Origin of the sequence: Streptomyces sp. RKAG293 (genome assembly GCF_023701745.1) — a bacterium.
Classification (GTDB): domain Bacteria; phylum Actinomycetota; class Actinomycetes; order Streptomycetales; family Streptomycetaceae; genus Actinacidiphila.
This window is the reverse complement of sequence record NZ_JAJOZB010000001.1, coordinates 4,317,449-4,432,280: the sequence shown is the minus strand read 5'-3', so window position 1 is coordinate 4,432,280 and position 114,832 is coordinate 4,317,449. Positions and strand designations below refer to the sequence as shown.

Below are 114,832 nucleotides of genomic sequence, written 5' to 3'. Positions count from 1 at the left end.
ACCCCGTCCGCCTTGACGGTCACCGCACCGAACACGAACTCGACACCCGGACCGGCGAGATCGGCAGGGTCCTGCACCATCTCGACTCGGCCGGCTTACCCGCCGGGAACCTCCTCGTTCGCTGCAACAACCGCCGCACCACCCGTTGCCCCGCCTGCGCCGAGACCTACCGGCGCGACACCTTCCACCTGGTTACGGCCGGGCTCCGGGGCGGCAAGGGCACTCCCGCCACGGTCGCCGGTCACCCCTGGGTCTTCGCCACCTTCACTGCCCCTGGCTTCGGCCCGGTCCACAACCGGCCCAAGAGCTCCGGCGGCGGCACACGCCCCTGCCGCTGCGGCGCCTGCCACGACCAGGACGACCCCGCCCTTGGCAGCCCCATCGATCCCGCCACCTACGACTACGAAGCCGCCGTCCTCTGGAACGCACATGCCGGGGCACTCTGGCGGCGGTTCTCCATCTACCTCCGCCGCGAGATCGCCAAGCGCGCCGGACTCACCCAACGCACCTTCCGCGACCACGCCCGCGTGTCCTTCGCCAAGGTCGCCGAGTACCAAAAGCGCGGCGCGGTCCACTTTCACGCCGTGATCCGGCTCGACGGACCGGAGGGCGGCGACACCGCGCCCCCGGCCTGGGCACCGCCGAGCTGCTGACCGACGCGATCCGTGCCGCGTCGACTGCCGCACACGTCTCCGGCCCTGTGGTCGACGGTCGCGCGCACGGCTTCGCCTTCGGCCGCCAGCTCGACGTACGCGTCATCCGGTCTGCGGACCTCGACGGCGGCACCGCTCTGACCGACCGAGCGGTAGCGGCGTACATCGCCAAGTACGCGACCAAGGGCGCGGAGATCACGACCGGCACGCTCGACCGCCCCCTGAAGTTCCTCGCCGAACTCGCACAGGCCCGCCTCGGCGACCACGCCCGCCGCATGATCCGCACCGCGTGGACCCTCGGTGGGCGCAAGGACCTGGAAGACCTCCGCCTGCGGGCCTGGGCGCACATGCTCGGCTTCCGCGGCCACTTCTCGACCAAGACCCGCCGCTACTCCACGACTCTCGGCTCCCTCCGCAATGCCCGCGCCGAATGGCGTCGCGCCCAAGCCCTCGCCACGTCGGACACCGATCGGACCGAGGAGACGACGTACGTCCTCGCTCATTGGACGTTCGCCGGCACGGGGCTGTGCCCCACCGAGCAATGGCTGACGGCATCACTGACCCCTGCACCCGGCACGGAAGGTGAACCCACCCATGGATGAACTGGCAGCGGCGCAGGCGCCGTTCGATGGCCTATTCGCTGGCGATCCGCCGTTGGTCCTGCTGACCGTCGAGGAGGCTGCCCGCCGCCTGCGTATCGGTCGTACGACGTGCTTCAAGCTTGTGCAGGTGGGGGAGATCGAGTCGGTGACCGTTGGCCGTCTCCGCCGCGTTCCGATCGAGGCTCTGCCCGCCTTTGTGTCCGCGCTGCGTCGTCGCGCGGCTGAAGCAGCGTGCGCGAGGGGGCGGGCATGACGGAGCAGAAACGCACGCGCCAGCCCAACGGCGCCTCGTCGATCTACCTCGGCCAGGATGGGAAGTGGCACGGACGCGTCACTGTCGGCGTCAAGGACAACGGCACGCCGGACCGCCGGCATGTGGAGCGGAAGACTCAGGGCGAGGTCATCAAGGCCGTCCGAGAGCTGGAGAAGCAGCGCGACGCCGGCACCGTACGGAAGCCCGGCAAGCCCTGGACGCTCAAGACGTGGCTCTCCCACTGGATCGAGAACATCGCGAAGCCGTCCGTCAGCGAGAACAGCTACGACGGCTATGAGGTGGCCGTCCGGGTCCATCTCATCCCCGGCCTCGGCGCGCATCGGCTCGACCGGCTGGAGCCGGAGCACCTGGAGCGCTTCTACAAGAAGATGCAGGACAAGGGGAGCAAGCCCGCGACGGCTCATCAATCCCACCGCACGCTGCGGACCGCGCTCGGCGAGGCGGTGAAGCGCGGGCACATCTCGATCAATCCGGCGGAGATCGCCAAGGCTCCGCGGCTCGAAGAGGAAGAGATCGAGCTGTACACCGCCGAGGAGGTCCAGCGCCTGCTGTTGGAGGCTGCGAAAGCTCCCAACAGTGCCCGATGGGTCCTGGCCCTCGCGCTCGGGCTCCGACAGGGGGAAGCTCTCGGACTGCGCTGGACTGACGTGGACCTTGAAGCGGGATACATCCGCACGCGCAAGAACCGGTTACGCCCGAAGTACGCGCACGGGTGCGAGAAGGGGGAGTGCGGCAACAAACCTGGCTACTGCAAGCAGCGCACCCAGGTCCGGCGCGAGACCAAGCCCACGAAGTCCCGCGCGGGCCGGCGGACGATCGGGCTCCCGGATGAGCTGGTGAAGCTGCTCCGCAAGCACAAGGAAGCGCAGGCGCGAGAGCGCGAGCTGGCGGGGGAGGGGTGGGCCGACAAGGACTACGTGTTCACCAAGGCGGATGGTGAGCCGCTGATCCCGAACACCGATTACCACCACTGGAAGCGGCTGCTGAAGGACGCCGGGGTGCGGGACGGGCGACTGCATGACGCACGTCACACCGCGGCGACGGTGCTCCTGCTGCTCGGCGTCCCGGATCGGATCGTTGACTCGATCATGGGATGGGAGCCGGGCGGGGCAGCCAGGATGCGCGCCCGGTACATGCATGTCACGGATCCGATGTTGAGGAACGTCGCGAACCAGGTGGGCAGAGCTCTTTGGGGTTCAGCCGAGGATGCGGCGGACGATGATCCGTCCGAGCCGCCGGGGAGCTCTGCCGGCCCCAAGTGAGACGGAAACTGAGACGGAAAACGTAGAGGGCCCGCATCGGCGAACGATGCGGGCCCTCTGACGTGCGGAGGATACGAGATTCGAACTCGTGAGGGGTTGCCCCCAACACGCTTTCCAAGCGTGCGCCCTAGGCCACTAGGCGAATCCTCCGCGACGAACACTACAAGACGCGGAGGGGTGCTCGCGAACTCGTAAGTGGGTGATCCGATCGGGTACGCTGTGCGCAGCCCCTCACGTGGCGCTATCTCGCTGAACTCCCCCAGGGCCGGAAGGCAGCAAGGGTAGGTGGGCTCTGGCGGGTGCGTGGGGGGTCTTTGCGTTGCCGGGGGCGTTCGGGGATGTCCGGGGGACGTCGGATGTCAGTGGGCCCCGATATCGTCGTAGGCGTGTCCCTCGCTCTGTACCGCCGCTATCGTCCCGAGTCCTTCGCCGAGGTCATCGGGCAGGAGCACGTAACCGACCCGTTGCAGCAGGCGCTGCGCAACAACCGGGTCAATCACGCGTACCTGTTCAGTGGGCCCCGAGGCTGCGGGAAGACGACGAGCGCGCGCATCCTGGCGCGGTGTCTGAACTGTGTTCAGGGGCCGACGCCGACGCCGTGCGGGGAGTGCCAGTCGTGCCAGGACCTGGCGCGGAACGGGCCGGGGTCGATCGATGTGATCGAGATCGACGCGGCGTCGCACGGTGGTGTGGACGATGCGCGTGATCTTCGGGAGAAGGCGTTCTTCGGGCCGGCGGGCAGCCGGTACAAGATCTACATCATCGACGAGGCGCACATGGTCACCCCGCAGGGCTTCAACGCCCTGCTGAAGGTGGTCGAGGAGCCCCCGGAGCACCTCAAGTTCATCTTCGCGACCACCGAGCCCGAGAAGGTCATCGGCACGATCCGGTCGCGTACCCACCACTACCCGTTCCGGCTGGTGCCGCCGGGCACGCTGCGGGACTACCTCGCGGAGGTCTGCGCCCGGGAGGACATCCCGGTCGAGGACGGCGTGTATCCGATGGTGGTGCGCTCCGGCGCGGGCTCCGTGCGGGACTCGATGTCGGTGATGGACCAGCTGCTGGCGGGCGCGGGCGCCGAGGGTGTGACGTACGCCATGGCGACGGCGCTGCTCGGCTACACCGACGCGGCGCTGCTCGACGAGGTGGTGGACGCGTTCGCCTCGGGCGACGGGGCGGCGGTCTTCGAGATGGTCGACCGCGTCATCGAGGGCGGCCACGATCCGCGGCGCTTCGTGGCGGACCTGCTGGAGCGGCTGCGTGACCTCGTGATCATCGCGGCGGTTCCTGACGCGGTGGACAAGGGGCTGATCGACGCCCCGAGCGATGTCATCGAGCGGATGCGGGCCCAGACGTCCGTCTTCGGCGCCGCCGAGCTGAGCCGTGCGGCGGACCTGGTCAACACCGGTCTGACCGAGATGCGCGGCGCCACGTCGCCGCGGCTCCAGCTGGAGCTGATCTGCGCCCGGGTGCTGCTGCCCGCGGCGTACGACGACGAGCGCTCCGTACAGGCCCGGCTGGACAAGCTGGAACGGCGGGGCTTCGCCCCCGGTGCTCCCCAGGTCCCGGACTTCTCCTACCAGCCCGCGCACGCCGACCACAGCCCCGGCGCAGGAGGACCCGGCAGCTCCGGCGGCCCCGCCGGCTCCGGGGGTGCGGCCTCGGTCCGTGCGGCCGTGGGCGGCGGACGGCCGGCTCCGGCCGCGCAGCCGGCCCCCGCTCCGGCCCCCGCTCCGACCCGGGCACCCGCCCCTGAGCAGCACGAACCCGCCGCAGGCCCCGCCCCCGCCGCGGTTCCGGCTCCCTCGGACGGTGGCGCCCGGCAGCGTCCCGGCGCCTGGCCGACCACGACCAGCCCGGGTACTACGGGTACTCCCGCTACTCCAGTAGCCGCTTCAGCCGCCCCCGCCGCCGCACCACCCGAACCGGCCGCGCCCGCCCGCCCCGGCGCCTGGCCGACGGCTGCCCAGGCCGCACCCGCCGCTCCGGCGGCCCCCGCCCCGGCCGCCCAGACACCGCCGCCCGCCGGCCCCGCCCCGGCGGCGGCCGGGTTCGCCGGGGACTCGACGCGGGTCCGGCAGATGTGGCCGGACATTCTGGAGGCGGTGAAGAACCGCCGCAGGCTGACGTGGATGCTGCTGCTGAACAACGCGCAGGTGGCGGGCTTCGACGGGCAGACGCTGCAGCTCGGATTCGACAATCCCGGAGCGCGCAACAGCTTCGCCAACAGCGGCAGCGAAGAGGTGCTCAAGCAGGCGATCAGCGACGCCCTCGGGGTGGAGTGGCGGATCGAGGCCATCGTGGACCCGTCGGGCGGCGGGGGAACGGCCGGCGGCGGTCCTGGCGGCTCCGGCGGCCCGGGTGGCGGTTTCGGCGGCGGAGGCAGTGGGGGAAGCGGTGGAAGCGGTGGAAGCGGCGCTGGCGGCTCCCGGCCGTCCGGCCCGTCCGCCCCACCAGCACCGTCCGCCTCGTTCGCCCCACCGGCATCCTCCGCACCGTCCGCACAGTCCGCCGCGTCCCCGCCCTCCGCCGCGCAGGGCGGGCCCGCCCAGGCGGCCCGTGCCGCGCCTCAGGCGGGCGCCGGGCGGCCCGGGGGTGCGCCGCCGCCACTGATGTCGGACGAGACGCCGCCGCCCCTGGAGGACGACATTCCGGAGGACGACGACGTGGATCTGGTCGAGTCCCCGCTGTCCGGATATGAGCTTTTCGTGCGCGAAATGGGTGCGACGGTGATCGAGGAGATCCCGAACGACTGATGTCGCCCGATGTTCCGCGGCACGTCGTCCGATCCTCCGTACGGCGTAGGGCGCAGGGCCGTCCGAGCACGTAGGCTCGCCCTACCGCGCAACGTTGTCGTGAGGCAGGAGTGAACCCGTGATCCCCGGTGGTCAGCCCAATATGCAGCAGCTGCTCCAGCAGGCCCAGAAGATGCAGCAGGATCTTGCTGCGGCCCAGCAGGAGCTGGCCGAGACCGAGGTCGAGGGTTCCGCGGGCGGCGGTCTCGTGACCGCCACGGTGACCGGTGCCGGTGAGCTCCGGGGGCTGGTCATCGACCCCAAGGCGGTCGATCCTGATGACACGGAGACGCTGGCCGATCTGGTCGTCGCCGCCGTGCACAACGCGAACGCGACCGCGCAGGAGCTTCAGCAGCAGAAGCTCGGTCCGCTCGCCCAGGGGCTGGGCGGCATGCCCGGCCTGCCGTTCTAGCGTAAGGAAGGCGCCCCGTGTACGAAGGCGTGGTTCAGGACCTCATCGACGAACTGGGCAGGCTGCCCGGCGTGGGTCCCAAGAGCGCGCAGCGGATCGCCTTCCACATCCTGCAGGCGGACCCGGCCGATGTGCGGCGCCTCGCGCACGTGCTGGCCGAGGTCAAGGCCAAAGTGCGGTTCTGCAACATCTGCGGGAACGTCGCGCAGGACGACCTGTGCAGGGTCTGCCGTGACCCGCGCCGCGATCTCGCGGTGATCTGCGTGGTCGAGGAGCCCAAGGATGTCGTCGCGGTCGAGCGCACCCGTGAGTTCCGCGGCAGGTACCACGTACTGGGCGGCGCGATCAGCCCCATCGAGGGCGTCGGTCCGGACGATCTACGGATCCGGGAGCTGCTGACGCGGCTCGCGGACGGCACCGTCACCGAGCTCATTCTGGCGACGGATCCCAATCTTGAAGGTGAAGCGACCGCTACGTACCTGGCCCGCATGGTGAAACCCATGGGGCTGAAGGTGACGCGACTGGCCAGTGGTCTGCCCGTGGGGGGAGACCTGGAGTATGCCGACGAGGTCACGCTGGGTCGTGCCTTCGAAGGGAGGCGACTGCTCGATGTCTGACACCGCGGTAACCACACAGGACTCGAAGGGCGCACCGGGCTCTCCGGGACGCGACCTCAGCGATCCGGACATTCAGGAACCCGACGACTTCGCCGTCCAGATCTGCGATCAGATCGAGAGTTTCATCCTCTCGGTCCGCGAGGTCGCCAAGGGCGACGACCCGGACAGCGCGGTCCCGTACCTGCTGCTGGAGGTCTCCCAGCTGCTGCTGGCCGGCGGCCGGCTCGGCGCGCACGAGGACATCGTCCCGGACGAGCGCTACGAGCCGGACATCGGCCCCGAGCCGGACGCGGACGAGCTGCGCCAGCACCTCGCGGCGCTGCTGGAGCCGATCGACGTCTACTCCGAGGTCTTCGACCCGTACGTACCGCGCAGTACGCCCGTCGCCTGCCGGATTTCGGACGATATGGCCGACGTGGTGACCGATCTCACGCACGGCCTCGCGCACTTCCGCGCCGGCCGGGTGAGCGAGGCGCTGTGGTGGTGGCAGTTCTCGTACCTGTCGAACTGGGGGCCGACGGCCAGCGCCTCGCTGCGCGCGCTGCAGTCCCTGGTCGCCCACGTCCGCCTGGACAGCCCGCTGGACGAGCTGGACGGCCTGGACACGGACGATTCGGCGGACGACGAGGAGCGGCTGGCCGAGGAGGCCGGCAAGGTCATGGCGGCCGAGCTCGGCACCCCGCCGGGCGCCCGCGCCCAGCCCGCCACCGGCTGATCCCGGGCCCGCCAACCGTCGAACCCTGGCCCACCACCGGCTGATCCCGGGCCCGCCAACCGTCGAACCCTGGCCCACCACCGGCTGATCCCGGGCCCGCCAACCGTCGAACCCTGGCCCACCACCGGCCGAGGCCGGATATCCGGACGATCTGCCTCCGATCGCTCATCCAGCGCCTGATCTGGGGTTATTCCGTTCCGTCCTGGGCAGGTGGCCCACCGAGTGGGCCACCTGTCTCAATATCCGGTACCGCGGAGGCCGCCCCGGCCCGCTCGTTAGACTGAGCCGACCGCAGTACCAGACCTTCCCGAGGAGCGCACGTGGGCCTTGTCGTGCAGAAGTACGGAGGCTCCTCCGTCGCCGATGCTGAAGGCATCAAGCGCGTCGCCCGGCGAATCGTCGACACCAAGAAGAACGGCCATCAGGTCGTTGTCGTGGTGTCGGCGATGGGCGATACGACGGACGAGCTGATCGATCTCGCCGAGCAGGTGTCGCCGATTCCCGCCGGCCGGGAGTTCGACATGCTGCTGACCGCCGGGGAGCGGATCTCCATGGCGCTGCTGGCGATGGCGATCAAGAACCTCGGTCATGAGGCGCAGTCGTTCACCGGCAGCCAGGCCGGGGTCATCACCGACTCCGTCCACAACAAGGCGCGGATCATCGACGTGACGCCGGGCCGTATCCGGACCGCGCTCGACGAGGGCAACATCGCGATCGTGGCCGGTTTCCAGGGCGTGTCCCAGGACAAGAAGGACATCACCACGCTGGGCCGCGGCGGTTCCGACACGACCGCGGTGGCGCTGGCCGCCGCGCTCGCCGCCGAGGTGTGCGAGATCTACACGGACGTCGACGGGGTGTTCACCGCCGACCCGCGGGTCGTCAAGCGCGCCCAGAAGATGGACTGGATCTCCTTCGAGGACATGCTGGAACTGGCCAGCTCCGGTTCGAAGGTGCTGCTGCACCGCTGCGTCGAGTACGCCCGTCGTTACAACATCCCGATCCACGTCCGCTCGTCCTTCTCCGGCCTGCCGGGGACCTGGGTGAGCAACGAAGCACCGCTAGGAGGCAAGCCGATGGAGCAGGCGATCATCTCCGGGGTTTCGCACGACACGTCCGAGGCCAAGATCACGGTCGTCGGGGTGCCGGACAAGCCGGGCGAGGCGGCGACGATCTTCCGTGCCATCGCGGACGCCGAGGTCAACATCGACATGGTCGTCCAGAACGTGTCGGCGGCGGCCACGGGCCTCACGGACATCTCCTTCACCCTCCCCAAGACCGAGGGCCGCAAGGCGATGGACGCGCTCACCAGGTCGCAGGACCGCATCGGGTACGACTCGCTGCGCTACGACGACCAGATCGGCAAGATCTCGCTGGTCGGCGCGGGGATGAAGACCAACCCGGGCGTCACGGCGACGTTCTTCGAGGCGCTGTCGAACGCCGGGGTCAACATCGAGCTGATCTCGACGTCGGAGATCCGCATCTCGGTGGTCACCCGGGCCGACGACGTGAAGCCGGCCGTCCAGGCCGTGCACTCCGCGTTCGGGCTCGACAGCGAAAGTGATGAAGCGGTCGTCTACGGGGGTACGGGCCGATGAACCGCAAGCCGACCCTGGCCGTCGTCGGTGCGACGGGCGCGGTCGGCACGGTGATGCTGGAACTGCTCTCCACCCGGCAGGACGTGTGGGGCGAGATCCGGCTGGTCGCGTCCGCGCGGTCGGCCGGCCGCCGCCTCGTGGTGCGCGGCGTGGAGACCGAGGTCGTCGTGCTGAGCGAGGCGGCCTTCGAGGGCGTCGACGTCGCGATGTTCGACGTCCCGGACGAGGTGTCCGCGCAGTGGGCCCCGATCGCCGCCGCCAAGGGCGCGGTCGTCGTCGACAACTCCGGAGCCTTCCGGATGGACCCCGACGTCCCGCTGGTGGTGCCGGAGGTCAACGCGCACGCGGTGCGGATGCGCCCGCGCGGCATCATCGCCAATCCCAACTGCACGACGCTGTCGATGATCGTGGCGATCGGCGCGCTGCACGCCGAGTTCGGGCTGAGCGAGCTGATCGTCTCCTCGTACCAGGCGGCTTCCGGCGCCGGCCAGTCCGGCGTGGACACCCTGCGCGACCAGCTGTCCAAGGTCGCCGGCACCCACCTCGGAACCCAGCCGGGCGATGTACGGCGCACGGTCGGCGACTTCGGTCCCTTCCCGGCGCCGCTCGCGCTCAACGTGGTGCCGTGGGCGGGCTCGCTGCGGGAGGACGGCTGGTCCTCGGAGGAGCTCAAGGTCCGGGACGAGTCCCGGAAGATCCTCGCCCTGCCGGAGCTGCGCGTCACCGCGACCTGCGTACGGGTGCCGGTCATCACGACGCACTCGCTGTCGGTGCACGCGCGGTTCGAGAACGAGGTGACCGTGGAGAAGGCGCACGAGATCCTGCGGAGCGCTCCCGGGGTCGTCGTGACCGACAATCCCGCCGAGGGCGAGTTCCCGACCCCCGCCGATGTGGTGGGCACCGATCCGACCTGGGTCGGCCGGGTGCGCCGCTCCATGGACGACCCGAACGCGCTCGAACTGTTCGTGTGCGGGGACAACCTGCGCAAGGGCGCCGCCCTGAACACCGCACAAATTGCCGAAGTCGTGGCGGCCGAGTTCGTCGCTTCGCACACATGATGTGATCCACTCCTTGGTCTGGACCACTTGAAGTGCGTCGCTCACCAATGGACAATTCGCTCCCTGACCGCTGCAACCGGCAGTAGACGGGGAGCGTCTTTGTGTCAGCGCACTGCCCTAATGTGCTGCATGCCGGGGGGTATTGGGCAGGCGCAGTTCGTGCCTGGGCAAATGGGCGCATTGGGGAAGAGTTGGTACGCATGGGGATATTCGACGCCACAGCAAAGGCGACGCCTTGCGCGTACAACCCTGACGGGGGGACGCGTGTCCAACAGTCGTGGCAGAAGCACTGGGTATCGAGACGGCACTTGGGCGGGGCGGCGCTCCGACACGCGTGCCGCGCCCGCGTACGCCCGGCCGCACGTCCGGCCGGGCACGCACTCCCGGCGGGATGCCCGTGATAGCGCCCTGGCCGATCGTGCGCGTGCCGTCCGAGCTGGGTGCTGACGCCACGATGGCCGTCGGCACCACGGTCGACCACCTGACCGAGACCTACAGTGCCCACTACCGGTCGCTGCTCGGCCTCGCCGCGCTGCTGCTGGACGACACGGCCTCCTGTGAGGACGTCGTCCAGGAGGCCTTCATCCGCGTCCACTCCGCGCGCAGCCGTGTGCGCGACCCCGAGAAGACCCTCGCCTACCTGCGGCAGACGGTGGTCAATCTCTCCCGGTCGGCGCTCCGGCGGCGCATCCTGGGCCTCAAGCTCCTCTCCAAGCCCATGCCCGACATGGCGAGTGCGGAAGAGGGCGCCTACGAGATCCTGGAGCGCGACCAGCTCAAGACCGCCATGCGGTCCCTCCAGCGCCGTCAGCGCGAAGTCCTCGTGCTGCGCTACTTTGCCGACATGACCGAGGCACAGGTCGCCGAAACGCTCGGAATTTCCCTGGGCTCGGTGAAGGCATACGGTTCCCGTGGCCTCGCGGCGCTTCGCATCGCGATGGAGGCGACCGTATGACCACCCCCTACGACTCACGTGGCATGGATCCAGAGAACCGCGAACTTCCCGAAGAACTGAACGACGAGCGCAACGTCGCGCCCACCGGCACCGGCCCTCAGGGGGCGGGATCAAGCCCCTCGGGGGCGAGAACCGGCCCTCTTGACGGCGGGATGACGTTGCCCAGGGGCGGTCCGCCCGGGGCCGGGACGACTCCGGCTGGGGCAGGGACGACTCCGCCCGGGACGGGGGCGACTCCGCCCGGGGCCGGGACGACTCCGGCTGGGGCAGGGATGACTCCGCCTGGAGCCGGGGCGAGCTTCGACGAGCTGGCGCTGCGCCGGCTGATGCAGGACGCGGTCCAGGGCCTCAAGCCCGCACCCGACGCGCTCGACCACCTGCGGCACGCCGTACCGGCCCGCCGGACGCGCCGCCGCCAGGCCATGGCCGGCGCCGCCGCCGCGTTCCTGCTGGCGTGTACCGCCGTGCCGGCCCTGCTGCACGCCGCGAACACCGCGGACCAGCAGGACACCACCGCGGCCGGCGCCTCCAGCCCCAACGAGCCGCGGCAGGACACCGGCGGCGCGGGGGAGAGCAGCCAGGACGACTCGGGCGGTCCGGCCGACACCGGGACCAGCGAGGGCAGCGTGCCGGCTCCGTCGGCGACACCGTCGCCGACCCCCACGCCCACCAACGAGCACGGCGCCACGGTCGCCCCGACGCCCACCGGCTCGGCCGGCCGCACCGCCCCGGCCTGTGACCGCTCCCAGCTCGGCAGCGGCGCGAGCAGGACGGGCGCCCCGGACGCCAAGGGCAACGTGTACGGCTGGTTCCGGGTCGCGAACGTCTCCGCGAAGGGCTGCATGGTCAAGGGCGGCGGCGCCCTCACCGTGATCGCGCAGGGCAGCGCCGACGCGTCGAAGATCCAGGTGCTGAACCACACGACGGGCGATCCGGCCACCGGACTGCCCGATGTGGCGGCCGCCCCGCTGGTCCTCCAGCCGGGCGACACGTACGAGGTCCGGTTCGCCTGGGTGCCGGACGCCGCGGGCCCCAACGGCTGCCCGGCGCCGCCCACTCCGACGCCCACCCCGACCACCGGTGGCAGCACCGGCAGCGGCAACAACGGCACCAGCGCCTCGGACAACTCCCCGGCGGCGTCCGATGTACCGCCGACGACCAGCCCGGCGAGCGTCGAGGTCAGCCACACCCCGGAGGCGGGCGCGCCGGCCGTGGCCGACACGACGATTCCGGACGCGTGCGCCGGGACGATCTACAAGACGACGGCTCTCACGCCGCAGTAGGTCCCCAGTAGGTCAGCAGTAGGTTCGCAGTAGGTCCGCAGTAGGTGAGGCGGGGGGCGGGGCCCGCGTCCGGGCGCGGGATGGTTGTGGAGTACCGGGCCACGGGCCCGGTGGCGTAGGCCGGCTCCTCTCCCCGTACCGTTGGGGCGTGTACCGGTTTCTGCTGACCCCGCGCTGGCTGGGAGTCCACCTCTTCGTCGTGCTCGCCGTGCCGTTCTGCGTCTTCATGGGCAGCTGGCAGCTGAGCCGCTTCGAGGACCGGATGAACAGCCACCACGTCGCCGAGCAGGCCCCGAAGGCCGCCGCGTCCGCCGCCCCGGTCCCGCTCGCCACCGTCCTCCCGGACACCAAGGCGCAGGTCACCCAGGACACCACCGGCCGCACGGTCACCGCGACCGGCCGCTACGACACCGGCCACCAGCTCCTGGTCCCCGGCCGTGACCTCGGCGACCGCACCGGCTACTACGTGCTCACCCCGCTGCGTACGGCCGGCGGGGCGGCCCTGCCCGTCGTCCGCGGCTGGCTGCCCGGCGACGCCTCGTCCGCGCCGCCCGCCGGCATCCCGGCGGCGCCCACCGGCGACGTCACCGTCTCCGGCGCCCTGCAGCCCCCCGAGAACACCGGCACCCAGGGCGTCCAGTCCGCCGGCGGACTGCCACAGGGTCAGCTCGGGATGATCAGTGCCGCGTCGCTCGTCAACGTGCTGCCGTACGAGGTCTACAGCGGCTGGATCACGGTCACCGACGCCACCGCCCCCCTCAAGCCGGTGCCCCCGGCGGCCCCCAGCAACACCGGGCTCGACCTCAAGGCCTTCCAGAACCTGGGTTACACGGGCGAGTGGTTCGTCTTCGCCGGCTTCGTGGTCTTCATGTGGTTCCGGCTGGTCCGCCGCGAGGCGGAACTCCGCGAGGACACCGCGCTGGGCCTCATCCCGGACCAGGACCAGGACCCGGACCAGGACCAGGACCAGGACCCGGCCACGGAGAACGCTGAGAACGCTGGGAACGCGGCGGCGCCGGGCAAGCTGGAAGAAGCCCTGCCCGGCGACTGAAGACCTCTTCAGATCACCGTGCGTGCTTCATCGCGAAGGCCAGCTCCAGGCGGACCTGCTTGATCCGCTCCTCGACGACGAGCGAGCCGTGCCCCGCGTCGTACCGGTACACCTCGTGCACCTTCCCCAGCGACACCAGCCGCTCGACGTAGTTGTCGATCTGCCGGATCGGGCACCGCGGGTCGTTCATGCCCGCCGAGACGTACACCGGCGCGGTCACCCGCTCGACGTACGTGATCGGCGACGAGGCCTCGTACCGCTCAGGAACCTCGGCGGGCGAGCCGCCGAAGAGCGTGCGGTCCAGCGACTTCAGTGCCTCCATCTCGTCGGTGTACGAGGCGACGTAGTCGGCCACCGGGACCGCCGCGAGCCCCGCCGTCCAGGCGGTGGGCTGCGTACCGAGCCCCAGCAGCGTCAGATAGCCGCCCCACGAGCCGCCGGAGAGCACCAGCTTCGCCGGGTCGGCCAGCCCCGAGCCGACGGCCCACTCGCGGACCGCCGCGACGTCCTCCAGCTCGATCAGCCCGACGCGGTGCTTGAGCGCGTCCGTCCACTCGCGCCCGTAGCCGGTGGAGCCGCGGTAGTTGAGCCGTACGACGGCGAAGCCGTGGTCGACCCAGGCCGCAGGACCGGCCGCGAAGGCGTCGGAGTCGTGCCAGGCGGGGCCGCCGTGCACCTCGAAGACCGTCGGGAAGGGCCCGTCGCCCTCGGGCTTCTGCACGAGGGCGTGCACCGGCCCGCCGGGGCCGTCCACCCACACGTCCTCGACCGGAACGGAGTCCGGAGCCTTGAGACCCGGCGCCTCCAGCACGATCCCGCCCGTTGTGGACCGCACGACCGGCGGCAGCTGCGCCGACGACCACAGGTACTCCACGGACCCGTCGGGGCGCGCGGTGGCGTTGCTCACCGTCCCCTGCGGGGTCTCCAGCCGGAGCAGCACGCCGGCGGCCAGGTCGTAGCGGAACATCTCGCTGCGCGCCTGGTAGGAGTGCACGACGAGCAGCGCGGAACCGTCCGGATACCACTCGGCGGAGACATCGCCCGGCAGGTCGATCGCCAGCGCGGTCTCCTCGCCGGTCGTCACGTCCCACACCATCGGCAGCCAGCGCCCGGCGCGCTGGTGCCCGACGAGCAGCCGGGTGTCCCCGGCCACCGGCGCGAAGCCCAGGCAGTCGAGACCGAGTTCCTCGGTGCCGCCGCGGGAGTCGTCCAGCTCGGCGACGGTCGAGCCGTCGAGCCGCACCACGCGCAGCGCGCCGTGCATCGCGTCGCCGTGCTCGGTGTGCTCGATGACGAGCAGCGTGCCGTCCTCCGACAGGTCGCCGACCCCGGCCGACTCCGCGTGCCGGTAGATCTCGACCGGTGCGGCGCCCGGGCGCACGACGTGGACGGACGTGCCCTCGTCGTCCGTCGACCGGCCGATCACGATCGTGCCGTCCGCGCCGAGTGCCAGCCCGGCCGGGTACGAGGCGTCGAGTCCCGGCGTGGCCGGCTCGTCCTCGCCGCCGCCGAACGGCTGGCGCATCCAGACCCCGAACTCGTCCCCGTCGGTGTCCGAGAACCACCACACCCACTCGCCGTCGCGGGACAGCGTGCCCTCCGTCGTCCCGTTCGGCCGGTCCGTCGCCTGGCGGCGTTCGCCGGTGGTCCGGTCCCAGGCGTACAGCTCGTACGTGCCGGTGGCGTTCGACACGAAGAGGCAGCGCTGCGGCGCGTCCTCCGCCCACTCGGGCAGCCCCACCCGAGGCGCCCGGAACCGCTTTTCCCATTCCGGCATGGCAGCCGTGACATCACTCATGGCTCCATCAAACCCGATGGCCGGCCGCCTTCACCCCGACTATCGTCACTCCCCATGTACACGAGGACCCCGGCGGACTGGCGGGAGACGAATCGCGCCAGGTGGGATGTTGGGGCCTCCCCAGCCGGAGGTAGGGGAAGCGTGCCGATCCACACGGCGGGCGAGTACTACGACCTGGAGAGCTTCCGGGCAGGCCAGGACGTGATCCGCCCCTTCGAGGCGGCGGAGGTGGGATCCGTCACCGGGAAGTCGCTGCTGCACCTGCAGTGCCACCTCGGCCTCGACACCCTCTCCTGGGCGCTCCGCGGCGCCTCCCGGGTCGTCGGTCTGGACTTCTCCGAGCCCGCCGTCGACGCCGCACGCGAGCTGGCCGCCGACCTGGGCCTCCCGCCCGACCGGGCGTCCTTCGTCGCCGCCGACGTGTACGACGCGGCCGAGGCCGTCCCCGACTCCGCCTACGACATCGTCTACACCGGCACCGGCGCCCTCTGCCGGCTCCCCGACATCGTCCGCTGGGCCGAGACCGCCGCGTCCCTCGTCGCACCGGGCGGCTTCCTGTACCTCGCCGAGTTCCACCCGCTGACGGACGCCCTCGACGACGAATCGGGCTCCCGCATCGCCCACGACTACTTCACCCGCGACGCCTGGGTCGACGAAGTCCCCGGCACCTACGCGGACTTCGACGCCCTGACGGTGAACAACCGGAGTGTGTGGGGGCACCTCCCGGCCGAAGGTTGGGGGAGGGCACACACCCTCGGCGACGTCGTCACCGCCATCGCCGCCACCGGGCTCCGGCTGGAGTTCCTGCATGAGCACGACGCGACGCTCTTCCAGCGCTTCGGGACGCTGGAACGCAACGGTCAGGGATCCTCCGGAAGGGGCGACGGGTTCTACCGGCATCCGGCGGGCACTCCGCGGGTGCCACTGATGTACTCGCTGCGGGCCTCGCGCGCGCCGGACCTGCCCTAGCGCTAGCTCGGCGGGATCCGGAGAACGGCCGTCCCGCCGTCCAGATCGATCCGGGACCGGGGCGGTGCCCCGTCCCCCTCCTCGTCCCGCAGCGCCAGCGACGTCCTGCGCTGCTTGAGCTCCTCCTGCTTGCCCGCCGACAGCGTCGCGTGCAACAGCTCGAACCCCGTCGACGCCACCTGGCCCTGCCGCCCGGCCCCCCGCCACGGCAGCATCCCGGCCCGCCCGGCCCGCAGCATCGCCTGATCGACGAACGCGGCGACCGTCAGCAGGACCACCAGCCCCGGCAGCGTCATGAAGAAGATGAAGGCCATGCCCCCGAGCATCCCTCACGGGACCCCGGGGGGCGAGACCCCGTCAGGCGCGATCCGCGGTGAGGGCGTAGGACGGCAGGGGTTCGTTGCCCTTGCTCTTCGCGAGGGAGCCGAGCACGTCGAGCTGGCTGATGAGGAACTCCCGCGCCAGCGGCGACAGTTCCGCGAACCGCTCGTCGGAGCCGGCCATCCGCCGCGCGGCGTCCACCTCCCAGTCGGCGTCCTGCAGACCCGTCGTGTCCACGTCCAGCTCGGAGGCCACCCGCCACCCGGCCTCCGCGAGAATCCGCAGCAGCGCCTCGTGCGAGAACGGCGTCCGGACGTTCCCCTCGCCCCGCGCCCCGACCGCCTCGACATGGCCCTGCACGAGCACGGCGAGCAGATGCGGCAGCTGCTCCACACCGCGCGGACGCAGATCCCACTCCGAGAAACACAGCCGCCGCGCCCACGGCCGGACGCGCGTCAGCGTCCTGAGCAGCTGGTCGAGGGAGGCGAAGTACCAGGAGCAGTGCGACAGCACGACGTAGTCGAAAGCGTCGTCCGGGAACGTGGTCGCCTCGTCCAGGACATCCACGCCGAACCGGATGTCGATCCGCGACCCGAGCGGCCCGGCCGCCAGGAACGCCGCCGACTCTCCCAGCGTGACCGGGCTGCCGTACGAAGGCTCCGCGATGTCCACCGCGACCACCCGCCCGCCGGGCCCGACCGCGTCCGCGAGCACCGCGGTCATGTCCCCCTGCCCGCACCCGACTTCCAGCACCGAGGCCCCGGCCGGAATCCCCCACCCGTCCACCAGCCCCAACCGGAACCGCGTCTGATCCCGCTGCACCCCAAGATGCCCCACCGCGGCCGCCATGGCTCCCGCGATCGTCTCGACCCTGCCCACAAGAATCTCCCTGCGATAACCCCGCTGCCCCCGCCGCAGCGACTGTAGGCGAGAGATCCCCGAAGAGCCCGCCCTTTTCCGCCCCCCGGAAACGAGTCAGGGCCCTGATCATCAATGATGATCAGGGCCCTGAACTGCAGTGTCACCAGTCGGGGTGGCGGGATTTGAACCCACGGCCTCTTCGTCCCGAACGAAGCGCGCTACCAAGCTGCGCCACACCCCGGTGCAACGAGATTTACTTTAGCGGACGGGGAGCCGGAGACGAAATCCGGTTTTCCTGGGTGGGGAGGCGGGGGCGGGTGCGGTCGAGGGTGATGAGGAGGAGGGCGAGGGCGGAGAAGGCGAGGGCGAGGAGGGCGGCGTTGCGGAGGACGGTGGGGTAGCCGTGCAGGTCGACGTCGAGGAAGGGGTAGGGGTAGCGGTTCGGGGGGTCGATCAGGGCGCCGCGAAGGAGGGCGAAGGCGGCGTAGGCGAGGGGGAGGGCGAGCCACTGGTAGGCGTAGCGCCACTGGAAGCGGGCCGGGGTGGTGAGGAGGAGCCAGTCGAGGGTGACTGTGACGGGCGTCACGGTGTGCAGCAGCTGATTGGAGAGGACCAGGTCGCCGGTTCGCTTGGCGAGGTTCTCCGCCTCGGAGAAGCCGCTGGACTCGTTGGCCAGCACGAGGTGGTAGACGAGGCCGGTGATCACGATGCAGAGCAGGACCGCGCCGGTGATGCGCGGGGACAGCGGCGGGCGGCCGGTCCAGGCGCGGTGCGCGGACCAGGCGAAGGTGATCGCGATGGCGGCGTTCGTCAGGATGGTGAAGAAGGTGAAGACGCGCAGCGGGTCGGCGTGCACGCACTCGATGGTGATGCCGGTGACGGCGGCCGCGGCGATGAGGGCGCGGCAGAGGGCGATGTAGGGACGACGGAGCGCCGGCTCGGACATCGCCTCACCGTACGGGGCGGCCCGCCTTCCGGGCGGTCAGCGTGAGGAGTGTCGCCTCCGGAGGGCAGGCGAAGCGGATCGGGGTGTACCGGTTGGCGCCGCAGCCCGCGGAGACGTGGAGGTAGGAGCGCTCGCCGCCCGAGGTGTGGGCGGACAGGCCCTTCACGCGCTTGGTGTCCAGGTCGCAGTTGGTGACGAGGGCGCCGTAGAAGGGGATGCAGAGCTGGCCGCCGTGGGTGTGGCCGGCGAGGATCAGCGGGTAGCGGTCGGCCGCGAAGGCGTCCAGGACCCGCAGGTACGGGGCGTGCACGATGGCGAGGCTGAGGTCCGCGGCCGGGTCGGGGCCGCCGGCGACGGCCGCGTAGCGGTCGCGCTTGATGTGCGGGTCGTCGAGGCCGGTGAGGGCGATCTCGATGCCGTCGTCGAGCTTGAGGTGGCCGCGGGTGTTGCTCAGGCCGACCCAGCCGGCGGCGTCGAACGCGTCGCGCAGATCGCCCCACGGGTTGCGGACCACATTGGTGACCGGGTCCGTCTTGCCGTTGAGCCCGTGCTGGCTGCGGGACTTCTCGATGAGGTACCGGGCCGGGTTGCGGAACCTGGGCCCGTAGTAGTCGTTCGAGCCGAAGACGTAAGCGCCGGGGAACTGCATCAGCGGGCCGAGCGCGTCCAGGACCTCGGGGACGCCCTCCGGGTCGGAGAGGTTGTCCCCGGTGTTGACGACGAGGTCCGGGCGCAGCCCCGCCAGGGACTGCAGCCAGCGCCGCTTCCTGTTCTGGCCGGTGACCATGTGGATGTCGGAGACCTGCAGGATCCGGATCGGCCGCATCCCGGCGGGCAGCACCGGGACCTCGACGCGTCGCAGCCGGAAGGCCTGCGGTTCGATCGCGGTGGCATAGGCCACGCACGCCGCGCCGACTGCCGTTACGCCGAGGGGAACTCCGTATCGCGCTCGCATGTGTCCATCGTCGCAGATGAGATGAGCGCCGCCAGAGCATGCGGCGCTCCACCGCCGCCCCGGAAGCCGGGAAAGGCGTTGATGTCGACGATGAGCGGGGTCCCGGACCGGTCGGCGATCACGTCCACGCCGTAGACGTCGAGGGCGAAGACCCTGCCCGCCTGCAGCGCCAGATCGTGGGCGCCGGGGGGCGGCGGAGGTGGTGGGGGTGACGGGGGCTGGTCCCCCGGCTCAGCTTCCGGGCCGTCCGGGCTGCGGCCGTCCGGGCTGTTCGGGGCTCCCAGGGGGACGGGCGCAGGCCGGCGAAGACCTGGCCGGCGATCACCCAGAGCTTGTGGTCCCAGCCGTCGCCCGGCGTGAAGTCCTGGACGACGACCAGCTCGTCCGGCCACCTGCGGGCGAGTTCCCGCAGCCCGGCGGCGTCGTCGACCCTGGCGACGACATCGCCGCGCCGGTTGGCCCGGCTCTTGACGATGAACGGATAGCCCGACGGCGGCGGAGCGGTGATCCGCGACAGCGGTGCGACGGTCCGGGTCACGGGGAACGGGAGGCCCGCGGCCAGCGCGGTCTCCGCCATCCGGACCCGGTCCTGGCACAGCTCCGTCGACGCGGCCGAATTGACGACGCGCGCGCCGCGCCGCTCCAGGGCCCGGGCGAGCCGGATCGCGCGCGGCGTGTGCGATTTGAGGAGATAGACGTCGGCGAGCGCGTCCGGGGCGGATTCCGGGACGGATTCCGGGACGGCGGCCGGGTCCGTGAACTCGACGTGGGCGTGGTGACGGTCCGCCAGCAGGGCGGCGGTGGCCGCCAGCAGCGGGTGGTCCGGCTTGTCCGTCAGGAAACAGACCCGCTGCCCGGCGGTGCCGGCGGAGTCAGCAGTGTCAGCGAAGTCAGCCGTGCCAGCGCTGCCGGCGGAGTCAGCCGTGTCAGCCGTGTCAGCGGTGTTCATGTGCCGGCCTGTGCGGGGACGAAAGCCGCGGCCTGGGGGGTGAGGCCGCTGTGCCCGCCCGCTCCGCCCGCCCTGGCCAGGTCGAGAACGGCCCGCGCCACCCGGGCGACGGCGTCGGGCACCTTGCGGAAGCTCGGGAAGTCGTTGACGTCGACGACGACCGGGCCGTCCGGCCCGAGCAGCACGTCGATCCCGTACAGGTCCAGGCCGAAGACGGCGCCGATCTCGGCCGCCAGCCCCGCCACCTCCCGGGGGAGCGGCACGAGCCGTTCGTCCACGGCGAGTTCCGGGCGCAGCGGCGAGGCCCGTACGGTCGCGAACGCCTCGCCGCCGACGCAGTACACCTTCAGGTCCGTCCCGGAGTTGGGCACGTACGGCTGGGCTATGAGCAACCCACCGTCCTCAGGACCAGGACCAGGGCCAGGACCAGGACCGGAACCGGAACCGGAACCGGAACCAGGACCGGAGGCCGCCTCACCGCCGTCGCCGGCTCCCGTCAGCTGGCCCGGCGTGCGGACCAGCCGCACCCCGCGCCCCGAGCTGCCCGCCGCGGGCTTCACGACGAGCGGGAACTGCTCCTCGGGGACCTCCGCGAAGAGTTCGGGCCTGGCCGCCGCGTACGTCACCGGCATCGGCAGGCCGTGCTGCTGCGCGACGAGCGCGGTGAGCGCCTTGTCGCGGACCGTCCGGATCGCGCGGGCGTCGTTGACCGTGGTCAGGCCGAGTGCCGCCGCGCCTTCGAGGAGGGTCAGGCCGGGGCCGCCGGAGACGGTCTTGAGTACCCAGGCGTCGTGTGCGCCGGACTGCACCGCGGCGGAGAGCCCGGACAGTTCGGAGAGCCCGGACAGTTCGGAGAACTCGGACAGCCGGATGAGCGAACCGCCGGGGCGGATGACGTCCACCTGGTGTCCCCAGGCGGCCAGTTGCCTGACCACGTCGAGAGGCATGCCGTCGTGACGGTATTGCTCCTCGACGAGGAAACAGAGCCTCATCTGGTCCCCTTGCCCCCCGGACGTCCGCCGATCCGTCCGGCAGAGCTGTGACCGAACAGGATGCCATGGGGCGCCTGGTGTTCCGGCGCGCGGGACCGGTCCGGGACACCTCCGGGACCTGGACGGAACGCTTCGGCCGCCGTTCCGGTCGGTACGGGACGGTTCGGGCCCGGCGGGCGCCGGGGGATCGTCCTGCGTCGCGCGGGCGTTAATGGGCGGCAGCACCGCCCCGCGGGTGCGAGACTCGACGGCATGACCACCACGCTCAAGCAGCGACTGCACGACGACCTCATCGCGGCCATGAAGGGCCGCGACGAGCTTCGCTCCGCCACGCTCCGCCTCACGCTGACCGCCATCACCAAGAAGGAGGTCGCGGGCACGACCGCCCGTGAACTCTCCGACGACGAGGTGCTCAAGGTGATCGCCGGTGAGGCGAAGAAGCGCCGCGAGGCGGCCGAAGCCTTCGCCCTGGGCAACCGGCCCGCCTCGGCCGAGCGCGAGCTGGCCGAGGGGGAGGTGCTCGACGCGTACCTGCCGAAGCAGCTGTCGGACGAGGAGCTGGTCGGGATCGTCACCGCCGCCGTGGCCGAGGCGAAGGCGGCCGGCGCCGAGGGCCCGCGCGCCATGGGCGCGATCATGAAGATCGTGAACCCGAAGGTCGCCGGTCTCGCCGAGGGCGGCCGCGTCGCGGCCGAGGTGAAGAAGCAGCTCGCGGGCTGATCCAACCCGTACCGCACGTGATCGGATCGCTCGTGATCGCTCGTGTGAGGGGCGCCACCCGAAGAAATCCGGGTGGCGCCCCTCACGCGTTCAGGACTTCCGCGATCAGCGGTTGCCGCCCGTCACACCGCCCGAGTGCCCGTTCCCGCCACCGTTGACCCCGCCGATGATGCCCGGCGGGAGGGTGAACGGGGGAAAGGTCGGGTTCGTCGGCGGCTTGCCGGTGCCGGCGGTCGTGGCCCCGGTGGTGTGGCCGGGCTTGCCCGGGTTGCCGGGGTTGGGCGGAGGGGTGCCGACGGGCTTGTCCGGGATGTTCAGCGGTACCTCGTTGAACGACTCTTCCGGCTTGCCCTCCAGGGCGCCGCTGACGGCGTCCTTCCAGATCGGTGCCGGGCCGGTGGCGCCGAACACCTTGTCGTAGTACTGGCCGCCGAAGGTGATCCCCGTCATCTTGATCGGCTTGACGCCCGGGTCACCGATCCACACCGCGGCGGACATGTTCGGGGTGTAGCCCACGAACCAGGCGGCCTTGCGGTCGTCGGTCGTACCGGTCTTGCCCGCGCTGTCGCGGTCGGTCAGGCCGGCCGCCTGGCCGGTACCGTCGTCGACCACGCCCTTGAGCATCGTGTTGACGGTGTCCGCCGTCGTCTGCGACATGGCCGTGGAGCACAGCGGCTGCGGGACCTGGATCGCCTTGTTGTCCGCGTCCTTGGCGGACTCGATCGCGATCGGCGCGCAGAAGGTGCCGCGGGCGGCGAAGGCGGCGTACGCGGCGGCCATGTCCAGCGGGGACATCTCGTTGACGCCGAGGGTGAAGGACGCGCCGAGCCCGAAGGCCGTGCCGCCGGCCCGCTTGGTGATGCCCAGCTTGTTGACCATCTGGGTCACCGGGCAGAGGCCGACATCGGCCTCCAGCGTCACGAAGTAGGTGTTGACCGACTTCTTGAGCGCCTCGGGCATGGCGTACGGGCCGACCTCCGACTCGCTCTCGTTCGGTACGGTGCCGCTGCCGGGGTACTGAGCACCGGAGCAGCCGCTCACCGACGGGTACGGCATCTCGTTCGGCGAGGGGTAGGTCTGGCTCGGCTGATAGCCCGCTTCCAGCGCGGCCGCGGCGGTGAACGCCTTGAACGTCGAGCCGGACTGGTACCCGGCCCCGCCGCCCATGCCCCGGTCGACCGAGAGGTTGATCTGCGTCTCGTTCTTGCCGAAGCCGTAGGGCCGGGACTGCGCCATCGCCCGGATCTTGCCCGTCCCCGGTTCCACCAGCGTGACCGCCGACGCGACCGGGTCGTCCTTGTAGACGTGCTTGGCGATGCCGTTCTGCGTCGACGCCTGCGCCTGCGGGTCCAGCGTCGTCTTGATCGTCAGGCCGCCCTGGCGCCAGCGCTTCGCGCGGGCTTCCTTCGTCTTTCCGAAGGCCGCGTTCTGCAGGAAGGTGTTGCGGACGTAGTCGCAGAAGAAGCCGGCGCCGTTCACGGCGGTGATGCAGCCGTTCTTCGGCTTGCTGATCTTGAGACCGAGCGGCAGCTTCTTCGTGGCGTCGGCCTGGGCCTGGGTGATGTCCTTCAGGTCGGCCATCCGCTGCAGTACGAGATTGCGGCGCTTGATCGATTCCTGCTCGTCGTTGACCGGGTCGAAGCGGCTGGGCGACTGGACGATGCCGGCCAGCATCGCGGCCTCGCCGACGGTCAGGTCCTTGGCGTGCTTGCTGAAGTACCGCTTGGCCGCGGCCTCGACGCCGTAGGCCTGCTCGCCGAAGAACGTGATGTTGAGGTAGTTCTCCAGGATCTGCTGCTTGCCGAGTTCCTTCTCGACCTGGATCGCGTACTTCATTTCCTTGATCTTGCGGCCGACGGTCTGCTGGACCGCCTGCGCGACCTTGTCCGGATCGTCGCCGGCCTGCTCGATGAAGACGTTCTTCACGTACTGCTGGGTGAGGGTGGAGGCGCCCTCGGAGACGCCGCCGTCCTGCGCGTTCTTGTTGAGCGCGCGCAGGATGCCCTTGAGGTCGATCGCCCCGTGCTCGAAGTAGCGGGCGTCCTCGATCGCGACGATGGCCTTCAGTATGTTCGGGCTCATCTGCTGGATCGGGATGACGGTGCGGTCGCGCGAGTAGACGGTCGCGATCAGTCCGCCGTTGGCGTCGAGGATCTTCGAGGCCTGGCTGAGCGGCGGGCGCTTCAGCTCACCGGGGAGGTCCTGGAACCCTGAGGCGGTGCCCTTCGCCGACAGGCCGAGGGCACCGGCGGCCGGCAGGGCGATTCCTGCCAGTACCACTCCGGACAGGACACTGACACCGAGGAACTTGGCGGCCTGCTGGGCCGTCGAGAGACCCCCGCCCGATCGCTTGTGAGGCATGGAGGCAGCCTACGTTGCGATTCCCCGGACGTGCGCCCAACTGTTCGCCTACTCTGTAACGGACAGGCGCGGTCGCTGAGCGTGCGCCTGCCCTCCATCGTCACTCTTGTGGGTGATGAGAACTGCCCGAATTCCTGTCATATGCCGGGTGACTTGGGCGATATGCCAGGCGCAGTGACCGCTCTGCCCCATAAGTCCGAAATGGGTGCCGCTCACTCCGTTGGGTGATCTGCCGCGCACCCATAGTCCATTCGGGCCATCGAAGATTGGGCCTGAAAGGGCTGTTGCGTCACGCCTACCTTCCGTAACGTCCTCAACTGGCAACGGTGAATATGCCGGTTGCCGCCGTGGGGGAGCCTCGATTCGGGAGAGGACGGCGCCAGCATGAGTAGCTGGGTAACCGACTGGAGCACGCAGGCAGCGTGCAAGACGACTGATCCGGACGAGCTTTTCGTCCAGGGAGCGGCCCAGAACAGGGCCAAGGCGGTGTGCACCGGATGCCCGGTGCGGACCGAGTGCCTGGCGGACGCGCTCGACAACCGGGTCGAGTTCGGTGTGTGGGGCGGGATGACGGAACGCGAGCGCAGGGCACTGCTGCGGCGGCGCCCGACGGTGACCTCGTGGCGCAGGCTGCTCGAGACCGCCCGTACCGAGTACGAGCGGAGCACCGGCATCCTGCCGCTGGACGAAGAGGACGACTACGCCGCCGCGGGGTGATCCCCGGCAAGCCGTTCGCCGATCGAGCGCAAGCCGTCCAGATCGTGCACGTCGCCCGGTAGGGCCGCTACGTCGACCATCGGCACCTCAGGGTGCACGGAGACGAAACGGTCCCGGGTGCGGCGTTCGCGCGCGACCACGCGCATGCGCTCGGCGTGCAGCCGCAGCAGCCCGGCGGCAAGCCTCTGCTCGGGCGGAATCGTCATGTCGTCGGCCGCTTCGGCCGGATTCTTCGGGTCCGTCCCGTCGTCGGTCCCGTCGGCAACGATGTCAGCCTTCCCGGCCTCACGATCCACAATGCCGCCGTCCACAAGATTTTCCCGCGGCTCCTCGAGCGCCTGGGCGGCGGCCAGCGCCCGCTCCGCCGTGAGCTGCGGGGCTCCGCTGCCGTGCACCCGGTTCAGCACCAGGCCGGCCAGCGGCATGCGCTCGGCGGCCAGCCGCTCGACGAAGTACGCGGCCTCGCGCAGCGCGTCCCGCTCAGGCGCGGCCACCACGAGGAACGCCGTCCCGGGGGCCTGCAACAGCTTGTACGTGGCGTCCGCGCGCTTGCGGAAGCCGCCGAACATGGTGTCCATGGCGGCGATGAAGGTCTGCACGTCACCCAGCAGATGCGCGCCCATCACCTTGCTCAGGACGCCCGTCATCATCGACATGCCGACATTGAGGAACTTCATCCCGGCCCGGCCGCCGACCTTCGCGGGCGCCATCAGCAGCTTGATGAACTTCCCGTCCAGGAACGATCCGAGGCGCTGCGGGGCGTCCAGGAAGTCCAGTGCGGACCGGCTCGGCGGGGTGTCGACGATGATCAGGTCCCAGGCGTCCAGCGCGCGCAGCTGCCCCAGCTTCTCCATCGCCATGTACTCCTGGGTGCCCGCGAAGCCGGCCGACAGGGACTGGTAGAAGGGGTTGTCGAGGATCGCGCGGGCCCGCTCGGGGTCCGAGTGCTGGAGCACGACCTCGTCGAAGGTCCGCTTCATGTCGAGCATCATCGCGTGCAGCGTGCCGCCCGCGGACTCGTCGATGTCGGTGACCGGGCGCGGTGTGTTGTCCAGCTCGGAGAGGCCCATCGACTGGGCGAGCCGGCGGGCCGGGTCGATGGTCAGCACGACGGCCTTGCGGCCGCGTTCCGCGGCGCGCACGCCCAGCGCGGCGGCGGTCGTGGTCTTGCCGACTCCGCCGGAGCCGCAGCAGACGATGATGCGGGTCTTGGGATCGTCGAGGAGCGGGTCGATCGCCAGCACCGGACTCTCCAGATCCCCCGGATTCTCCAGGCTCATGTCAGCTCTCCCCGCCGGCGCATCCGCATGTCGGTTCTCCCCGCGGGCCGTACCCATGTCAGTTCTCCCCGCCGGCGCATACCCATGTCAGCTCTCCCCGCCCGTCATTCCCTGCTTGCGCAGGCTGTCGGCCAGCCGGTAGAGGCCGCCGAGGTCGACGCCCTCGCCGCGCAGTTCCAGTTCGTACGTCGGCAGGCCGAGGGTGGCGATCTCGGCGCGCTCACGGCGTTCCAGCAGGACGCGCTGGGCGTGTTCGTGGGCCTGCGCGAGCAGCGGGTCGACGAGCCGCTCCGCCTGCCCGCCCTTGCGGGCACCGCCCAGGCCCGCCTGGGACAGCGCCTTGGCGACGGCGGTGCGCCGGCCGTTGGCGGCCGATTCGAGGTCCGCGTCGTCCAGCAGCACCGGGCGCAGCATGTTGACCACGACGGCCCCCACCGGGAGCCCGGCCGCCCGCAGTTCCGCGACGCCGTCCACGGTCTCCTGGACCGGCATCTCCTCCAGCAGCGTCACCAGGTGCACCGCGGTCTCGGTGGACTTCAGCACCCGCATGACGGCCTGCGCCTGGTTGTATATCGGCCCGATCTTGGCCAGTCCGGCGACCTCGTCGTTGACGTTGAGGAAGCGGGTGATGCGGCCGGTCGGCGGGGCGTCCATGACGACCGCGTCGTACGCCCGCCAGCCCGCGTTGTCCTTGCGGCGCACGGCCTCGCACGCCTTGCCGGTCAGCAGGACGTCCCGCAGGCCGGGGGCGACGGTCGTCGCGAAGTCGATCGCGCCGAGCTTCTTGAGGGCGCGGCCCGCGCGGCCGAGTTTGTAGAACATGTCCAGGTAGTCCAGCAGCGCGAGCTCGGGGTCGATGGCGAGCGCGCGCACCTCGCCGCCGCCGGGCGCGACGGCGATCTTCCGCTCCTCGTAGGGCAGCGCTCCGGTCTCGAAGACCTGGGCGATGCCCTGCCGCCCCTCGACCTCGACCAGCAGCGTGCGGCGGCCTTCGGCGGCGAGAGCGAGCGCCAGGGCGGCGGCGACCGTGGTCTTACCGGTGCCGCCCTTGCCCGTGACGATATGGAGCCTGGTGGGGGTGGACTGTTGAGGGCTCACACTTCGAGCGTAACCACTCGGCCTTCGGCCCAAGCAGTCCACTGCCCAGGTGTGGCCTCTATCTCCCGGCCGGACCTCGCCGGGCGGCGCTGGCGGGTGCTGGCCGGGGCGGGTGGGAGCAGGCGTTACAGTCGGCTCCATGGCTAAGTGGGAATACGCGACCGTGCCGCTTCTTGTGCACGCGACGAAGCAGATTCTGGACACGTGGGGCGAGGACGGCTGGGAGCTGGTCCAGGTCGTACCCAATGGGAACAACGCGGAACAGTTGGTGGCCTACTTCAAGCGGGAGAAGCAGGCGTGAGCGCGGTCGAGGACAGGATCGCCTCGCTCGGGATGACGCTGCCCGCCGTGGTGCCGCCGCTGGCCTCGTACCAGCCGGCCGTGCAGTCGGGCGTGTACGTGTACACCTCCGGCCAGCTGCCGATGGTGGACGGCAAGCTGACGGTGACCGGCAAGGTCGGCGCCGAGGTGACGCCGGAGGAGGCCAAGGGCCTGGCCCGTACGTGCGCGCTGAACGCGCTCGCGGCGGTCAAGTCGGTCGTCGGTGACCTGGACCGCATCAAGCGGGTCGTGAAGGTCGTCGGTTTCGTCGCCTCGGCGACGGACTTCACCGGGCAGCCGGCCGTGATCAACGGTGCGAGCGAGCTCCTCGGCGAGGTGCTCGGCGAGAAGGGCGTGCACGCGCGCAGCGCCGTCGGCGTGGCCGTGCTGCCGCTGGACGCCCCGGTCGAGGTCGAGATCCAGGTCGAGCTGGTCTGAGCTCTCCGCAGGCCGGGCCGGGTGCCCGGCCGCGGAGACGGACCCGCACGGCGAGGACTCACCCTCGAACATCAGGGCGGCAGGCCGTACGATCCCGCCCATGACCACGAGCAGCGGCGGCACGAGTGACGGACAGTGGTTCCCGGCCTCCTGGCCGGACCGGATCCGGGCGCTGGCGAACGGGGATCTGACCCCCGTGACCCCGCGCAGGGCCGCGACGGTACTGCTCCTGCGGGACAGCCCGGACGGTGCGAGAGGCGGCCCGGCCGTCCACCTGCTGCGCAGACGCGCCTCCATGGCTTTCGCCGGGGGCGCGTACGCGTATCCGGGCGGTGGGGTCGACCCGCGGGACGAGAAGCCGGTCCGGTGGGCCGGCCCGTCGCTCGCGCAGTGGTCGGCCGCCCTCGGCGTGGACCCGGTGTCGGCGCAGGCGGTGGTGTGCGCGGCGGTGCGGGAGACGTTCGAGGAGTCGGGCGTCCTGCTGGCCGGGCCCGACGGCGACAGCGTCGTGGCGGACACCACCGGTGAGAGCTGGGAGGCCGACCGGGAGGCGCTGGTCAGCCGGGAGCTGTCGTTCGCGGACTTCCTGGCCCGGCGCGAGCTGGTGCTGCGCTCCGATCTGCTCGGCCCGTGGGCGCGCTGGATCACCCCGGAGTTCGAGGAGCGCCGGTACGACACCTGGTTCTTCGTCGCGATGATGCCGGCCGGGCAGCGCACCCTGGACGTCTCGGGCGAGGCCGACCACACGGTGTGGCTGCGCCCGGCCGAGGCCGTGGAGGGCTACCGGCGCGGCGAGATGGTGATGATGCCGCCGACCATCGCGACGCTGCGCGCGCTGCTCCCGTACGACTCGGTGAAGGCGGCCCTGGCGGGCGCGGCCGGCCGGGACCTGACGCCGGTGCTGGCGCGGGCGGTGCTCGAGGAGGGCCGGATCGTGCTGAGCTGGCCGGGGCACGAGGAGTTCACCAAGCACATTCCGCAAGGACCCCAGCAAGGATCCGGGCAAGAACCCGGGCAAGAACCCGGGCAAGGATCCGACCAGGGACCCGAGCAAGGACCCATCTCGTCGCAAGGAGCTGCTGAATGACGTCGGCGATCCTGCCCGGCAGGCCGCAGCCGACGGTCGGCGGCCCCGCGACGGCACGTGCCGTCTGCGTCCTGGCCCCGAATCCGTCGCCGATGACCCTGGACGGCACGAACACCTGGCTGCTGTCCGAGCCGGGTTCAGAACTCGCGGTCGTCATCGACCCGGGCCCGCTCGACGACGCGCATCTGCGCAACGTCGTCGCGACCGCGGAGGCGGCCGGCAAGCGCGTCGCGCTGACGCTCCTCACCCACGGCCACCCGGACCACGCGGAGGGCGCCGCCCGCTTCGCGGAACTGACGGGGACGAAGGTCCGGGCGCTCGACCCGGCGCTGCGGCTGGGCGAGGAGGGGTTGGCGGCGGGCGACGTCATCACCACCGGCGGGCTGGAACTGCGCGTCGTTTCCACGCCCGGCCACACCGCGGATTCGCTCTCCTTCCATCTGCCGGCCGACGGCGCCGTCCTGACCGGTGACACGGTGCTGGGGCGCGGCACGACGATCGTGGTGCACCCGGACGGCCGGCTCGGCGACTACCTCGACTCCCTGCGCCGGCTGCAGGCCATGACGATGGACGGCGTCGACACGGTGCTGCCAGGACACGGCCCGGTGCTGACGGACGCGCGCGGCGCCGTCGAGTACTACCTCGCGCACCGCGCGAGCCGGCTGGCGCAGGTGGAGACCGCCGTGGAGGCGGGCTGCCTGACGCCCGCCCAGGTGGTCGCGCACGTCTACTACGACGTCGACCGGTCGCTGTGGCCGGCGGCGGAGCTGTCGGTGCGGGCGCAGCTGGACTATCTGCGCGAGCACGGGCTGATCGAGGACCGGTGGACCTACTGATGACGGATCGACGGATGACGGATCGACCGATGAGCGGCCACGCGGCGTCCGGCCCGGCGGCGAAGGAGTTCGACCCGTGGTCCGCCGCGTTCGTCGCGGACCCCTATCCGGCGTACGAGGCGCTGCGCGCCGCGGGCCGCGCGCACTGGTACGAGCCCACCCGGCAGTGGCTGATCCCGCACTACGACGATGTGAGCGCGCTGCTGCGCGACCGCCGGCTGGGGCGCACGTATCTGCACCGCTTCACCCACGAGGAGTTCGGCCGCGAGGCGCCGCCGGCCGGGCACGAGCCGTTCCACGTACTCAACGACAACGGCCTGCTGGACCTGGAGGCCCCCGACCACACGCGGATCCGCCGGCTGGTCGCGAAGGCGTTCACCCCGCGCACCGTCGAGCGGCTCGCGCCGACCGTGCAACGGCTGGCCGACGAGCTGGTCGACGGTCTGCGGGCGGACGGCGGCGGTGACCTGCTGGCCCGGGTCGCCGAGCCGCTGCCCGTCGCGGTCATCGCGGAGATGCTCGGCATCCCGCCCGGCGACCGGCAGCCGCTGCGGCCCTGGTCGGCGGACATCTGCGGGATGTACGAGCTGAACCCGGACGAGGAGACCGCGCGCCGGGCCGTGCGGGCGAGCGAGGAGTTCTCGGAGTATCTGCGGGGGCTGATCGCCGAGCGCCGGCGCGCACCGGGCGAGGACCTGATCAGCGCCCTGATCGCCGCGTACGAGGACGGGGACACGCTCAGCGAGCAGGAGATGGTCTCCACCTGCGTGCTGCTGCTCAACGCCGGGCACGAGGCGACGGTGAACACCACCGCGAACGGCTGGTTCACCCTCTTCCGTCATCCTGATCAGCTCGAACTGCTCCGCGCCGAACCCGGGCTGCTCCGCGACGCCATCGAGGAACTGCTGCGGTACGACACCCCGCTGCAGATGTTCGAACGCTGGGTGCTGGACGACATCCAGGTCGGCGACACGGTGATCCCGCGGGGTTCCGAGGTCGCGCTGCTCTTCGGGTCCGCCAACCGCGACCCGTCGCGCTTCCCCGACCCCAGCCGGCTGGACCTGCGCCGCCCGGCGGCCGACAACCGGCATGTCACCTTCGGCGCCGGTATCCACTACTGCCTGGGCGCGCCGCTGGCCCGAATCGAACTCGCCGCGTCCTTCGGCACGCTGCTGAGCCGTGCGCCGGGCCTGCGGCCGGCCGCCGAACCGCGCTGGAAGCCCGGCTACGTCATCCGGGGCCTGGAGGAACTGCTCGTCAGCTGGTGACGCGCCCGGCTGCCGACGTGATCTCCGTCTCGTTTCAGGCGCGGGGCACGGTGAGCCGCCAGGCGCCCGGCTGGACCGTCCAGGTGCGGGTCCTGACCGGTCCGGCCAGGGCGGAATCCGCGCGGTAGCGGAAGTCCCGGCCCGAGACGGTGACGGTCACGGCCTCCACACAGAGCGGTTCCGCGCTGTCGGGATGGCTCACCCGGACCTCGATGAGTCCGGGGTGCACCGTCCGGAACGACACCTCGTGGACGGGTTGGTCCAGGTCCACCAGCACCACCCCGTCCGCCTCGATCCGCAGCCGCTGGCGCGGCGCGTGCCCGTGGGTGTGTCCCGGCCCGTGCCCGTTCGACGGCGCCGGCATCGTCAGCGTCCTGACCAGGGAGCGCGCAGTCCTCTCCACCGGCGACCACCAGTGGGACGACGATCCCGCGCCGTCGGAGGGGATCCGCAGGGTGCCCAGCACGATGCCGCCGCTGTCGTCGACCAGCAGGTCCAGCTCGCGGTCCATGCCGTCCAGCACCGCCCGCGCCGCGGGCAGCACCTGGCCCGGCACGCCCAGCGCCCGGGCGAGCGAGGAGCGCGGCCCGATCGGCACCAGGGCCAGCGGGGCCTCGCCGAGTGCCCGCTCATGGTGCAGTGCCCGCACCGCCCGCAGCAGGGTCCGGTCGTCGCCCAGCACCACCGGACGGCGCCGGCCGCGATGGGAGAGCACCCGGGCCACCTCTTCGGCCGAATCCGGGAGAGCGATTTTTACGGAGGACGCGCCCGCACACAGGACATCCTTCGCGATGCGGACGGATTCGCCGTCGACGGCACGTGCGGCGGGGTCGATGACCACGAGCAATTGACGCCCGTCAGGTGGCTGAGCCGACACCTTGGTCCTTCCTCAGGTAAAATCTCGGTGCAAGAGCCCCTTGCGCCGTTGCGTCAGGGGCTTGGTCTATTCCGGGGCACCGGTTCGACGGCTCTCTGCACGTTGGACATGCCCCGCCCGGAAGGGGTGTACGCCTGTGCCCGCACTTGTGCTGCTCGGTGCTCAGTGGGGTGACGAAGGCAAGGGGAAGGCCACTGACCTGCTCGGTGGCTCCGTGGACTATGTCGTGCGTTACCAGGGCGGCAACAATGCCGGCCACACGGTCGTCGTCGGCGACCAGAAGTACGCACTGCATCTCCTCCCCTCCGGAATCCTGTCGCCGGGGTGTACCCCGGTCATTGGTAACGGTGTCGTCGTGGACCCGGCGGTCCTGCTCTCCGAGCTGAGCGGACTGAACGACCGCGGCGTCGATACGTCCAAGCTGCTGATCAGCGGTAACGCCCATCTGATCACTCCGTATCACCAGACCATCGACAAGGTGACGGAGCGGTTCCTCGGCAGCCGCAAGATCGGTACGACCGGGCGCGGTATCGGCCCGGCCTACGCCGACAAGATCAACCGCGTCGGGATCCGTGTTCAGGACCTCTTCGACGAGTCGATCCTGCACCAGAAGGTGGAGGCCGCACTCCACGAGAAGAACCAGCTCCTGGTCAAGCTCTTCAACCGGCGTGCGATCAGCGTCGACCAGGTCGTCGAGGAGTACCTCGGCTACGCGGAGCAGATCAAGGACTTCGTCGCCGACACCGGTCTGATTCTGAACAAGGCGCTGGACGAGGGCAAGGTCGTGTTGATGGAGGGCGGCCAGGGCACTCTGCTCGACGTCGACCACGGCACCTATCCCTTCGTCACCTCGTCGAACCCGACCGCCGGCGGTGCCTGCACGGGCTCCGGCATCGGCCCGACGAAGATCAGCCGCGTGATCGGCATCCTCAAGGCCTATACGACGCGAGTCGGCGCCGGTCCGTTCCCGACCGAGCTGTTCGACGAGGACGGCGAGAAGCTGCGGGTCATCGGCCACGAGCGCGGGGTCACCACCGGCCGCGACCGTCGCTGCGGCTGGTTCGACGCGGTCATCGCGCGGTACGCGACCCGTGTCAACGGCCTGACGGACTTCTTCCTCACCAAGCTCGACATCCTCACCGGCTGGGAGCAGATCCCGGTCTGTGTGGCCTACGAGATCGACGGCAAGCGCGTCGAGGAGCTGCCCTACAACCAGAGCGACTTCCACCACGCGAAGCCGATCTACGAGATGCTCCCCGGCTGGTCCGAGGACATCACGAAGGCGCAGACCTTCGACGACCTGCCGAAGAACGCGCGGGCGTACGTCAAGGCGCTCGAGGAGATGTCGGGCGCGCCGATCTCCGCGATCGGCGTGGGTCCCGGCCGTACCGAGACGATCGAGATCAACTCGTTCCTCTGACGGACGGCGGCCGGTCAGGCAGACGGCGACGACGCGGCGCGCCCCGGTGGCAGGACCACCGGGGCGCGCCGCGTTCTGTCGTTCTGTGCTCCCGTGCGGTCAGTCGATCTTCGTGTAGGTGAGCGGCGCCTTGCCCGGCTCGCGGGAGTCGCGCAGCAGATGGGAGTCGTCGATCGCGGTGAGCGTCGAGGACAGCCCCGGGTTGCAGGAGGTGGCGGGTACCGCACTGGTCAGGAGCGAGGGGCTCAGCGCCAGCGGCGGACCGGCCGACGTCATGTGCATCGTCCACTCGCACTGATAGGTGCTTCCGGTGCCGGCCAGGGTGACGGTGCCGTCCCGTCGGATCGTCAGCGTGCGGGTGTTGGTGCCGTTGCTGTCGAACCCCGCCTGCCAGGTGCCGACGAGCCGTTCGGGTACCTCGCCGGGCGCGGTGGAGGCGGTCTCCTCGGTGGAGGGCGAGTTCCGCGGCGTACCGGAGCCGGACGGGGTGCCCGTCCTGGGATCGCCGCCGAGGCCCTGGTTGTCCGTGCTGTTGCTCTTCCCCGTGCCGAAGTCGAGCGCGACGACGGCCGCCCCGGCGCCCGCGAGCACCGCGACCGCCACCGCGACGGCGATCAGCACACCCTGCCGTCGCCGGCGCGGCGGCGGGGCCGGGTATCCCGGCGGGGTCCCGTAGCCGGCCTGCGGGTAGCCGTAGCCGCCGGACGCGTACGGGTTCGGCGCCGGAGGGGCCGGGTCGACCGCGGTCGGCCGGGCGGGCAGCGGCTGCGACGCGGCAGAGGCCGGGGCCGGGGCCGGGGTCGGGAGGGGAGCGGAGCCGGGGTCCGGCTCGGGGCCGGGCCGCGCGGCCGGAGCCGCCGGGGCGGAACCCCCGTCGTGCGGGTTCTCGGCCTCCAGCAGCCGCACGGCGTGCCGGCCGAGTTGCGCGACGATGGCGCTGGGCAGCCAGGTCCTGCCGTCCTCCGCCGGGTGGGCGGCGATCCGCTCCAGCACCGCGTCCAGGTCCGGCCGCTGATCGGCCTCCTTGACCAGGCACTCCGCGACCAGCTCGCGCAGCGCGCCGGGCAGCTCGTCCAGGTCCGGCGGCTCCTGCGCGATCCGGAACATCTGGGCGTGCACCCCGCTGCTCGCGGCGCCGAACGGCTGCTTCCCGGTCGCCGCGTACGCCAGCACCGAGCCCAGACAGAAGACGTCGCAGGCCGGGGTGACCCGGTCGCCGCGCACCTGCTCGGGCGACATGAAGCCCGGCGAGCCGACCAGCGCGCCGGTGCTCGTCACTCCGCCGGTGACGGTCTCCAGGGCGCGGGCGATGCCGAAGTCGATGACCCGTGGGCCATCGATGGTGATCATGACATTCGAGGGCTTCAGATCGCGGTGCACGAGCCCGGCGGCGTGGATGTCCTTGAGCGCGTGGGCCAGCCCGGCCGCCAGCACCCAGACCGAACGCTCCGGCAGCGGGCCGTACTCCTTGGCGATGACGTGCTGCAGCGTCGGCCCGGCGATGTAGCCGGTGGCGACCCAGGGGATCTCGGTCTCGGTGTCGGCGTCGAGGACCGGCGCCGTCCACGCGCCGCCGACCCGGCGGGCGGCCTGGACCTCCTGCCGGAAGCGGGTCCTGAACTCGTCCTGGGCGGCCAGCTCGGCCCGCACCAGCTTCACCGCGACGGTCCGGCCGCGTTCCGAACGGGCCAGGAAGACCCGTCCCATGCCGCCGGTGCCGAGCCGGCCCAGCAGCCGGTACGCGCCGATCCACTGCGGATCGCCGGCCCTGAGTTCTTCCATGCCCCCCGTGCCTCCTCCCGGCCTTCCGGCCGACCCGTAGCCGAAGAATAGTCTGACCGTTCGAGGGGGCCCCGTGGGGCGGGCGGCCGGGGCCCGGCAGGCGCCCGCACCGGGTGCCCGGGACCCTCTTCCAGGACCTCTTCCGGGACCCCTTCGGGAGCGCCGTGGGACCGGATCCCGTGACAGCCTGTCGGGGAACGTGGCGTGTGCCATACAAGGTGACCGTGTCCCTGACCGGCGGGGATCCTTAGCCTGGAGCGCATGACCCCTCCTTTCGCCGTCGCCGATCCCGAGACCGGAGCCGCCGTCAAGGCCGCCGACCGGGCGCACGTCTTCCACTCGTGGTCCGCGCAGGCGGTCATCGATCCGCTGGCCGTGGCCGGGGCCGAGGGCTCGTACTTCTGGGACTACGACGGCAACCGCTATCTGGACTTCTCCTCCCAGCTGGTGAACACCAACATCGGCCATCAGCACCCGAAGGTCGTCGCCGCGATCCAGGAGCAGGCCGGCAGGCTCTGCACCATCGCGCCGGGCTTCGCCGTCGACGTCCGGTCCGAGGCGGCCCGGCTGATCGCCGAGGTCACCCCCGGCGACCTGAACCAGGTCTTCTTCACCAACGGCGGCGCCGAGGCGGTCGAGAACGCCGTCCGCATGGCCCGGCTGCACACCGGCCGGCACAAGGTGTTCAGCGCCTACCGCTCGTACCACGGCGCCACCTCCACCGCGATCAACCTCACCGGGGACCCGCGCCGCTGGCCGTCGGACACCGCCTCGGCGGGCGTCGTGCACTTCTGGGGCCCGTACCTGTACCGCTCGCAGTTCCACGCGACGAGCGAGGAGCAGGAGTGCGAGCGCGCGCTGGAGCACCTGGAGCAGCTCGTCGCGTTCGAGGGCCCGCAGTCGGTCGCCGCGATCATCCTGGAGTCGGTGGTCGGCACCGCGGGCATCCTGGTGCCGCCGGCCGGCTACCTCGCCGGCGTCCGGGAGATCTGCGACCGGTACGGGATCGTCTTCATCCTCGACGAGGTCATGTCCGGCTTCGGCCGCACCGGCGCGTGGTTCGCCGCCGACCACTGGGGCGTCGTCCCGGACCTGCTGACCTTCGCCAAGGGCGTCAACTCCGGCTATGTGCCGCTCGGCGGCGTCGCCATCTCCCCGGAGATCGCCGCGACCTTCGCCACCCGCGCCTACCCGGGCGGCCTGACGTACTCCGGGCACCCGCTGGCCTGTGCCTCGGCCGTCGCGACCATCAACGCGATGCGCGAGGAGCGGATCGTGGAGAACGCCGCCGACATCGGCGAGCGGGTCATCGGCCCGGCGCTGCGCGACATCGCCGCCCGGCACCCCTCGGTCGGCGAGGTGCGCGGCCTGGGTGTCTTCTGGGCCCTGGACCTCGTCAAGGACAAGGCGACGCACGAGCCGCTGGTGCCGTACAACGCGGCCGGCGCGGACAACGCGCCGATGGCCGAGTTCGCGGCGGCGTGCAAGAAGGGCGGTCTGTGGCCCTTCGTCAACATGAACCGCACACATGTCGTTCCGCCGTGCACGGTGACCGAGGCCGAGGCCAAGGAGGGTCTGGCGGCGCTGGACGAGGCGCTGTCGGTGACCGACCGGTACGCCGTCAACGGATAGCGCTTGCCCCCGGTGACGGCCCGGCGACCGCCCGCCGCCCGCCCGCCGGACCTCCACGTCGGCCCCCGCCGGCCGTCAACACCGGGTCGCCCATCGCGAAATGCACATAACCCCCACACGCTTCCCTCCCCGGACGTGCGGTTGATTTCCGAACCTTCGCCTATCGTGTGCGGAGTAATCGGAGTGAAACGTACGTTCGGGCGAGGAGGCGGCAGTGCTTGCGGACACCACACCGGTGAAGCGCAACAGCCTGCGGCAGCAGATCGCCGACGCACTCCGCGACGAGGTGCTCACCGGCCGGCTCCCGGCCGGGCGGGACTTCACCGTCAAGGAGATAGCGGAGCTGTACGGCGTCTCCGCCACGCCCGTCCGTGAGGCGCTGGTCGACCTGGCCGCGCAGGGCCTGCTCGACGTCGAGCAGCACCGCGGCTTCCAGGTGCGGCGGTTCGGCCCCGACGACTTCGTCTCCATGGTCGAGGCCCGCAACCTGGTGACCGAGGGGATCTTCCGGCGCATCGAGGGCGACCAGCTGCGCGAAGTGCCGGCCGATGTCCTCGCGTCGGTGCGCCGCCGGGGCGAGGCCGCGGCGCGGGCCGCGCGTTCCGGGATGCTCGACGTCCTCATCGGCTGTGACATCCGCTTCTGGCGCGAAGTCGCAGCATTGTCGGGCAATCCGCACATTTGCGAATTCCTCGACCGGATCCGCACCCAGACCTGGATGTACTCGATCCCGTATCTGCGCGCCCACCCGATGCTCGCGGGCGTCTGCTGGTCGGACCACGTCGAACTCGTCGACGCCGTCCGGGACCGCGATCTGCCCGCGGCACGCCGTATCGTCGCCGACTACAACGAGCACGCCCTCGCCCTGATGGCGAAGCTGGCCCCGCGATAGCGACAGCGGGCGACCGCGCGAACGACCCTTCGGGAGAGCCGGAAGGGTTCCACCTCCTGACGCCGACCGCGCCTCGCACTACGCTGGCCCGACGATCGCATAGACGACTTGGAGCGCCTGTGGCCTGCGACTTGTGGCTGGTTCCCCTCGTGGACGTGCTCTGCCACAGCCCGGAAAACCCTTTCTCCGAGGAACTGGCCCGCTACGACAAGGCCTTGAACGACGCGGGCCTGCCGCCGGTGCCCGTCCACACCTACATGCCGGGGCTGTCCGGTGACGTCGGCCCGGTCGCCGGCTTCGACTACGACGCCCTGCATTTCCTGCGCCGGGCCTTCCTGTTGAACCTGCAGGGCCTGGAGGTCACCCCGGTCGACGCGCTCGGCGGCGACTACGAGCAGTTGCTGGAGATGTTCGAGGCGACCGCACAGCAGTCGCACCTCGTCTGGCACTACGACCACGCGGGCGCGTACGTGCCGCTGGACTTCCCGCACCCGGTCGTCAACGACGAACTCCTCGAAGGCGGCGGCCCGCTGGGTTCGAGTCATGGCCTGCTGCGCGATCTCGCGTCCGTCGCGGCGGCGATCGGCATCGACGCGGCGAACCCGCCGCAGGCCCCGGCCCCGCCGGACCGGCCCACCGGACTGGAGGAGCCGGCCGCCCCGCCGTCGTACGATCCCAGCCCGTTCGCCCGCGAACGGCACGTCTGGCTCGGCCTGCACGCGGCGGCGACCCGCTCGCTGGCGCAGGGCTCGATGGTGGTCTTCAGCTGAGGTGGGCTCCGGCCGAGGCGTCCCTCAGCTGACGGAAGGGCCGCTGGCCGCTCAGCGGGCCGGGCCCTCCGGGGGCCGCTGGCGCGGCATGTTCGGACGGCCGCCGGGTGCCATCGGGAAGCGGCCGGCGGGCACGCCCTCGGTGCGCGCGGCCCACGGCACCGTGGCCTGCGCGCGCAGCGGGGCGGTGCGCGTCCCGAACTCCGTCATCCAGTCCGCCGTCTCCATCCTGACCAGGTCGGAGACGTCCTCGCAGAACCGGCGCAGCACCGCCAGACAGCGTTCGGCCGCCTCGGCCGCCGTGCCCTCGGTGGGGCCCAGCACCTCCCGGACGCTCTCCGACGCCCAGTCGAAGCGCAGCGCCTCCAGCCGCCGCTGCACCGCCTGCGCGGTGGCGACGTCCCGCATCCAGCCGGACGTCAGCCCGAAGCAGCGGTCGATCCCGAAACAGGCCGCGGCGAGGAGCAGCGCCACGTAACCCCAGCGCGCGGCGCCTGCCGCGGTCCCGGTCAGCTCGATCAGCGGCAGCCCCGCGCCCACGGTCCCGAAGAACGCGGTGGCCAGCCGCAGCCCGCGCGCCCCGTGCCGCTTCCAGACGCGGTCGGCGAGGTACCAGTCGGTGGTGTTCAGCGCCCCGGACTCGGCCCAGCGGTAGAGCTCCTCCAGGCGTTCGGCGGGCTCGCCCCAGTCGCCGAGCGGAAAAGGCAGTGCCCGCAGGTCCTCCTGGCTATGCAGAGCCCGTTGAACGGGCTCCTCCCGGGGAGCCTCCTCGGGATACATGTCCGGCTGGCTCACTGCGCGCTCCCTCGCATTCCGGCGCTCGTCTTCCGACACGACGAAGCTCCCTTCTTACCGCCGAACGGCTGACCATGGGGGAAGGATTTTTGGATTTCATCCCTTAAAGGCCGCGTGGTCAGGTATGGGCCGAACATCCGTCCCACTCGAAAGAGTGAGCCGCCACGCGCGGCACGGGGCTCCGCACGGGGCCACTACCCTTGGGCACGTGAAGGTCCTTGTCATCGGCGGCGGCGCCCGCGAACACGCCCTGTGCCGCTCACTGTCCCTCGACCCCGATGTCACCTCGCTGCACTGCGCCCCCGGCAACGCCGGGATCGCGGAGGTCGCCGAGCTGCACCCGGTCGACGCCCTCGACGGCGCCGCCGTCGCCGACCTCGCCGTATCGATCGGCGCGGACTTCGTGATCGTCGGTCCGGAGGCCCCGCTGGTGGCGGGCGTCGCCGACGCGGTCCGGGCCCGCGGTATCGACTGCTTCGGCCCGTCCGCGGAAGCCGCTCAGCTGGAAGGCTCCAAGGCGTTCGCCAAGGAGGTCATGGCCGGCGCGGGGGTGCCCACCGCCCGCTCGTACGTCTGCACCACCGCCGAGCAGATCGACGTGGCGCTGGACGCCTTCGGCGCCCCGTACGTCGTCAAGGACGACGGTCTGGCCGCGGGCAAGGGCGTCGTCGTCACCGATGACCTCGCCACCGCCCGCGCGCACGCGCTGGCCTGCGACCGCGTCGTCATCGAGGAGTTCCTCGACGGCCCCGAGGTCTCGCTGTTCGCCGTCACCGACGGTGTGACGGTCGTCCCGCTGCAGCCCGCCCAGGACTTCAAGCGCGCGCTGGACGCCGACGAGGGCCCCAACACCGGCGGCATGGGCGCGTACTCCCCGCTCCCGTGGGCCGACCCCAAGCTGGTCGACGAGGTCGAGCGGACCGTCCTGCAGCCCACCGTGGACGAGCTGCGCCGCCGCGGCACCCCGTTCGCCGGGCTGCTCTACGCGGGGCTGGCGATGACCTCGCGCGGGGTGCGCGTGATCGAGTTCAACGCGCGCTTCGGCGACCCCGAGACCCAGGTCGTCCTCGCGCGCCTCAAGACCCCGCTGGCCGGTCTGCTGCGGGCCGCCGCGACGGGCCGCCTCTCCGAGGTGGAGCCGCTGCGCTGGAGCGAGGGCGCGGCCGTGACCGTCGTCATCGCCTCGTACAACTATCCGGACACCCCGCGCACCGGTGACCCGATCACCGGTCTGGCGGACGTCGTGGAGCAGGACGAGCACGCGTATGTGCTGCACGCCGGCACCAGGATCGACGACGAGGGCCGGGTGGTGAGCGCGGGCGGCCGGGTGCTGTCCGTCACCGCCACCGGCTCCGACCTGGCCAAAGCCCGGGAACGGGCGTACCGCGCGGTCGCCCGGGTGGGGCTCGACGGCTCGCACCACCGGACCGACATCGCGGCCAAGGCGGCGGGAACCGGCCAGTCCTGAATCAGCCCTTGGGGTGGCTTTGCCCAAAGCCACCCCAAGGAGTGATGGCTTCTCCATCCGGCTGACGTGGCAGCGGTCCCCAACTACTGTGCCCCGGAAGCGCACTGCCGGACGGCGTGGTGCTGTGCGGCAACTAGCCGTACAGACATTGCGATGTCCGTGGGCGGTGCGACAGTGGGGGTAAGCCGCCGACGGCGGTCCTGACAGTGAGACGGGGGTGAGCCGCCCGATGGCCGGAGAAACAGGTGAGGGAGTCGCACGCTCCCGTGCGCTCGCGGTGCTGCGGATCCGCAGTACCGCGCTCGCGGTGGCGCTGCTGCCCGCCGCTGCCGCCGTCGTCCTGCTCGTGGGCGGCGCCACCGGACGGATCGGCGACAGCTGGGACGCGCTGCGCTGGTCGGTGGTCGGCGGAGCGCTGGTGGTGCTGGTGCTCGCGGGCGCCGTCGCCGCCGTCGTCGTCCGGGCCCGCCCCGCGGTCAGCCCGACGGTCCCGGTCGCCGAATCGTCGGCCCCCGACCTGTACCGGATGGTCCATGACCTCGCGGTCCGCCTCCAGGTCCCCACACCTTCCTCGATAGAGCTCACTCCGGACTGCGACAGCTGGCTGGAGGACCGCCGCCCGGACGGAGCGGGCGCGGGCCGCTGGGGCCGCCGCCGGGAGCCGGCCGCGCCGGTGCTGGTGATCGGCTCGCCCTTCATGTGGTGGATGCGGGTCGCCGAGCTGCGCGCCCTGCTCGCCCCCGTCGTGGCCGGCACCGGACCGTCCGCCGACCCGGACATAGCCGCGGCCCGCCGCTTCATCCGGGGTCTGGACGCCGCCGCCGGCGTCGCCTCGGCGCGTTCCCGCGGTCTCCTGCGGCCCGCGTACGCCTTCCTCGGCTGGGTCGCGCGGCTGCTGCTGCGCGGCTGCCGGGCGCATGCCGCCGAGATGGAGCGCGGGGTGGCCGCGTCCGCCTCGGAGCGCGCCCAGGCGGTGGACTACGGGCTGCGGATCGTCGCCCAGGAGCAGGTCGGCCTCGCCTACGCGGGCTGGGACCGGCTGCTGACGCGGGTCGCGCTGCCCGCCTGGCGGATGGGCCGCTGGCCGTCCCGGCTCGACGCCGGAGTGGTGGCCGCGCTCACCGATCTGTCCCGCCGCGACCGGCTGGCCGAGGGCTTCGAGTCCCGGCTGGGCGAGCGCCCCGCCTGTGACCTGCTCGAAGAGCCCGGCACGGTCGACGAGGCGGCCTCCCTGCTGGCCGCCCGGCTCTTCCACGGCGGCCCCGAGGGCCACGGCCCCGACTGGTCGCCGGTCGACTGGGACTCGTACCCCGAGGAGGTCGTGGACCGCATATGGCGTTCCGAGGCCGCCCTGCTGATCAGGGTGCTGGACGAGCCGGGCAGCGCCGTACCGCGCCCCGAGCGCGACCGCCCCGCGGTCATCACCGTGCAGACCGCCGAGCACACCGCGGAGAGCCGCGCCGGCGCCGGGCTGCTGATGGGCGGCCAGGCCGCCCGCCAGGCGGCCGTGGCCGGCTCGGTGGACCTTCCCGACGAGCCCGGCCGGGCCACCATCGCCCGGGTGATCGACCGGCTCTCCCGGGGCGGCAGCGAGGAGCTGGCGGCCCGGATCACCGGCCATGTCGCCCGTGAGGAAGCGGCCCGCGACGCCAACCGCGGCCCCGCCACGGGTACCTCCCTCGCCCCGGTCTACCAACTGCTCCCGCCCCGCACCGGCCGCGAGCTGCTCACCGAACACGTCACCGCGATGGTCTGCTGCGCCGCCGTCGACACCGCGGGCGCGGCGGCCGGTCTCGACTGGCTGGACGGACCGGCCCTGCTCGTCAACGGCTCCCGCCGGGCCGACCTCGCGTGGCCGGTGCTGCGCCTCGTGGAGAACGGTGACGCGGCGCCGCTGCGCTCCTGGCTCACCGCGGTCGGCGTCCGGCTGGAGAAGCCCGTCCGCCTCGTCTGACACAGGGGCCACGCCGCACTCGCCGGATGACAGTTTCTGCCCCACTCGGAGCGAAACTGTTCCGATTATTCGCCACGAACAGTAACCAGGAGAGTGCGTTATGTGATGTGCTGGGTGCGGACGCGTGGGACATCGGACTCGGCCCGGGGGCGTGACGAAGAAGGGGGGCACCCGTGGGGACGGAGCAGATCCGGCGCTGGCAGTCGGGAGCGCTCGCGCATGGGGTGACCGACCCGTTCGGACAGGGCCCGTTGCCGTGGCTGCGCGGTGCCGAGCAGTATCTGGACGACGAGGGGAACGTGGTCCCCTGGTACGTCGACCTTTCGGTGAGCCGCGGCGAGGCACCGGCCCGCCCGCACGTACCGGGCCCGCGCACCGCCGATGACGTGCGCTGCCAGGTCAAGGGCTTCGCGTCGGCCGGCGCGGTCGCCCCGGGCGCCGCCATCGACTTCCGGGTGACCGTGGACCCGCCCCAGCAGTTCACCGTCGACATCTACCGCATCGGCCACTACGGCGGTGACGGCGCGTGCCACATGACGGCCAGCCCGCGGCTCTCCGGCATCGTCCAGTCGGCCCCGCTCGCCGCCGGCCGCACCGTCTCCTGTCATCACTGGTGGCAGTCCTGGCGGCTGCAGGTGCCGGGGTACTGGAAGACCGGCGCGTATGTGGCGGTGCTCACCACCGCCGACGGGTACCGCAGCCATATCCCGTTCACCGTCCGTGACGAGCGCCCGCCGACCCCGCGCCGGTACCCGACCAAGGAGCCGCCGCACGCCCCGGCGCTCGACGCGGATCTGCTGCTGCTGATGCCCGACGTCACCTGGCAGGCGTACAACCTGTACCCGGAGGACGGCAGGACCGGCGCCAGCCTCTATCACGCGTGGGACCCCGAAGGCCGGCTGCTCGGTGAGGAGGAGGCGCCCGCCACGGTCTCCTTCGACCGCCCCTACGCGGGCGCGGGCCTGCCGCTGCACGTCGGCCACGCCTACGACTTCATCCGCTGGGCCGAGCGGTACGGCTACGACCTGGCCTACGCGGACGCCCGCGATCTGCACGCCGGCCGCGTCGACCCGTCCCGGTACCGCGGCCTGGTCTTCCCCGGGCACGACGAGTACTGGTCGGTCCCGATGCGCCGCGCCGCCGAGGCCGCCAGGGACGGCGGCACCTCGCTGGTGTTCCTCTCCGCCAACTCCATGTACTGGCAGGTCGAACTGGGCCCCTCCCCGGCCGGCGAGCCCGACCGGCTGCTGACCTGCCGCAAGCGCCGCGGCGACGCCCGCGGCCGCAGCGCCCTGTGGCGGGACCTGGGCGAGCCGGAACAGCTGCTGCTGGGCGTGCAGTACGCCGGCCGCGTCCCCGAACCCGCCCCGCTCGTCGTCCGCAACGCCGACCACTGGCTGTGGGAGGCGACCGGCGCGGCCGAGGGGGACGAGATCGAGGGCCTGGTCGCGGGTGAGGCGGACCGCTACTTCCCGCGCACCGCGCTGCCCGAGTCCACCGACCGGATCCTGCTCGCGCACTCGCCGTACGAGGACGCCGACGGCCGCCGCCGCCATCAGGAGACCTCGCTGTACCGGGCGCCGAGCGGCGCCTATGTCTTCGCCTCCGGCACCTTCGCCTGGTCCCCGGCGCTGGACCGTCCGCACTATGTGGACCCCCGGATCCAGCGCGCCACGGCCAATCTCCTGGACCGGATCTGCAAGCACGATTAGGTTCCGATGGGTTCCGGCCGGCCCGGTCGGCAGGACCCCGTCGGGTCGCACCCTCCCTCGTGCGGGAGAATCGGGAGCTGAGCCGCCGAGTGGGGAGGACCCATGTCCGGATTCGTTGAGAAACCCGTACCCGTCCAGGTGCCGGGACTGGTGCACCTGCACACCGGTAAGGTCCGCGACCTGTACCAGAACGCGGCCGGTGAACTGGTGATGGTGGCCAGCGACCGTACGTCCGTGTACGACTGGGTGGTGCCCACCGAGGTTCCCGACAAGGGCCGGATCCTCACCCAGCTGTCGCTGTGGTGGTTCGACCAGCTCGCCGACCTGGTGCCCAACCACGTCATCTCCACCGACGTCCCGGCCGGCGCCCCCGCCGACTGGGCCGGCCGCACCATGGTCTGCAAGTCGCTGCGGATGATCCCGGTCGAGTGCGTGGCCCGCGGCTACCTCGCAGGATCCGGCCTCGTCGAGTACGACGAACACCGCACGGTCTGCGGCCTCGCGCTGCCCGAGGGCCTCGTCGACGGCTCGGAGCTGCCCGCGCCGATCTTCACGCCCGCCACCAAGGCCGAGGTCGGTGAGCACGACGAGAACGTCTCCTACGAGGAGGCGGCCCGTCAGGTCGGCGCCGAGACCGCGGCGCTGCTGCGCCAGACGACCCTCGCGGTCTACGGCCGGGCCCGCGATGTCGCCCGGGACCGCGGCATCATCCTGGCGGACACCAAGTTCGAGTTCGGCTTCGACGGTGACGAGCTCGTCATCGGCGACGAGGTGCTCACCCCGGACTCCTCGCGCTTCTGGCCGGCCGACCAGTGGAAGCCCGGCCGGACCCAGCCGTCCTTCGACAAGCAGTTCATCCGCGACTGGCTGACGTCCCCCGCCTCCGGCTGGGACAAGAACAGCGAACTGCCCCCGCCGCCGCTGCCCGCCGACATCATCGAGCAGTCCCGCGCCAAGTACATCGAGGCCTACGAGCGCCTCACCGGCACGACCTGGTCCTAGCTCGCCACGAAGGGCACCCGGCCGCGCACCCCGCGGCCGGGCACCCGGGCAACCCCGTACGACGAAGGCCGCGTACGACGAAATCCACGTACGACGAAGGCCCCGGTGGAGAAATCCACCGGGGCCTTCGTTCTGCTGAGCGGACGACCAGGTTCGAACTGGCGACCTCAACCTTGGCAAGGTTGCGCTCTACCAACTGAGCTACGTCCGCGTCACGCGTGCTGTGTGCATTGCGCGAGAGCCACTATACCCAACCACGCTCCCGTGCGATGCGCGCGGCCTCATGACGGTTCTCCGCGGACAGTTTCGTGGCGGCCGAGGAGAGGTAGTTGCGCACCGTTCCCTGGGACAGCGCGGCCCTCCGGGCGATCTCCGCGATGGGCGCGCCGGCAGCCGCCAGATCGAGGACTTCCGCCTCGCGGACGGTCAGCGGGGAGTCCCCGGCGCTGATCGCGTCGGCCGCCAACTCCGGGTCCACGTAACGGCCTCCGGCGTGCACGGTGCGGATGATCTCGGCCAGCCGCTGCGCCGAGACGGTCTTGGGAACGAAGCCCCTGACGCCCGCCGTGAGGGCCCGCTTCAGGTGCCCCGGACGGCCGTGACCGGTCACGATCATGGTCCGGCAACCGGGCAGCTCGGCCCGCAGGGATGTGGCGACCGCCACACCGTCGGCGCCCGGCATCTCCAGATCCAGGACCGCGACATCCGGCCGGTGGGCCCGCGCCATCGCGAGCGCCTCGGGGCCGGAGGCGGCCTCGGCGACGACGAGGATGTCGTCCTCGTAGGACAGCAGCGCGGCGAGCGCGCCGCGGATGAGGTGCTCGTCGTCGGCGAGCAGAACACGCACGCGCGCCTCGCCGGCCTCACCGGTACCGATCGGATGCGTCATGCGGCGCCTTCCCTGTTCTGTGAACCGACGGCGGCGCCGGAGGGCGCTTCCCGGCGTTGCAGCGGCACGCACGCCGTCAGCCGGAAGACCCCGCCCGCGCCCGGCTCCGCGGTCAGCGTGCCGCCCAGTGCGCCGACGCGCTCGCGCAGCCCGGTCAGCCCGGTCCCGGGCGCCGCCGGAGCGGCCGCGGCGGGGACGGCCGCCGCCCCGTCGTTCTCCATGGTCAGTACGGCCGAGCCGGCCGGCTCGACCAGCAGCCGGATGACGCAGCTGCGGGCGTCCCCGTGCCGCAGCACGTTGGTGGTGCCCTCGCGGACCACCCAGGCGATCACGGACTGGACGGCGGGCGACAGCGTCGCCCCGTCGTCGCCCTCGGCCCGGCAGTCGACGCCCGCGGCCCGCAGTACCGACAGCGCGCCCGCCAGCTCCACCTGGAGGTCCGCCGACCGGTAGCCGCGGACGACCTCGCGCACCTCGCGCTGCGACTCCCGCGCGATGCGCTGCACCTCCACCATCTGGTCGACGGCCTCGGGCCGCCCCCGCTGGGCGAGTTGGACGGCGAGTTCGCTCTTGAGCGCGATCACCGAGAGATTGCGTCCCATCACATCGTGCAGATCCCGTCCGAACCGCAGCCGCTCCTCCGCGACCGCCAGCCGCGACTGGGCCTCCCGCGCCCGGTCCAGCTCCCACACGACGACCAGGATCCAGGCGGAGCCGCGGTAGGTGAACGCCATGGCGGCGCCCCCGGCCGCCACCGCGACGGCGTAGCCGGCCGTCTCGCCCCCCGGCAGTCCCGCCGCCGCGGAGCACGCCGCCACCAGCGCGGCCGTACCCACCACGAGCAGCAGGATCCAGCGCGGTCGGCGGATGTTCAGCACGGCGGGGCCGATCGCGAAGGCGGTGAAGCCGGAGACGATCTGGACCGCTTCGCCCCCGGGGAGCAGGGTGCCGCGGGCCCGCAGGACCACGACGACCAGCACCGCGAGAGCCGTCGTGGCGCCGACGGCGGCGAGCAGCCGGGTCGGCCGCTCGCGCCGGCCCAGCGCCCAGTCCAGCACCCGGGACACCAGCACCGCGCACAGCACGGCCTGCCCCAGCAGCGCCCACAGGACGACGCGCGCACCGGTCGGGCTGTCGGAGCGCTGGACCGCGCCGAGGACCAGGAACACCTCGATCAGCGCGAAGGAGTAGAGCGACCAGCGCGTGTACAGCTCGAAGCGGGCCGGGTCGCTGCGCCGCTCCCACCATCCCGTCAGCTTCGGCACGCTCATCCCCTTCGGCACGGTCGTCCTCCTGGGTCCGGTCAGCGACGGGGTTCCCAGCGGAACCACCGGCGTACAGCAAACACCGCGAGCGCGGTCCAGGCCACCGCGAGCCCCAGCGTGCGCAGGATCTCGCCCGCCCCGGCGCCGCCCAGCCAGCCGAACCGCACGAGGTCGGTGACGGGGGTGACGGGCAGGAACCGGCACAGGTCGGCGACCCGGTCGGGCAGCAGCTCCACCGGCACGAACAGCCCGGACCCCATGAGCGACACCATCAGCAGCGGCATGGTGGTCAGCTGCGCCACCTCCACGCTCCGGGTGAAGACGGTCGAGACCGCGGCCAGCGCGGCCAGCAGCAGCACCCCCAACAGCACGCCCGCGACCAGCAGTTCCGGCCGCCGGGGAGCCGGCAGGTCCAGCAGCGCCGCCCCCGCCACGACCAGCGCCGTGCACTGCGCGAGCGCCACGGCCGCCGCCGGGAGCGCCGTCCCGGCCAGGATCTCCAGGTCGGACGGTTCCCCGGTCCGCAGCCGCTTGAGCACCAGCTCCTCGCGCCGCGCCACATACGCGGTCACCAGGTTGTAGTAGACGACGAGGAGCAGGATGACGCCGATGCCGCCGCTCATCGTCTGGGCGTTGCGGGTCAGCCCTGCCTCCTTGAGGTCGTCGGTGGCGACCACGAAACGCAGCGCCCAGACCATGCCGATCGGCAGCAGCACCGCGGTGTACATCGCCGTGCGGTTGCGCCACAGCAGGGTGAGCTCGGCCCGGCCGAGCGCCAGCAGCCGCGTACGGCTCCCGGTCCGCGCGCCCGCCGCGGGCACCGTGGCCGTTCCCTCCGGCGTCCCCGTACTCGTCCCCGTGCTCGTTCCCGTACTTGTCCCGGTGCTCGTCCCCGTGTTCATCGGGCGTCCCCCTTCGCGATGTCCATGAACGCCTCTTCCAGCGATGCGTGCCGCGCGTCGAGTCCGAGGAGCCGTACGTCCCTGTCGCGCGCCCACGTCAGCAGTTCCAGCAGGTCCTCCTGCAGCCGGTCGGTCCGCACCTCGATCCGGCGTCCGTCGGCGGCTGACGGGACGGACAGCGGCAGCCGGTCCGGCGTCACGCCCTCCGGCAGGGTGAAGTGGATCCGGGCGGGCCGGGCCGCCGTCACCTCGGCGGGGGTGCCGGTCGTGACGATCTGTCCGTCGCGCATGATCGCCAGCCGGTCGGCGAGGCCCTCGGCCTCCTCCAGGTAGTGCGTGGTGAGCAGGACGGTCGTGCCCTGGTCCCGCAGCTCGCGCACCAGTTGCTGGGTCTCGTGGCGGCCCTCCGCGTCGAGCCCGGTGGTCGGCTCGTCCAGGAAGAGCACTTCGGGGCGGCCGAGCAGCGCCATCGACAGGTCCAGACGCCGCCGTTCACCGCCCGACAGCTGTTTGACGCGCACCTTGTGGCGGGTGCCGAGGCCGACCATCTCCAGCGCCTCGCCGACCGGCCGGGCCCCGCTGGTGCAGCCGGCCCACATGCGGGCGGTTTCGGCCACCGTCAGATCGGAGGGAAACCCGCCCTCCTGGAGCATTACGCCCATCCGCGGCCGCACCAGCGCCCGCTCCCGGTAGGGATCGTGCCCCAGCACCCTGACCTGCCCGCCGCTCGGTCTGGCCAGCCCCTCCAGCACCTCGACGGTGGAGGTCTTGCCCGCCCCGTTGGTCCCCAGCAGCGCGAAGAGCTCACCGCGCGCCACCGTGAACGTCACTCCGCGTACCGCCTCGAATTGACCGTCATATCGGCGGCGCAATCCGGCGACATCGATCACCTTCTCGTGGGTGTCCCCGCTGTACGTGTCCATATATCCAGCGTTCCGCCGGCCGGGACGTACGGTCAGTGCGCGCTGTCATCGGCATTGATGACGAATGTCATGAAGGGGGCGTGAAGCGCCCGTGTCGCCGGTGCGAAGAAGGCGGAAACAACGAAGTCCCCGGTCGGAGATCCGACCGGGGACTTCATTGAACTGAGCGGACGACCAGGTTCGAACTGGCGACCTCAACCTTGGCAAGGTTGCGCTCTACCAACTGAGCTACGTCCGCACCGCGCTGTTGCGCAGGACTACTCTACCCGATCCATTGGACCGGTCAGAACAGTCAGAGCGGGTGACAGGGATCGCACACTGCGCCTCCCCCCTGGAAGGGGGGCGCTCTACTACTGAGCTACACCCGCGTGACTATCGACGACCTGGTCTTTCGACCCTGCCCTCGGCGTGCTCCAAACACTAGCGGAACACAGGGGGTGCCTGTCCAGTCGGTAGGGCGCAAGATCACGGACGGACGGCCGCCGGCTCAACTCGCTTCGTTGAACGCCTCGTAGACCTTCTTCGGGATGCGGCCGCGCGGCGGCACGTCGAAGCCGTTGGACCGGGCCCACGCGCGCACCGCGGCCGGGTCGGGCGCGACGGCCGTGCGCTTGTAGACCTTTCCCGAGCGGGCGTGCTTCCGGCCGGCGCCGACATACGGCGACAGCGCGCTCCGCAGCTTGTCGGCATTGACCGCCGACAGGTCGATCTCGAAGGACTTTCCGTCGATCCCGAAAACGATCGTCTCCGCTGCCTCGCCGCCGTCGAGATCGTCGGAGAGGCTGACCACTACGCGCTGCGCCATGGGTGTCGGTCCTTTCGTGCGGAATCGGCTTCTGCCGGCCTCCGTGCTACCGCTGATCTACGGCAGATCTGCGGCTGAGCTGGGTCGATGCGATGAAGCCGACAAGTCGGGGACAATAAGTTTTCATTTGTACGATGCCATGCATTACGTCGGGAAGCCGGAGGATTATTCCTCCGCGTGTCCCGTCGCAATCGGGACCCTACGTTTCTTGAAACGCATCCCCTAGAGAATCGCACGGCCGATACTTAAACGTGATGAGCGTCAACCGTCGGAGAACAGGATATCTACCCGCGTAGATTTTTGCGACGGGTACGCTGAAGTCACTTCACGCACCACCACAACACCGGGAGTGCCAGTGGCACGCGTCGTAGTCGACGTCATGCTCAAGCCGGAGATCCTCGACCCCCAGGGCCAGGCGGTGCACCGCGCACTGCCGCGTCTCGGGTTCGAAGGGATCGCGGACGTCCGCCAGGGAAAGCGCTTTGAACTCGAGGTCGAGGGGCCGGTCGACGACGCCGCCCTCGCCCGTATCCGGGAGATGGCCGAAACCTTCCTTGCCAACACCGTCATCGAGGACTTCTCCGTGAAGGTGGAGTCGTGACCGCACGCGTCGGCGTCGTCACCTTCCCCGGAACGCTCGACGACCGCGACACCCAGCGCGCGATCCGCGTCGCCGGTGCCGAGCCGGTGCCGCTGTGGCACCGCGACAAGGACCTCCACCAGGTCGACGCGGTCGTCCTGCCGGGCGGCTTCTCCTACGGCGACTACCTGCGGGCCGGCGCGATCTCGCGCTTCTCCCCCGTCATGGAGTCGGTCATCGCGGGCGCCAGGGACGGCCTTCCGGTCCTCGGCATCTGCAACGGCTTCCAGGTGCTGACCGAGTCGCACCTGCTGCCCGGCGCGATGCTCCGCAACAACCACCTGCACTTCATCTGCCGCGACCAGAAGCTGCGGGTGGAGAACGCGGACACCGCCTGGACCGCCGACTACTCGGCCGGCCAGGAGATCTCCATCCCGCTGAAGAACATCGACGGCCGCTATGTGGCCGACGAGCGGACCCTGGACGAACTGGAAGCCGAGGGCCGCGTGGTCTTCCGCTACCTCGACGTCAATCCCAACGGCTCGCTGCGCGACATCGCCGGCATCTCCAACGCCGCGGGAAACGTCGTCGGCCTGATGCCGCACCCCGAGCACGCCGTCGAGCCGCTGATCGGCACCGGTCGCACCGACGGTCTGGGATTCTTCACCTCGATCCTGAAGAAGCTGGTCACCGCATGACCCTCGACACCGTCACGAACGCCGAAAAGACCCCCGAGGCCGACCAGCCCTGGGCCGAACTCGGCCTCAAGCCCGACGAGTACGCGCGCATCCGCGAGATCCTCGGCCGCCGTCCGACCGGCGCCGAGCTCGCGATGTACTCCGTCATGTGGTCCGAGCACTGCTCGTACAAGAGCAGCAAGGTCCACCTGAAGCAGTTCGGCGAGAAGGTCCCCGAGAACGACGCCATGCTCGTCGGCATCGGCGAGAACGCCGGCGTCGTCGACGTCGGCCAGGGCTACGCGGTCACCTTCAAGGTCGAGTCGCACAACCACCCCTCGTACATCGAGCCCCACCAGGGCGCGGCCACCGGCATCGGCGGCATCGTCCGCGACATCCTCGCGATGGGTGCCCGGCCGGTCGCGGTCATGGACCCGCTGCGCTTCGGTGCCGCGGACCACCCCGACACCAAGCGCGTGCTGCCCGGCGTCGTGTCCGGCATCGGCAGCTACGGCAACTGTCTGGGCCTGCCGAACATCGGCGGCGAGGTCGTCTTCGACGCCTGCTACCAGGGCAACCCGCTCGTCAACGCGCTCTGCGTCGGCGTCATGCGGCACGAGGACATCCACCTCGCCAAGGCGTCGGGCGCCGGCAACAAGGTCATCCTCTACGGTGCCCGCACCGGCGGCGACGGCATCGGCGGCGTCTCGGTCCTCGCCTCGGAGACCTTCGACGACGCGAAGCCCAGCAAGCGCCCCGCGGTCCAGGTCGGCGACCCGTTCCAGGAGAAGCTCCTCATCGAGTGCACCCTGGAGATCTTCAAGGCCGACCTCGTCGACGGCATCCAGGACCTCGGCGGCGCGGGCCTGTCCTGCGCCACCTCCGAGCTGGCCTCGGCCGGCTCCGGCGGCATGCGCGTCGAGCTCGACACCGTGCACCTGCGCGACTCCTCCCTCTCGCCCGAGGAAATCCTCATGAGCGAGTCCCAGGAGCGCATGTGCGCGATCGTCGAGCCCGGCAAGGTCGCGCGCTTCCTGGAGATCTGCGAGAAGTGGGACGTCATCGCCACCGTCATCGGTGAGGTCACCGACGGCGAGCGGCTGGAGATCTACTGGCACGGCGAGCAGATCGTCGACGTCCCGCCGCGCACCGTCGCCCACGAAGGCCCGGTCTACGACCGCCCGTACGCCCGCCCGTCCTGGCAGGACGCCCTCCAGGCCGACGACGCGAACAAGCTGCCCCGCCCGGCGAGCGGTGATGAACTGCGCCGCCAGGTGCTGGCCCTCGTCTCGTCGCCGAACCAGGCGTCGAAGTCCTGGATCACGGACCAGTACGACCGGTTCGTGCAGGGCAACACGGTGCTGTCGCACCCCGAGGACTCGGGCATGGTCCGCATCGACGAGGACACCAACCTCGGCGTCGCCATCGCCACCGACGGCAACGGCCGCTTCGCCAAGCTCGACCCGTACACCGGCGCGCAGCTCGCCCTGGCGGAGGCGTACCGCAACGTCGCCGCCACCGGCGCCAAGCCGCTCGCCATCTCGGACTGCCTCAACTTCGGCTCCCCCGAGGACCCGGACGTCATGTGGCAGTTCGCCGAGGCCACCCGCGGTCTGGCCGACGGCTGTCTGATCCTGGGCACCCCGGTCACCGGCGGCAACGTCTCGCTCTACAACCAGACCGGCGACGTCGCCATCCACCCGACCCCGGTGGTCGCGGTGCTCGGCGTCATCGACGACGTCAACCGCCGTACGCCGATGGCGTTCGCGGAAGAGGGCCAGCTCCTCTACCTCCTCGGTGACACCAAGGAAGAACTGGGCGGCTCCGCCTGGTCCGAGGTCGTCCACAGCCACCTCGGCGGCCTGCCGCCCGCGGTGGACCTGGAGCGCGAGCGGCTGCTCGGCGAGATCCTCATCGCCGGCTCCCGCGACGGCATGATCGACGCCGCGCACGACCTCTCGGACGGCGGCCTCATCCAGGCCGTCACCGAGTCCTGCCTGCGCGGCGGCAAGGGCGCCCGGATCGTCGTCCCGGACGACCTCGACCCGTTCGTCTTCCTCTTCAGCGAGTCGGCCGGCCGCGCGGTCGTCGCCGTCCCGCGCAGCGAGGAGCTCCGCTTCAACGACATGTGCGGCGCGCGGGGCCTCCCGGCCGCGCGCATCGGTGTCGTGGACGGCGAAACGATCGAGATCCAGGACCAGTTCACGATCCCGCTGAGCGAGCTGAAGCAGGCGCACGAGGCGACGATCCCGGCTCTGCTGGCCTGAGTTCACGTCCCGGCCCGGTCGCGGCTCCTCCTCCGAGGAGCCGCGACCGGGCCGTTCGCATGCCTGTCAGGGCCTGCCAGCGCCTGCCGGCGCTCTGCCAGGATGACCGGGATGACGACGATTCTGGCGTTCCACGCCCATCCGGACGACGAGGTGCTGCTCACCGGCGGCACGCTGGCGCGGCTGGCCGCGGAGGGTCACCGGGTGGTCGTGGCCGTCGCCTGCGACGGCATCATGGGCGACGCGACCGGCCCGGACGGCACCCTGCGCCTGGACGAACTACGGGCGAGCGCCGCGATCCTGGGCGTCGCCCGCGTGGTGCACCTCGGCTACGCCGACAGCGGCCACGGCCCGCTCTTCTTCCCCGACCCGCCGGACCGCGTGCGGTTCGCCCGCGCGGACCTCGACGAGGCCGCGTCACTCCTCGCTGACCTGCTGCGTGAGGAGCGCGTCGACGTCCTGCTCAGCTACGACGCCCAGGGCGGCTACGGACACCGGGACCACGTGCGAGTCCACGAAGTGGGCGCGCGGGCCGCCCGATTGACGGGCACCCGCGTGCTGGAGGCGACGCGGCCACGCGAGCCCACCCACCGGCTGTTCCGTACGCTGCGCTTCCTCCGCACCCCGGTCCGCTACGACCCGGAGGCCATACGCACCTCGTACACCCCCCGATCAGCCATCACCCACCGCATCAACGTCCGCCCCTACGCGGCCCAGAAGCGCGCCGCGTTGGCCGCCCACCGCTCCCAGGTGGCAGAGGGCAAGGGCCGCTCGTCGGCGCTGTTCCGCCTGCTGATCCGCCTACCGGTCCCGATTTTCGGACTGCTGCTGGGGAGGGAGTGGTTCGCCGAGGCGGGGCTGGCCCCGGGAGCAGGCAGGAGCGGGGACCTGCTGGGGGTCCGGTAGAGGCTGAGGGCAGGGCGATACGGAGTGCTCTTCTGCGGCGCTGCGCACCTGCCAGCGAGGCGGTCCGCTGCGCTCCCCTTGACGGGGTGGGTTGCTGTTGCGGCCGGAGGTGCCCTGCGGGTGGGGTGCGGGGCGATCCGACGGCCACCGCCGTATCGCCGAGCCCGCTGGGTCTCCAGTCGCACTACCAGCAGGTGATCTGCATGATGTAGACGCGTTCGTGCCGGGGAATGATCTGGCACAGAAACATGCCTCCAGGCACCAGGACGTTCTCGCCCTTGGGGGAGGCGTCTTGGTGGGTTGTGCCGTCAAGGTAGAGAGCCTCTGCCGCAAGGGCCAGTTCGTCGGCACGCTTTTCCACGGCGGCAACCAGGGCGGCCGGTGCCCCACCGATGACGTGTTCTTCGTTCGGGTCGTACTCCCAGGACCAATTCATCCGGCCACTGCCGCGCGTGCCTCTTCGGTCAGGGCGACGATGTCGTCCATGGCCGCACGCCAGGCGGGATCTTCTCTGGGGAGCGTCTGAGCCGCTCGCTCGGCGTTGCGCCGCCGTTCGGAGAGGTCCGGGCGACGCTCGATCTCGACCTCGCCCGACCAGATCAGCAGCCACATCCGAATAGGGCCGAGCGCGTCGTGCTGGGCAGCCATGGAGAACGCTTCGTTCTTCTGGCGCTCCATCTCCTCCAGCCGGTGCGGTGCGATCCGGGCGAGGGCGACGCGTAGAGCGTCAGGGGTCCGCTCGGGCCTGGGGATCAGCTCTCCGCCAGGGTGCTCGGGCTGCGTACTCATGGTCGTCTCCTCGGGTCGCACCAGCCACGGTACGCCAGCCGGAATCGTCGGAGCGGGGAAAATCGTCGCCTCCCGTGAAGGGCTGCGGACTCCACGGTTGTACCGGTCACCCTCAGCTCGCCGCACGATCTTCGGCGACCTTCGCCCGAACGAAAAGCACTCCGGAGCCTGAAGCGGGGCCACGAACCACCGGTTGGGATCCGGACGGCGCGGCTTGGTTTGTGTGGTGGGGAAAACGAAGGGGCGGTATCGGCGGGCCTGCCGGCGATGGCAATCGTATTTCTCCGGCGGTTCTTCGTGGCGCGGCGGTGACTGGGGTTCGAGCGGTGCAGTTCGGGTTCGGTGAGGGCTGGGGTCAGAGCGGTAGCCACCGCCCGCCCGTTCCGGTTACGCGGCAGCGGACTCCGCCGCGATGTCCGCCCACACGAGCTTCCCCGCGAGCCCGAAGGGCTCCTCCCCGAGCAGGTGGCACCCCCACGCCGCCGCGAGCCCGGTGACCAGCCACATGCCGCGCCCGTGTTCCGCCTCGTCCGTGACGGTCAGGAACTCCGGCTTCTCGGGACTCGTGTCCCAGACCCCGAGCCGCAAGTTGCTCTCCCGCCAGTGCAGTCGCAGACTGACCGGCCCGCTGGAGTGCTCCAGCGCGTTCGCGACGAGTTCGGCCGCGACGAGCTGTGCCACCTCGATCATCGGCGCGAGCCCGTACGCGTTGAGCACCGCTCTGAGCGTGCAGCGCGCGATGCCGGCGCCGCGCAGGTCGTGCGGGATCTGGAGCGAGTAGTCCCACTCGTCGTCGGTGCCCGTGCCCGCGCCCTCACCGGGCGGGGTTCGAGGGGGTTCGTCCTTCGCGTTCATGCGGCTCTCCGAACGGCTCTGGGAAACGCCCCCACGCGGTGGCCTGTCGCCCCTCCCATGCCCAAGGCATGGGAGTAGCGATGCGCTGCCGTCTTGCTGCGAGCGTGCGCCCTGTGATGGCGACATCACAGACGGTAGGGGAACTGGGTTCAGCATTGCAACCCAATCGTCGAAGGTGATGGACCGGGTCACCGGCCGGGTGCAGACTGTGAGCGAACTTCTTCGAAGGAGCCCCATTGGGACTGCGCACCAGCATCACTGAGCGGCAGCGTCGGCTGGGTGCTGAACTACGCAAGCTCCGTGAGCGGTCCGGCATGGTCACGAAAGAGGCTGGCGAGGTGATCGGGATGGGGTCGGCCCACCTCAGCCACATCGAGGCCGGCCGGACCTCCATCGTCACTTCGCGGCTCCGCGCGCTGTGCGAGGCGTACGGATGCACGGATGAGCCCTACGTCGCGGCGCTCGTCGACATGGCGGAGGATTCCGGCAAGGGCTGGTGGACCGAGCACCGCAAGTTGGTATCGCCAATCGCCCTGGACCTGGCGGAGCTTGAGGCGGGAGCCAAGCGAGCCTGTAGCTACGAGACGCTGTTCATCCCTGGTCTCTTGCAGACCGAGGGGTACATGCGGGCCATTCTCGGCAGCGCACAACGACCGGACATCGAACCGGCGGTGCGGTTTCGGCTGGAGCGGCAGCACCTACTGATCGGCGATGACGCGCTTCCACTGCATGCTGTGATCCATGAGGCGGCGCTGAGGATTGCCGTCGGTGGCCCAGATGTCATGCGCGAGCAGCTGATGCGGTTGATCGAGGCCGCACGTCTGCCGAATGTGACGCTGCAGATCCTCCCGTTCGACGTCGGGGCGGTCAGAAGCTTCAGCACCTCCTTCTCCCTCTTGCACGGACAAGCGCCCGGACTGGAAACGGTTGTGGCCGATACCCCGGCTGAACGCACCGTCTTCCTCGGGGGCGACACAGTCGTCGAGAGCTACGCCGACACGTTCGTACGGTTGGCTGCTGCGGCCCTGGCTCCAATCGACCCCGGCGCGGTGCCGGAAAGCCACTTGGTGAAAGACTCGCTGGGTCTGATCCAGCACGTCGCCTACGCACTCTAGGAGCGGCGAACATGTCTCAGCTTCAGTGGCAGAAGTCCTCGTTCAGCGATTCCGGCGGCGAGAACTGCGTCGAGCTGGCCGCCGCCCCCGGCGGCGCGATCCTCCTCCGGGAGAGCGACGCCCCCGCCGTCGTCCTCCGCACCACCCCCGCGCGCTTCGCGGCCTTCCTCGACGCCATCAAGGCCGACGGATCCGCCCCCGCCGCCCCGTAACCCCGCAGGGGCGTGGTTGGGTGGCGGCGGACGGATTCCGTACGTACGCACGAGGGGCTGGGCCATGTTCGAGTACAAGGTTGTTTCGTTCCGTGAATCGCTGATCGGTGACGCGCTGGACGGCGACAAGTTGGAGAAGACGCTCAACAAGCACGCCGGTGACGGCTGGGCGCTGAAGTCGATCACCGCGGCCGACGTCAAGGGCCGCATCGGCCCCGGCGCCGTCGAGGGTCTGCTGCTGACCTTCGAGCGCCCCCGTCAGGGCTGAGAACTGAGCTGGCGGGCGCGGGGGGTGTGCCCCGCGCCCGAGTCGGCTCAGGTCAGGGCGAATATCCCCCAGGGTGGCTACGCTCGATTTCGGATCCCTATAGGCTCAGAAACCGAGCGTGACGATCCAGGCACAGGGAGCCTGTTGATCGATCGCGACAGCCGTGAGGTCACGGTGTACAGCGAGCCGGTCGAGGGTGTCTACCAGGAGCGCCACACCGTCGTGTTCGGGAAGAACGTCAGCCTGCCGGAGCCCATCGGCATCGATCTCGACACCGAGCCGCTGCTCGACTGGACCAGCCCCGTCAAAAACTGAGTTCTCGGTCGCCGAGCGCGCGCATACCCTCCGTGTATGACGTCAGCCGGTCGCCGTGCCCGTAGTTATGACCCTGCCAGGACGCGTGCCGCGCTCGTCGCGCAGGTGGGGGCGGTGCGGGTGGCGGTGCGATCGCTCACGGACGAGCAGTTGACCAGGCCCTCCGGGTTGCCCGGGTGGGATGTGCGGCTGCTGGTGGCGCATATCGTGCGGCAGATCGACGCCGTCGGGGTGCTGCTCGGCGAGCCCGCGCCGGATCCGGTGCCTCCGGTCACCGGGCTGTCGGTGTGGGCGGTGTCCACCGCCGCCATCGCGGACAAGCTGGACGCGTCGACCCGGGAGACCGCCGCCGGCATCACCGATGTCAGGGAAGCGCTCGACGCGGCGGCCGAGCGGATCGAGCCGTTCCTGGACGAGGCGGTACGGGCGGACCGGATCGTTCCGCATGTGTTCGGGGCGATGCGGGCGCTGGACATGACCGTGACCCGGCTCGTGGAGCTGGTGGTGCACGGGGACGATCTGGCGCGCGCCACCGGTGTGGAGGTGGCGCACGACCGGCAGGCCGTCGCGGCCGTCACCCGGCTGCTGGCCGACGCGCTGGCGGTCAAGGCGCCGGGGAACTCGGTCGAGGTCCGCATTCCGCCGTATGCGGCCGTCCAGTGCGTGGCGGGGCCCCGGCACACCCGGGGCACGCCGCCGAACGTCGTCGAGACCGATCCCCTGACCTGGATCCGGCTGGCCACCGGCCGGACCGACTGGAAGACCGCGCTCGACGCCGCCGCCGTCTCGGCGAGCGGAGAGCGGGCCGATCTCGGTCCCTATCTCCCGGTCCTCGGCTGAGCCACCCCACCGGTCTCCCGGCCCTCGGCTGAGCCACCCCCCGGCGCCCGGCTGAGCGGGTCCGCAGGACCCCCGTCCCCACCACCCCGTAGTGGGGTGCTCACAGGGTGTCCGCCCGGGGCCCGTAAAGCACGTGATCCTCGCCTCACCTGCGGTGAGACACCCGTGGTCACACCCGTGATCGCGGGGTTCACGGTCCTTCGCCCGTTCGGACGCGGGTCGGATCTGCCTTAGACTCGCTGTGTGCCTCGTGGTGATGGACGACTCAACCACGACCTGCTCCCCGGCGAGAAGGGCCCCCAGGACGCTTGCGGCGTCTTTGGTGTCTGGGCCCCCGGCGAAGAGGTCTCCAAGCTCACCTATTTCGGTCTGTACGCCCTGCAGCACCGCGGACAGGAGTCCGCGGGCATCGCTGTGAGCAATGGCTCCCAGATCCTCGTCTTCAAGGACATGGGGCTTGTTTCCCAGGTCTTCGACGAGACCTCTCTCGGCTCTCTGACCGGCCATATCGCCGTCGGTCACGCCCGCTACTCGACCACCGGTGCCTCGGTGTGGGAGAACGCCCAGCCCACTTTCCGCGCCACCGCCAACGGGTCGATCGCGCTCGGTCACAACGGCAACCTGGTCAACACGGCGGAGCTCGCCGAGATGGTCGCCGACCTGCCCCAGGGCAATGGCCGGGCCACGCGGGTGGCCGCCACCAACGACACCGATCTGGTGACAGCGCTGCTGGCCGGACAGGTCGACGAGGACGGCAAGCCGCTCTCCGTCGAGTTCGCCGCCTCCAAGGTGCTGCCTCTGGTCAAGGGTGCTTTCAGCCTGGTCTTCATGGACGAGCACACGCTGTACGCGGCGCGTGACCCGCAGGGCATCCGCCCGCTGGTGCTCGGCCGGCTGGAGCGCGGCTGGGTCGTCGCCTCGGAGTCCGCCGCCCTCGACATCTGCGGCGCCAGCTTCGTCCGGGAGATCGAGCCCGGCGAGCTGATCGCGATCGACGAGAACGGTCTGCGGACCACCCGTTTCGCGGAGGCCAAGCCCAAGGGCTGCATCTTCGAGTACGTGTACCTGGCGCGCCCGGACACCGACATCGCGGGCCGGAACGTCTATCTGTCCCGGGTGGAGATGGGCCGCAAGCTCGCCGCCGAGGCCCCCGTCGAAGCCGATCTGGTGATACCGACTCCGGAGTCCGGCACGCCGGCCGCGGTCGGCTACGCCGAGGCGAGCGGGATCCCGTACGGCACCGGCCTGGTCAAGAACTCGTACGTCGGCCGGACGTTCATCCAGCCGTCGCAGACCATCCGGCAGCTGGGTATCCGGCTCAAGCTGAACCCGCTCAAGGACGTCATCCGCGGCAAGCGGCTGATCGTCGTGGACGACTCGATCGTCCGCGGCAACACCCAGCGCGCGCTGGTGCGGATGCTCCGTGAGGCGGGGGCCGCCGAGGTCCACATCCGGATCTCGTCGCCGCCGGTCAAGTGGCCGTGCTTCTTCGGCATCGACTTCGCGACCCGCGCCGAACTGATCGCCAACGGCATGTCCGTCGAGGAGATCGGCAAGTCGCTGGGCGCGGACTCGCTCGCGTACATCTCGCTGGACGCGATGGTCGAGGCGACGACGATCGCCAAGCCGAACCTGTGCCGGGCCTGCTTCGACGGGGTCTACCCGATGGATCTGCCCGACCCGGAGCTGCTCGGCAAGCAGCTCCTGGAGACCGAGCTGGCCGGTGGCGCGGACGCCGCCGACGCGCTGCGCCGTCCGTAATCGGGCAAGCTCGGACTACTGCCGTGACGCTCCATCCCGGGAGCCGGTGACCGTGAATCCGGCTCCTCTGATCGCCGCCCCGGTGATCGCACCGCATCTACTCGACGACGTGAAAGTTCCCAGCCATGCCTGAGAATACCGGCGCCAGCTACGCCTCCGCCGGCGTGGACATCGAAGCGGGCGACCGCGCCGTGGACCTGATGAAGAAGTGGGTCAGGAAGGCCACCCGGCCCGAGGTCGTGGGCGGCCTCGGCGGGTTCGCCGGCCTCTTCGACGCCTCCGCACTCAAGCGCTACGAGCGGCCGCTGCTGGCCTCCGCCACGGACGGCGTCGGCACGAAGGTCGACATCGCCCGCAGGATGGGCGTCTACGACACGATCGGCCACGACCTGGTCGGCATGGTCGTGGACGACCTGGTCGTGTGCGGCGCCGAGCCGCTCTTCATGACCGACTACATCTGTGTCGGCAAGGTCTTCCCTGAGCGGGTCGCGGCGATCGTCAAGGGCATCGCCGAGGGCTGTGTCCTGGCCGGCTGCGCGCTGGTCGGCGGCGAGACCGCCGAGCACCCGGGCCTGCTGGGCCCGGACGACTTCGACGTCGCGGGCGCCGGCACCGGTGTGGTCGAGGCCGCCGAGGTGCTGGGCGCGGATCGTATCCGTTCGGGTGACGCGGTGATCGCGATCGAGTCGTCGGGACTTCACTCCAACGGGTATTCGCTGGTGCGCCACGTCTTCTTCGACCGGGCCGGCTGGGAGCTGGACCGGGACGTTCCGGAGTTCGGCCGGACCCTCGGCGAGGAGCTGCTGGAACCGACCAAGATCTACTCGCTGGACTGCCTGGCGCTCACCCGGCTCGCCCCGGTGCACGCGTTCTCGCACATCACCGGCGGCGGTCTGGCCAACAACCTGGGCCGCGTGATCCCGGACCACCTGCACGCCACCGTCGACCGTTCGACCTGGCGGCCGGACCCGGTCTTCACCACCGTCGGTGAGCTCGGCGGGGTGGAGCGGCTGGAGCTCGAGAAGACGCTGAACATGGGCGTCGGCATGATCGCCGTCGTGCCGCAGGACTCGGTGGATGTGGCGCTCGCCACCCTCGCAGACCGCGGTGTGGAGGCATGGGTGAGTGGCGAGGTCGTCGAACGCGGTGACCACGCCGAAGCCGTGACCCTGACCGGCGACTACGCGAAGTAGCCAGGTCCGGGTGCCGGGGGTCTGTCCACCGGACAGGCCCTAGGCGCCCTGGGCCATGACGAAACCCGGTCCGGGGCGGGCCCCGGACCGGGTCTGTAGAAGTGCAGCGTCAAGAGTGACGACGTTGCGGCGAGGGCTCGGAGTCCTCGTCGTCGTCATCATCGTTGTAACGACTCGCGTACTGTGCGTACGGATCGTCGTCGTCGTTCTCGTCGTCATCGTCCACAACAGGCTCCGGCGGAAGTACCGGAAGTGGTGACGATGCGCCCAGCTCGTCGGCCAGACGTGTCAGATCTGTACCGCCGCTGTTGTACTTCAGCTGGCGGGCGACCTTCGTCTGCTTGGCCTTGGCCCGGCCGCGCCCCATGGCTCGACCCCCTCAACGGCGGGGCTCGATGGCCCCGAGTCTTGACACGCGTTCATGAATCGGAGCGGTCTCTCCGGGGAGAGACCGGTCCGTAGGCCCTCAACGGTACCTGCTTCCGGAGCCGCACGGTACGTCGCCCGCACGACGCGCGTCGGAGCGGGAGCCGAAGTGGGCCCTGTCCTGGCTGGTCAGCCGTGATTTTACCCGGTTCTAGCGCGAACTTGCTATCGCGTCGTGCGTTCGGTCACCCACCGCGTCAGGGGGTGGCCCACCGGGCCGTGCCGGGGGGAGATCGGCGGGCGGTCGCCTGCCCTCGGACAGGCGACCGCCCGCCGCACAGCAGGTGAGCGGCGGGTGACCGGCGGGTAAGTGGCTGAAATCAGCCTGCCTCGGGACGCAGCCAGTCGGCGGCCGCGGTCCGGTCGGCGATGCGCTGCTCGGCCAGCCGGTCCGCGGCGGCGGCCGGCGGAATGCCGTCGGTCCGTGCGCGGTCGAAAATGGCGGCGGTGGTGTCGAAAATCTTCGTCGCCTTGGTTTTGGCCCGGTCGAAGTCGAAGCCGTGCAGCTCATCCGCGACCTGGATCACGCCACCGGCGTTCACCACGTAGTCGGGCGCGTAGAGGATCCCGCGGTCGGCGAGGTCCTTCTCGACGCCCGGGTGGGCGAGCTGGTTGTTGGCCGCGCCGCACACGATGGTGGCGGTGAGGGCCGGCACGGTCTCGTCGTTCAGCGCGCCGCCGAGCGCGCAGGGCGCGTAGACGTCGAGCGGGGTCCGGATCAGGACATCGGCGTCGGAGACGGCGCTGATCTGCGGGTGGCGGGCGCGGATCCGGTCGACGGCGTCGGCGCGGACGTCGGTGATCACGACCTCGGCACCGTCCTCGATCAGGTGCTCCACCAGGTGGTGGCCGACCTTGCCGACGCCGGCGATGCCGACCCGGCGGCCGCGCAGCGTGGGCTCGCCCCACTGGCTGCGGGCGGCGGCGCGCATGCCCTGGAAGACGCCGAAGGCGGTCAGCACGGACGAGTCGCCCGCGCCGCCGTTCTCGGGGGAGCGGCCGGTCGTCCAGCGGTTCTCGCGGGCGACGACGTCCATGTCGGCCACGTAGGTGCCGACATCGCAGGCGGTGACGTAGCGGCCGCCGAGCGAGGCCACGAAACGGCCATAGGCGAGCAGGAGTTCTTCGCTCTTGATCGCTTCCGGATCACCGATGATCACGGCCTTGCCGCCACCGTGGTCGAGGCCGGCCAGAGCGTTCTTGTACGACATGCCGCGGGAGAGGTTGAGGGCGTCGAGCGCGGCCTCTTCGTCGGTCGCGTAGTCGTAGAAGCGGGTACCGCCGAGGGCCGGGCCCAGGGCGGTGGAGTGGAGCGCGATGACGGCCTTGAGGCCGCTGGCACGGTCCTGGCAGAAGACGACTTGCTCGTGTCCGCCCTGTTCCGACCGGAACAGTTTGGAGACGACGCTGGAAGTCTGAAGAACGTCGGTCACGGTGGTGACTCCTGCAGTCCAGAGGTTGCCCTCCGTGCGGGTGGGGAGGGCCGGTTGGCGCAAGCGTATTGCCCGCAGGCGGCCCGTACGGCCGTAGGGCCCGACCGGGTGAGCGCCGACGGCCTCCGCTGCGCACGGTACGTCCTCCCGAGCACCGCCCCGGGCCGCGCCGTAGCGGGCCGCGGCCGCCGGAAGGCAGTCTGAACGAACGCGGAAGGAGCGCGGAAGGAGCGCGGAAAAAAGTGGACGAGGGCGTTCCGGAGCCGTGCGGAACGACACTCCGGAGGACCCCGCGCCCGGCGTCGGCCGCCCGGACGGGCACAGTGCTGTGGATCACCCCCACCGCGGGCCGGAGCGTGGGACGATTCGGGTGAGAGCCGGTCACGAGGGAGCAGGTGTGGGCTTGTCATCGGTGCTGGTCCCGTACGCGGCCTATCTGCGGGTCTACGAGCCGCTGGCGGCGTTCCCCGAGCCCGAACGCACCCACTGGTACCGGTATGCGGCCGCGGGCGAGGTGCGGACCGCACAGGACGAACTGCGGCAGTCGCTGGCCGACCTGCTGCCCGTCCCGCCGGTGGCGGTCCCGGTGCACGAGAGCCGCGACGCCTTCGTGGCCGTCGTCAACGGCGTGACGCACATCTGCCCCTGGCGTACCCGGCTGCGCGGCTGGCTGGCGCTGGACGCCCTCGCCGACCAGCTTCCGGAGATCGTGCTGGACGCGGTGCTGCCCGCCGTGGTGCGCGCCCAGGCGGAGGCGGACCACGAGGCGTGGCGGGAGCGCAACCCGGACGCCCGGCCGTGGATCCGCTCCGCGACCTGGCACGTACCGGTCCGCTGGTTCGCCCTGTTCGGCGATGACGAGCGCGAGTACGAGCCGGCCGGGCTCGGCGAGTCCAAGGAGCCGCTGATGCGGTACCGGACGCCGATGGTGCAGGCCCGCCGCCGGGTGGCGCGCGGGCTGCGGGTGCTCAAGGACGCGCTGGAGGAGGGCCCGCTGATCGACGGCCTGATCGACGTGGGCCGCTGGCTGGAGGAGTTCCACCCGCGCTCCATGGTCGAACTGGACTACGGCGGCCTGGTGCACGCGATCCCCGAGGCGGATCTCGCGGAGGACCGGTCGGCCGCCGATGTGGCCGAGGGTCTCGCCGCGCTCAAGGACGGGTCGGGAGCGGCCGCCTCCGAGGCGTACGAGCGGCTCACCGAGCGCTGGCGGACCATCCGCGAGCTGCAGTTCGCGAGCTGACGCCGACAGCGCGCCGGCGGCTGCCGACACGCCGCCGGAGGGCCGGGGACGTTGGTCCCGATCCGGGCCATTGGCTCAAGCGTGACGGAGAGCACGTAACTGGACTCTTGCGGACATCCCTACCGGTCGTGCCAATATGGGACAACGAGTCATGGAAGAGCTTGTTCCGTCCAGCAATGGGCGGATTGTCCGGTATTGCATATCTTGAGGGTGGGGATGGGGCTGGTGATCCAGCTGTGACTGATCGTCACTCCGGAGTGACTGTCCGTTATGGCATGGTCCATCGGCTTCCGTAGAGCTTGAACCCCTGAGAGGGCAATTCCATCGGTTTGGCCGACGAGGCTGGACGGATGGTGTAGTTGTAGTGCCGAGGACAAGCCGTTCGTCCTATTACCGACTCGGCCCGCGTCCGCCATTTCGGGCAACACGGGTCAAGGTGCAGAATTTAGAGGAAGAACCGCGCTGGTTCGGTTCTCTCGAGGAGGCCGCTCATGACCGCTCGCACCCCTGATGCCGAGCCGCTGCTGACCCCCGCTGAGGTCGCCACGATGTTCCGCGTGGACCCGAAGACGGTCACACGGTGGGCCAAGGCTGGGAAGCTCACGTCCATCCGCACGCTCGGCGGGCACCGCCGCTACCGCGAGGCGGAGGTCCGCGCACTTCTGGCGGGCATTCCGCAGCAGCGCAGCGAGGCCTGACTAGCCCTTACATGCCCTTTAGGGCCGTCTTATGGGGCCCCCACCCCATAAGTCACCTGCTCCACCGCTCCACGGGCTCCCTGCCCCCATCGGGGACGCCACACGGACACAGAAGGTCGCATCGGACTCCGCCGGGTCCGATGCGATCTTTTTTGTGCTCCCAGGGGCCCTTGAGGGGCGCCACGGGGGGTGCCGAGGGGGCGTTGCGGGACGTTGCGGGGCTTTCGGGGGCAGTTGCGCCGCCCGGTGCGGCCGGCCGTACGAGCGCCTCTGTGGGGTCCGCTGTGCAGTCTTGTGGGCATCTTGCGCGGACCTGTCGCCGCCGACCGCTGCGCATCGCGGGCAGATCGGGCACAGGTGCAATTGCACATATTAAATTGACACCCCCCAGAAGGGGGTCGAGTTCCCCACGTCTTGGAAATCTTTGAGTGACGCCCGTCACACGCACGGGTCTTGTGGCTGCTCAGATCCTTGCGGTAATGGGGAATCGGGCTTCAGGAGCGCAAGTCGCAACAGGCGGTGGCAGGTGACGCAGTGTCGGGTGAGGTGCCTGCTCCCTGAAGCGGCCGCCAGGTGGGCGCGCAGCAGCGCCCTCGTCTCGTGCCTGGGAGTCGGCGTCATACCGAAGACGTACCGGCGGCCGCCGGGACCCGTCAAGACGGCGCACAGCACCGGCCGCAGGGGGGAACGGGGAGCGACGCGGACCGGTGGCAACGCGAAAGGCCCGGATCCACAAGGGATCCGGGCCTTTCGATGATGCGGTCCTGACGGGATTTGAACCCGCGGCCTCCACCTTGACAGGGTGGCGAGCACTCCAAGCTGCTCCACAGGACCAGGCTTTGCGGCGCTGAACCTTCCTGCGCTGCGAGAGAGACTGTACAGCAGGTCAGGGGGTGGGGTCGAACCCGTTCGGCGGCAGGGCCGCGGACCGGGCCACGGCCCCCGGCGACCGCCCCCGGGACCGGCCCGCGCCGGCCCCCGCGCCCGGGGCCGTCAGCCCCAGGCCTCGTCCAGCACCTTGAAGATCCGCTTGTCGGAGACCGGCTGCGAGGTGCCCAGCGCGTGCGCGAAGTAACTCACCCGCAGTTCCTCGATCAGCCAGCGAATGTCCCGAACCTTGTCCGGAACCGGGCGCCCGGCCGGCCGGGACGCCAGCAGCTCCGCGTACTCGCGCTGGATCTCCAGGACCTTCTCCATGCGCATGGTGTCCCGCTGGACGTTGGTGGGCATCTGCTGCAGCCGGCGGTCGACCGCCACCAGGTACCGCATGAGGTCCGGCAGCCGCCGCAGCCCGGTGGCCGTGACGAAGCCGGCCGGCACGAGGGCCGCCAGCTGCTCCCTGACGTCCGTGAGGTTGGCGACCAGCACCAGGCTCGTGGTGGCCTTCAGACGGCGCTCACAGGCCTGCCAGGCGGCCAGCACCTGCTGGACCCGGGCCACCGTCTTCACGGTCACGTCGACCAGGTCGGTGCGCACCTTGTCGAAGAGCTTGCGGAACGATTCCTCGTCCCAGGCCGGCCCGCCGTGGTCGGCGATCAGCTTGTCGGCGGCGGCGGTCACACAGTCGTCGAAGAGCGCCTGGATGCTGCCGTGCGGATTGCGCGAGAGCGCCAGCTTGGCCTCGTTGTTCAGCTGGCCCTGGGCGAACTTCGACGGGTTCGAGGGGATGTTGAGCAGGATCAGCCGGCGGGTGCCGCGCCACATCGCCGCGCTCTGCTCGGCCTCGGTGTCGAAGAGCCGCACGGCGACGCTCGCGCCCTCGTCGACGAGCGCGGGGAACGCCTTCACGGGGTGGCCGCCCCGCCGGGTCTCGAAGGTGCGCGGCAGGCTCCCGATGGTCCACTGCGTCAGACCGGTGCGCTGCTCGATGCCGATGGCGTCGGCGGCCTTGGAGATCACCTCACGCGTCTTCGGCTTCAGCCGCAGCGTGAGCGCCTCCAGGTCCTTGTCCTCGGCGAGCTTGCGGCCGCGCTCGTCGGTCACCCGGAAGGTGATCTTGAGGTGGTCGGGGACCTTGCCGAGGTCGAAGTCCTCGACGTCCATCCGGACGCCGACCATCCGCTGCAGCTCGCGGGCGAGCGTGTCGGGCAGCGGCTCCTGGACGGGCACCACCCGGTCCAGGAACGCCTTCGCGTAGTTCGGCGCGGGGACGTAGTGCCGGCGGATCGGCTTGGGGAGGGAGCGGATCAGTTCGGTGACGACCTCTTCGCGCAGGCCCGGGATCTGCCAGTCGAAGCCGTCGGGGACGACCTGGTTGAGGACCTGGAGCGGGATGTGGACGGTCACGCCGTCGGCGTCCGCGCCCGGCTCGAACTGGTACGTCACCTTGAACTTGAGCCGGCCCTGGCGCCAGGAGTCCGGGTAGTCGTCCTTGGTGACGGTCTGGGCCGCCTCGTTGATCAGCATCGACTGCTCGAAGTTGAGCAGTTCGGGTTCGTCCCGCCGCTTCTGCTTCCACCACGAGTCGAAGTGGGCGCCGGATACGACGTCTTGTGGCAGCTTCTGATCGTAGAAGTCGAAGAGCGTCTCGTCGTCGACCATGATGTCCCGGCGGCGGGCCCGGTGTTCGAGCTCCTCGACCTCACCGAGCAGCTTGCGGTTGTCCTGGAAGAACTGGTGATGCGTACGCCAGTCGCCCTCGACCAGCGCGTTGCGGATGAACAGGTCCCGGGAGACCTCCGCGTCGATCCGTCCGTAATTCACCTTGCGCTGCGCGACGATCGGCACGCCGTACAGCGTCACCCGCTCGAACGCCATCACCGCGGCTTGATCTTTTTCCCAGTGGGGCTCGCTGTAGGTGCGCTTCACCAGATGCTGCGCGAGCGGCTCGACCCACTCCGGTTCGATCTTCGCGTTGACCCGCGCCCACAGCCGCGAGGTCTCCACCAGCTCGGCCGACATGATCCAGCGCGGCGGCTTCTTGAACAGCGCCGAGCCGGGGAAGATCGCGAACTTGGCGCTGCGGGCGCCCAGGTACTCGTTCTTGTCGGTGTCCTTCAGCCCCAGGTGCGACAGCAGCCCCGCCAGCAGCGAGGTGTGCAGCCGCTGCGAGTCGGGAGCGGCGTCGCTCTCCTTCTCCTCCAGCTGGATGCCCATGGTCTTGGCGACCGAGCGCAGCTGGCTGTAGATGTCCTGCCACTCGCGGATCCGCAGATAGTTCAGGAACTCCGACCGGCACATCCGGCGGAAGGCCGAGGACGACAGCTCCTTCTGCTGCTCGCGCACATAGCGCCACAGATTCAGATACGCCAGGAAGTCGCTGGTCTCGTCGGCGAACCGGCGGTGCTTCTCGTCCGACTGCTGCTTCTTCTCCGCGGGCCGCTCGCGCGGGTCCTGGATCGACAGCGCGGCCGCGATCACCATGACCTCACGGACACAGCCGTTGCGGTCGGCCTCCAGCACCATCCTGGCGAGCCGCGGGTCGACGGGCAGCTGGGCCAGCTTGCGGCCCAGCGGCGTCAGCCGCTTCTGGTGGTCCTTCTCCTTCGGATCGAGCGCGCCGAGCTCCTCCAGGAGCTGGACGCCGTCCTTGATGTGCCGGCTGTCCGGCGGGTCGATGAAGGGGAACTTGGCGATGTCGCCCAGCCCGGCCGCCGTCATCTGCAGGATGACGGACGCCAGGTTGGTGCGCAGGATCTCCGCGTCGGTGAACTCCGGGCGGGACTCGAAGTCCTCCTCGGAGTACAGCCGTACGCAGATGCCGTCCGAGGTACGCCCGCAACGGCCCTTGCGCTGGTTGGCGCTGGCCTGCGAGATCGCCTCGATCGGCAGCCGCTGGACCTTGGTGCGGTGGCTGTAGCGGGAGATACGGGCATTGCCCGGGTCGATCACGTACCGGATGCCGGGCACGGTCAGGGACGTCTCGGCGACGTTCGTGGCCAGCACGATGCGGCGGCCGGCGTGCTTCTGGAAGACCCGGTGCTGCTCGGCCGAGGAGAGCCGGGCGTACAGCGGCAGCACCTCGGTGGAGCGCAGGTTCAGCTTGTTGAGGGCGTCCGCGGTGTCGCGGATCTCCCGTTCGCCGGACAGGAAGACCAGGATGTCGCCTGGGCCCTCGCGCTGGAGCTCCTCGGCCGCGTCGCAGATCGCGGTGACCTGGTCGCGGTCGTCGTCATCGCCCTCTTCGGCGAGCAGCGGCCGGTAGCGGACCTCCACCGGGAACGTCCGCCCGCTCACCTCGACGACCGGGGCGTCCCCGAAGTGCCGGGAGAAGCGCGCCGGGTCGATGGTGGCCGAGGTGATGATCACCTTGAGGTCGGGGCGGCGCGGGAGCAGCTGGGCGAGGTAGCCCAGGATGAAGTCGATGTTGAGGCTGCGCTCGTGCGCCTCGTCGATGATGATCGTGTCGTACTGCAGCAGTTCGCGGTCGGTCTGGATCTCCGCGAGCATGATGCCGTCGGTCATCAGCTTGACCAGGGTGCGGTCGCCGACCTGGTCGGTGAAGCGGACCTTCCAGCCGACGGCCTCGCCGAGCGGGGTGTCCAGCTCCTCCGCGATCCGGTCCGCGACGGTGCGGGCGGCGATCCGGCGGGGCTGGGTATGGCCGATCAGGCCCCGCACCCCGCGCCCCAGTTCCAGACAGATCTTGGGGATCTGGGTGGTCTTGCCCGAGCCCGTCTCACCCGCGACGATCACGACCTGGTGATCGCGGACGGCCGCCAGGATCTCGTCCTTCTTCTGGCTGACCGGCAGCTGTTCGGGGTAGCTGATCTTCGGCACGGCGGCGCGCCGGCGTGCCACACGCGCCTCACCCTGCTCGATCTGGCCGGCGATCTCCGCCAGCACCGTCGCGCGGGCTTCGGTCTTGCGGATCCGGCGGGCGCCTTCAAGACGGCGGCCGAGCCGCACTTCGTCGCGGAGCGACAGTGCGGAGAGACGGGATCCCAGGTCGGCGAGGGTGGCGGGGCCGGGCTGGCCGGCGGCACTGGAGGCGGAAGCAGGCTGCGTAGACATACGGCCCCAGGATCTCACCCGGCCGGAAGAGTCCGCGAATCATTTCGCCGCGGTGCGAGCGGGGCTCGACCCGTACCGGACCGGGGGCGGCGCGCGGCCGGGGCCGGAGATCCGCCAAAAGTCGTTGAATCCGGGCCTGAACGACGGGGGATCGACGGGGGCGCGGGGCGGGGGTCCGGGTCGGGGGAGTGTGACGCATCGGACAGCGAGGAACGGCCGGGCGGACCCTGTTGGGGGAACGACGAAGGCCCCGTCCGGAGACGGGGCCTTCGTCGTGCGGTGGCTGGGGCCGGGGTCGAACCGGCGACCTACCGCTTTTCAGGCGGTCGCTCGTACCAACTGAGCTACCCAGCCGCAGCGGTCCTGACGGGATTTGAACCCGCGGCCTCCACCTTGACAGGGTGGCGAGCACTCCAAACTGCTCCACAGGACCTAGCTATGTGTAAGACGAGTCTCACACACGGTAAAGCGTACCCCCAACGGGATTCGAACCCGTGCTACCGCCTTGAAAGGGCGGCGTCCTGGGCCACTAGACGATGAGGGCTAATTGGCCCGCCTTGGGCGCTTGTCGGCGCCGTCGGGGACGAGAGAAGCATATGGGATGCCGCCGGGTATCGCCAAAACGGTTTACCGGCCGGTCGCGGGGGCGGTCGGGCCCGGGTGCGGGACGGGGTGAAGGGCGGGGTGAGGGGGTGCCCGGAAGTGATGCCGTACGCCGGGGGAAAGCGCCGCCCATGACCGACAATGGGCGGGTGCTGGAGATGACGCGCGAGGAGTTCGAGGAACTGGTCGGCGAAGCGCTCGACCGGATTCCGGCCGAGCTGACACGGCTGATGGACAACGTCGCCGTATTCGTCGAGGACGAGCCCGACCCCAAGGACCCCGACCTGCTCGGCCTCTACGAGGGGACACCCCTGACCGAGCGCGGTGAGTGGTACGCCGGAGTCCTGCCGGACCGGATCACGATCTACCGGGGGCCGACGCTGCGGATGTGCGACAACCGCGCGGACGTGGTCGCGGAGACCGAGGTGACGGTCGTTCACGAGATCGCCCACCACTTCGGCATCGACGACGAGCGGCTGCACGCGCTGGGTTACGGGTGAGGCGACGAGCGGCGGGTGGCGGTGATGGGTGACGTGGCGGGCGGGCCGCCCGCGCTCGGCCACGGGGTGGGGTGACGGGGTGAGGTGACGGGCCGGGCGTGTCCTGGGGGGTGGCACGGGCGTTGGGCACCAGAGACCCTGCCCGCCGCGTCCTGACTCCCCGAGGTGCATGCACGTGCCCCCTTCCTCATCCCGCGCCGTCGCGCGGACCGCCGGAGCCCTACTGGCCGCCACCGCCGTCCTGCTGACGGCCGGCTGTATGAGCACCGGGGACTCGCGGGACGATCCGCGGCCGCAGGGGGTCTCGCCGTCGGCGCGGGTCGGCGCGGGGCCCGACGGAACGCTGCCGGACGGCACCAAGGTGGCGCCGGGCGGGCACCGGACCAAGCCGAACGGTTCGCCGTCCGCGTCCGCCTCCGTCAGCGGGGTGCCGCCGCTGGGCGGTGCCCCGGCGGCCGTGAAGCCGGCGCCGTCCCCGGGTGCGGGCAAGCCGTCCGCCGGGCCGGGCGGGGCCACACCCACCACGCCGGCGGCCAGTCCGACGCCTTCCGCCACGGTTTCGGCGACCACCGATGCCCCGGCGCCCCCCACGACGCCGCCGGCCTCGCCGTCGGACTCACCCGTCGTGACGGCCCCAGCGGCGTAACCGGCTCCATCGGTGCTTCCGGTGTAACCGGCATCACCCTCCGGACCCCGCGAAACAGCCGTATCCGGTGTAAAGTAGGAGGCCTAGCAGCGTGCTCCCGGGCCGATTGGTCAATCGGCCCGGAGATGCGTATGCTGGTAGATCGTTTGATCCTAATGCCCGGCGCCGAATCCGAAGAGCGCCGCGTGGCGCGTTCCTTTTCTCCAGGCTGCTGACCGCATTGAGGCGGTTGTATGCGAACCCCGGAGCTGGCGCGTGCCGAGTCTCCGAGAGGTTCAGCTTTAGCATGCCCATTAACACCGCCGACCGTACCGCCATGCCCATGGACGACTCCGTGGCTGACGACACCACGATCGACACCACGGCCGCGATCACCGCCGTCGAGTCCACCGAGACCGACGCCGTCGAGGCCGACACCACCACCGACACCACCGTCACCGAGGACGACACGGCCGCCGAGGCCGCAGTCGCCGGTGACGACGCTTCCGCCGAAGACGTTTCCGCCGAAGAGGTTTCCGCCGAGGCCGAAGAGGCCGAGGAAGAGGAATACACCGGCGTCACCTTCGGGGAGCTCGGGCTCGCCGAGGGCATCGTCCGCAAGCTCGCGCAGAACGGCGTCACCAAGCCCTTCCCGATCCAGGCCGCGACCATCCCGGACGCCCTGGCCGGCAAGGACATCCTCGGCCGTGGCCGTACCGGCTCCGGCAAGACGCTCTCCTTCGGCCTCCCGCTGCTGTCGCTGCTCGCCGGTGGCCACACCGAGAAGAAGCGCCCGCGCGGCATCATCCTGACGCCGACCCGTGAGCTCGCCATGCAGGTCGCCGACGCGCTGCAGCCGTACGGCGACGTTCTCGGCCTCAAGATGAAGGTCGTCTGCGGCGGTACCTCGATGTCCAACCAGATCTACGCGCTGGAGCGCGGTGTCGACATCCTCGTCGCCACCCCGGGCCGGCTGCGCGACCTGATGAACCGTGGCGCCGCTTCGCTCGACAAGATCCAGATCGCGGTCCTCGACGAGGCCGACCAGATGGCCGACATGGGCTTCCTGCCCGAGGTCACCGAGATCCTCGACCAGGTTCCGGTCGGCGGCCAGCGTCTGCTGTTCTCCGCCACCCTGGAGAACGAGATCGACTCGCTGGTCAAGCGCTACCTGAAGAACCCGGTCACGCACGAGGTCGACGCGGCGCAGGGCGCGGTCACCACCATGACCCACCACGTGCTCGTCGTGAAGCCGAAGGACAAGGCGCCGGTCACGGCCGCCATCGCGGCGCGCAAGGGCCGCACGATCATCTTCGTCCGCACCCAGATGGGCGCCGACCGCGTCGCCGAGCAGCTCATCGAGTCGGGCGTCAAGGCCGACGCGCTGCACGGCGGTATGACCCAGGGCGCGCGTACCCGCGTGCTGGAGGACTTCAAGGGCGGTCTCGTCAACGTCCTCGTCGCGACCGACGTGGCCGCGCGCGGTATCCACGTGGACGGCATCGGCCTGGTGCTGAACGTCGACCCGGCCGCCGACCACAAGGACTACCTGCACCGCTCGGGCCGTACCGCCCGCGCCGGTGAGTCCGGCACGGTCGTGTCGCTGGCGCTTCCGCACCAGCGCAAGACCATCTTCCGTCTGATGGAGGACGCGGGCGTCGACGCCTCGCGCCACATCATCGGCGGCTCGGGCGTCTTCGACGAGGAGGTCGCCACGATCACCGGCGCCCGCTCGATGACCGACGTCCAGGCCGACTCCGTACAGAACGCCGCGGCCCAGGCCGAGCGTGAGGTCGCCGAGATGACCCGCGAGCTGGAGAAGCTCCAGCGCCGGGCCACCGAGCTGCGCGAGGAGGCCGACCGCCTCACCATGCGCTCCGCCCGCGAGCGCGGCGAGGACCCGGAAGAGGCCGTCGCCGCCAAGGCCCTGGAGATCGCCGAGGCCGCGGCTGCCGAGGCAGCCCGGATCGCGGCCATTCCGGTCCAGCCCGAGCCGCAGCGCCGTGACGACCGGGGCAACTACGGCCGTCGTGACGACCGTCAGGGCTCCGGTGGCTACCAGGGTCGCGACCGCCGTGACGAGCGCCCCTCCGGTGGCCGTTCGTTCGAGCGTCGTGACGACCGTCCGTCCTCGGGCGGCTTCCGCTCCGGTGGCGACCGTCCGACCGGTGGCCGTTCGTTCGAGCGTCGTGATGACCGTCCGTCCTCCGGTGGCTTCCGCTCCGGCGGCGACCGTCCGACCGGCGGCCGTTCCTTCGAGCGCCGCGACGACCGCCCGTCCTCGGGTGGCTTCAACCGTGACCGCCGTGACGAGCGCCCCTCCGGTGGCCGTTCGTTCGAGCGTCGTGACGACCGTCCGTCCTCCGGCGGGTTCCGCTCCGGCGGCGACCGCCCGACCGGCGACCGTCCCACCGGCGGCCGTTCCTTCGAGCGTCGTGACGACCGTCCGTCCACCGGTGGCGGCTTCCGCTCCGGCGGCGCCGACCGTCCGGCCTTCAACCGTGACCGCCGCGAAGAGCGTCCGGCCACCGGCGGCGGCTTCCGCACCGGCGACCGCCCCGTGAACCGCGACCGCCGCGACGAGCGCCCGGCCGGCCGCACCTTCGAGCGCCGTGACAGCCGCCCGGGTCAGACCGGCACCGGCTCGATCGACCGCAAGCCGCGCTGGAAGGCCAACTGACCAGGCCTGAACCTGCCTGACGGAACGGGCCCGGACGATGCACTCGCATCGTCCGGGCCCGTTTCTTTTGCTTCTCTTCACTGTGGGACCGCTGTTGAGAAGCCCACGGCCAAGGCCGGGGTCCGGGACCTGGCGGCCGGGAAGAACGTGGCCGTCGCGCAGGGCGAGGCGCTGCTCGGGGACGGCTTCGTCGTACGGCGCGACATCCCGGCGGGCAAGCTCTACCTCACCGACCTCGGCACGGCGAAGACCACGGAGTTGGCGCCCATCGCCGACGGCGTCAGCGACGACCGGCAGCGGACGTGGACGGTCGACGCGTACGGCGGCCACGTGGCTTACCTGGACGCCGCGCAGCGCGTGCACATCAAGCCCGTGACGATCCCGCGTTCCCCGCTCACCTCGATCGACGCCAGGACCGGCGGCGACACCGACGCCGCCTCCACCGACGAGGCCGTGAACACCTGGCACGGCACCTGGCAGCTGTCCCGCCCGTCGGCGGGCTGGAGCCCGGTGGTCAGGAACCTGCGCGGAGCGGTGGTCGCCACCCGGACCGGCGCCGACCGCAGCGACGGCAAGGGCGGCTTCCTGAAGGCGGGGGTGAAGCTCGGCACCGGCTGGCAGGCGTACACCTGGCTCGGGACGCCCGGCGATCTGACCGGGGACGGAATTCCGGTGACACCGGTGACATTCGCGGTGCATGTCATGCCCCCGGCAAGGGAATTGCTGGGGGCATGACAACAATCCAGAAGGATCAGGCGGATCCGCCCGAGGGTCCCGGCGCAGGTTCCGATGAGGAGCGCCTCGCCCAGCTCGGCTACACCCAGGTGCTGGCGCGGCGGATGTCGGCGTTCTCGAACTTCGCTGTGTCGTTCACGATCATCTCGGTGCTGTCCGGGTGTCTGACGCTGTACATGTTCGGCATGAACACCGGTGGCCCGGCGGTCATCATGTGGGGCTGGGTGGGCGTCGGGCTGATGACGCTCGTGGTCGGGCTGGCCATGGCGGAGGTCTGTTCCGCGTATCCGACCTCGGCCGGGCTGTACTACTGGGCACGGGCGCTGGCGCCCGAGCGCAGTGCCGCCGCCTGGGCGTGGTTCACCGGCTGGTTCAACGTGCTGGGGCAGGTCGCGGTGACCGCGGGCATCGACTTCGGGGCGGCGAGCTTCCTCAACGCCTATCTGACGCTGCAGTTCGACTGGCCGGCCACCCCCGGGCACACGATGCTCCTGTTCGCCGGGATCCTCGTCCTGCACGGCGTGCTCAACACCTTCGGGGTGCGGATCGTCGCCCTGCTGAACGACATCAGCGTGTGGTGGCACGTGATCGGCGTGGCCGTCATCGTCGGGGCGCTCGCGATCGTCCCCGACAGCCACCAGTCGGCGTCCTTCGTCTTCACCGAGTTCGTCAACAACACGGGCTGGAACAGCAGCCTCTACGTGGTGCTGATCGGGCTGCTGATGGCGCAGTACACCTTCACCGGCTACGACGCCTCGGCCCACATGACCGAGGAGACCCATGACGCGTCCGTCGCCGGACCGCGGGGCATCGTCCGGTCCATCTGGACGTCCTGGGTCGCCGGCTTCGTGCTGCTGCTCGGCTTCACCTTCTCCATCCACAGCTACAGCGGCGCCCTGGGCAGCGACACGGGCGTCCCGCCCGCCCAGATCCTCATCGACGGGCTCGGCGCGGCCGGCGGCAAGGCGCTGCTGCTCGTCGTGATCGTCGCGCAGCTCTTCTGCGGTATGGCGTCCGTCACGGCGAACAGCCGCATGATCTACGCGTTCTCGCGCGACGGCGCCCTGCCGTACTCCCGGGTCTGGCACCGCATCAACGAGCGCACCCGGACGCCCACCAACGCCGTCTGGCTCGCCGCGTTCGGCGCGATGCTGCTCGGCCTGCCGTATCTGATCAACCCCACCGCCTACGCGGCCGTGACGTCGATCGCCGTGATCGGTCTCTACATCGCCTACGTCATCCCGACGTTCCTGCGGCTGCGCAAGGGCGACGCCTTCGAGCGCGGGCCCTGGCACCTGGGGCGCTGGAGCCGGCCGATCGGGATCTTCGCGCTGGGGTGGGTCGCGCTGATCACCGTGCTGTTCATGCTGCCGCAGGTGAGTCCCGTCACGGCGAAGAACTTCAACTACGCGCCGGTGGCCGTCCTCGTCGTCCTGGGCTTCGCCGCCACCTGGTGGCTGGTCTCCGCCCGTCACTGGTTCCTCAAACCGGCCGCCGACGGGGCCGCGGCCGGAGCCGGCAAGGGAGCCGGTCCCGGGGCCGACACGCGGACCGACTGATCCCGGGTGCGGTCCGGGCGCGGCCCGGGCGCAGATCATCCGCAGCCGATAAGACTCGGACCTGCGCCCCTCGCCGGGCTATGCTGCGGGTTGCGGGCCATTAGCTCAATTGGCAGAGCAGTGGACTTTTAATCCATTGGTTGTCGGTTCGAGTCCGACATGGCCCACCGTGAGAGCCGCAGGTCGTCCCCGGATGACCTGCGGTTTCTCTGTGTCGGGGTGGCTGGATCCGGCCCGGCGGGCGCCGGCGGGCGTCTGCGGGCGCAGGCGGGCGCTGGCGGCGCGGCCGCGGCGGGCCGCACGACCGTCGCCGGCCCTTCCCACGGCTGACCGGCAGCGATGCGGCGCGGACCCCGGTCCCGGCCCGGCTATGCTGGGAGGAACAACGGGCCGTTAGCTCAATGGTTAGAGCAGTGGACTTTTAATCCATTGGTTGTGGGTTCGAGTCCCACATGGCCTACCCGCAGGCGTACCGGTCTCGCCACCGGCGTCCTGCGAGAGCGCCCCGGTCGGGTTTCCCGACCGGGGCGCGCCTCTGTCCCGGTTCGGTGGGGACTCCCGGTGGGGACTCCCGTGGGGGCTCCGGTGGGGCCTTTGCCCACTTCGGTAGGGTCTTGTGGCGTGACCTACATAGTGGTGTTGTTCGCGCTCGTCGGCGCCGGCATGTTGATTTCCGCGCTCGAGCGGAAGGTCGACCGGGTCGAGCGGAGGATCCGGCTCATGGAGCGCCGTCAGGAGTTGATCCTGCGTCACCTCGGCATCGAGGAGGTGGACGCCCCCGATCTGCGGGAGATCAACGAGCTGGTGCGGCAGGGGAAGAAGATCCAGGCGATCAAGGCCTACCGCGAGCTGACGGGCGCCGGGCTGAAGGAAGCCAAGGAAGCGGTCGAGCGGCTGCCCGGGAACGTCTGACCTGCGGCGGAGCGCCCTCCCTGCATCCTGCGGTGGAGATTGTCAGGGCTGCCGCTAGGGGGCGGGGTAGGGATAACCCCCAGGCGTAATGGGGCATGAGCCGGATGGGTCGGGGTGCCCCGGTGCGGCAAAGTCAGTGACACCCGCCACTGACAAGGAGTTCGACATGGCCGCCACCTCGGTACCAGCCCCGGTCACCACCGGACCGTTGGCGGCCTTCGTGCGCTTCGTCGTCTGCGGCGGGGGAGTTGGGCTGCTGTCCAGCGGGGCGCTGCTGCTGGTCTCCGGCCATGCGCCGATCGCGCTGGCGAACGCGGTGGTGACCGTCGTGTCCACCCTGCTCGCCACCGAGCTGCACGGCCGGTTCACCTTCCGGGCGGGACACGCCCGGCTGGCCGACCACCTGAAGTCCGGTCTCACCGCCACCATTTGCTACCTGTTCACCACCGGCGCCCTGCTCGCCCTGCACGCGGTCCACCCGAACCCCGGTCCGCTGCTGGAGCAGAGCGTCTACCTCTCGGCGTCCGGCCTGGCGGGCATCGGACGCTTCGTGGTCCTGAAGGTGATGGTCTTCGCGACCGGCACCAAGGCCGCGGCCGGCACCCGGCCGGTCGGCAGGAAGGCCCTGCTGACCCGCCGGGCGGTCACCGTCGCCGCGTAGCCGCCTTACGCCTCACGCCCGGCGGCGCCGGGCCGGGAGGGTCGTCGCGGCGAGGACCAGGGCCACCGCGATCAGTCCGGCGCCGACGGTGAAGGCGAGATGGTAGCCACCGGTCAGTGCCGCGGGGGCGGACCGCCCGGTGCTCAGCAGGTGGGCGGTGCGGGAGGTGGCGAGGGTGTTGAGGAGCGCGAGGCCGAGCGCACCGCCGATCTGCTGGGTGGTGTTGAACAGACCGGAGGCGACACCGGCGTCCCGCTCGGTGGCGCCGGACATGCCGAGCCCGGTCAGGGCCGGAATGGCCAGCCCGAAGCCGGCGAGCGACAGCATCACCGGCAGCAGGTCGACGAGGTAACTCCCGTGTACGGGGACCCGGCTGAGCAGCAGAAGCCCCGCGAGCAGCAGCGCCAGGCCGGAGACGACCATCGTGCGTTCGCCGAGCCGGCCGGTCAGGCGGGCGGAGAAGCCGACCGAGACGATCCCGATCACGACGGCGGACGGGAGCATGGCCAGCCCGCTCCTCGCGGCGCCGTAACCCAGCACGTGCTGCATATAGAGGACGACGAGCACCTGGAAGCCGAACAGCGCGGCGATCATCAGGACCTGGATCGCGTTGGCCCCCGACACCTGGCGGGAGCGGAACACCCGCAGTGGCAGCAGCGGGGCGGCGGCCTTCGCCTGGCGCAGGACGAACCCGGCGAGCAGGGCGGCCGCCAGGGCGCCGAGACCGAGGGTGCGGGCCGAGGCCCAGCCGTTCTCACCGGCCTGGACGATCGTGTAGACGCCGAGCATCAGACCGGCGGTGACGAGCGCGGCGCCCGTCGCGTCGGCCCCGGAGCGCAGGCCGAGGCCGCGTTCGGTGACGAGCGTGCGGGCGGCCAGCACCCCGGCGGCGACGCCGATCGGCAGATTGATGAAGAAGATCCAGTGCCAGCTCGCGGACTGGGTGAGAACGCCGCCCAGCACCAGGCCGATCGAGGCCCCGGCGGCACCGACGAAGCTGAACGCGCCGATCGCCCTGGCCCGCTCCCGCGGCTCGGGGAAGAGCGTCACGATCATCCCGAGGCTCACCGCCGAGGCCATCGCGCCGCCGACACCCTGGACGAACCGGCCGGCGATCAGCAGCTCCGGCGAGCCGGCCACCCCGCACAGCAGTGAGGCGGCGGTGAAGAGGGTGATGCCCGCCAGGAACATCCGCTTGCGGCCGATGAGGTCGCCGAACCGTCCGGCCAGGAGCAGCAGACCGCCGAACGCGATCAGGTAGGCGTTGACGACCCAGGCGAGGTCCGGCTGCGAGAAGCCGAGGTCGCTCTGGATGGCGGGCAGCGCCACGGTCACGATGCTGCCGTCCAGGATGACCATCAGCATCCCCGCGCAGAGGATCGCGAGCGCCAGCCAGCGGGACCGGTCGCGGGGCGGGGTCCGCGGATCCGGACGCGGCGGGGTCCGGGTCTCGGTCCGGGTCTGCGGTGTGGTTCTCGTCAGTGACATGAGGGCGTCTCTCCGCTCGGGCGTTCGAAGCCGACAAGAGAGACGCTAGCAGATGGTTTTGTAGTAGACGATATTTTTCGGAACTAGATTCGGACCTGGGTTCGGACCTGGATCCGGACCTAGATCCGGGCCTCCCGGGCCCGGCGGACCGGACGCGGTGATTCCACGGGGGTGGCCAGCCGGCCCTCGGTCAGCCGCTGCACGGCCGCGGCGAACACCTTCCGCTCGCCCTCGGGAAGCGTGCCGAGCACCTCGCTGTGGATGCGGTCGATGATCGCCAGGCCGTCGGTGATGTGCTGGACGCCGGCCTCGGTGACCGAGATGATCCGCGCTCGGCGGTCCGTGCTCGAAGGACGGCGCTCCGCGAGCCCGGCCTTCTCCAGCTCGTCCATCGTCACGACCATCGTGGTCTTGTCGAGGTCCGCGAGCTCCGCCACCTGCGCCTGGGTCAGCTCGCCCGGCAGCGCGTGGGCCAGTACGCAGTGCAGACGCGGCGAGCTGTCGATTTCGGCGAGCGCCGCCGTCAGTTCGGTGGTGAGCACATGCGCGATGTGCTTCAGCTGGAACGTGAGGTCCGGGACGCGGCGTACCGGCGGGGTGGGCCGGTGGGGGTCGGGAGTCGCTGTGGGTGCCATGCCGCGAGGGTAACAAAACTCGTCCTGTACCGGATCGTCCCGTAGGGGACGACATGGCCCGGGGCCCGGTGGCCTAGGGTCTGTCGTCTGGATCTCCGTGGGGGAAGGAGCGGTGTCCGGTGCGTGCAGCTGCAAGGCGGAGGAGGGAGGCGACGCGGAGCGTCGTCGACCGACGACAACGCGGCAGATGTGCGTGCTGGACACCGCGACGCCGCGGAGATCCAGACGACAGGCCCTAGCAGGGCTGCCGCCACGCGTCGAGGTTCAGGTGCTTGAGCATCGAGCTGAGGCGGAGCCGCCGGGCGGTCGGACAGAACTCCGTCGTCGCCAGGGAGTACTCGGTGTGGAACACCGCCTTGTCCGCCTCGATGAACGGGGTCAGCTCGTCGCACTCCTCGTTCTGCGCGCACTCCTCGTTGACGGCGAAGTCGAAGTCGCCGACCAGCTCCGGGATCTGCTCCAGATCGTTCTTGAGGCCGACCGCCATGCCGCGCTCGTGGGCGAGCCCGGCGAGCATGCGGTTGTAGGCGAGCTGGTCGGCAGCGGTCAGCGGGAAGCCGGACCGGTTGGTGTAGGCGTCCATGAGATCGGGCTCGACGCCGTCGAAGCCCTTGGCGCGGCACATGTCGAAACGTTCCGCCATCAAGGGGCGCAGCAGGTCGAGGCGGCGGATGTCCAGCCACCGCTCGCCGCTCCAGCCGTTGCCGAGCCCGAGGAGGACGGCGGGGAACCGCACCCGGTCGGAGCGGAAGTCCTCCCAGGCGCCCGCGTTGACGTAGCAGATGACCTTGCGGCCGTCGGCGTGCAGCCGGGCGACGGTGGCGGCGTCGTTCTCGAAACCGTCGATGTCGTAGACGGGTACGTCGACGCCCGTGTCGACCTTGCCGCTGAGCTGCCACTGCCAGGCGGTGCCGGGGTGCGGCCGCCAGCGGTCGGACGGCGGGGCGGGGATGGGGGAGGGGTGGTGGTCGTCAGGGGCGGGGTCCGGATCAGGGTCGGCGCCGCAGGCGGCGAGCAGCAGAAGCAGGAGCGGGAGGAGGAGTGAAGGGAGGAACGAGGGGCGGAAGGCCGGCGGCCGGGAGCCGGTGGCAGACCTGCGGATCAACGGTTCTCCTCCTGCTGGTGCCGGTGTCGCCCCCGGATCCCGGTGACATCGGTGAGGCCCGGGGATGTCAGGTCCGGGGACGCGACGTCCGGGGAAGTGAGGTCCGGAGACACACCCTGCCAGGGGTTGGCGCCGCTTCCCGGGACCGCGCAGTGCACGGCCGCGCCGCGCAGCCGGGCGGTCCGGGAGGCGAGGCCGCAGAGCCTGGCGGGCACGTCGTACACCAGATGGCAGAAGCGCTCCGCCGGATACGTGCCCGTCCAGGCCGGTACGGCCGGCGCCGCGCGGTACGTCGCCCAGCTGCCCTCGAACGTCACCAGCAGATCGGCGAACTCGGCGTACCCGGGCGCGGGGTGCACGCCCGGATTGAGGACGACCGTCCGGGAACCGCAGGCCCGCGCGGTCCGCGCGAGCCAGCGGTAGTAGCTGAGCAGCCCGGCGTCGGGCGCGGCCTGGTCGAAGAAGACGCCGTCCGTGCCGTACCACTTGCGGTGGTGGCGCAGGTCGGCGACGACCGCGTGGGTGGGGCGGCGGCCGTACGCGGTGTCCACGTATCCGAGGACGCGCACGCCCGCCGCCCGCAACTCCTCGGCCACCGCCGCGAAGGCGGGGTCCCGGACCGTGCCCGGCCCGTCGGCGACGTTGAGAACGACGCCGTAGAGCAGGTCGGCGGCCCCCACCAGCGTCCGCCAGGCGCCGGGGTCGACGGCCGGGTGGACGTAGAGCGGGACGAGCAGCTTCCCGTCGCTCATGACGCGGCCGGGACGCCGGCCGGAACCTCGCCCGGGACGCCGGCCGGTGCCCTGGGCGGAACGGCCGCCGGTGCGCCCTCGTTCCACAGGTCGGCGAGCGACCGCGCGAGGGTGAAGTGCGGCCGCCAGCCCAGGGCCGCGGCGGCCGCGGAGATGTCCGCGCGCTGCCAGGACACCGCGGCGGAGCGGTGCGACCCCGGACCGCTCTCCTCGACCCGGCCCCGGAAACCGGACGCGGCGACCAGCCCCTCCGCGATGGCGCGCACCGGGGTGGCGCCGCCGCCCGCGATGTTCAGGATCCGCGGCAGCGGCTCCGGGGCCATGGCGGCGAGCACGGCGGCCCGCGCCACGTCCCGTACGTCGACGTAGTCGCGGTACGCGGACAGGTCGCCGACGCGGATCACGCCCTCCGCGCCGTCCGGGAGCGCCCGGCGCAGCTCGGCGACGAGCCGGCCCGGCAGGCTCGCCGCCGGCGACCCCGGGCCGATCGGGTTGAAGACCCGCAACACCGTGGCGTCCAGGGCGGATTGGGCGACGATGAGCGTGCCGGCCAGTTTCGTGGCCCCGTACGCCCCCGGCGGACGGGTCGGGGCGGATTCGTCGATCGACCGGCCGGGGGCCGTGGCCCCGTACTCGCCGGCAGAACCGAGGTGGACGAGACGGGCGGTGGGCGCGGCCCGCCGCAGTGCCTCGCAGAGGACGGCGGGGCCACGGGTGTTCACCTCGGCGAGCCGCAGCGGGCTGTTGCCCACCGAGCCGACGCAGTTGACGACGGCGTGCGGACCCAGCGCCCGCAGCGCCTCCTCGAGCGCGTCGACGGAGATGGTGGTGAGGTCGATCGGCAGGCCGTCGACCAGGGCGGGTGGGGAAGCGGACGGGAGGGAGGACGGCAGGGCGGGCGGGGACACCGGGGTGGACCGGCCGCCGCCGAGCACCCGCACGCCCGGGAGGGCGCGCAGCTGCCCGGCGACGTGGGCGCCGAGGAATCCGGTGGAACCCAGACAGAGAATGCGTCGCATGGCGTCGGGTCACGCCCCCTTGAGCAGCAGTCCGCGGTGGGTGGTGAACTCGGCGTTGGCGCGGTCGTAGTCGTCCGGACGTCCGATGTCGAGCCAGTAGCCGTCGAATTCGTAGGCGCTCGGCGGGGTCTTCGCGTTGAGCAGGTCGAGCACCACCTCGTCGAAGCCGAGCGGCAGCCCGGGTGTGTAGTCGAGGAGCGTGGAACGGGACAGGCCGTACACGCCCATCGAGACCCGGTAGTCGATGCTCGGCTTCTCCGTGAAGGCCACGACGTTGCCCGAGTCCGTGGTCAGCACCCCGAAGTCGATCTTCACCTTCCGGGCGTAGGTGGCGATGGTCAGCGGGCTGTCGGCGGTCTCGTGGTGCCGCAGCACGTCGCCGAAGTCCAGGTCGGTGAGGATGTCGCCGTTCATCACGAGGAACTTCTCGGGCAGCCGGTCGAGCATGGTGAGCAGCGGCCCCATCGTGCCGAGCGGGCTGTCCTCGGTGGAGTAGCCGACGCGCATCCCCCACTGCGAGCCGTTGCCGACGTAGGCGCGGATGATGTGGCCCAGGTGGCCGATGGCGATGGTGCAGGTGGTGAATCCGGCGTTCGCCAGCTGCCGCATCACGATCTCCAGGATCGCGTGCTGGTCGCCGATCGGGACGAGCGGTTTCGGCAGGGCGGTGGTGTAGGGCAGCAGCCGGACGCCCTTGCCTCCGGCCAGAATGACTGCGTGCATGTGGTTGGTCCCCCCTCTGGCCTGGCGGCCAGACGTCGCGTCCGGTTCCGGGGTTCGATCCGGGACCGGGAATCTCCTGAGTCGGGTCCGGGAGCCCGGAGTCGGTTCCGGTCGTTCCGGATCCGGTTCCGGGAAGTCCGGAGTCAGATGTTGTAGAGCGCGGTCTTGTAGCGGGCGAGGTTCGCCGGGTCGCGGAAGAACGCGATGGTGTGTTCCAGGCCCTGTTCCAGGCTGTGGTCGGGCGCCCAGCCGGTCGCGTCCCGCAGCCGGGTGGCGTCGCAGACCAGCCGCATCACCTCGGAGCCGGCGGGCCGGATGCGCTGCTCGTCCTCGATGACGTCGAGGTCGGTCTCCATGAGCTTGCCGATCAGCTGCACCAGGTCACCGACGGAGATCTCGCCGCCGGTCCCCGCGTTGAAGGTCCGCCCGACCACGCTCCCGGCGGGCGCGGTGCCCACCGCGAGGAACGCCCGCGCGGTGTCCCGTACGTAGCTGAAGTCGCGGGTCGGCCGCAGGTCGCCGAGCGTGATGGTCCGCTCCCCTGCGGCCACCTGCCCGATCACCGTCGGGATCACCGCTCGCATGGACTGCCGCGGTCCGAAGGTGTTGAACGGCCGCAGTGTCACCACCGGGGTGCCGAAGCTCGCGAAGTAGCTGTCCGCCAGCCGGTCGCCGCCCGCCTTCGAAGCGGCGTACGGGGACTGGGTGTTGATCGGGTGGTCCTCGGAGATCGGTACGGTCTGCGCGGTGCCGTACGTCTCGCTGGTGGAGGTGTGCACCAGCCGCGGGATCTCCAGGTGGCGGACGGCCTCCAGCACGTTCAGGGTGCCGGTGACGTTGGTGTCCACATAGGAGTGCGGTGCCCGGTACGAGTACGGGATCGCGATCAGCGCGGCCAGGTGGTAGACGGCCTCGGCGCCCTCCACCAGCTCCCGGACGGAGCCCGGGTCGCGGACGTCGCCCAGGACCACGTCCACCTGGCTCATCGTCTCGGCGTCCAGGGTCTCCAGCCAGCCGAAGGAGGAGAACGAGTTGTACTGGGCCATGGCGCGCACCCGGTGGCCGGAGGCGACCAGCGCCTCCACCAGGTGTGAGCCGATGAAGCCTTCGGCGCCGGTGACGGCTACCAATGTCATGTCGAATGCTCCGGTTTCTCGAAAGGAGTTGGGGACTTGGGACAGGTTCGGGTCGGGGCGGCTCAGCGGTGCGACGTGGCGCGGCCCAGCAGGGAGCAGGCGATGGCGATCAGTACGGCCGCCGCGCTCGCGCAGGCGACCAGCTGCACGACCGGATGGTCACCGAACTCCCAGCACAGGAAGGCGATTTCGATCACGGCGGCCGTCATGCAGACCAGCGCGGCGGGCCACGCGGCGCCGAACGCCTGGAGCAGCAGCGAGAGCCACAGCACCGCGCCGAGCGTCAGCAGCGCGCACAGCCGCAGCGCGCCGGGTGCCGGCGCCCCCGGCCACAGCGCGGTGAGAGCCGCCGCGAGCGCCGCGAGGACGATCAGATAGCCGGCCAGGCACCCCAGCAGGACGGAGGCCGACCGGGTCCGGAAGCCTCCGGCGTCGACGCTGCGCCGCAGCGCGGCGACCCCGCGGCCGCGGAAGCGGTACAGCAGCCACTCGGCCGCGCCCATGCTCAGCGTCAGCGCGACCGCCGAGACACCCGCGCCCAGGGCCAGCACCAGGACCAGCACCGCGCTGGCCAGCCCGTACAGCCCGTAGGGCAGGGAGGCGGTGAGCGGCGGGGGTGCGGGTGCGCCCAGCTCGGGCGGGGTGCGCAGTCCGCGTACGACCTGCCGGCCGGCGACCAGCAGCGCCGCCACCGGGGTGGCGATGACCAGACAGGCCCGCGCCGCGGGCGGCAGGTCCCACGCCAGGAGCAGCGCGGCACCCACCGTCGTCGGGGCGAGGGCGAGCAGCAGATCCCGTTCCCTGCCCAGCACCAGCAGTGCCGTCGCCGCCGCCAGATAGCTGGACTGCCCCACCGCGAACGCGGCTTCACTGCCCCGCGACGCGAAGGCGATCGCGAACGCCGACGCGAGCAGTGCCCCCGCCGGTGCGCCCCGCAGCAGACAGCGGGCGGTCGCCCGCCGCCCGTCCGAGCCGAGCCGCAGATAGGCGCGGTGCGCCAGGGCCTGGTTCCAGGCCCAGCCGGCGAGCGCGGCGGCGGACAGCGCCACCGTCCCGGCGGGCAGCCCGAACGCGTCCGGCGGACCCGTGAGCAGGGTCCCGCCCAGGACGTACGCCAGCCCCGGCAGCCCGAAGACGATGCCCCGCAGCAGACACCGCCAGGGGTTGATCCCCCAGGGATCGGGGCCCGGCTCCGGTGCGGGGTAGCGGCGCTTGCCCGCGCCCCTGGCGTGCAACTCCTCGGCCAGCGCGAACAGATCGGACCGCCCGTACCGGTGCACGATGAGCTCGTGCGTGAGCCCCTCGGACTCCAGGACGGCGGCGATCTCGTCCGCGTGCACCGCGGCCGCGCACACCTCGTCGAGGCGCTCGGCCAGTTCCTCCAGCGGGTCCTCGGCCCAGGCGGGCCGGCGGCGCTGCCGCGGCACCGTCGGCAGGGCGCCCCCGTCGTGCGGCACGAGCCGCAGCGGGCCGCTCACTGGGCGACCTCCGTGACGGTGGTGTCGTCGACGACGGCCGGACCGTGGTGGCCGTGCGGGCTGCGGGACTGCCACTCCACCCCGACGGGGGTGAGGACGAGCCACGGCTGCCGGGCGGACAGTTCGCTGTAGATGCCGCGGAACGTCTCGATCGTCTGGCGCAGCGTGAACTGGTCGATCACCCGGAGCCGCGCGTCCCATCCCATGGACGCCCGGGTCGCCGGGTCGCGCAGCAGCGCGAGCGCGGCCTTCGCCATCGCGGCGGGGTCGCGGGGCGGGACCACGAGGCCCGCCTCGCCGACCGCCTCCCGTACGCCCCCGACATCCGTGGAGACGGTGGCGCGCGCGCAGGACATCGCTTCGATGAGGGTGAACGGGAAGCCCTCGCTGATGCTGGAGAGCATCACGACGTTCCCGGCCGCGTACGCGTCGCGGATGTCCTCGACGCGCCCCTCGAACGTCACCCCGTCCCCGACACCCAACTCGGCCGCCAGCGCGATGCATCGGTCGCGGTACCCCTCGCCGCCCCTCGGCGTCCCGCCGAAGAGCCGGAGCAGCGCCTGCGGCAGCTCGGCCCGTACGAGGGCGAAGGCGCGGATCAGCGTCTCCAGGTCCTTGATCGGGTCGACGCGCCCGGCCCAGCTGAGGGTGGGCACCGCCGGTTCCGGCCCGGCCATCGGGAAGGCGCCGGGGTCGACGCCGTTGTACACGGTGCGGATCCGGTCGGGCGCGGTCCCGCCGCGTTCCTCCCAGCGCCGGTTGTAGCGGCTGCCGGGGGTGACGAGCGCGGCGCGGCGGTACGACTCCTCGGTGAGCAGCCGGTAGAAGCCGAGCATGAGGGCCTTGACGGGCCAGCCGTAGGGGCCGGTCCGGTAGCCGAGATACCGCTCGCGCAGATAGACACCGTGCTCGGTGAGCAGGAACGGCGTGCCGTGCTCGTGGTGCGCCAGCAGCCCCGGAAGGGTCGCGAGGCCGCCGCTGACGGCGTGCGTGATGCTTCCCGGCAGGGGTTCCGCGGAGAGCGGGCGCAGCGCGTGTTCCAGCAGGTCAGTGGCGGTGAGCGCATCGTGCAGGGTGGGCCTGGCCGCCGCGGCGGCGACATGCGGCCGGTTCCAGACATCGGTGAGGATGCGCAGGGCGTCCTCGGAGCGGAGCGCCGCGGAGAGCGATCCCGCGCGGGCCAGCGCCGCCAGCGCGTACAGCTGGGGAGCGAACTCCGCTTCCGCGGCCGGATCGAGCAGGGCCAGCAGGAAGCGTTCGTAGCCGGCCCGGAACAGCTGCGCCTGGCGGCCGCGCGGTGCGCGGCCCGTCGGCGGCTCGCCCCACAGCGGTATCTCGGTGAAGTCCCGTACGTTGCCCGGAAGATCCCAGGCGAGGGACTCCCGCCCGGTGCCGGTCACGGCTATCAGACGGAAGTCGAAGTCCGGTATTCCCCGGACGAGTTGGTCGCACCACACGCTCACGCCGCCGTGGCTGTGTGGATATGTGCCCTCGGTCAGCAAGGTCACCTGGGTCTGCATGGCGAATCGGTCCCCCCACGGGTCCGTCGGTGAATGCGCCGCGTACGGTTCGGTCCTTCGCGGCACTGGAGGGCGCCGGAGCGCCGGCTGTGTGCCGGCGGCTCCAGCGCCTTTCAACGTGGTTGTTCGGTCGTGCTGGGTCGTGCGGGCGGAACGGGTGCTGCTCGGTCGTGCTGCGCGTGTTGCCCCTGCTGCGCGTGCTGCTCAGCTGCGGTGCGAAGCCGTCGCCGAGCAGGCGCTAGCGCCGTGCTGCCCTGGCGTTCTTTCGGTGCTGCTTCTGCTTGCCGGTGTCACCGGGGCCGTACGGAACCGGCTCGGTCGCACCCGTCGGCACGGGCAGTGCCTGCGCCGGGGCCTTCGCCTTGGCGGCCTGGGCGCTCTGCGCGGCCTTGGCCGGCGTCGCGGTGACGACGGCGGGTGTGGCGGCTGCGGTGAGCTTGAGCGTCACCGAGGTCTGCAGCGCACCCGGTGCCACCCAGCCGGACAGCTGTCCCGCGTAGGCGCCGCCGAAGGCGGTGGTGCCGACGAGCTGTGCCTGGCGGGTGCCGACGGGCATGCTCGCGGTCGACTGCACGCCGCTCGGCGCGGTGACGGTGACCGTGTCACCGATCCGGTAGGCGGTGACCTTGTTGGCCTTGACGGCCGTGTCCCAGGCGGCACGCTGGGACAGCTCGGCGGAGATGTCGGCCATCCGGAGGTTCACGATGGGCGTGCTGGCGGCGTACAGGTTCTTGTAGTCGCCGAGGATCTTCTCCATGACCGGATAGGCGATCCGGTCCTCGGCGAAGTTCGACTGGTGCACGTAGTGCGGCCGCGGGTTGTTGGACAGCACGTGCCCGAGGTCCGTCCGCGCCTCCAGCGGCACGATGTACGAGGCGTAGCCCGTCGCCGTGTCCAGCGGCGTGTCCAGGCAGGTGGACGTCGCGGAGCCCTCGCAGATGCCGCTGCCGCCGTCGGCCGCCCTGGTGTAGATCCAGTTGTACTCGTCGACCTCTTCGCTCGCCTTGCCCGCGTTGTAGAAGACGTTCATCGGGAAGCGCGGCACCGTCAGTGCCGGCCCGACCTTGCGCTGCTGCGGGTCGCGCGAGTTGTCGCTGCCCAGCACCGTCACGCCGGTCGCGGTCAGCGACGTGGCGAGGTTCGGGTTGTCGAGCGGCTGCTGCGGCAGGATCTTCAGGCCGGAGTGCTCACCGGTGAGCAGCTCCTGCTTGTTCACGGTGAGGCCGTGCTGCGTGGCCCAGGTCGTGTTGTTCTTGATCTGCGCGGTGATGTCCGCCTTGGAGGTCCACACCACCGCGCCGGTGGCGGTCGTCGAGCACTTCCACGGCACCACGGAGACGTCCTGGACGCAGCCGAGGTACGGGTGGGTGTAGGTGTGGTTGACCCAGCGGTAGGCGTTCTTGTCGGCGATGAGCTGCGTCGCGAGCGGGTCCGTCCCGCCGTGCTCCGCCTTGTAGTCCTCGCTGCCGCCGCCGTTGTACATCAGGTCCGGTGTGAAGCCGTTCGCCGCCGACCACTGCTTGAGGTAGGTGGCGTCCGCGGGCGTCATCCGGATGGGGTCCGGATCCGACTGGTCGGTGCCGACCGCGCAGTCCACGTCGCCCGGGGTGCAGTTGAGCGTGGGGTTCCAGCGGTCGTCGCCGAGGAGTACGTCGTCCATGTGCAGGGCGAAGTAGTTCCGGTCGGCGCCGAGGTGGATGCCCTGGGTCATCCACTCGACCATGCCGCGGGCGAGCAGCCGGAACTGCTGCTGGTACTGGTTGTAGACGAACGTCACGACCAGTTCGCGGCGGCCGTCGTGGCTGTACTGCCCGACGAGCGAACCGCGGGCGGTGCTTCCCTGGATCGGCGCGTCCACGTAGCTGGTGAACGTGGCTCCGGCGGCCTGGGTCGCGAGGGGCGTGGCGAGGAAGCCGTAACTCTCGCCGACCGTCGGTGAGTTGTCCTCGAAGGGCACGTTCCCCTTGAGGTAGCCGAAGGGCCCGGCGGTGGCCGTCACCGCGGCGGTGGCACCGTCCAGCGAGCCGATGTAGCCGGGGTCCTGCGCGTAGTTCAGCCCGACCTCGGGCCGGGCGTAGGTGTACGCGTCGACCTGCGGGATGCCGAAGGCCGTCTCGTACGCGGCCAGCGCCGCCATCTCGGCGGATCCGGCGCCGAACGGGTTGTCGTTCGGCAGCACGACGGCCTGGAACTTGGCGCGCGGCCGTCCGCTGACCGTGTCGCTCAGATAGGCCGCGGTGATCTGCGGCCGTGCGGCGTTGTTCAGATCGAGCGTGGTGTACGGCGTGCCCGCGCTGTCGAGTTCGGCGGCGATGGCCTGCGTGGCCGGCCCGCCGTCGTCGACGACGAGCACCCGCAGATCGATCCTGGGCGTGACGGCCGCGGCGGTCGCGGCCGCGGAACTCATGCCGGCTGCGGGCCAGGTGAGGGTGAGCATCGCCGCGGCGGTACACGCGGTGGCAAGGCGGGTCGTTCGACCCATGGATTCCTCCCCCGGGAGGGCACGCCGGGGCAGCCCTCTCAGGCGCCCCCGGCCCTCCCTATTCCAATGAACTGGGTTGCAGTGGGATAGGTGCGACCGTCAGATCTCCCCGTCTTGAGGTCGCCCGTGTCACATCGTGGAGCAAAGGGCAGGGTTTGTGGAGGGGAATCGGGAAGGCGGTGAAAAAGGCACAGCATTGTTCATTTCCGAAAGCGGGTTCTCGGCTCTCGGAGCAGCGGGTGGGGCGGGAGCGAACCGGGTGGGGGATGGGTTTCCGTCGGGCACGGGACGGGTTTCCGCTGGTTGACGTACGTGTGAGCGAATAGTAATCAGCGGAAACGTTAAAGCAATATCCCGAGGTCGGGGGCGCCGGGATGCATAAATGCGCGCACCGGGAGGCGCCGGGAATTCAGGGATAAGTTACTGTCCAGGATTTGTCTCCGCTGTGTTCTGATTTCGTAACAGCGGGGCCCTGGGGAGTTCTGGACGGAGTTTAGGGCGCGGCGCCGATTGGTGAATCCGGTGCGTGCCGCGGTGTCCGCCGGGGCGTCAGACTCCGTTGACGAGCCGGATGTACCGCACCCAGTCCCAGTTGGGCCCGGGGTCGGTGTGGTCCGTGCCGGGGACCTGGACGTGGCCGATGATGTGGTTGCGGTCCTTGGGGATGCCGTACTTGTCGCAGATCGCGGCGGTGAGCGCGGCGGAGGAGTGGTACATCGCGGTCGTGAAGTACGCCGGCTGGTCCACCCACCCCTCGTGCTCGATGCCGATGCTGCGCGTGTTGTAGTCCCAGTTGCCCGCGTGCCAGGCGATGTCGTGCTCGCGCACGCACTGCCCGATCGATCCGTCCGACGACTTGACGACGTAGTGCGCGCTCGCCTGGTGCGCCGGGTCCTGGAAGACCCGGATGGTGTTGGCGTAGGTCTCCTGCGTGACGTGGATGACCACGAGGTTGACCGGATAGCTCGTGACCCGGTTCGACGCCGTGTAGTTGCCCGTGCTCGCGGGGGACCAGACGGCCGACGGGTAGTCGACCGTCGCGGCGTCCGCGCGCATCGAGCCGACGAGGCCGGCCGCCGCCACGGCGCCGATCGCGAGGCCGCCGCGCAGCAGGGTGCGACGGGAGGTCGAAGGGTCGCCGGGTGCGGCGGGCGTGGCGGCGTTGCCGGGCGTGCGGTCCATGGAGGCTCCCTGGGACGTCATGGTGGGCCGGGTGCATGACCATCGGGTGGGGCGTGACCATCGGGTGGAGGGTGACCATCGGGTGGGACGTGACCATCGTGGGCCCCGCGCGTGAACGCTGCCAAGGGCCAGGCGAATTGGCAGTGGTCCAGACCGGTGAAGAGTGCGCCGAAGCACCGTACCAACACCTCCGGGACCACGGCTTTCACCGTTACACGGAGGTGACGCTTCCCGCATGATCCGGGGATCGGCCGCGTGTGACGATTTCCCTGTCGCAAGCCGCAGGGACCGAACAGGAACGCTGAACGGGAAGCCGCGCGGGGCGCAAAATCCAGCTCCACCCTTCACGTTCCTGTTCCCTGGGGGGATCACCATGTCTGCTCGCACCCTGTCGCGCCGTCCACGTCTCGCCGCCGCCGTCACCGTGGCCGCCGCCGTCTGCGGCACGGCGCTCATGCCGGCCGCGGCGTACGCCGACGCCCCGGCCGCCAAGCCGCTCCACATCGCGTTCGGCACCCCGTCGCCGGCCGGCCCGCTCGCCCGGGGAGGGGCGACCGAGTCCTACACGGTCAGTGCGACGAACAACAACGGCAAGGCGGTCGAGTTCAACGCGAACGTCTTCGGCGTCCCGAGCGGCCCGAGCCCGCTCGACGGCTCCGAGGTGAAGCTCGCGGTCGTGCCGGTCTCGGCGCCGGCCACCGACATCGAGGTGGGGCGCCAGGACATGGCGATGGTGGTGCACCTCCACCCGCACGGCACGAAGTCCGCCCCCTTCTCGATCCCGGCCAACACCACCTACACCTGGAAGATCACCGTCGGGCTCAACACCAACTTCCCCGCCAACGACGGAAATCTCACCCTGACCTTCGACACCGGCAACTACGAGGACAATCCCTCGCACTCGATCCCGTCGATCTCCTTCCAGGCCAGCCCCTCGATCAGGATCGGCACGATCAAGGATCACTTCGGCGGCGCCACCAAGGTGTCGGCTGCGAAGCCGGCGGTGTTCTCGCTCGATGTCGTCAACGAGGCGGGCGGTCACTTCAGCAAGCCTCTGCGCACCCAGCTCACCGCGTTCGGCGCCGGCGGCGACCCGGCGCTGGACCTGTTCGTGTGGCTCGAAGGCCGCTGGGTCGAGGTCGCGGCTCCGGACCACGTCAACACGTGGCTGCTGCCCGACATCCCCACCGGCTTCGCCGAGGGGACGTACCACTACAAGCTCAAGTTCACGCTGCCCGCGGACAAAGCCCCCAAGGCGGCCAAGGTCCTCGAGCTGAACGCCCAGACAGGGCTGAGCAGCGGCAACACCAGCATCATCGCCGAGACCGACGAGAAGATCACCGTTCTCCCCACGGCCCCGGTCACCACTCCGACCGGCACCCCGTCGGCCACCCCGACCCCGACCCCGTCGCCGTCCTCGACCACGAGCAGCCCCGCCGCGGCGGCCCCGGCCACCACGGACGCGCCCATCACCAACACCAAGTCCTCGCTCGCTCACACCGGTGCCAACGGCAGCAACGGCACCCTCGCCGCCGGCGCGGCCGCCCTGGTCGCCGCCGGTGCGGCCATGGCCTTCGCCGGCCTCCGCCGCCGGCGCCGGCAGGGCTGACGCGGGCGGCGCGACGATCTGAGTGACGCACTGGCGTGACGATCTGAGTGACGCACTGGCGTGACGATCTGACGTAACGAGACCCTGACGTGACGAGACCCTGACGTAACGAGACCCCGACGTAACGAACCCCGGCCGGAATCATCCGGCCGGGGTTTCGTCATGCATCACGTTCCGTAGTGGGTCCACCCCACTCCGCATAACAACTGACTCACGCTCACATCACCGTCGTATCACTCCGATCACCCCTCTTCGCCCGATTGCATCCCGTCCATCCCATTAGTCACCTCCGCCAACTCCTCCTTTCAGCTTGGAAAAGACCCCCGGCTCAATTACCGTTCGATAACGCAGCGCGGTCGTCACTGCCGCCGTAGAGGCGGCACCGTGCGCTTGCCGAATCCCGTCCGCGGGAACCGGGGACCCACTAATTGGGGTGAATCGGGCTGCGCTTTGGCCCGTAGGAGACCTTCCTGCTCCGAACCCGTCAGCTAACCCGGTAGGCGAGAAGGAAGGAAAGGAGAGCGCCACCCGTGGCGTCGAACCAGTCTGCCTACGCCCCTTCACCCGAGGCTCCGGAAGCCGGGGAATGGGACGAATGGAACCCCACCGCGGAGTCCGTCGCCCCGGATCGGGGCAACAAGCACCGGCTCCCCAAGCCGCGTTCCATAGCCCGTGGTTCGACCGTTTTGAGCGTCGCGGCCGTGGCCGCGATGGGCGCGGGCGGAATGGCGGCGGCCGCCGACAAGTCGCCGGTGCCGATCTCGCTCCCGGACCTGTCCGAGCTGCCGGACGCGCCGGACCTTCCGAAGCTGTCCGAGATGCCGGGGATCAGTTCCCTCGTGGGCGGGGACCACGCCCCGGTGGCCGCGGCGTCCACCGCCGAGCACGGCGCCACCACGACCTCATGGTCGGCGGACGCCGGCGAGGCGCTCCGCACCCGCATCCTCGAGCACGTCGCCCAGCAGCGTGACGCAGCGGACCAGGCGGTGCGCGACGCGGCCGCCGGCCAAGCGGCGGCAACGGCCGCCAAGGAGGCCGCCGCGCAGAAGGTGCGGGACACGGCCGCCGCGGCGAAGGCGGAGGTCGCCGCCAAGAAGAAGGCCGCGGAGGTCGCCGCAGCGAAGGCCGAGGCCGACCGCCTCGCCGCGCTCGCGGCCTCGTACACCAAGCCGGTCGCCTCGTACACGCTCACCGCGAGCTTCGGGGAGTCCAGCTCCCTGTGGGCCAACACCCACACCGGCCAGGACTTCGCGGCCCCCACCGGTACGCCGGTGTCCGCGATCCACAGCGGCACCATCACCTCGGCCGCCTGGGCGGGTTCGTACGGCTACCGCATCATCCTGACCCTCGATGACGGCACCGAGATCTGGTACTGCCACCTGTCCTCCATGGTGCAGACCTCGGGCAAGGTCACCACGGGCGAGACCATCGGCCGGGTCGGAGCCACCGGCAACGTCACCGGGCCGCACCTCCACATCGAGGTCCGCCCGGGAGCGGGCGACCCGATCGACCCGATGCCGTGGCTGCGCGCCCGTGGCATGGACGTCTGACCGAAGGGGCCCGGCCAACCGCTGAGCAGCCCAACCGCCCAACCGCCCAACCGCCCAACAGTCCAACGGCAAACCCTGACGGCCCTGGTGACCCCCCGCGCCAGGGCCGTCGGCATGTCCGACCGTCCGACCGTCCGACGAACTCTCGGGCCTACGACAGGTCGACGATGTCCTCCGCGTAGAGCGTCTCCAGCGGCCGCGGGCCGATGTACTGCTGGCAGTTGCACGGCCGGGCCTCGTACGAGACGGGCTTCTTCTCGGCGTCCCACGCGGTCGGCGTCTGCACCACTTCGTGGCACTTGCCCTGCTTGTCGTGCTTGGCCAGATGGTGCGTGCAGCCGCAGATCGCCTCCGGCGGCCGGTTCGCCGCCTGCAGCGCCCGCTGCTTCTCGCCCTCCGCGGAGATCAGCTCGACCTTCCGCTCATGCCGGGTACGCATGGCATGCCGGAACCGATTGCCCCACCAGCCACCGCCCGACAGGACGACCCACGCAATGGCCCACACGTACCAGCCCACGACCGACCGCCCCCATCCTCCACTTGCACGCTCGCGCCTCGTGTGGCGTGAAGTTGCATCGTAGTAGCCGCAGCTGCCGCAAACACCGGGGCCGCAGCCCGTGATCCAGCGCAAGGCCGGAGCGTCTCCCCGAAAAGTGGGCCGGCCCCCTCAGACCCCTGCCAACGCCGCACGCACCCGCGCCCGTCCTTCCCGCGCGACAGACGAGGCCGGAGCCGACGGCGTACGACCCTCGCGTGCACACGGCCCGCACTTGCCCCGGCCGGCCGCCAACGGCCGCCCGCAGTTCTCGCACTCAAGGACATCAGGCCGATGCCCGGACGGCGCCTTCGGCGGAAGCTTCCGGCTCAGTCGCGACCGTAGAAATCCAGCGGGCGTGAACACCGTCTTCGGCAGCCCGGCGGTCAGCATCTGCGCGAGCGCCCCCTCCGGCACTCCCCGCTCCCGCCACTGTGCCAAGAGGGGCAGCAAGGGCACCGCTTCCAGCACCCCGAGCGTCAGCCGGGGTTCAATCCGCGCGATCCGCCGCAGCAGCGCGCCGTCCTGGGTCGTCAGCTCGACGGTTTCGGCGAGCCCGCCGGGCACACTGCGCTCGGCCGAGACGATCTGCACGGGGGAGGGAGGTACTTCATCCCCCGTACTTTCCCCCGTAGGGGTATTTCCCGGATCCCCGGAGTCCCGCTTCCCGGCCGCCGGACCGACCTGCGGATCCTCGTGCACGGAGGTGCGCGTCGTGATCTTCCCTGTCTCGGGGTCCTGCACCCGCTCGACGACGTAGTAGCCGTATCGCTTGAGCTCATCAAGGGCGTTGGCGATCTGCTGCCGCCCCGTCTTGCACAGCGAGGCCAGCTTCCGTACGTCGATCCGCTCGCCGTCGAACCGCGACAGCAGGTACCCGAGCACGCCCCGCGCGACGAAAGACAGTCGATTGTCCTGGAGCGCCGCATTGGAGACGACGGTGTAAGCGCGACGGTGCGCGCTACGATGAATGTGCATGGGGAGGTGTTGCTCCTAGTGCCGGACCCCGGGGCGTTGGCGCGCCGCCGGGGTCACATGGTTGCTGATGTGATGTGACGCACTGTAGCGCCAACTCCCTGTATCCAAACCTTCGTTCACCCCTACGGGTGATCGATGCGGCCCGCCGCCTCGGCCAGGCGCCGCCGCCGCACCCAGAACGCCAGCGGCGCGGTAGCGACGGCCGCGAGAGCTCCCGGCCCCTTGAAGGTGTCCGGCACCGGCAGCGTCGCCCAGCGGTTCACCGGCCAGGCGACCACGAAAGCCCGCCCCACCACATTCTTGACCGGCACAAAACCATCACCGGCGCGCTGCCGCTGGTGATACCGCGAGTCCTGCGAGCCGTTGCGATGGTCCCCCATGACCCACAACATCCCCCGCGGCACCTTCACCGTTCCCACGGGATCGTCCCCGCACGGCGTCGCCCCGGGAAAGATGTACGGCTCGTCCAACGCCACCCCGTTCACCTTCACCGGCCCGCCGGCGTTGCACTCCACGGTGTCGCCACCCACCGCGATCACCCGCTTGATCAGATCCTTCTCATCGGCGGACGGCATCAGCCCGATGAAGCTCAACACCCGCTGCGTCTGCCGCTCCACGGCATTCTGATGCTTCACCGGCTGGTCCTTCAGCCAGTCGCCCGGGTCGTGAAACACCACGACCTCCCCCCGCTCGGGCTCGGCCCCGAACCACGGCGTCAGCTTGTCTACCAACACCCGGTCGCCCTCCTGCAGCGTGTTCTGCATCGACCCCGAGGGAATCGAGAACGCCTGCACGAAGAACGTCTTGATCCCCAGCGCCAACACCAACGCCACCCCAACCAACAACGGCCACTCCACCCAAGCCGGCCGCCTCCGCCGCGGCCTCCGCACTCGCGCCGCCGTCGCGTCCCCTATCGCACCACTCTCCGCCACGACCGCGCCCCCGCTCCTTCTTCGTACACACCGTCGGTTATCCAACGAACGGGGGTTCCCACCGAGTACGCAGGCTCACGAGTTCAGCCCTTCTTGCTGTCCCGTACGGTCAAGAGATGCTTGAGGTGAATCCATTGTCCTCGGGCCAGATGACCTCTATTGACATCCTGCTGCACAGGTCAATCATGTCTTGATCGGGTTTCAGCGGAACCAAGAGGGCAAGAGTTGGCGTTGGGGTCAAATAGCGTTGGTAGTCAAAGAGTTGACCAATCGCCATGCGGATTGACTCGCGGGCAACGGAACCTTTTCCCTCTATGAGCACATTGCTGGTGACGTTGTGTAGGTCGGTGTACAAGGGCTTGAGTCCCCGTGCGAGGGAGATCCTCTTTCGCTTCACCGTAACGCCAGTGGACTCCAAGTAACTGCGATATGCCGTGACGAGAAGGGCCTCCCGGCGCTCAGCCTCACGCGGCTCCTGTGAGGGCTTGACCGTCACGTGGCTGGTGTTGTGTTGCTCGACATCGACATCCGTCACACTGTCTATCGCTGGGTGAGGGGCCGGCAGTGCGGGTGCAGGCTGGATATCGGTCGAAACTGGCTTGAGGCGAAACATGATCGCGCTGCGCAGCTCACCCTTGCTATCCGGTGTGTCCGTCCTATACCAGGATGGTTCGTCATCCAGGGAAAACTCTCCGAGGTATTCGACTACTCCACTTGAGGCAGACCTAAAGAGATGCAACGGCCGGGCGTTCTTGTGATGCTGAAGGACGGCGAGGTTTCCGCCCGTCATCTCTTGATCGCCCTCCTGGCCTTCCCCGGTGTAGTGATAGTGGCCATCCACCCCCCAGCTATCTGCGTATCCGTGTTCGCGATTCTTCTCGGGGTAAGAGAACAGAAAAATGTCTGGGGTTGAGCGAGAAGGAGCTATCCCTTTTTGTCGATTTCCCTTATAAAGGTCGTGTATCTCACTTCTGCGAAGTTTCTGTCCAATGATGAAGTTCATTATTGATCCCCCAAGATTGCCACAGGTAGGCGAAGTTGAAGGATAGTAGTACTAGTCTGACGCGCGGGGAGCATTTTGCAGGTTTGCTGCGCGGCGGCGATAGCCCGGTCAGCCCTTGCTGGGGTACGGGCGCAGTTCGCTGGTGTCGATGAGCCAGGGGCCGAGGGTGACTGGCTCGCCGAAGACGTAGTCGTGTCGGGCTCGGTAGCGGGGGCCTTCGGGACTGGGGCCGGGGTCGGAGAAGACGGCGATGGTGCCCTTGCGGGGATCTACGAGCAGGTAGAGCTCGATTCCCATGGCCGAATAGTCCGCGACCTTCTCGATGTAATCGTTGGAGTGGTTCGAGGGTGAGACCACTTCGGTGACCAGGGCGACGTCGCGGGGATGGAAGGGATCCATCGTGTCTTCGGCGAAGGTGGCGAGCGGGACGACGATCACGTCGGGGCGTCGCAGTTTGCCGAGGGAAGCATCCTCGACCTCGCCGCCGGTGTGCGCGACGAGGGCGGCATCGAGTTGCTGGTCGAGCTGCTGGCGGATCCGCAGCGCGATGAATTCGTGGGGCCTGGACGGCGACATCATCATGAGGATCTCGTCGCCGCTGATCTCAAAGCCGCGCACTGTGTCGGGAGTGTGCTTGGCGAGGTCCTCGGCGATGGCGCGGATCCGGGCGTAGTCCATGCCTTCATTCTCCTACACGGTGCCCGGGCGGCCGCAGTGTTCTGCGTACGGGATCTGGGCGCCGCACCAGCAAGGGGTGTTGCGGGGTGGGGGCCAGGGGGTGGCGTGGCCGCGGGCGGCCAGGGAGGTGGCGTAGGCCGCGGGGAGGGACGGGGTGGCCGGCGGGAGGGTCTGGGTGCGGGCGTAGGCCTCGTACGTGGGGAGGGTGGCCGTGACGACGCCGAGGAACGGGGCGCCCGTCGCCGAGAGGGCGTGCAGGGCCTGTTCCACGCTGCGCAGGTGCTCGGGGTAGCTGCCGTAGTCGGCGGCGAAGACCGGGTACCGGGTGAGCAGCGCGATGAGTTCGGCCTCGGGCCAGTACAGGACCGCCAGCGGGTAGGGACGGGACAGGGCGGCCCGGTGGTCGGCGAGTTCGGTGCGGAGGCGTTCGATCTCGCGGCGGACCTCGGCGGGGTCGTCGGAGCCCAGGGACCAGAGGCGTTTGGGGTCGTGCAGCTCGTCGAGGGGGACCGGGGCGCTGTGGACGTAGTCGGCGAGGTGGTCGCGGTCGTCGTGGGACTCGCCGAGGAGCCGGCGGACGCGGTGCCGGGTGATGAGGATCCTGCGGGCCTCGTACGTGACCTCGTCGGGGGTGAGGAAGTGGTCGGTGGCGTCCTCGAACCAGGCGGCGGCGGCCGGCAGGTCGTCGTGGACCTCGAAGGTCTCGCCGATGATCTGCCACGGCGGCAGGCTCGCCGGGGCCTGCGCTCGGACCGCGACGGCGAGCTCGCGGGCCTGCTGCTCGGCGCCGGTGTCCCACAGGGCGGCGGCCTTGAGCGCCTGGACGAGGGCGGGGTCCGAGACGGGGTCCGAGGCGGGGTCGAGGAGTTCGTCGTAGAGGGGCAGGGCCTGGGCCGGGCGCTCGGCGAGGATCCACTGCGCGGCGGCGGCGAGAAGCAGCTCCTCGCGGTCGTCGGGGTGCTCGGGGACTTTCCGCAGGAGCCGCTCGGCCTCGGCGGCATGTTCGCGCTGCTCGGACATGGTTGGACGCTACTGCGATGTGCCGTCGCAGGCCAGGGTGCGGGTGGGGCGCGGGCCGGGCGCAGGGGAGCGTCGCGTGGGTCAGATGTTCTGGCCGCCGTACGGGGGCGGTTGCCGGCCGTACGGCTGGGGGAGGAAGGGCTGAGGCCCGGGGGAGGCAGGTCCGGGGGAGGCGGGCCCGGAGGGCTGGGGTCCGAGGTGCTGGGGCCCGTAGGGCTGCTGGCCGTAGTGCTGGCCGTACTGGCGTTGCGGATACGGCCCGTACGGCTGTTGCTGCCACTGGCCCCACGCCGGCGGCACCGCCGGGCGGGTCGCCCAGGCGGCGTGGGTGAGGGCGGGCTGGGCGACGTCCTTGCGCTGCCAGAGGTGGTGGAGGAGCTCCTGCTCACGGGCCACGAAGTGCGGCCCGGCGGTGCCGCGGGCGGCGGCGGCGCGGAGGAAGGCGAGATGGGTCGCGAAGGCGATGTACTCGCGGACGGTGCGGGCCGCCGCGTCGCCGTGCGCGCGGCGGGCGGCGGAACGGGCCACGCTGCGGGCCTTCATCGAGGCGAGGGCGACGGGTTCCGGCGGGGTCAGCCAGCCGGCCATCGCGTAGACCGGCAGCTGGGCGCGGATCAGCCCCAGTTCCTTCGACCTCGACCAGATGGCGAGCCACACCACGAGCGCGAACACCGGGATCATGATCGCGCCGTACATCGCCAGGAAGCCGAGCGGGGCGAGTGACGCCGAGCTGTTCCAGACGCCGTGCAGGAGCATCGCGAGCAGCCAGCCGCCGATCGGGGCGAGCCAGCGCCAGGGGCGGCCGGGCCGGGTCATGGCGGCGATGGCGAAGCCGGTGCCGGTCATCGCGGTGAAGAGCGGGTGCGCGAACGGCGTCATCACGACCCGGACGAAGAAGGTCGCCGCGGTGGAGGACTGCAGGCCGGAGGAGCCGTAGGCCTGGTCCTCACCGAAGGCCGAGCCCAGGTACAGGATGTTCTCGGTGAAGGCGAAGCCGGTGGCGGTGAGGCCGGCCACCACGATGCCGTCGACGATGCTCTCGAAGTGCCGGCGCCGGAAGAGGAACAGCAGCAGGATCGCGGCGCCCTTGGCCGTCTCCTCGACCAGCGGGGCGACGAAGGTCGCGCCCCAGGTGTCGGTCTGGGACGGGCTCGCGGTGAAGGTCGTCGCGAGGAGCTCGGTGGCGTACTCGTTCGCCAGTATCGCCACCAGGGTCGCGGCGCACGCGCCCCAGGCGAAGGCGAAGACCAGGTTCTTCCACGGACTCGGCTCGACCCGGTCGAGCCAGATGAACGCCCAGATCAGCACCGGCACCGGCAGGATCGATAGGGCGAGGCCGACGAAGAACCCCTCCGTCCCTATCTGCTGTCGCACCAGCGCGAGGATGATCACGCCGCACAGCGCGAGCAGGGTGAAGAGAGCTCCGGCGCGTACCGCCTTGCTCTCCCAGAAGGCGCGGCGCGGCTTGTAGTGCCACTGCTCCGGAGTGGTCGGGACGGTGGCGAACTCGGGCGTCTTCTGCGCGTGCTCTGGGTACTCGGGGACCGGGTGGTTCGAGGAGTCGGGCGAATGCGAGTACGAGGACACCAGTCGACAGTACGGGGGGATGGAGGGTGTGCGCGATGCCCTTCCCCATACGTCTTCCGCTGCGACCGGATCCGATCGTTCCGGATTCCGCTTAGCCCGGGGCCGGCTCCCAGCGGTAGCCGGGGGCAGGGCTTAGCGGCGCGTGAACAGCAGGTCGTGGACGATGTGGTCCTTGGCCAGTCCCTGGCGCTCGAACTTGGTCATGGGGCGGAAATCGGGACGGGGGGCGTAGCCGTCGCCGTACTGGTTGGTGAAGTCCTGGCTGCCGGATAGCACCTCCAGCATCTGTTCCGCATACGGTTCCCAGTCGGTCGCGCAGTGCAGGGTCGCGCCGGGGCGGAGGAGCGGCGCCACCAGCGCCAGGAACTCGGGCTGGATCATCCGGCGCTTGTGGTGCTTGGCCTTGGGCCACGGGTCCGGGAAGTAGATCCGCAGACCCGAGAGGGACTCGGGCGGGAGCATGTCGCGGAGCAGCACGATCGCGTCGCCGTTGGCGACCCGGACGTTCGTCAGGCCGTACTGGTCGGCCAGATTGAGCAGATTGCCCTGGCCGGGGGTGTGCACGTCGACGGCCAGAATGCCGGTGGCCGGGTCGTCGGCGGCCATCCGCGCGGTGGCGTCACCCATCCCGAAACCGATCTCCAGGACGATCGGCAGGCCCGGGTCCCCGAAGAGCTTGCCCAGGTCGAGGGGGGAGCCGTCCAGCTCCACACCCCATTCCGCCCAGTGCCGCTCCAGCGCGCCGGCCTGCGCGTCGGTCACCCGGCCGCGGCGGGCGTGGAACGTCCGGATGCGGTGCTCCTCACGCGAGCCCGCCGGGTCCGGCGCCGGACCGTCGGGGAACTTCGCGGGCCGGGCGGCGGGGCGGGCGGCGGGCCGGGTGACGGGCTGGGCGAGGGGCCGACCGGAGGCAGGTGCCGCGGCCGGAGCCGCGGGCTCGGCGGCCGCGGCCGGTATGGCCACGGCGACGGGCTCGGCGTGCGCGGCAGGAACCAGGGACTCGGCCGCGGGGGTGCTGGGGGGCGTGGGTGAACTAGACACGATGGGGCTAATTCTACGGGCGGGTGGAAGCACCCCCGCCCGGCCGGCTGCTCCGGACCGGGGGCGGTCGTCAGCCTCGGGGGTCCGGAGCCCCAGCCCGGACCCCTGGCCTGCAGCCGCCTGCCCGGACCCCGGGCTGAGCTGCCCGAGCTCGCGACCCGGCTACGCCGTCTGCAGGGTGGCCAGCGCCGACAGGGCCCGGCGGGCCACTTCGCGCCCGATCGGGAGGGACGCCGTCGCGGCCGGCGAGGGCGCGTTGAGGACGTGGACGAAGGGGCCTGAGCCGCCGAACAGGAAATCGTCGACGAGGGTGCCGTCACGGAGCACCGCCTGGGCGCGGACCCCGGAGGGCGCCGGTATCAGGTCGGACGGGCGGAGCGCGGGCAGCAGGCGCTGCGCGGCGGCGGTGAAGGCGCGCTTGGACAGCGAGCGGTGGATCTCGCCGATCTCGTACCGCCAGTGACGGCGGGCGATCCGCCACGTGCCGGGGTAGCCGGCGACCTCCGCCAGGTCCCGGGCGCGGAACGTGCGGCGGTGGTAGCCCTCGCGGGCCATCGCCGGGACCGCGTTGGGGCCGAGGTGCACCCCGCCGTGCACATCCCGGGTGAGGTGGACGCCGAGGAAGGGGAAGGCCGGGTCGGGGACCGGGTAGACCAGACCGCGGACGAGGCCGGTACGGGACGGCTTCAGCTCGTAGTACTCGCCGCGGAAGGGGACGATGCGCATCCCGGGCTTGTCGCCCGCGAGGCGGGCCACGCGGTCGCAGTGCAGACCCGCGCAGTTCACGAGGGTCTTCGTACGGATCTCGCCGGTGGTGGACTCGACGACGATCCCGGTGCCGTCCGGCCCGGAGCCGCGGGTCCGGGTGATCGCGCGGACCTCGGCGCCGTACTGGATCCTGGCGCCCGCGTCGGTGGCGAGCCGGGCCATGGTCGCGGCCACCGCGCCGTAGTCGCAGATGCCGGTGGAGCCGACGTGGATGGCGGCCAGGCCGGCCGCCTGCGGTTCGTACTCCTGGATCTGGGCGGGGCCCAGCTCGCGCACCGCGATGCCGTGCTCCCGGCCGCGCTGGACCAGGGCATGCAGCCGGGGCAGCTCGTCCCGCTCCGTCGCGACGATGAGCTTGCCGGTGATCTCGTGCGCGATGTCGTGCTCCGCGCAGAACTTCGCCATCTCGGCGGAGCCCTGGAGGGCGTAGCGCGCCTTGAGCGACCCCGGGGGGTAGTAGATCCCGCTGTGGATCACTCCGCTGTTGCGGCCGGTCTGGTGCCGGGCCGGGCCGGGCTCCTTCTCCAGGACCGTCACCCGCGTGCCCGGCGCCGCACGGGTCAGCGCGTAGGCCGTGGACAGGCCGACGATGCCCGCCCCGATGACGACGACATCGTTCACATCATCGGCGTACGGTCCCATGCCACCTCCCCGGCTCCGCGCTTCTGACCGGACGGCCAGTCGCCCCCATCATGGGCCCCCATCATGAGTCCCCTTCATGAAGCCCCCGCCATGACGCCATGAAGTCCTCGACCTGAAGACATCCCCATCATGAACTGGCCCACTGACAATCGTCGCAAACCCTTGCGGGGCAAGGTGTGTGACCCCGTGGACGCAGTCCGTGGACCGCACAGGCGGTCCACGGGCGGCTCACGGGCGGCTCACGAGTTCCTGAGCTCCCGACCTCACGACGGCTGCAGGTACAGCTACGACTTCGACTACGGCTACCGCGACGACCGCAGCTACTGCTACTGCTACAGCGACCGCAGCTACGGCATCGGCTACGGCATCGGCTTCACCTTCGGCCACGGCATCGGCTACGCCTAGGGCGGCATCACGCCGGCGCCGCCAGCAGCGGCCGGGCCCGTTCCCGCAGCTCGACGACCCGCGGTTCGTTGCCGTACGGCTCCAGCCGGTGCAGCAGATCGCGGACGTACTCCGTGGTGCGCGCCGACGAGATGCGGCCGGCGACCTCGACGGCCTTGGTCCCCGCGGCGCAGGCGGCGTCCAGGTTCCCCGACTCGAGTTCGGCGACGGCCGACACGACGAGGCGCAGTCCGTGCGAGCGGACGTACTCCTCCGTGGGCCGGGCCAGCGCCTGTTCGGTGAAACGCTGCACCTGGCGGGGTACCCGCAGGTCGCGGTAGCACTCGGCGGCGTCGGCGGCGAGCCGGTCGTAGGAGTAGAAGCCGAGCCAGGCGGGATCGGCGTCGCCGTCCCGGGAGCGCTCCAGCCAGGACTCGGCCGCCGCGAGGGACGTGGCGCACGCGGCGGCTTCGCCGGCCTTGGCGTGGGCGCGGGCCTCGACGAGCTGGAAGAAGCTCATCGTGCGGGCGGTGGCCAGACCGCGGTTGCGTTCCAGGGCGGCCTGGGCGAGGTCGACGCCCTCGTCGGCGAAGTTCCGGTACGTGGCCTGCAGGGACATCGACGCCAGGACGTAGCCGCCCAGGGGGACGTCGGCCGCCGCGCGGGCCAGCCGCAGGGCCTGGATGTAGTAGCGCTGCGCGGCCTCCTGCTGGCCGGTGTCGAAGGCCATCCAGCCGGCGAGCCGGGTGAGTTCCGCGGTGGCGCCGAAGAGCGAGCGGCCGACCTCGTCGCTGTACGAGCCGAGCAGCAGCGGCGCCGCCTCGACCCGCAGGCATTCGGGGACCATGCCGGAGCGCCAGTCGCCGCCGCCGTACTTCGAGTCCCAGCGGCGGGCGTCGTCCGCGGCCTCGCGCAGCTTCGCCACGTCCGAGTGCCCGACGTGGGCGGTGCCGGGCGCGGGGGCGTCACGGGCCACCAGGGCGTCGGCGGGGGTGATCAGCCAGCGCGAGGCGGGGGTCACGTACGCGCTGACCGCGAAGGAGCCCGCCAGGCTCTGCCAGATGCCGGTGCCGCCGGGACCGCGGCGGCCGGCCAGGTCGAGCCGCCACAGGTCGGTGGCGGACTTCACCGCCTCGCCGACGTCGCGCGGGAAGGCGAGCCCGACCTCGGGCGCCGGATCGGCGTCCGCGAGCCCGATCTCGTGCAGCGGGACGGGACGGCCGAGCTTGCTGCCTATGGCCGCGGCGATGAGGTGCGGTGCGGCGCCCTGCGGCACCATGCCCTTGCTGACCCAGCGGGCCACCGAGGTCTTGTCGTAGCGGAGGGTCAGGCCCCGTTGCGCGCCCAGGTCGTTGACCCGGCGGGCGAGGCCCGCGTTACTGATGGCGGCCAGGGCGAGCAGGGTGCCGAGTTTTTCGTTCGGCCCGCGATGTTCCTTGTTCACTGCGGTTCACCTCGCGATGCCGCTGGGGGCAGGCCGGACGGCCTGGTTGTCTCTCGGGGGGCGGTGCTGACGGGAGCCCGGGTGTGCACCCGGTTCGGTACTCGGTCCGGTACCCGGCTCGGCAGCTGGATCGGTATCCGGTTCGGTACCCAGACGTGGGACCGAGGGGGGATTCGGGCGAGAACTCGTGCGAGAACGGGGGGCGGCGGAAGCTGCCTCCCGGGAGAGCACAGCATGGCCACTCCTCGTCGGACGCACCGGCAGGACCGGGCGCACCGGGCGCGACGGCCGTTCCCGGCAAGCCGGTCGGGCCGGACGGGCGGGTCGCTCTGGTCGGGTGGGTCGCTCTGGTCGGACCGGATGAGCCTGGAGCATCGGATGAACCCGGGGTATCGGATGGGCCGGGTGGGCTCGGTGGTCCCGGTGGTCCCGAGGCATCGGGTAAGCCGGAGATGTCGGCCGGGCCGGGGGTGCCGCGGGTGCCGGGGGTGTCGACCGGGCCGGGAACATCGGCCGGGCCGGCTGTGTCGGACGCGCCGGGGATGCCGGACGCGCCGGCCCGTCCGGACACGCGAGGGCCGCGCACGTGGACCACGCCCTTGCCACCCCCTCGACACAAAGAACGGCCGCCCCAGCCCCTCTTGTAGAGGCTGTGATGTCTGTGGAGCCCGATTCGGCCAATGTCGCGGACAAACCGGGCCCCGAGATGCCGGGGCGTTCGCTACTCGGGTACACCCAGCGTAGTTCGCCGCATCCCGACCGTTAAGAGGCCTGTCCCGGATGGCGAGATTGCAGCCCCCAAAAAGTGCCCGTGCTCCCGGTATATGTGGCTGTGCGCCCGCCCGTGCGCTCTTTGCGGTCCTGATCAGGCGCGCTTCCATGGACGGGTGGGTCGGCCCGTGGCCTCGACAAGCGGCAATGGCAAGAGACGGCGGGCCAGGGGGCTCCGCCGCCACAATCCCCGCGGGCGGCGGACCGGTCCGGGAGGCGTGCGGACGCCTCCCGGACTGTTGTTTTTATGCGGCGTATGTCCCGTAAATGCGCCCGCTCGACCACAGATCCGGCGACCGGCATATCAACTCCGGCATGTGCCAGCCACTTTGGCGTGAAACCGACGTTTGGCTTCACGCGGACGACCCGGCGCTCCTCCCTGCGCCCATGCGCCTCCTTGTGCGCCGTGCCATGGCAGCATGTTCCTCAGGCGGAGCGGCAGTTCGCATGCCGCACAGCCAGTGGTCCACAGCCTGTGGAGGCGGCGATGCGGTGGTTGGTGGGGTGGAGCAGTGCCGCCGCGGGGTCACTCCCGGGCACTGCGGCCCGTACGGTCCTCCCGGTTGGCGCGCAACTCCTGTGGGGCGACCCGGATCCGCTGTGGGCGGTCGGTGACTGGCGTCCGGACGAGGTCCGCGTGATCCACGCCGACCCGGCCGGCGCCTCCTACCAGGGCGGCAGCAGCTATTCCGGTTCTGGTTCCGGGTCCGGTACGGGTGCCGCCTACGGAAGCGGCTCCGGAAGCGGCTACGGAAGCAACGGGTACGGGAACAACGGTTACGGCGGCGGCAGCAGCGGCCGCGGCACCGGAACCGGCTACCAGGGTTCCAACGGCTACGGCGACAGCAACGGCAGTACCTACGGCGGCGGTCACGGCAGCGGCTACGGCAGCAGCCACCCCGCCATCGCCCGGATCGCCATCCTCGGCCGCTGCCACGCCAGCGACGCCCAACTGCGCGTCGGCCTCTTCGCCGCCCGCGGCGGCGCCCTGCGCCACCTCACCGCATGGCCCGGCAGTTACACCGCCGTCCTCCAACTCGGCCGCCGGATCACGATCCTGGGCGACCTCGCCGGCGCCCGGCCGGTCTTCCACACCCGCTGGGCGGGCGGTACGGCCTTCGCGACGGCCGCTCTCCCGCTCGCCGACCTCACCGAGGCGGGGCTGGACGTCACCCACCTCGCCGCCACCCTCGCCTGCCCGGACTCGCCCGAGGCGCTCGGCGACGGGACGCCGTACATCGGCGTCCGCCGCGTGCCGCCGGGCCACGCCCTCATCCTGCGCGACGGCGTCCCCGAGATCAGCGGCTACGAGGCGACCGCGTCGCTCGCCGTCGGCAACCAGACCTCCGCCTCCGACACCGAGGCGGCGATCACCGGGGTCCGCGACGCCCTCGTCGACGCCGTACGGGCCCGGCTCGCCCAGCCGCGCTTCATCCCCGAGGCCGGCGAGGCCCCGTCCCCCGGCATCGGCGCCGACCTGTCCGGAGGCAGCGCCTCCGCCACCCTCGCGCTGCTCGCCGCCGGACTGCCCGGCATGCCCGGCACCCCGCTCGGCCACGGATCCTCGGCCGGGCAGCGGCTGCTGGCCGTCACCTTCAACGATCTGGCGGGCGGCGGACTGCAGTCCCGCGACGCCGAACTCGAACGGGCCAGGGCCATGGCCGCCGACCCCCGGCTGCACCACGTGGTGGTGCCCGGCGGCACCGAGGCGCTCCCGTACGCCGAGCTCGGCTCGGGCCCGCTCACCGACGAGCCGGGCCCGTCCCTCATCACCGCGGAGCGCCACCGCCGCCGGCTCGCCGCGGGCGGCGCCGACCACCTCGTGGGGCACGGCGCCCGCCAGGTCCTCGACGCGCACCCGGCACGCCTCGCCGACCTGCTCCTGGACCGGCACCGCCGGCACATGCTGCGACCGGTGGCCGCGCTCGCCACGGCTGACGGCCCGACCGGCCGTTCCGTCCTCGTCCCCTTCACCGTCTACCGCGCCGCCCGGCGGCTGGCCCGTACGCCCTACCAGCAGGGCGTGCAGGACGCCGCGGCCCGGCTGTTGCGGCGCGACTTCGGCTACGGATCCGGCTCGTCCGCGGCCTCCGGCAACGGCTTCGGTCCCGGCTCGAGCTCCGGTGACGCGGGGCCGGGCGCCGCGCTCAACGCCTCCCTCGCCGCGCTGGCCTGGGTGCGGCCGGGCCCGGCCGCCCGCTGGCTGACCGGCGAGGCCCTCGCCGAAGTATCGGTTCGCCTCCAGGAGGCGGCGGCCCGGCCGGGACCGGTGGAACGTCCGGGCGACCGGCGCGCGCGAGCCGCGCTGGCCCGGCACGCCGCCGACCACCGCGTCTTCGAGCAGGCCGTCGAGGTGCGCAGCCAGCGGCTGCACGCCCCCTTCCTCGACAACCAGGTCGTCCGCGCCTGCCGGGCGCTGCCCGAGGCGCTGCGCGTGCAGCCCGGGGCGCGGGTCTCGGTGCTGCGGGCGGTCCTGGCCGGCTCGGGGATCCGGGAGCTGCCGCCGGGCTGGGGCGCCAACTCCCACGTCTCGACCGCCGCCGCGTTCCGCACCGGGCTGCGGTCCTCCGTCGACGACCTCATCGAACTGTTCGACACGCCGCTGCTCGCCGACGCCGGGCTCGTCGAGGCCCGCGTCGTCCGCCAGGCCCTGCGGGCCGCCGCCGACGGCGAGGCGCTCCCGCTGGACGGGCTCGGCGAGCTCGTCGCGACGGAGGTCTGGCTGCGCCGGCTGCTGGCCCGCCGCGGATCCTGCTGGACCGGGGCGGACGCTCCGGAGCAGCGCGCTGTGGCGGGCGGGGTGCGCCGGCTGACGATGTGAGGGGTGGGGTGGGGCGGGGACGGGGCGGCCGGTGAGCGGCGAACCGTTGTCAGTGCGATGCCCGACAATGGTGTCCAGGTCCGATGGCATCTGATGGCTACCCATGGCTCCCATGGCTTGGCTTCCGATGGCAACGGGCGATGGCACGAACGGCGACCGCAGAGGACTCGTAATGGCGGTGTGGGACGACCTGGTCGGCCAGGACGCGGTGACGGCGCAGCTGTCCGCGGCCGCGCGGGACGCCGATGCCCTGGTGACGGCCACGTCGGCGGGCGCGAAGGGCGCGGCGCTGCCGACCGCGTCCAAGATGACGCACGCCTGGCTGTTCACCGGCCCGCCCGGCTCCGGCCGCTCCACCGCGGCCCGCGCCTTCGCGGCGGCGCTGCAGTGCACGAGCCCGGACCGGGCGCTGGGCGGGGTGCCGGGCTGCGGGTTCTGCGACGGCTGCCACACGACGCTGATCGGGACGCACGCGGACGTCGAGATCGTCCGGACGGATCTGCTGTCGATCGGCGTGAAGGACACCCGTGACCTGGTGCGGCGGGCGGCCATGTCGCCGGCGGGCGGCCGGTGGCAGGTGATCGTCCTGGAGGACGCCGACCGCCTCACCGAAGGAGCGGGGAACGTGCTCCTGAAGGCGGTCGAGGAGCCCGCGCCCCGGACCGTCTGGCTGCTGTGCGCGCCCTCGGTCGAGGACGCGCTGCCGACCATCCGCTCCCGGTGCCGGCTGCTGAGTCTGCGGACCCCGTCCGTGGAAGCGGTCGCCGACGTCCTGGTGCGGCGCGACGGGGTCGACCCCGAGCTGGCCTCCACGGCCGCCCGGGCGACACAGGGCCACATCGGCCGGGCCCGCCGGCTCGCCACCGACGAGCAGGCGCGGGCGCGGCGGGCGACCGTGCTGCGGGTGCCGCTGCGGGTGGACGATGTGGGCGGGTGTCTGAAGGCCGCGCAGGAGCTGGTGGACGCGGCCTCGGACGACGCCAAGCAGGTCGCCGTGGACGTTGACGGCAAGGAGACCGAGGAGCTGCGGGCCGCGCTCGGGGCGTCGGCGGGCGCCGGCAGCCGGATGCCGCGCGGCACGGCGGGCGCCATGAAGGACCTCGCGGACCGCCAGAAGCGCAGATCGACCCGAACCCAGCGGGACACCCTGGACCTCGCCCTCATCGACCTGGCCGGGTTCTACCGGGACGTGCTCGCGGTACAGGTCGGCTCGAAGGTCGGCATCGCGAACGTCGAGGCGCGCGACGCGATCGAGCGCATCGCGGCCTCCTCCCGCCCGGAGAACTCGCTGCGCCGGATCGAGTCGATCCTCGCCTGCCGGCAGGCACTGGAACGGAACGTCGCGCCGCTGCTGGCGGTGGAGGCGATGACGCTGTCGCTGCGGGCGGGCTGACAGGGGGCGGGCTGACAGGGGCGGACTGAGGGGGCGGGCTGAGGGGGCCTTCGCCTTCCTCGGCCCTCTGGGGTCGTTGGTGCCTTTGGCGCCTTTGGTGCCTTCGGGTGATCAACGACGGGGACCCGTAACGCCGACCGCCCACCCGGCGTGCCGCGTTGCAGGCTGCAGACAGTGCCGCCGGAGCCCACCCGGAGGCCGCAGTCGTCCCCGAGGTGGTCCGTACCGTGGCTGATGCCGTCCTGTTCACTCTGCTCTTCTTCACCACTGCCGCCGCCGTGGCGCTCGTGCGCTCCGCGCTGCGCTACTGGTGGTCGGAACGGTCCGGCCGGGTCTACGAGTTGGCGCAGGACCGTACCGGTACGGCGCTGCGCGCCGCCGCCGCGGGCGCGGCCGTCCTGGCGGTGGTCGCCGTCGCCGTACCGCTGCTGTCGCCGGGCGGCGGCGGGGGCACGGTGACGGCCGCGGCCCGGACGGCGGTGGACCTCCGGGTGCCCGCGCCTCCCCGGGCGCCCGCCCGCGCGGCCGCGCCGCCCGCGTCCGGATCCGCGGCGCCCCGTACGATCTCCCGCCCGGCGGGCGGCGTCCTGCAGGAGCTCGCCGACGGCACGCGCGTCTGGACCCCGGCGCAGTACGCGTACCCGCGCGCCGCGAAGGTGTCCTTCCCCGTGGTGGTCGCTGAGCTCGGCGCCGGTGACCAGGAGCTCTACGCGGGCTTCGCCGCCCAGGTCCAGCGGCGCCTGGCCGATCCGTTCCTTCTCGTGATCCCGCGCACCTGCGGCGGCGCGGGACCCGATCTCGGCGCCGTCGCCCGGCACTACCGCACCCTGACGACCCGCTCCGCCCGCGCGATCCTGGGCGTCGGCGACCGGGCGGCGTGCGCGGTCCGCGAGGCGTTCGCCCACCCCGACCGCTACCGCGCGGTCGCCGGGATCTCCGGCCGGTACGAGGGCGTCGCCGTCCCGGCCCCGTCCCCGGCGGGCCGCCGCCCCGCGCTCCTCATCGCCTCCGGCTCCGGCGAGAGCGCCTCCCGCGACTCGGCCCTCAGGTTCCGCACGGCGCTGCGCCCCCGCGCCGACGAGGTACGCGTCATCGACGGCGTGAGCGGCCGCCGCGAACTCTTCGCGCGCGTCGCCGGCTACCTGACGGAGAAGGTCGACGGCCCGAAGCACCCGTAGCGAGCGCGCGCGATCGGGCGCAGGCACGCGACGGGACCACTCACCGAGGCGCGCGGCGAGCCACCCGCCCAGGCGCGCGGCGAGCCACCCGCCCAGGCGCGCGGCGAGCCACCCGCCCAGGCACGCGATGAGACCACTCACCGAACCACCCGCCCAGGCACGCGATGAGACCACTGACCGAACCACCCGCCCAAGCCCTCGCCCAACCACTCGCCCAGCCACTCGATCAGCCCTCAAACGGCCTACAAACAGCCTACAAATAGCCCATAAGCGGGCGCCGGAGCCCGCCCCCACCCCACCAGGACGGATACGCTCCCCCTCACCCGACGGGAGGACCCGAGCCGCCGATGTACTCCAAGAGCCCGCTCCGTATCCCCGCCATCGCCCTCGCGGTGGCGGGCCTGCTCCTCTCCGGATGCAGCAGCGGGGGCCCGGGCCACAGCGCCGCCGCCTCCACCACCGCCAGCTCGCTCGGACCGCTCCCGTCGGCCGGTGACGCCGACCTGGCGCCGTACTACGCGCAGAAGCTGAACTGGCACTCGTGCGGTGTCCCCGGTTTCGAGTGCGCGACGATGAAGGCCCCGCTGGACTACGCGCACCCCGTCGCGGCCGACGATCTGAAGCTCGCCGTCGCCCGTAAGAAGGCCGCGGGTCCCGGCGCGCGCCTCGGCTCGCTCCTGGTCAACCCCGGCGGTCCCGGCGGCTCGGCCATCGACTATCTGCAGTACGCGGCGCTCGGCTTCCCCGCACCGGTCACCTCCCGCTACGACATGGCCGCCATCGACCCGCGCGGCGTCGCCCGCAGCGAGCCCGTCGAGTGCCTCACCGACGCGCAGATGGATGCCTTCACCGCCGTCGACACGACCCCCGACGACGCCACCGAGACCAGCGAGCTCGTCACCGCCGACACCGGTTTCGCGGCCAGCTGCGCGAAGCGCTCCGCCAAGCTCCTCGGCCATGTCTCCACGGTCGAATCGGCCCGTGACATGGACATCCTGCGGGCCCTGCTCGACGACGACAAGCTCAGCTACGTCGGCAAGTCGTACGGCACCTTCCTCGGTGCCACCTACGCCGGGCTGTTCCCGCAGCGCGTCGGCCGGCTGGTCCTCGACGGCGCGATGGACCCCGCGGTCTCCGCCCTCGACAGCAGCCGCACCCAGGCCGGCGGCTTCGAGACCGCCTTCACCGCCTTCGCGAACGACTGCGTCAAGCACACCGACTGCGCCCTGGGCACGAAGAGCGCGGACGACGCCGGGCACCGCCTCGACGACCTCTTCCGCTCCCTCGACGCCAAACCGCTCCCCACCGGCCAGGCCCGCCCGCTCACCGAGGCGCTCGGCACCACCGGCGTGATCTCCGCCATGTACGACGAGGGCTCCTGGCCGACACTGCGCGCCGCCCTGGCCAAGGCCCAGCAGGGCGACGGCGCCGGCCTCCTCAAGCTCTCCGACGAGTACTACGAGCGCGACAGCAGCGGCAAGTACTCGAACCTCATGTTCGCCAACGCCGCCGTCAACTGCCTCGACCTCCCCCCGGCCCTCTCCTCCCCGGCCGACGTCGCGCGCGCCCTCCCGTCCTTCCGCTCCACCTCCCCGCACTTCGGCACGGGCCTGGCCTGGGCCAGCCTGATCTGCGGCTACTGGACGGTCCCGGCCACCGGCAAGCCCCAGCGCATCGAAGCCAAGGGCGCGGCCCCGATCCTCGTCGTCGGCACCATCCGCGACCCGGCCACCCCGTACTCCTGGGCCGAGTCCCTCGCCTCCCAGCTCTCCTCCGGCCACCTCCTCACCTACAACGGCGACGGCCACACCGCCTACGGCCGCGGTTCCGACTGCATCGACACCGCCGTGAACCTCTACCTCCTCGAAGGCACCACCCCGCCCAAGAACAAAAAG

At 71.1% G+C, this 114,832-nt stretch carries 100 protein-coding genes, 11 tRNA genes, 1 other RNA gene, 1 pseudogene and 1 riboswitch (2 of these 114 cut by a window edge); of the genes and pseudogenes, 58 read left to right on the top strand and 55 right to left on the bottom strand.

The genetic code is table 11. From position 1 onward, the window contains the following. The 3 genes and pseudogenes from LNW72_RS19525 to LNW72_RS19515 all read left to right on the top strand — a co-directional run. A pseudogene (locus LNW72_RS19525) lies at nt 1-1,255 on the top strand (replication initiator); it begins 82 nt to the left of the window's first position. Then, entirely contained in the window at nt 1,248-1,508 is a 261-nt protein-coding gene (locus tag LNW72_RS19520) for an excisionase family DNA-binding protein (protein WP_250976576.1), read from the top strand. Before LNW72_RS19525 ends, LNW72_RS19520 begins: the two are co-directional and overlap by 8 nt. Next, nucleotides 1,505-2,791 carry a tyrosine-type recombinase/integrase gene (locus LNW72_RS19515; RefSeq protein WP_250980229.1) on the top strand — a complete coding sequence of 429 codons (1,287 nt, stop codon included), beginning with the start codon at nt 1,505-1,507 and terminating at the stop codon, nt 2,789-2,791. The genes LNW72_RS19520 and LNW72_RS19515 overlap by 4 nt, the downstream gene beginning before the upstream one ends. A 65-nt stretch (nt 2,792-2,856) precedes the next feature. Here LNW72_RS19515 and LNW72_RS19510 read toward each other — a convergent pair. Continuing rightward, a tRNA-Ser gene (locus LNW72_RS19510) sits at nt 2,857-2,941 on the bottom strand. A 75-nt stretch (nt 2,942-3,016) separates the two neighbouring features. Between LNW72_RS19510 and ffs the strand changes: the two genes are divergently transcribed. The 10 genes from ffs (at nt 3,017) to LNW72_RS19460 (ending at nt 13,272) form a co-directional block, all read left to right on the top strand. Then, nucleotides 3,017-3,107, top strand: an RNA gene (ffs, locus tag LNW72_RS19505) — signal recognition particle sRNA small type. Nucleotides 3,108-3,177: 70 nt separating this feature from the next. Beyond that, the gene (locus LNW72_RS19500) at nt 3,178-5,547 is read left to right on the top strand and encodes a DNA polymerase III subunit gamma and tau (RefSeq protein WP_250976575.1); all 2,370 of its coding nucleotides are present in this window, start codon (nt 3,178-3,180) and stop codon (nt 5,545-5,547) included. A 118-nt stretch (nt 5,548-5,665) separates the two neighbouring features. Further along, complete coding sequence (locus LNW72_RS19495; RefSeq protein WP_250976574.1) at nt 5,666-5,998, top strand: YbaB/EbfC family nucleoid-associated protein; 333 nt, start codon at nt 5,666-5,668, stop codon at nt 5,996-5,998. A gap of 17 nt (nt 5,999-6,015) precedes the next feature. Continuing rightward, on the top strand, nt 6,016-6,615 hold the full coding sequence (gene recR, locus LNW72_RS19490; protein ID WP_250976573.1) for a recombination mediator RecR: 600 nt from the start codon (nt 6,016-6,018) through the stop codon (nt 6,613-6,615). Continuing rightward, the gene (locus tag LNW72_RS19485; RefSeq protein WP_250976572.1) at nt 6,608-7,330 is read left to right on the top strand and encodes a DUF5063 domain-containing protein; all 723 of its coding nucleotides are present in this window, start codon (nt 6,608-6,610) and stop codon (nt 7,328-7,330) included. Before recR ends, LNW72_RS19485 begins: the two co-directional genes overlap by 8 nt. Nucleotides 7,331-7,650: 320 nt before the next feature. Next, the gene (locus LNW72_RS19480; RefSeq protein ID WP_138359457.1) at nt 7,651-8,925 is read left to right on the top strand and encodes an aspartate kinase; all 1,275 of its coding nucleotides are present in this window, start codon (nt 7,651-7,653) and stop codon (nt 8,923-8,925) included. After that, nucleotides 8,922-9,983 (top strand): aspartate-semialdehyde dehydrogenase, encoded by a 1,062-nt coding sequence (locus tag LNW72_RS19475; RefSeq protein WP_250976571.1) that lies wholly within the window; start codon nt 8,922-8,924, stop codon nt 9,981-9,983. Before LNW72_RS19480 ends, LNW72_RS19475 begins: the two co-directional genes overlap by 4 nt. A 277-nt stretch (nt 9,984-10,260) precedes the next feature. After that, complete coding sequence (locus LNW72_RS19470; RefSeq protein WP_374117293.1) at nt 10,261-10,938, top strand: SigE family RNA polymerase sigma factor; 678 nt, start codon at nt 10,261-10,263, stop codon at nt 10,936-10,938. Nucleotides 10,939-11,210: 272 nt separating this feature from the next. Beyond that, entirely contained in the window at nt 11,211-12,221 is a 1,011-nt protein-coding gene (locus tag LNW72_RS19465) for a hypothetical protein (protein ID WP_250976570.1), read from the top strand. Between the two features lie 148 nt (nt 12,222-12,369). Then, nucleotides 12,370-13,272, top strand: coding sequence for an SURF1 family protein (locus LNW72_RS19460; RefSeq protein ID WP_250976569.1), 903 nt, complete (start codon nt 12,370-12,372; stop codon nt 13,270-13,272). Nucleotides 13,273-13,285: 13 nt separating this feature from the next. Here the strand turns inward: LNW72_RS19460 and LNW72_RS19455 are convergent, their stop codons facing one another. Then, entirely contained in the window at nt 13,286-15,070 is a 1,785-nt protein-coding gene (locus LNW72_RS19455) for a prolyl oligopeptidase family serine peptidase (protein WP_250976568.1), read from the bottom strand. A 54-nt stretch (nt 15,071-15,124) separates the two neighbouring features. On the opposite strand from LNW72_RS19455, the gene LNW72_RS19450 reads away from it, so the two are divergent. Then, the gene (locus tag LNW72_RS19450; protein WP_250976567.1) at nt 15,125-16,039 is read left to right on the top strand and encodes a class I SAM-dependent methyltransferase; all 915 of its coding nucleotides are present in this window, start codon (nt 15,125-15,127) and stop codon (nt 16,037-16,039) included. A gap of 2 nt (nt 16,040-16,041) precedes the next feature. On the opposite strand, the gene LNW72_RS19445 is transcribed toward LNW72_RS19450, so the two are convergent. The 7 genes from LNW72_RS19445 to LNW72_RS19415 form a co-directional block, all read right to left on the bottom strand. Next, complete coding sequence (locus LNW72_RS19445) at nt 16,042-16,353, bottom strand: DUF6191 domain-containing protein (RefSeq protein ID WP_250976566.1); 312 nt, start codon at nt 16,351-16,353, stop codon at nt 16,042-16,044. 43 nt (nt 16,354-16,396) lie between these two features. Continuing rightward, nucleotides 16,397-17,239: a class I SAM-dependent methyltransferase gene (locus tag LNW72_RS19440; protein ID WP_374117292.1), complete on the bottom strand. Its 843-nt coding sequence runs from the start codon at nt 17,237-17,239 to the stop codon at nt 16,397-16,399. A gap of 149 nt (nt 17,240-17,388) precedes the next feature. After that, nucleotides 17,389-17,462: transfer RNA gene (locus LNW72_RS19435), tRNA-Pro, on the bottom strand. Between the two features lie 12 nt (nt 17,463-17,474). Beyond that, nucleotides 17,475-18,167: a Pr6Pr family membrane protein gene (locus LNW72_RS19430; RefSeq protein ID WP_250976565.1), complete on the bottom strand. Its 693-nt coding sequence runs from the start codon at nt 18,165-18,167 to the stop codon at nt 17,475-17,477. A 4-nt stretch (nt 18,168-18,171) separates the two neighbouring features. Next, a complete protein-coding gene (locus LNW72_RS19425; RefSeq protein WP_250976564.1) occupies nt 18,172-19,122 on the bottom strand; it encodes a metallophosphoesterase in 951 nt (316 codons plus the stop codon). 118 nt (nt 19,123-19,240) lie between these two features. Further along, nucleotides 19,241-20,071, bottom strand: coding sequence for an alpha-L-glutamate ligase (locus LNW72_RS19420; protein ID WP_308401983.1), 831 nt, complete (start codon nt 20,069-20,071; stop codon nt 19,241-19,243). Further along, complete coding sequence (locus LNW72_RS19415; RefSeq protein ID WP_250976563.1) at nt 20,068-21,063, bottom strand: hypothetical protein; 996 nt, start codon at nt 21,061-21,063, stop codon at nt 20,068-20,070. Before LNW72_RS19415 ends, LNW72_RS19420 begins: the two co-directional genes overlap by 4 nt. A gap of 252 nt (nt 21,064-21,315) precedes the next feature. Between LNW72_RS19415 and LNW72_RS19410 the strand changes: the two genes are divergently transcribed. After that, entirely contained in the window at nt 21,316-21,783 is a 468-nt protein-coding gene (locus tag LNW72_RS19410) for a GatB/YqeY domain-containing protein (RefSeq protein WP_138358708.1), read from the top strand. Nucleotides 21,784-21,888: 105 nt separating this feature from the next. On the opposite strand, the gene LNW72_RS19405 is transcribed toward LNW72_RS19410, so the two are convergent. Next, entirely contained in the window at nt 21,889-24,144 is a 2,256-nt protein-coding gene (locus LNW72_RS19405) for a transglycosylase domain-containing protein (RefSeq protein WP_250976562.1), read from the bottom strand. A 384-nt stretch (nt 24,145-24,528) separates the two neighbouring features. Here LNW72_RS19405 and LNW72_RS19400 point away from each other — a divergent pair, with 384 nt between their 5' ends. Next, nucleotides 24,529-24,861 (top strand): WhiB family transcriptional regulator, encoded by a 333-nt coding sequence (locus LNW72_RS19400; RefSeq protein ID WP_138358704.1) that lies wholly within the window; start codon nt 24,529-24,531, stop codon nt 24,859-24,861. Here the strand turns inward: LNW72_RS19400 and LNW72_RS19395 are convergent. Both LNW72_RS19395 and LNW72_RS19390 read right to left on the bottom strand, forming a co-directional pair. Continuing rightward, nucleotides 24,843-26,141 (bottom strand): ArsA family ATPase, encoded by a 1,299-nt coding sequence (locus LNW72_RS19395; RefSeq protein WP_250976561.1) that lies wholly within the window; start codon nt 26,139-26,141, stop codon nt 24,843-24,845. The genes LNW72_RS19400 and LNW72_RS19395 overlap by 19 nt on opposite strands. Nucleotides 26,142-26,228: 87 nt before the next feature. Beyond that, the gene (locus tag LNW72_RS19390) at nt 26,229-27,239 is read right to left on the bottom strand and encodes an ArsA-related P-loop ATPase (RefSeq protein WP_250976560.1); all 1,011 of its coding nucleotides are present in this window, start codon (nt 27,237-27,239) and stop codon (nt 26,229-26,231) included. Nucleotides 27,240-27,378: 139 nt separating this feature from the next. Between LNW72_RS19390 and LNW72_RS19385 the strand changes: the two genes are divergently transcribed. The 5 genes from LNW72_RS19385 (at nt 27,379) to LNW72_RS19365 (ending at nt 31,189) form a co-directional block, all read left to right on the top strand. Beyond that, a complete protein-coding gene (locus LNW72_RS19385) occupies nt 27,379-27,540 on the top strand; it encodes a DUF4177 domain-containing protein (RefSeq protein WP_138358698.1) in 162 nt (53 codons plus the stop codon). Next, complete coding sequence (locus tag LNW72_RS19380) at nt 27,537-27,998, top strand: RidA family protein (RefSeq protein WP_308401981.1); 462 nt, start codon at nt 27,537-27,539, stop codon at nt 27,996-27,998. Before LNW72_RS19385 ends, LNW72_RS19380 begins: the two co-directional genes overlap by 4 nt. Nucleotides 27,999-28,098: 100 nt before the next feature. Beyond that, complete coding sequence (locus LNW72_RS19375; RefSeq protein ID WP_250976559.1) at nt 28,099-29,085, top strand: NUDIX hydrolase; 987 nt, start codon at nt 28,099-28,101, stop codon at nt 29,083-29,085. Further along, nucleotides 29,082-29,921 carry an MBL fold metallo-hydrolase gene (locus tag LNW72_RS19370; protein ID WP_250976558.1) on the top strand — a complete coding sequence of 280 codons (840 nt, stop codon included), beginning with the start codon at nt 29,082-29,084 and terminating at the stop codon, nt 29,919-29,921. The genes LNW72_RS19375 and LNW72_RS19370 overlap by 4 nt, the downstream gene beginning before the upstream one ends. Nucleotides 29,922-29,935: 14 nt before the next feature. Further along, nucleotides 29,936-31,189: a cytochrome P450 gene (locus LNW72_RS19365; protein ID WP_374117291.1), complete on the top strand. Its 1,254-nt coding sequence runs from the start codon at nt 29,936-29,938 to the stop codon at nt 31,187-31,189. Between the two features lie 34 nt (nt 31,190-31,223). On the opposite strand, the gene LNW72_RS19360 is transcribed toward LNW72_RS19365, so the two are convergent. Then, nucleotides 31,224-32,066: a diacylglycerol kinase family protein gene (locus LNW72_RS19360; RefSeq protein ID WP_250976557.1), complete on the bottom strand. Its 843-nt coding sequence runs from the start codon at nt 32,064-32,066 to the stop codon at nt 31,224-31,226. A 136-nt stretch (nt 32,067-32,202) separates the two neighbouring features. Here LNW72_RS19360 and LNW72_RS19355 point away from each other — a divergent pair, with 136 nt between their 5' ends. Then, on the top strand, nt 32,203-33,486 hold the full coding sequence (locus LNW72_RS19355) for an adenylosuccinate synthase (RefSeq protein WP_250976556.1): 1,284 nt from the start codon (nt 32,203-32,205) through the stop codon (nt 33,484-33,486). Nucleotides 33,487-33,585: 99 nt separating this feature from the next. Here LNW72_RS19355 and LNW72_RS19350 read toward each other — a convergent pair whose 3' ends face one another. Then, on the bottom strand, nt 33,586-35,268 hold the full coding sequence (locus LNW72_RS19350) for a serine/threonine-protein kinase (protein ID WP_250976555.1): 1,683 nt from the start codon (nt 35,266-35,268) through the stop codon (nt 33,586-33,588). A gap of 261 nt (nt 35,269-35,529) precedes the next feature. Between LNW72_RS19350 and LNW72_RS19345 the strand changes: the two genes are divergently transcribed. From LNW72_RS19345 to LNW72_RS19335, 3 genes are all read left to right on the top strand, one after another. Continuing rightward, a complete protein-coding gene (locus LNW72_RS19345; protein ID WP_250976554.1) occupies nt 35,530-36,900 on the top strand; it encodes an aspartate aminotransferase family protein in 1,371 nt (456 codons plus the stop codon). Nucleotides 36,901-37,114: 214 nt separating this feature from the next. Further along, nucleotides 37,115-37,792, top strand: a complete 678-nt coding sequence (locus LNW72_RS19340) for a GntR family transcriptional regulator (RefSeq protein ID WP_250976553.1) — start codon at nt 37,115-37,117, stop codon at nt 37,790-37,792. 119 nt (nt 37,793-37,911) lie between these two features. Further along, entirely contained in the window at nt 37,912-38,562 is a 651-nt protein-coding gene (locus LNW72_RS19335) for a hypothetical protein (RefSeq protein WP_138355838.1), read from the top strand. 51 nt (nt 38,563-38,613) lie between these two features. On the opposite strand, the gene LNW72_RS19330 is transcribed toward LNW72_RS19335, so the two are convergent. Beyond that, nucleotides 38,614-39,357: an SLATT domain-containing protein gene (locus LNW72_RS19330; protein WP_250976552.1), complete on the bottom strand. Its 744-nt coding sequence runs from the start codon at nt 39,355-39,357 to the stop codon at nt 38,614-38,616. Between the two features lie 208 nt (nt 39,358-39,565). Between LNW72_RS19330 and purD the strand changes: the two genes are divergently transcribed. From purD to LNW72_RS19310, 4 genes are all read left to right on the top strand, one after another. Further along, nucleotides 39,566-40,825, top strand: coding sequence for a phosphoribosylamine--glycine ligase (gene purD, locus LNW72_RS19325; protein WP_250976551.1), 1,260 nt, complete (start codon nt 39,566-39,568; stop codon nt 40,823-40,825). Between the two features lie 229 nt (nt 40,826-41,054). Continuing rightward, the gene (locus LNW72_RS19320) at nt 41,055-42,779 is read left to right on the top strand and encodes a hypothetical protein (protein ID WP_250976550.1); all 1,725 of its coding nucleotides are present in this window, start codon (nt 41,055-41,057) and stop codon (nt 42,777-42,779) included. 173 nt (nt 42,780-42,952) lie between these two features. After that, nucleotides 42,953-44,491, top strand: a complete 1,539-nt coding sequence (locus LNW72_RS19315; RefSeq protein WP_250976549.1) for a N,N-dimethylformamidase beta subunit family domain-containing protein — start codon at nt 42,953-42,955, stop codon at nt 44,489-44,491. 102 nt (nt 44,492-44,593) lie between these two features. Then, entirely contained in the window at nt 44,594-45,493 is a 900-nt protein-coding gene (locus tag LNW72_RS19310; protein WP_250976548.1) for a phosphoribosylaminoimidazolesuccinocarboxamide synthase, read from the top strand. A gap of 138 nt (nt 45,494-45,631) precedes the next feature. Here the strand turns inward: LNW72_RS19310 and LNW72_RS19305 are convergent. The 8 genes from LNW72_RS19305 to LNW72_RS19270 all read right to left on the bottom strand — a co-directional run bounded on the left by LNW72_RS19305 (nt 45,632) and on the right by LNW72_RS19270 (nt 50,277). Next, nucleotides 45,632-45,704, bottom strand: a tRNA-Gly gene (locus LNW72_RS19305). 33 nt (nt 45,705-45,737) lie between these two features. Then, a complete protein-coding gene (locus tag LNW72_RS19300; RefSeq protein ID WP_250976547.1) occupies nt 45,738-46,382 on the bottom strand; it encodes a response regulator transcription factor in 645 nt (214 codons plus the stop codon). Further along, nucleotides 46,379-47,653 (bottom strand): histidine kinase, encoded by a 1,275-nt coding sequence (locus LNW72_RS19295; RefSeq protein WP_250980225.1) that lies wholly within the window; start codon nt 47,651-47,653, stop codon nt 46,379-46,381. The genes LNW72_RS19300 and LNW72_RS19295 overlap by 4 nt, the downstream gene beginning before the upstream one ends. A gap of 32 nt (nt 47,654-47,685) precedes the next feature. Beyond that, on the bottom strand, nt 47,686-48,549 hold the full coding sequence (locus tag LNW72_RS19290) for an ABC transporter permease (RefSeq protein WP_250976546.1): 864 nt from the start codon (nt 48,547-48,549) through the stop codon (nt 47,686-47,688). Beyond that, nucleotides 48,546-49,472: an ABC transporter ATP-binding protein gene (locus LNW72_RS19285; protein WP_250976545.1), complete on the bottom strand. Its 927-nt coding sequence runs from the start codon at nt 49,470-49,472 to the stop codon at nt 48,546-48,548. Before LNW72_RS19285 ends, LNW72_RS19290 begins: the two co-directional genes overlap by 4 nt. 165 nt (nt 49,473-49,637) lie before the next feature. After that, a tRNA-Gly gene (locus LNW72_RS19280) sits at nt 49,638-49,710 on the bottom strand. 58 nt (nt 49,711-49,768) lie between these two features. Beyond that, nucleotides 49,769-49,840, bottom strand: a tRNA-Gly gene (locus LNW72_RS19275). Nucleotides 49,841-49,959: 119 nt separating this feature from the next. Continuing rightward, a complete protein-coding gene (locus tag LNW72_RS19270) occupies nt 49,960-50,277 on the bottom strand; it encodes an Lsr2 family protein (RefSeq protein ID WP_138355829.1) in 318 nt (105 codons plus the stop codon). Between the two features lie 355 nt (nt 50,278-50,632). Here LNW72_RS19270 and purS point away from each other — a divergent pair, with 355 nt between their 5' ends. The 4 genes from purS to LNW72_RS19250 all read left to right on the top strand — a co-directional run bounded on the left by purS (nt 50,633) and on the right by LNW72_RS19250 (nt 54,707). After that, nucleotides 50,633-50,878 carry a phosphoribosylformylglycinamidine synthase subunit PurS gene (gene purS, locus LNW72_RS19265; protein ID WP_138355828.1) on the top strand — a complete coding sequence of 82 codons (246 nt, stop codon included), beginning with the start codon at nt 50,633-50,635 and terminating at the stop codon, nt 50,876-50,878. Further along, on the top strand, nt 50,875-51,555 hold the full coding sequence (gene purQ, locus LNW72_RS19260; protein WP_138355827.1) for a phosphoribosylformylglycinamidine synthase subunit PurQ: 681 nt from the start codon (nt 50,875-50,877) through the stop codon (nt 51,553-51,555). Before purS ends, purQ begins: the two co-directional genes overlap by 4 nt. Beyond that, nucleotides 51,552-53,801: a phosphoribosylformylglycinamidine synthase subunit PurL gene (gene purL / locus LNW72_RS19255; RefSeq protein WP_250976544.1), complete on the top strand. Its 2,250-nt coding sequence runs from the start codon at nt 51,552-51,554 to the stop codon at nt 53,799-53,801. Before purQ ends, purL begins: the two co-directional genes overlap by 4 nt. Nucleotides 53,802-53,912: 111 nt before the next feature. Then, nucleotides 53,913-54,707, top strand: a complete 795-nt coding sequence (locus LNW72_RS19250) for a PIG-L deacetylase family protein (RefSeq protein WP_250976543.1) — start codon at nt 53,913-53,915, stop codon at nt 54,705-54,707. Nucleotides 54,708-54,891: 184 nt separating this feature from the next. Here LNW72_RS19250 and LNW72_RS19245 read toward each other — a convergent pair whose 3' ends face one another. The 3 genes from LNW72_RS19245 to LNW72_RS19235 all read right to left on the bottom strand — a co-directional run bounded on the left by LNW72_RS19245 (nt 54,892) and on the right by LNW72_RS19235 (nt 56,351). Then, nucleotides 54,892-55,143, bottom strand: coding sequence for a hypothetical protein (locus LNW72_RS19245; protein WP_250976542.1), 252 nt, complete (start codon nt 55,141-55,143; stop codon nt 54,892-54,894). Then, nucleotides 55,140-55,496 carry a hypothetical protein gene (locus tag LNW72_RS19240; RefSeq protein WP_250976541.1) on the bottom strand — a complete coding sequence of 119 codons (357 nt, stop codon included), beginning with the start codon at nt 55,494-55,496 and terminating at the stop codon, nt 55,140-55,142. Before LNW72_RS19240 ends, LNW72_RS19245 begins: the two co-directional genes overlap by 4 nt. Nucleotides 55,497-55,883: 387 nt before the next feature. Continuing rightward, nucleotides 55,884-56,351 (bottom strand): ATP-binding protein, encoded by a 468-nt coding sequence (locus LNW72_RS19235; protein ID WP_250976540.1) that lies wholly within the window; start codon nt 56,349-56,351, stop codon nt 55,884-55,886. A gap of 236 nt (nt 56,352-56,587) precedes the next feature. On the opposite strand from LNW72_RS19235, the gene LNW72_RS19230 reads away from it, so the two are divergent. The 7 genes from LNW72_RS19230 to purM all read left to right on the top strand — a co-directional run bounded on the left by LNW72_RS19230 (nt 56,588) and on the right by purM (nt 62,055). Continuing rightward, entirely contained in the window at nt 56,588-57,466 is an 879-nt protein-coding gene (locus tag LNW72_RS19230; protein WP_250976539.1) for a helix-turn-helix transcriptional regulator, read from the top strand. A gap of 11 nt (nt 57,467-57,477) precedes the next feature. Next, nucleotides 57,478-57,678 carry a DUF397 domain-containing protein gene (locus LNW72_RS19225; protein WP_250976538.1) on the top strand — a complete coding sequence of 67 codons (201 nt, stop codon included), beginning with the start codon at nt 57,478-57,480 and terminating at the stop codon, nt 57,676-57,678. Between the two features lie 64 nt (nt 57,679-57,742). Further along, on the top strand, nt 57,743-57,946 hold the full coding sequence (locus tag LNW72_RS19220; RefSeq protein ID WP_138355820.1) for a DUF4177 domain-containing protein: 204 nt from the start codon (nt 57,743-57,745) through the stop codon (nt 57,944-57,946). A gap of 144 nt (nt 57,947-58,090) precedes the next feature. Then, nucleotides 58,091-58,261, top strand: a complete 171-nt coding sequence (locus LNW72_RS19215) for a hypothetical protein (protein WP_250976537.1) — start codon at nt 58,091-58,093, stop codon at nt 58,259-58,261. A gap of 36 nt (nt 58,262-58,297) precedes the next feature. Beyond that, nucleotides 58,298-59,101 carry a maleylpyruvate isomerase family mycothiol-dependent enzyme gene (locus tag LNW72_RS19210; protein ID WP_250976536.1) on the top strand — a complete coding sequence of 268 codons (804 nt, stop codon included), beginning with the start codon at nt 58,298-58,300 and terminating at the stop codon, nt 59,099-59,101. A 243-nt stretch (nt 59,102-59,344) separates the two neighbouring features. Then, nucleotides 59,345-60,862 carry an amidophosphoribosyltransferase gene (gene purF / locus LNW72_RS19205; protein ID WP_250976535.1) on the top strand — a complete coding sequence of 506 codons (1,518 nt, stop codon included), beginning with the start codon at nt 59,345-59,347 and terminating at the stop codon, nt 60,860-60,862. 125 nt (nt 60,863-60,987) lie between these two features. After that, entirely contained in the window at nt 60,988-62,055 is a 1,068-nt protein-coding gene (purM, locus tag LNW72_RS19200) for a phosphoribosylformylglycinamidine cyclo-ligase (protein ID WP_250976534.1), read from the top strand. Between the two features lie 109 nt (nt 62,056-62,164). Here purM and LNW72_RS19195 read toward each other — a convergent pair whose 3' ends face one another. Both LNW72_RS19195 and LNW72_RS19190 read right to left on the bottom strand, forming a co-directional pair. Continuing rightward, the gene (locus LNW72_RS19195; protein WP_138355816.1) at nt 62,165-62,422 is read right to left on the bottom strand and encodes a DUF3073 domain-containing protein; all 258 of its coding nucleotides are present in this window, start codon (nt 62,420-62,422) and stop codon (nt 62,165-62,167) included. A 379-nt stretch (nt 62,423-62,801) separates the two neighbouring features. Then, nucleotides 62,802-63,914: a Glu/Leu/Phe/Val dehydrogenase dimerization domain-containing protein gene (locus LNW72_RS19190; RefSeq protein WP_250976533.1), complete on the bottom strand. Its 1,113-nt coding sequence runs from the start codon at nt 63,912-63,914 to the stop codon at nt 62,802-62,804. Between the two features lie 397 nt (nt 63,915-64,311). Here LNW72_RS19190 and LNW72_RS19185 point away from each other — a divergent pair, with 397 nt between their 5' ends. Further along, entirely contained in the window at nt 64,312-65,157 is an 846-nt protein-coding gene (locus LNW72_RS19185; RefSeq protein ID WP_250976532.1) for a hypothetical protein, read from the top strand. 491 nt (nt 65,158-65,648) lie between these two features. Next, complete coding sequence (bldC, locus tag LNW72_RS19180; protein WP_003949541.1) at nt 65,649-65,855, top strand: developmental transcriptional regulator BldC; 207 nt, start codon at nt 65,649-65,651, stop codon at nt 65,853-65,855. Nucleotides 65,856-66,293: 438 nt separating this feature from the next. Here bldC and LNW72_RS19175 read toward each other — a convergent pair whose 3' ends face one another. The 6 genes from LNW72_RS19175 to LNW72_RS19150 form a co-directional block, all read right to left on the bottom strand. Continuing rightward, nucleotides 66,294-66,476 (bottom strand): DUF6274 family protein, encoded by a 183-nt coding sequence (locus tag LNW72_RS19175; RefSeq protein ID WP_250976531.1) that lies wholly within the window; start codon nt 66,474-66,476, stop codon nt 66,294-66,296. Nucleotides 66,477-66,614: 138 nt separating this feature from the next. Further along, a tRNA-Asp gene (locus tag LNW72_RS19170) sits at nt 66,615-66,689 on the bottom strand. Nucleotides 66,690-66,848: 159 nt separating this feature from the next. Next, nucleotides 66,849-70,808: an ATP-dependent RNA helicase HrpA gene (gene hrpA / locus LNW72_RS19165; protein ID WP_250976530.1), complete on the bottom strand. Its 3,960-nt coding sequence runs from the start codon at nt 70,806-70,808 to the stop codon at nt 66,849-66,851. Nucleotides 70,809-71,088: 280 nt separating this feature from the next. Then, nucleotides 71,089-71,162, bottom strand: a tRNA-Phe gene (locus LNW72_RS19160). 4 nt (nt 71,163-71,166) lie between these two features. Then, nucleotides 71,167-71,241: transfer RNA gene (locus LNW72_RS19155), tRNA-Asp, on the bottom strand. A 38-nt stretch (nt 71,242-71,279) separates the two neighbouring features. After that, a tRNA-Glu gene (locus LNW72_RS19150) sits at nt 71,280-71,352 on the bottom strand. A 208-nt stretch (nt 71,353-71,560) separates the two neighbouring features. On the opposite strand from LNW72_RS19150, the gene LNW72_RS19145 reads away from it, so the two are divergent. From LNW72_RS19145 to LNW72_RS19105, 9 genes are all read left to right on the top strand, one after another. Beyond that, nucleotides 71,561-71,911 (top strand): metallopeptidase family protein, encoded by a 351-nt coding sequence (locus LNW72_RS19145; RefSeq protein WP_187145304.1) that lies wholly within the window; start codon nt 71,561-71,563, stop codon nt 71,909-71,911. Nucleotides 71,912-72,086: 175 nt separating this feature from the next. After that, nucleotides 72,087-72,557 (top strand): hypothetical protein, encoded by a 471-nt coding sequence (locus tag LNW72_RS19140; RefSeq protein WP_250976529.1) that lies wholly within the window; start codon nt 72,087-72,089, stop codon nt 72,555-72,557. Nucleotides 72,558-72,843: 286 nt separating this feature from the next. After that, nucleotides 72,844-75,216, top strand: coding sequence for a DEAD/DEAH box helicase (locus LNW72_RS19135; RefSeq protein ID WP_250976528.1), 2,373 nt, complete (start codon nt 72,844-72,846; stop codon nt 75,214-75,216). Nucleotides 75,217-75,363: 147 nt separating this feature from the next. Further along, nucleotides 75,364-75,951 carry a hypothetical protein gene (locus LNW72_RS19130; RefSeq protein WP_250976527.1) on the top strand — a complete coding sequence of 196 codons (588 nt, stop codon included), beginning with the start codon at nt 75,364-75,366 and terminating at the stop codon, nt 75,949-75,951. Next, on the top strand, nt 75,948-77,510 hold the full coding sequence (locus LNW72_RS19125) for an amino acid permease (RefSeq protein ID WP_250976526.1): 1,563 nt from the start codon (nt 75,948-75,950) through the stop codon (nt 77,508-77,510). The genes LNW72_RS19130 and LNW72_RS19125 overlap by 4 nt, the downstream gene beginning before the upstream one ends. Nucleotides 77,511-77,604: 94 nt before the next feature. Beyond that, a tRNA-Lys gene (locus LNW72_RS19120) sits at nt 77,605-77,677 on the top strand. Nucleotides 77,678-77,897: 220 nt separating this feature from the next. Further along, nucleotides 77,898-77,970: transfer RNA gene (locus LNW72_RS19115), tRNA-Lys, on the top strand. 161 nt (nt 77,971-78,131) lie between these two features. Then, complete coding sequence (locus LNW72_RS19110) at nt 78,132-78,422, top strand: ribosomal protein L7/L12 (RefSeq protein WP_250976525.1); 291 nt, start codon at nt 78,132-78,134, stop codon at nt 78,420-78,422. Between the two features lie 166 nt (nt 78,423-78,588). Next, entirely contained in the window at nt 78,589-79,083 is a 495-nt protein-coding gene (locus LNW72_RS19105; protein ID WP_250976524.1) for a GtrA family protein, read from the top strand. A gap of 12 nt (nt 79,084-79,095) precedes the next feature. Here LNW72_RS19105 and LNW72_RS19100 read toward each other — a convergent pair whose 3' ends face one another. The 11 genes from LNW72_RS19100 to LNW72_RS19050 form a co-directional block, all read right to left on the bottom strand. Then, a complete protein-coding gene (locus LNW72_RS19100; RefSeq protein WP_250980224.1) occupies nt 79,096-80,448 on the bottom strand; it encodes an MFS transporter in 1,353 nt (450 codons plus the stop codon). A gap of 242 nt (nt 80,449-80,690) precedes the next feature. Beyond that, nucleotides 80,691-81,206 carry a MarR family winged helix-turn-helix transcriptional regulator gene (locus LNW72_RS19095; protein WP_250976523.1) on the bottom strand — a complete coding sequence of 172 codons (516 nt, stop codon included), beginning with the start codon at nt 81,204-81,206 and terminating at the stop codon, nt 80,691-80,693. 235 nt (nt 81,207-81,441) lie between these two features. Further along, a complete protein-coding gene (locus tag LNW72_RS19090) occupies nt 81,442-82,311 on the bottom strand; it encodes an endo alpha-1,4 polygalactosaminidase (protein WP_285369639.1) in 870 nt (289 codons plus the stop codon). Continuing rightward, the gene (locus tag LNW72_RS19085) at nt 82,308-83,063 is read right to left on the bottom strand and encodes a spherulation-specific family 4 protein (protein WP_250976522.1); all 756 of its coding nucleotides are present in this window, start codon (nt 83,061-83,063) and stop codon (nt 82,308-82,310) included. The genes LNW72_RS19090 and LNW72_RS19085 overlap by 4 nt, the downstream gene beginning before the upstream one ends. After that, nucleotides 83,060-84,082 (bottom strand): NAD(P)-dependent oxidoreductase, encoded by a 1,023-nt coding sequence (locus tag LNW72_RS19080; RefSeq protein WP_250976521.1) that lies wholly within the window; start codon nt 84,080-84,082, stop codon nt 83,060-83,062. Before LNW72_RS19080 ends, LNW72_RS19085 begins: the two co-directional genes overlap by 4 nt. A gap of 9 nt (nt 84,083-84,091) precedes the next feature. Further along, complete coding sequence (locus tag LNW72_RS19075; RefSeq protein WP_138355802.1) at nt 84,092-84,805, bottom strand: sugar phosphate nucleotidyltransferase; 714 nt, start codon at nt 84,803-84,805, stop codon at nt 84,092-84,094. Nucleotides 84,806-84,948: 143 nt separating this feature from the next. Next, nucleotides 84,949-85,941, bottom strand: a complete 993-nt coding sequence (locus tag LNW72_RS19070; RefSeq protein ID WP_250976520.1) for an SDR family NAD(P)-dependent oxidoreductase — start codon at nt 85,939-85,941, stop codon at nt 84,949-84,951. 62 nt (nt 85,942-86,003) lie between these two features. Then, a complete protein-coding gene (locus tag LNW72_RS19065) occupies nt 86,004-87,419 on the bottom strand; it encodes a hypothetical protein (RefSeq protein ID WP_250976519.1) in 1,416 nt (471 codons plus the stop codon). Next, a complete protein-coding gene (locus LNW72_RS19060; RefSeq protein WP_250976518.1) occupies nt 87,416-88,939 on the bottom strand; it encodes a DUF3492 domain-containing protein in 1,524 nt (507 codons plus the stop codon). Before LNW72_RS19060 ends, LNW72_RS19065 begins: the two co-directional genes overlap by 4 nt. Before the next feature lie 238 nt (nt 88,940-89,177). Next, complete coding sequence (locus LNW72_RS19055; protein WP_250976517.1) at nt 89,178-91,421, bottom strand: hypothetical protein; 2,244 nt, start codon at nt 91,419-91,421, stop codon at nt 89,178-89,180. 549 nt (nt 91,422-91,970) lie between these two features. Beyond that, nucleotides 91,971-92,603, bottom strand: a complete 633-nt coding sequence (locus LNW72_RS19050) for a peptidoglycan recognition family protein (protein WP_250976516.1) — start codon at nt 92,601-92,603, stop codon at nt 91,971-91,973. Between the two features lie 373 nt (nt 92,604-92,976). Here LNW72_RS19050 and LNW72_RS19045 point away from each other — a divergent pair, with 373 nt between their 5' ends. After that, nucleotides 92,977-94,212, top strand: coding sequence for a hypothetical protein (locus tag LNW72_RS19045; protein WP_250976515.1), 1,236 nt, complete (start codon nt 92,977-92,979; stop codon nt 94,210-94,212). A 381-nt stretch (nt 94,213-94,593) separates the two neighbouring features. Continuing rightward, nucleotides 94,594-94,730, top strand: a riboswitch (cyclic di-AMP (ydaO/yuaA leader). A gap of 12 nt (nt 94,731-94,742) precedes the next feature. Beyond that, complete coding sequence (locus LNW72_RS19040) at nt 94,743-95,762, top strand: M23 family metallopeptidase (RefSeq protein WP_250976514.1); 1,020 nt, start codon at nt 94,743-94,745, stop codon at nt 95,760-95,762. Nucleotides 95,763-95,913: 151 nt separating this feature from the next. On the opposite strand, the gene LNW72_RS19035 is transcribed toward LNW72_RS19040, so the two are convergent. The 9 genes from LNW72_RS19035 to lhgO form a co-directional block, all read right to left on the bottom strand. Then, on the bottom strand, nt 95,914-96,201 hold the full coding sequence (locus LNW72_RS19035; protein ID WP_232486134.1) for a hypothetical protein: 288 nt from the start codon (nt 96,199-96,201) through the stop codon (nt 95,914-95,916). Between the two features lie 228 nt (nt 96,202-96,429). Beyond that, nucleotides 96,430-97,275 carry a helix-turn-helix domain-containing protein gene (locus LNW72_RS19030; RefSeq protein ID WP_250976513.1) on the bottom strand — a complete coding sequence of 282 codons (846 nt, stop codon included), beginning with the start codon at nt 97,273-97,275 and terminating at the stop codon, nt 96,430-96,432. A gap of 122 nt (nt 97,276-97,397) precedes the next feature. Further along, nucleotides 97,398-98,252 carry a signal peptidase I gene (gene lepB, locus LNW72_RS19025; protein ID WP_285369636.1) on the bottom strand — a complete coding sequence of 285 codons (855 nt, stop codon included), beginning with the start codon at nt 98,250-98,252 and terminating at the stop codon, nt 97,398-97,400. A 64-nt stretch (nt 98,253-98,316) separates the two neighbouring features. Next, the gene (locus LNW72_RS19020; RefSeq protein ID WP_250976512.1) at nt 98,317-99,210 is read right to left on the bottom strand and encodes a restriction endonuclease; all 894 of its coding nucleotides are present in this window, start codon (nt 99,208-99,210) and stop codon (nt 98,317-98,319) included. A gap of 108 nt (nt 99,211-99,318) precedes the next feature. After that, nucleotides 99,319-99,888: a Uma2 family endonuclease gene (locus LNW72_RS19015; protein WP_250976511.1), complete on the bottom strand. Its 570-nt coding sequence runs from the start codon at nt 99,886-99,888 to the stop codon at nt 99,319-99,321. A 12-nt stretch (nt 99,889-99,900) separates the two neighbouring features. Continuing rightward, complete coding sequence (locus tag LNW72_RS19010) at nt 99,901-100,908, bottom strand: hypothetical protein (RefSeq protein ID WP_250976510.1); 1,008 nt, start codon at nt 100,906-100,908, stop codon at nt 99,901-99,903. An 81-nt stretch (nt 100,909-100,989) separates the two neighbouring features. Then, on the bottom strand, nt 100,990-102,495 hold the full coding sequence (locus LNW72_RS19005; protein ID WP_250976509.1) for a PrsW family intramembrane metalloprotease: 1,506 nt from the start codon (nt 102,493-102,495) through the stop codon (nt 100,990-100,992). Nucleotides 102,496-102,627: 132 nt separating this feature from the next. Next, a complete protein-coding gene (trmB, locus tag LNW72_RS19000) occupies nt 102,628-103,536 on the bottom strand; it encodes a tRNA (guanosine(46)-N7)-methyltransferase TrmB (RefSeq protein WP_250976508.1) in 909 nt (302 codons plus the stop codon). Between the two features lie 162 nt (nt 103,537-103,698). After that, complete coding sequence (gene lhgO, locus LNW72_RS18995) at nt 103,699-104,946, bottom strand: L-2-hydroxyglutarate oxidase (protein ID WP_250976507.1); 1,248 nt, start codon at nt 104,944-104,946, stop codon at nt 103,699-103,701. 186 nt (nt 104,947-105,132) lie between these two features. Here lhgO and LNW72_RS18990 point away from each other — a divergent pair, with 186 nt between their 5' ends. Next, nucleotides 105,133-105,351, top strand: coding sequence for a hypothetical protein (locus LNW72_RS18990; protein WP_250976506.1), 219 nt, complete (start codon nt 105,133-105,135; stop codon nt 105,349-105,351). Between the two features lie 7 nt (nt 105,352-105,358). On the opposite strand, the gene LNW72_RS18985 is transcribed toward LNW72_RS18990, so the two are convergent. After that, nucleotides 105,359-106,774, bottom strand: a complete 1,416-nt coding sequence (locus LNW72_RS18985) for an MFS transporter (RefSeq protein WP_250976505.1) — start codon at nt 106,772-106,774, stop codon at nt 105,359-105,361. Nucleotides 106,775-108,032: 1,258 nt separating this feature from the next. Here LNW72_RS18985 and LNW72_RS18980 point away from each other — a divergent pair. From LNW72_RS18980 to LNW72_RS18965, 4 genes are all read left to right on the top strand, one after another. Then, nucleotides 108,033-110,366: an asparagine synthase-related protein gene (locus tag LNW72_RS18980; RefSeq protein ID WP_250976504.1), complete on the top strand. Its 2,334-nt coding sequence runs from the start codon at nt 108,033-108,035 to the stop codon at nt 110,364-110,366. Nucleotides 110,367-110,538: 172 nt separating this feature from the next. Next, on the top strand, nt 110,539-111,759 hold the full coding sequence (locus tag LNW72_RS18975) for a DNA polymerase III subunit delta' (protein WP_250976503.1): 1,221 nt from the start codon (nt 110,539-110,541) through the stop codon (nt 111,757-111,759). Between the two features lie 227 nt (nt 111,760-111,986). Then, on the top strand, nt 111,987-112,937 hold the full coding sequence (locus tag LNW72_RS18970; RefSeq protein WP_250976502.1) for a hypothetical protein: 951 nt from the start codon (nt 111,987-111,989) through the stop codon (nt 112,935-112,937). Between the two features lie 347 nt (nt 112,938-113,284). Further along, nucleotides 113,285-114,832 carry the 5' portion of an alpha/beta hydrolase gene (locus tag LNW72_RS18965; protein ID WP_250976501.1) on the top strand. 9 nt of this gene lie beyond the right edge of the window, so 1,548 of the gene's 1,557 nt are visible here — the first part of the coding sequence; it begins with the start codon at nt 113,285-113,287; its stop codon lies off the right edge, out of view.

Bases quoted from the DNA above. Each gene is read 5' to 3' on its own strand.
- LNW72_RS19430 (WP_250976565.1), bottom strand. From the start codon at position 18,167: ATGTCCGAGCCGGCGCTCCGTCGTCCCTACATCGCCCTCTGCCGCGCC.
- LNW72_RS19085 (WP_250976522.1), bottom strand. From the start codon at position 83,063: ATGAGCGACGGGAAGCTGCTCGTCCCGCTCTACGTCCACCCGGCCGTC.
- LNW72_RS19045 (WP_250976515.1), top strand. From the start codon at position 92,977: ATGTCTGCTCGCACCCTGTCGCGCCGTCCACGTCTCGCCGCCGCCGTC.
- LNW72_RS19445 (WP_250976566.1), bottom strand. From the start codon at position 16,353: ATGGCCTTCATCTTCTTCATGACGCTGCCGGGGCTGGTGGTCCTGCTG.
- LNW72_RS19425 (WP_250976564.1), bottom strand. From the start codon at position 19,122: ATGCGAGCGCGATACGGAGTTCCCCTCGGCGTAACGGCAGTCGGCGCG.
- purM (WP_250976534.1), top strand. From the start codon at position 60,988: ATGCCTGAGAATACCGGCGCCAGCTACGCCTCCGCCGGCGTGGACATC.
- LNW72_RS19020 (WP_250976512.1), bottom strand. From the start codon at position 99,210: ATGAACTTCATCATTGGACAGAAACTTCGCAGAAGTGAGATACACGAC.
- LNW72_RS19080 (WP_250976521.1), bottom strand. From the start codon at position 84,082: ATGCGACGCATTCTCTGTCTGGGTTCCACCGGATTCCTCGGCGCCCAC.
- LNW72_RS19015 (WP_250976511.1), bottom strand. From the start codon at position 99,888: ATGGACTACGCCCGGATCCGCGCCATCGCCGAGGACCTCGCCAAGCAC.
- LNW72_RS19365 (WP_374117291.1), top strand. From the start codon at position 29,936: ATGACGGATCGACCGATGAGCGGCCACGCGGCGTCCGGCCCGGCGGCG.
- LNW72_RS19310 (WP_250976548.1), top strand. From the start codon at position 44,594: ATGTCCGGATTCGTTGAGAAACCCGTACCCGTCCAGGTGCCGGGACTG.
- LNW72_RS19225 (WP_250976538.1), top strand. From the start codon at position 57,478: ATGTCTCAGCTTCAGTGGCAGAAGTCCTCGTTCAGCGATTCCGGCGGC.
- LNW72_RS19395 (WP_250976561.1), bottom strand. From the start codon at position 26,141: ATGAGCCTGGAGAATCCGGGGGATCTGGAGAGTCCGGTGCTGGCGATC.
- LNW72_RS19210 (WP_250976536.1), top strand. From the start codon at position 58,298: ATGACGTCAGCCGGTCGCCGTGCCCGTAGTTATGACCCTGCCAGGACG.
- LNW72_RS19195 (WP_138355816.1), bottom strand. From the start codon at position 62,422: ATGGGGCGCGGCCGGGCCAAGGCCAAGCAGACGAAGGTCGCCCGCCAG.
- LNW72_RS19220 (WP_138355820.1), top strand. From the start codon at position 57,743: ATGTTCGAGTACAAGGTTGTTTCGTTCCGTGAATCGCTGATCGGTGAC.
- LNW72_RS19175 (WP_250976531.1), bottom strand. From the start codon at position 66,476: ATGACGCCGACTCCCAGGCACGAGACGAGGGCGCTGCTGCGCGCCCAC.
- LNW72_RS19520 (WP_250976576.1), top strand. From the start codon at position 1,248: ATGGATGAACTGGCAGCGGCGCAGGCGCCGTTCGATGGCCTATTCGCT.
- LNW72_RS19450 (WP_250976567.1), top strand. From the start codon at position 15,125: ATGTACACGAGGACCCCGGCGGACTGGCGGGAGACGAATCGCGCCAGG.
- LNW72_RS18980 (WP_250976504.1), top strand. From the start codon at position 108,033: ATGCGGTGGTTGGTGGGGTGGAGCAGTGCCGCCGCGGGGTCACTCCCG.
- LNW72_RS19070 (WP_250976520.1), bottom strand. From the start codon at position 85,941: ATGACATTGGTAGCCGTCACCGGCGCCGAAGGCTTCATCGGCTCACAC.
- LNW72_RS19270 (WP_138355829.1), bottom strand. From the start codon at position 50,277: ATGGCGCAGCGCGTAGTGGTCAGCCTCTCCGACGATCTCGACGGCGGC.
- LNW72_RS19300 (WP_250976547.1), bottom strand. From the start codon at position 46,382: ATGACGCATCCGATCGGTACCGGTGAGGCCGGCGAGGCGCGCGTGCGT.
- LNW72_RS19485 (WP_250976572.1), top strand. From the start codon at position 6,608: ATGTCTGACACCGCGGTAACCACACAGGACTCGAAGGGCGCACCGGGC.
- LNW72_RS19370 (WP_250976558.1), top strand. From the start codon at position 29,082: ATGACGTCGGCGATCCTGCCCGGCAGGCCGCAGCCGACGGTCGGCGGC.
- LNW72_RS19060 (WP_250976518.1), bottom strand. From the start codon at position 88,939: ATGCAGACCCAGGTGACCTTGCTGACCGAGGGCACATATCCACACAGC.
- LNW72_RS19455 (WP_250976568.1), bottom strand. From the start codon at position 15,070: ATGAGTGATGTCACGGCTGCCATGCCGGAATGGGAAAAGCGGTTCCGG.
- LNW72_RS19400 (WP_138358704.1), top strand. From the start codon at position 24,529: ATGAGTAGCTGGGTAACCGACTGGAGCACGCAGGCAGCGTGCAAGACG.
- LNW72_RS18975 (WP_250976503.1), top strand. From the start codon at position 110,539: ATGGCGGTGTGGGACGACCTGGTCGGCCAGGACGCGGTGACGGCGCAG.
- LNW72_RS19475 (WP_250976571.1), top strand. From the start codon at position 8,922: ATGAACCGCAAGCCGACCCTGGCCGTCGTCGGTGCGACGGGCGCGGTC.
- purL (WP_250976544.1), top strand. From the start codon at position 51,552: ATGACCCTCGACACCGTCACGAACGCCGAAAAGACCCCCGAGGCCGAC.
- LNW72_RS19350 (WP_250976555.1), bottom strand. From the start codon at position 35,268: ATGGAAGAACTCAGGGCCGGCGATCCGCAGTGGATCGGCGCGTACCGG.
- LNW72_RS19345 (WP_250976554.1), top strand. From the start codon at position 35,530: ATGACCCCTCCTTTCGCCGTCGCCGATCCCGAGACCGGAGCCGCCGTC.
- LNW72_RS19410 (WP_138358708.1), top strand. From the start codon at position 21,316: ATGACCACCACGCTCAAGCAGCGACTGCACGACGACCTCATCGCGGCC.
- LNW72_RS19385 (WP_138358698.1), top strand. From the start codon at position 27,379: ATGGCTAAGTGGGAATACGCGACCGTGCCGCTTCTTGTGCACGCGACG.
- LNW72_RS19055 (WP_250976517.1), bottom strand. From the start codon at position 91,421: ATGGGTCGAACGACCCGCCTTGCCACCGCGTGTACCGCCGCGGCGATG.
- LNW72_RS19240 (WP_250976541.1), bottom strand. From the start codon at position 55,496: ATGAGTACGCAGCCCGAGCACCCTGGCGGAGAGCTGATCCCCAGGCCC.
- LNW72_RS19030 (WP_250976513.1), bottom strand. From the start codon at position 97,275: ATGCACATTCATCGTAGCGCGCACCGTCGCGCTTACACCGTCGTCTCC.
- lhgO (WP_250976507.1), bottom strand. From the start codon at position 104,946: ATGGGACCGTACGCCGATGATGTGAACGATGTCGTCGTCATCGGGGCG.
- LNW72_RS19290 (WP_250976546.1), bottom strand. From the start codon at position 48,549: ATGAACACGGGGACGAGCACCGGGACAAGTACGGGAACGAGCACGGGG.
- LNW72_RS19245 (WP_250976542.1), bottom strand. From the start codon at position 55,143: ATGAATTGGTCCTGGGAGTACGACCCGAACGAAGAACACGTCATCGGT.
- hrpA (WP_250976530.1), bottom strand. From the start codon at position 70,808: ATGTCTACGCAGCCTGCTTCCGCCTCCAGTGCCGCCGGCCAGCCCGGC.
- LNW72_RS19375 (WP_250976559.1), top strand. From the start codon at position 28,099: ATGACCACGAGCAGCGGCGGCACGAGTGACGGACAGTGGTTCCCGGCC.
- LNW72_RS19405 (WP_250976562.1), bottom strand. From the start codon at position 24,144: ATGCCTCACAAGCGATCGGGCGGGGGTCTCTCGACGGCCCAGCAGGCC.
- LNW72_RS19515 (WP_250980229.1), top strand. From the start codon at position 1,505: ATGACGGAGCAGAAACGCACGCGCCAGCCCAACGGCGCCTCGTCGATC.
- LNW72_RS19285 (WP_250976545.1), bottom strand. From the start codon at position 49,472: ATGGACACGTACAGCGGGGACACCCACGAGAAGGTGATCGATGTCGCC.
- bldC (WP_003949541.1), top strand. From the start codon at position 65,649: ATGACCGCTCGCACCCCTGATGCCGAGCCGCTGCTGACCCCCGCTGAG.
- LNW72_RS19295 (WP_250980225.1), bottom strand. From the start codon at position 47,653: ATGAGCGTGCCGAAGCTGACGGGATGGTGGGAGCGGCGCAGCGACCCG.
- LNW72_RS19320 (WP_250976550.1), top strand. From the start codon at position 41,055: ATGGCCGGAGAAACAGGTGAGGGAGTCGCACGCTCCCGTGCGCTCGCG.
- LNW72_RS19095 (WP_250976523.1), bottom strand. From the start codon at position 81,206: ATGGCACCCACAGCGACTCCCGACCCCCACCGGCCCACCCCGCCGGTA.
- LNW72_RS19050 (WP_250976516.1), bottom strand. From the start codon at position 92,603: ATGGACCGCACGCCCGGCAACGCCGCCACGCCCGCCGCACCCGGCGAC.
- LNW72_RS19420 (WP_308401983.1), bottom strand. From the start codon at position 20,071: ATGAACACCGCTGACACGGCTGACACGGCTGACTCCGCCGGCAGCGCT.
- LNW72_RS19250 (WP_250976543.1), top strand. From the start codon at position 53,913: ATGACGACGATTCTGGCGTTCCACGCCCATCCGGACGACGAGGTGCTG.
- LNW72_RS19415 (WP_250976563.1), bottom strand. From the start codon at position 21,063: ATGAGGCTCTGTTTCCTCGTCGAGGAGCAATACCGTCACGACGGCATG.
- LNW72_RS19105 (WP_250976524.1), top strand. From the start codon at position 78,589: ATGGCCGCCACCTCGGTACCAGCCCCGGTCACCACCGGACCGTTGGCG.
- LNW72_RS19125 (WP_250976526.1), top strand. From the start codon at position 75,948: ATGACAACAATCCAGAAGGATCAGGCGGATCCGCCCGAGGGTCCCGGC.
- LNW72_RS19075 (WP_138355802.1), bottom strand. From the start codon at position 84,805: ATGCACGCAGTCATTCTGGCCGGAGGCAAGGGCGTCCGGCTGCTGCCC.
- LNW72_RS19235 (WP_250976540.1), bottom strand. From the start codon at position 56,351: ATGAACGCGAAGGACGAACCCCCTCGAACCCCGCCCGGTGAGGGCGCG.
- LNW72_RS19135 (WP_250976528.1), top strand. From the start codon at position 72,844: ATGCCCATTAACACCGCCGACCGTACCGCCATGCCCATGGACGACTCC.
- LNW72_RS19010 (WP_250976510.1), bottom strand. From the start codon at position 100,908: ATGTCCGAGCAGCGCGAACATGCCGCCGAGGCCGAGCGGCTCCTGCGG.
- LNW72_RS19035 (WP_232486134.1), bottom strand. From the start codon at position 96,201: ATGCGTACCCGGCATGAGCGGAAGGTCGAGCTGATCTCCGCGGAGGGC.
- LNW72_RS19465 (WP_250976570.1), top strand. From the start codon at position 11,211: ATGACTCCGCCTGGAGCCGGGGCGAGCTTCGACGAGCTGGCGCTGCGC.
- LNW72_RS19100 (WP_250980224.1), bottom strand. From the start codon at position 80,448: ATGCTGATGGTCATCCTGGACGGCAGCATCGTGACCGTGGCGCTGCCC.